Source organism: Gluconobacter sp. OJB, assembly GCF_039638275.1.
GTDB lineage: Bacteria > Pseudomonadota > Alphaproteobacteria > Acetobacterales > Acetobacteraceae > Gluconobacter > Gluconobacter cerevisiae.
Genome location: NZ_JBDIWH010000004.1, coordinates 1 through 111,831 on the forward strand (window position 1 = coordinate 1; position 111,831 = coordinate 111,831).

Genomic DNA, 111,831 nt, shown 5'->3' on the forward strand with positions numbered 1-111,831 from the left:
GAGCATTGATGAGCATGGTTTTCTGCTTCACCAGCAAATCGCGACTGCTGTGCAGCATCAGGACAGACTGTTGCTCTACAGATTTGACAGGAACGAACTGCATGGTCGGTCGTGTGACGGCTTCACAGATGGCTTCGGCATCGCGAGCATCGGTTTTACCGCGTTTGAGATAGGGTTTGACGTAGCTGGGTGGCATCAGTCGGACGGTATGTCCCAGAGCTTCAAACTCGCGTGCCCAGTAATGGGCTGAGCCGCACGCTTCCATGCCAATGAGGCATGGCGAAAGTTTCTGGAAAAACTTCAGGAGCTCGCCGCGTCGGAGTTGGCGCTTGAGGACAGGCAATCCCTGCTGATTGACAGCATGGATTTGGAAAACAGATTTGGCGAGATCAAGACCGATAACTGCAATGTCTGTCATTGTTCTTCTCCGGATGCCCTGACTGGCAACGACACCCTAGCACTGAAGTGAGGCATAGAGGCCGTTCACCGCATCAATTCCGCTAGGCTCCTGCGTCGCCAAGCTCCACCGAGCCACAGGGTCCAGCCGCCCTTGGTCGGGCGTCTGGCCCCTGCGTCTCGGCCCTTCCGGGTAACGGTTCACCCGCATCCTTTTCCATGAACGGGCAGTCCTGGTCTGGGGGGTCGGTTCGTGAGACGGCTCCTCAACCTCCCCGGCCAGTCCTTCGGACCGTCCGGGGAGGCACGTTCCATGGAGGCGGCCTCGCATCCAGCGTTCAGTCTGACAGTCGCCGTGCCAGTCCGTAAAGCCACTGCGCGACCCTCGGCTTCAGGTGTCAGGCCCGCATCTGCTGCAGGGCCGCACGCGACCCCGCATCAGCCGCAAACCTGCCCCCCTTGCTCAGGACGCTCCGGGCTTGACGGCCTGTCCCGTCGCCCGTCTTGGCCGGTGGCAGGATGGGCTCAGGAAAACGCCACCTCCATTCCTCTTTCGTCGCCGTCAGTGTGCTCGCCGCACGGGCAGGATGGGTCTAGGAAAACATCAAATATACTTTCAGTATTAAACAAGTAAATCGTGAATTTCTGAGGCTTTATTTTCTTGAAAACGGCGGTTTTCTGCGGTTTTTCGTTGACGGCGAGCAAGTAAAAACCTAATATCTATTCATGGACGGAGGCAATAACGCCGAAACAGTCCAGTTGATACGTTCCCTATTTCTTGGAGGCTCTCATGGCTGGTTCCGTTAACAAAGTCATCCTCGTTGGCAACCTCGGTAAAGACCCGGAAGTCCGCAATACGCAGTCCGGGTCCAAGGTCGTGAGTTTTCCTCTGGCCACGTCCGACACCTGGAACGACCGGCAGAGCGGCGAGCGCCGTGAGCGTACCGAATGGCACCGTGTCGTCATCTTCAATGAGCAGGCTGGTGACGTGGCGGAGCGGTTCCTCCGCAAAGGCCGCAAGGTCTATATCGAAGGCGAACTCCGCACCCGCAAATGGACCGATCAGGGCGGTCAGGAGCACTACACCACAGAGGTTGTCATTGACCGTTTCCGGGGTGAGCTGGTGCTGATCGACAGCAACCGTGGCAACGGCAACGGGGATGCGGGCGGTTACGATAACGGCGGCTCGCGTGGCGGCACGAACGGCAACGGCGGATCGTGGGATGGCCCCGGAGGCGATGATCTGGACGATCAGGTGCCGTTCTGACCCTCACGGGCGGCGACTGCGCCGCCCTGTCCTTCCATTGCCCCGTAAACCTCTGGTATTTATTTCCTCGCGACTTCCGAAGGTACCCCTATGAACCGCGCACAGATCATCTTCCTTTTCGTGCTCCTGATGACCGGTCTGACAATCGGTGTGTACGCCTCCCTGGCGAGCTATCCGCCAGCCGTGCCGGCCGCGCTTCAGTCCTGCCGCTATCTTGTCCTCGCCGGAGAGACCGCAGGGATTGTTCTGATTTATTTTGTTCTGGGCTTCCTCCTGTATGCCGTGAACAATGGTTACGCGTCCGCCGCGAGCGCGGCCGCTGTGGTTGCCGTTCTGGGAGCAGGCGGATACGGACTCTACTATCTGGTGAGCACTCCCGGGCTGCTTTCCTGACGTGTCCTGAGGCACGCACCCCATGAGAAGCGCGACAAAAAGAATGTGGAAGGCGGTTCTGCCGCCTCCTCAAACCCCTAAAAACCGGGAAGACCGCCTCAAGGCATTTGCCGGTGTCTTTCAGACCGTCGCACTGAGCGTCTTCGGTGTCGGCATTCTCACCCCGCTTCTGACCTCGCCCGCCTCCCTGACGGTTCGGCAGGCGGCCGCGCGCGGATTGGCAGCACTCTTCCTTGAAGTCATTTCAGTAGTATTTCTTCTGTATATTGCGTATCCTACAGACAGCAGCAAGGAGGCCGCAAATGGACCCGTTTGATCTCAATCTGCTCGTGATGACCGTCGTTTTCTGCGGCGGGACACTTGTTCTTGCCGCGGTGATCGGTCCTGTCGCTAACCGCCTCGCAAAGATCCGAGCGTCCCTCGACTGACACACCAGCGGCCTCCGGGCCGCTTTTTATTGTCCGCTCGCCCGGTTTAGTCAGGCGGGCGCGCCTCGACGGCGCGAAGTTTTATGCCCCCTATGCTCGCCCCCCACAGGGGGGCTGCGCCAGGACAGCGGAAAAGGCTAAACTGGCCCCATGTCACGACAAACAGTCATTCGCATTGGTGCGCTAATCATTCAGGCCGCCATCCTTCTCCTGATCTGGCAGGGCGTTCTGCACCCAATCCGGGGAGGTCTACTGGTGCTTGCCGTGGGTGGGGGAGTGTTTTTCCTGACCCGGGACTCTTCAGGCACAAACCAGGGCCGTAAGTAGAAAAAGCAAAAGAAGATCGGGGGCGGCCCTGACGGGTTCGTTCGCCCTACTGCGCTAGGCTCCTTCGTCGCCAAGCTCCGCCTAGCCCCGACGTCCAGCCGCCCTCAGTCGGGCGTCTGGCCGTCGGGTCTGGCCCTTTCGGGTACGGCTTACCCGCATCCTTTTCCATGAACGGACGGTTCTGGTCTGGCACGTTCGACCGCGAGACGGCTCCTCGTCCCTCCCGAACGGTCCTGAAGGACCGCCCGGGAGGGCCGTTCCACGACAGCGTCCTCGCATCCAGCGTTCAGTCTGACAGTCGCCGTGCCAGTCCGTAAAGCCACTGCACATCCCTCGGCGGCAGGTGTCAGGCCCGCGTCTGCTGCAGGGCCGCACGCGACCCCGCATCAGCCGCAGGCCAGCCACCCTTGCTCAGGACGCTCCGGGCTTGACGGCCTGTCCCGTCGACCGTCTTGGCCGGTGGCAGGATGGGCTCAGGAAAACGCCACTGTCGTTCCACTCTCGTCGCCGTCAGTGTGCTCGCCGCACGGGCAGGATGGGTCTAGGAAAACGACAGGTATTCATAAAGTAATCAAGTAATCTTTTTACTTGTCATTCAAAAATAAATCGCGGTTTATGGCGGTTTTCTGCGCTTTTTATCTTGTCACGAAAGGCTGAAAAGGCTATCTTTTACTTGTCGAGAGGGATTGGCCCTCAAGACAAAGCGCCCCGGTTAGTGCTGTAACACCAAGCCGGGACTTCGCTAGACGAGAAAAGGAACTTCTCATGTCCGACGCAGCAACCACAATCGCACCGAAGGCCAAGAACAGCAAGGCCGCAAACAAGGCCAGCCCCGCTGCCGTCCGCCGTTTCAACGAAGCCCGCGACCGCACAAAGGCCATTGCCTCCCCCACGCTGGCCGACGTTCTCCGCATCGCCCCCAACGATGACAAGATTTCCGCAATCGTTCAGCATTTCGGTTTCGAGGCTGGCGACTATGACGAGCTGATGGGGGCCGGTTTGAGCATGATCCGCGACCAGTACGCGCTTCTTGAGGACGTGCTTGTCGTCACAGACTTCCGGGGCGAACGCAATTTCAAGGCCATGGAAATGCACCTTGGCCGCCTCGTGGACGGGCTGGTCCGCTCTGCCTATGGTGCCGCCAACTTTTACGAGAACAAGCGCCAGATTGCCCGCGACGAGCAGAACTCTTTCAGCAACGAGAGCCGCGACGAAGACCGGCAGGGCATTGACGGCGGGGAAAACCGCGTCGATCGGGCCGTCCGTTTCGCGGCACAGCAGGCCCCGAAGGCTTACGCGCTCGCCGTCATGGCTCAGGGCGCATGTGACGCCTACCGCGAACTGTTCGGGGAAGACTGGAAGCCTTACGTTAAGGACAACGCCCGCAGCCTCACCGAGAACGTCCGCGCCGCACAGTGGGGGGCCGTTCTCTAACCCTCACAGGCCGGGCCAGCAGGTCCGGCCACCCACCGGGGCCGCGCTGACGGCCTCGGCGTTGCCCTCGGCCTCTTCTCCCGTCCGCCCTCTGGTGCCCCCCTCCCGGTTTTTCCCGCAAAGGCGGACGCGCCTCGTCGGCGCGAGGTGTGATGCCCCCAGTGCTCGCCCCCCACAGGGGGGCTGCGCTAAGGCAATCGAAGAAGCAGAGCGTTCAGATTTCTTCGAACATGGACGAGAGCAATTCGAGAAGCCAGCCTCCAAATCCGGCCATCAGCGCCACGTCGAGAGCGCTGACCGCCTCTTTCTCATGGCCCAGAAGATACAGGCCAAGCGAAAGAACTGCGCACAGCGCCGTAACCGGAACAGCCAAGAAAAGTGCGTAGCGGGTCGAGCGGCGGAGCCAGAGCATCATCGTTGCCATGCCCGCTGAAGCGATGTGGAAAAGCGCATAGGGCGTGCCGAGAAACTTGGCGTTGTTTCGCTCACGGATGGCTGCGATCAGCCACTGGAGGCCAAAGAGAAAGAGGAAATACGGCCAGACTTTAGGAATGGTGAGCATCTGTTTCATGTCCTTCTTCACGAAGCCGACGCTTCGGATGAGCGCGTGTTTTTTGCTTCAGAAGGGGAGAATGACGCGGAAAGATGCGACTGGCGGAAAAAGAATTCGGGGCGGCCCTGAAGGGTTCGTTCACTCTATCTCACTAGGCTCCTGCGTCGCCAAGTTCGACCGAGCCACAGCGTCCAGCCGCCCTCAACCGGGCGTCTGGCCCCTGCGTCTCGGCCCGTCCGGGTAACGGTTCACCCGCATCCTTTTCCAACGTCGGACGGTCCTGGTCTGGGGGATCGGTTCGTGAGACGGCTCCTCAACCTTCCCGGCCCGTCCTGCGGACCGTCCGGGGAGGCACGTTCCATGGAGGTGGCCTCGCATCCAGCGTTCAGTCTGACAGTCACCGTGCCAGTCCGTAAAGCCACTGCGCGACCCTCGGCGGCAGGTGTCAGGCCCGCGTCTGCTGCAGGGCCGCACGCGACCCCGCATCAGCCGCAAGCCTGCCCCCCTTGCTTAGGACGCTCCGGGCTTGACGGCCTGTCCCGTCGCCCGTCTTGGCCGGTGGCAGGATGGGCTCAGGAAAACGCCACCTCCATTCCCCTTTCGTCGCCGTCAGTGTGCTCGCCGCACGGGCAGGATGGGTCTAGGAAAACCGGGGGCGATCAGCCGGGGCCGGGTGTTTGGGCAGACGAAAGAGACGGGCGGTCTGCCGGGTCCGTTGTGGCTGTTAGGGCGGGCTGGCCGGTCAGGGTCTGAATCAGGGCGCGGCCCGGTTCAGAGGTGGGAGTCCGGCTGGCATGGCGGGCGATCTCCCGATCCGTCCCGGCCAGGTCTGTCAGGATTTCCGTTTCCCGACCGTGAGCCGCGCCGAACGCAAAGGCCTTTTCCCGACTGTCGCCATAAGCGGCTATGTCCTTCTGGACCTTGCCCAGCTCGCGCGCAAAAGCGGGATTATGCCGAAGTTCCTGTTGGATGGCCTCCCCAAGCGCCGCATGACGGCCTCCGGCCTTCATGCCGGTAAAGGCCTGTGCTGCATCGCCGCCCTCCTGGCGGATGGCGGTCTCGATGTCGCGGCAGACGAGGGAAGGCGGGGCCGACCAGAACGCATGAAGAGAGGCAGCGGCCTTGCGGCCGTCCTCTTTCGCCCGTGCCAGGAGCGCGCTTTCGCGCTTCTCCTCCGCAGGCCCGAAGACAGCCGGGATGACCGGACGCGGTACGGGCCGAAGCACCGGAGCAGCAGAGGCCGTCAAAAAATCGGACTGCACGGTGACGGTGTATCCGCCGTCCTTTCGGACAGCGTTTCGCAGATCCGCGACAGGCACCGCCACGATCCCGTCAGGCGTTTCGAATGCACCGGACAGGCTGGTCCGTGTTTTGAAGATCCCCGAGACAGTTTCCCCAGGCGCGGCCGTGCGGATGACAAGGTCATCCAGCGGCCTTGCGGCAGGGCCAGAGCCCATGTCCTGCATCAGCTCCTTCAGAGCACGGGTGCGGGCGGGCGAGCTGGCGTCTGTCAGCAGGGCCGCCATGGCCGGATGGTCTGGATCCTGTGTGCCGGCGATGGAGGCGGACACCATGCGGGCTCTCGTGATGACGGAGAGGTCCACATTATGCCCGTAGCGTCGGCCGAGTTCCGCGACAAACGCCTCCTGCGTTCTGCCGTTGCCTTCCCGGAACGGGTGGACGTAATTGAGTTCGTTCAGAACCTTTCCGGCGATGGCTGCGAACTGCTCCGGCGTGGAGGTCTTCAGGACGTCCGGGTCGCGGATGGGCTTGAAGGCCTCGGTCAGCCCCATGTCGATATGGGAGCCGGGCAGGAAGGTGGTCGCGCCTTTGCGCATGGAGCCGATTGGCTCGACCCGTGCCCCGTCCACGACTGGCCTTTCGTGGCGCATGTGGCCCGCCCATTGATAGACGTCCTGAAAGATATGCCGATGAATGGCCTTCAGGTGGTCGGCATCGAAAGAGCCGGATGGCCCCATTCCAAGCCGGATTTCCAGAATCCTGTGGCTGGTGCGGCGGTATTCTTCAGGGTGAAGCTCGGAATGGCGGCGAAGGCCGAGCCGGTTCCGCAGGACGTCTGTCTGGTCCGGATCGTCGGAGACGTTCGGGTAGGTGTAACCGTGGGCGGGAGGCATCGACGCGTCAGAGGGCGGGATTCAGTCTCCGCCCCAGTTCAGCAAGGTCGATCTGCCCCGCAACGAACGACTGGCAGGCATCCTCGATAAGCGGATCATGCGTGTAGCCCTGCCGTCTCTGGGCCGCGAGAGTCCACTCGACCGCATCCTGGCGGCGCGCGCGCTCTTCATCCGAAAGAGCGGAAAAAGGCGTCGGAGCGAAGAGGGTTTTGGCTGAACTCATAGGAAGAAAATAGCGGTTTTTGCCCGGAATGGCAAGGTTTTCCGGTGGTTCGTGGCCGTTCTGAAGATGTGTTTCAAGGCGAGATTTTTTGCGTTCAGTCGCAGAACACGGCGGCAGGATGCTCTTATGACGAAGAGCCTTTCCCCTCTCGATAGTCGCCCGAAGCACCTGACCGGGCCGCGCTTGTCTCTTGCCCTGTTCCGGATCGGATGGTCCGAGCGTCAGGCCGCCGAGAAATGCGATATGCACAGAAACCAGTTCCGGCGCTGCCTGGAGGGCACGTCCTCACTTCCGGCTGATCTGTCCCTGTGGCTGCTTGATCTGGAAGCGGCCCATCTGGCCCATCCCTGTCCCCGGCAACGTAAGGCCGATCCTATTCTCGCCGAGATCCGCAAAGCCGGGTGACATTGCCGGCGACGTGGTGGGTTCCGGTGTCTCCACGTCCAGGCTCAGGGGATATGAAAAAGGCAGCCCGGAGGCTGCCTTAGGGGATTAATTTCTCGGATACATAAAGCCTTGGCTTCCGTCAGACATCACGGCCGGAATGCAGCGTGCTTTGGGGTCTGATGCTACTGTATAGGGCTTGACCAGAGAGGCTTTTACCCACGCAGGCTTGAAGTCGGTTCTAAGCGTCGGAAGATAGCCATTTACGGGATCGGCACCTGTTTTAACGGCAATCTGTGCACCGGCTAAACCCGCATCTGCCGCATTGTCAGATGGGCCTTGGCGAAAGGAAGCAGGATGTTCGAAATCCATTGCCTGCTCTTGGGTCTGATTGAGCGCCATGCAGGTGTAACCCTGCACGGGCCTAACTGCATGAAGTCCTGATGCCGAAGCGGTAGAACCTAGCCCGACAAGAGCAAGCGAAGCGATCAAGGGGATCATCGTTTTCATAGGAATACTCTATCGTTTGTTAGGTTGAAAGGACAGGCTGATTGGCTCCGGTGCCCATCTTGTCAGCAGTTGCCTGTCGCCATTGACCTACCGTTTCGCCAGCACTGATTCCGTTTTGCTGAAGCTGCGTGGACGAATAGCTATTGAGGACGCTCGCCATTGGAGTGTCATCAGAGGCTGTTGCTATAGCTTTCCCGGAAGCTGGGCCGAAGTTGTAGTACCCCCTCGTGTCGAGGGCTGTAGGATTGCTAACACCCGCATTCTGTAGTGATGTTGCTGCATCCTTCAGGTATTGAGCGGCAGCAACGGCCTGTGTTGCGGGATCCTGCTGCCCTGCCGTTCCAGAAGTGATGCTACTGGCCAGACCTGGATTGGCCGCTAGTGCTTTGCTCATCTCTGCCGAATATGTGCCGTTCGACATCTGGAACGCGCCTGTGATGGTGTGGCCTGATCCGGTGGCCGTATAGACATTCTGACATCCGGACTCCACCTGACACGTCGCCGCCAGGGCAGCCGGGTTCACGCCAATGGAGGAAGCATTGTCAGCGGCCTGATAGCCCCATGCGCGGCTGTAGAGCGTTTGCAGTGAATCCGATCCGGTCGAAACGGGCTGAGTGGTCTGGATGACCTTACCGTCTCCGCCGATTTGCTGGACGGTTCCGGCTGGGACCGTGAAGTTCGGCAGACCGACTTCCGGATAGACGACATGCGGGACTTCCGGCAGGCCGATAGGCACTTCGATCGACTGCGCCTGGCACGAACCGCTGAGGCCAAGTCCGGCTGAGAGAGCCAGACCTGTAATCAGGAAGGATTGTTTGACGGGGGGCGGCATTGGGCACTCCTGTGTTGGGGTGCTCAGTATCCGTCTGTCGTCTGCGACTTTGAGGGCTGTTTGAAACGCTGCCTGATGGCGCGAGGTGGTGTGTCCGAAACGGACACACCTAAATGAGGTGATCGAGGATAATTCCAAACACGGTTCCGCCCACGATCATGGTGGCGAACCATCCGGCCCGCTTGCTGATTTCGTCCCGTCGAACCCGGGTGCCCGCCATCACGATCTGGGCCTTCATGCTCTCGGCGATTTCGCCTTTGACCGTACCAAGGACTTCCGCGACCTTTGCCTTGACGGTCTTTTCGTCAATCTTCTGAAGCTGGCGAGAGGCTGCCACGCCTTCATGAAGAGCACGCCTGACCTCAATTACCTCCTCCGTTGCCGAGCGTGTGCATTGATCCAGCAGGCTTTCACACTTCGCGACACACTGCTCCATCCGCTTCTCGGCCTCCTGAAACAGCGCTCTGTGCGCTGCTTCGGAGTGTTCGCGATCCTTGAGGAGGAGGGCCTGATGAAGATTGTTCATCTCCATCAGAATCATGAGGCCATCCAGAACCTTGGCCTCAGGTGAACGCGGCCGAAGCGTCCACCGATGCGTCTGCTCACGGAGCGCATCCAGTGAGCTTTCAAATCTGGCCTGACAGTCGGAAATCCTCTGGGTAAGGCCGTCAGACATTACACGTCACTTTCGGCCGGAACAGGGAGGCCCTTAGGCATATTCGGCAGACGAGGCTCGCCTAGCTCCCGCAGGAAGACCGGGAAGTCACGGCGGTACCAACGGTCAATCGCGAGCCGGTCAAAGATTGAGGTGGTCGGGAACCCGTCCTTTTGTTCGCCCTCGGCATAGGCGCGGAATGTGAGCGTTCGGTCACAGACGTCTTTCATGGGCTCGGCAGCCGGATAGAGGACGAGCTTTGCGCCGTTGTCCATGGCTTCGACAACCGCAGGGTGAATGGCAACCTCTTCAAAGACGTCATCCACGTCCAGGGAAGGAGGAATAAGGCCTTCGTTGAGAATGACTGCGGCGTTCCGGGGAGAGAACTTCTTGTTGGTTTGGAGGTCTTCCAGATAATCGAGATCTGCGCGTTCATGGCCGATGAGGAACGCCACTGAGAGCGTGATGCCCATCATGTCGAGGGCGCGTGTCAGTGATTCCGTGCTGATTAACTCATGCAGCGCTGTCCATCCGCCGCCGATGTCGAGAATGGCGTCATGGCGACTTTCCATGAGAGACTGGATCTTTTCTTCCAGCCATTTCCGCTGACGTTTCGTGTCACCGCCTGTGGGGCTTTTCGCATCATGGAAACTGGAAATGGAGTGCGACCGGTTCAGCAGATCGGTGTTCCAGATTTCGGGTGTGCCGCCCTGCTCGTGGATTGTCTGGGCGAGAGCATTAAGCAGGGTCGTCTTCCCGACCCGCTGACGGCCAATGATCGTAAAAATAACCGGCTTGCGCTTGGGGGCGGCTGCCTTCTGGTCGGCAGCGCCTGTGGGGGCTTTGGCGGCAATATCCTTGGTCATGGATGGTCGGCTCCTGATGAGGCAGCCCCCTCACTGTGAGATGGGCTTCTCTTCCTCTTTCAGACGCCATAGTGCCGGGCCATTCTGCGACTTAACTCCGCCGCTCAGAAAAAAATCAGTCTGGCGTGAGCCTTCTTTTCTCTTCTCTGCGCGCCCGGAGCTTTGCCCGGATGTGTTCCAGAGACTGGCGACCCTCAGCAGAAATGTTCGTATGCGGGTCCGCGTTTCTGGAGGACGGTGACGTTACGGCGGCCGAAATGGCGGGCACCTGTGGCGTGGCGGCAGGTGGCGGCGCGACGGGTCTTTCCTCACGTTCCGCGTAATACTCTTCCACAGCGGCAGGCCGCCAGTCTGCCGGGGTTCGGCTCGGCGGTTCTGGCGTCTGATCGGGTGCGTCGTTTGCCGGTTTTCCGACTGTGATTTTCTCTCGCTCGCTCTTGAGGCGTGACCACATTTTTCTGATGGCCCCAAGTCCAACCGGAGAGAGTTCGACCTCCACACCATCCTTTTTCGCAGCTTTGGCGATCATCTCCCAGGTGGCGATTTTCGCCTCGCGAAGTTCAGACACGATGTCCTGATTTTTTCTGAGCCACTGATAGACGGCTTTCGAGTGCGGTTGAGCAGGGCGTGTCTTGTGTGCCTCCTGAATCTCTCTCAGTGCCTTGGACATGATCACTTTCGCCCCCGCTTTGTGTCCGTTCTGGACACACCTCGCACTCTGAACCGTTTTCACGGCCTCTGGTGCGTCGGACCTCTTTCGCAGGCGAGGCATCTCCGTGTCAAGTTCGAGGCATCATGGAGGCATCTACGAGGCGTCTCCGAAGCCATTTCGAGGCTAGTGCGAAGCGACTACGAGGTAGGATTGAGAATTGACGAGGCAACTATGAGGCAAAGAAAAGGGCTTCTTCATAGACCATTGCACCGTTGGTGCGGACGGCTTCGCCGCCGAGAGGCAGAAGGAGGGGGGGTGTGACAATCTGTCACCCCCCCATCAGGAACGTGCCGTTGCATCAAGTCGCAGAATGGCCCGGCACCATGGCGTCCGAAAGAGGAAGAAAGGCGCGCCTCATAGCGAGCAGCCACCTCAACAGGAGAGAAGCATGGCCACGCAAAAACGCTTTCAAAAGAACACGCGCCTCGTAGATCCCAGCTTCAAATCTGGCGGCCTGTTCGACTTCAACGGTGTCGATTACGCGACTTTCGTAAAAGATGGGGAGGTTTGGTTTCGTATGACTGACATTTGCCGTGCCATTGGTCATTCTTCACCCACGCGCGCCGCACGGGGCTTGGACGATGATGAACGGCAGATAGTCCCGTTGCCTTCGGAGAGCGGCGTCCAGGATCAGGTCATGGTTAGCGAAAGCGGCTTGTACCACTTTCTGGTCAAGTCTCAGCTTCCTCTTGCCGTCACGTTTCGACGGCGTGTGACCAAAGAGGTTCTGCCGAGTATCCGACGAAACGGATTCTATTCACGCCCTGGGGTGAAGCTGCCGATCCCAGAAGCGCAGTCACCCGACCCCGCCGATCTTACGCGACTTCAGGAAATGCGTCAGTTGCCGGGACGGTACATGGTTCTGAGTCTGCCGGGTCGGCCTTTGCATGTTGAAGTGCGGGATATGGAGGAAGTTCTGCTTGATTATGAGCAGGCAGACCTACAGACTTTGGTAAACTCTACGAAGCTAGTGGGCTCTCTCTGGCGAGCGTATCGTACGGAGGTGGCGATGCTGGCGGAGACGTTGCTCTCTGATGAAGGCTTCCAGCAGCTAGACCACGCCATCTCGATTAGTGCTCGATATGCACAATGGATCCAGCGAGCATCGGAGAACAAAGCCCTGGCGTTAGCGAAAGCGACGACGAAATAATCTCAGTCGCATGAGGGCTTTCTATCCTGCCCTCATGACAGATCAGACACAGACCCCCGACCGCGCTCCCGTGACCGAGATTTCGGATCGGGAGCTTCTTCAGCATCTTCTCACCCGCTCTGACGAGCAGGGAGAAGAGATCCGGTTCATCAGCGAAAAGCTGAGTATCCTGATTGAGCTTCTGACCCCCTCGGAGAAGGGGGACGGCCCGACACTGGACGACATTCTTGCGCGTCTGGTCGAGCTGATGAAGGATCAGGAGCCGGTCATCAGGCGCATCGACCATACGACCGCCCGCAACAACGATCTGCTTGAAGGCCGCAAGGTTCGCCCGAAAGCAGAGGATGGCCGCCCGTCATGATGACCTTCCGCAAGATCTCGGCGGAGTGCAACGGCCGGTTCGTGGCCGCCTATTTTACCGAGGGCGCGCCGGATCCAGAGCACGATTTTCGCACGGACACCGGCAAGGTGCCTGACGGCGACGGTCAGCGCCTCACGAACTACTACCTCGGCCGCGATGGTCGGGCCTCTTTCAATCCGGGCATGAGTCAGAAGATGGCGGACGTGCTCGGCGTGGATCGGCGTGCCATGCCCACGACCGAAACACTTGCGGCCCTGTTCGAAGGCAAGCGCGCCGACAATGGCGAGCAATGGTCTCAGGCCAAGCGGAAGATCAGCGCCTACGACCTCACCATGGCCCCGCACAAATCGGTCACGCTGGCTGCCGAGTTTGCCCCAACACAGGCCGAAGGGGCCGCCATCTGGAACGCAGTGCAGCGGGCTAATGACGCGACCATGCAGTATGTGGCCCGTGAGCTGGGCTTTGCCCGACGCGGCCATGGTGGGGAAGACGGAGAAGAGGCTGGGGAGGTCGCCTGGACGTCCTACCGGCACCGCACGTCTCGCCCGACCCTGACCCTGCATGATGCCGAGACCGATACGACCTATCTGCGCGAGGCTCCGACCGGGGGCGATCCGCAGATGCACATCCATAATTCGCTCTACAATGTCGTTGTCACCGACAGCGGCCATGTGGGGTCGCTGGATACGAAGCGCCTGCGGTCCCGCGTCCACGAGTTCGGAGCCTTCTTCCAGGCGGAGCTGGCGGATGAGCTGCGCAAACTCGGGATTGCGCAGTCCTACGACGCCAAAGAGCAGGCGACTGTTATTTCCGCCGTCCCGCAAGAGGCCTGTGACGCGTTCTCCAGTCGCACGGCCGAGGTGACACGGGCTGCGCGAGCCTATGCCGAGAAAGAAGGTCATGACTGGAACGCCATGACGGCCGAGCTGAAGAACAAGATGCTCAAAGCCGCCAGTCTGGCGCACCGGCAGAAGAAGAATGAGTCCGCCGACGACGTACAGGCCTGGCGCGAGCGCGCCGCCGAGATCGGGTGGGAGCATCACAGCGTTCTCGATACAGCCGAGGCTCCTGCGCTCACGGTCGCCGAGCGACACGAGCAGGCCTATGCGTTTGCGGCCAAGCATCTCGGCAAGGAGTTCGAGACGGCTGCCGTGCTCGATCACGACAAACTGCGGATGTACGCGGCACGCGGCCTCATTGGTGCGGGGATCTCGGGGGGTATTGAGGACATTGACCAGGTCGTCAAACTGATCGAGGGCAAGGGCCTTGAGGTTCGGGGCGAGCAGGTCAGCCTCGTGTCCTGCGTGAAGAATGATCGGATCCGCGTGACCAATACGGCCCAGATCCGGGTCGAAGAAACGCTCGCCAAAGAAGCCGTGCGGGCTTCGGCGGATCGCAGCGCGTCCCTTTCGGATGCCCAACTCACTGAGGCCATTGAGCGATGCGACCTCGATTTCGACAACGAGCACGGCCAGTCCCAGAAGGCCGCAATCTATGCCCTGGGGAAGGCCGGAAAGATCTCGATGCTCACGGGCGTTGCCGGCTCCGGCAAGACAACGCTGCTTAAGCCGCTCGTGGATGCCTGGAAGCGCGACACCCGGTTCTCGGAGAAGGGCCGTGAGATGATCGGCCTGGCGACGGCCTGGCGTCAGGCCGACGCGCTTGGCGATGCTGGCATCCACCAGCGTTACGCCATGATGCCGTTCCTGAGCCGCCTGGAGAAAGGCGAGCAGACGGTGGACGAGAACACGGTGCTGGTCATTGACGAGGTCGGGCAGATCGCACCGCGCCAGATGCTTCAGCTTCTGGAGCTGCAACGCGCGAGCGGCTGTACCATCAAGGCCTTGGGTGATCGGGAGCAGGCACAGTCCATTGAGGCCGGTGATACCGTCGAGATCCTGCGCAGGGTTCTGGCCAAGGAGGACATGCCGGAGCTGCTCTCCACGGTCCGCCAGACGACCGCCCGCAATCGTGAGATTGCCGGACTGTTCCGTGGCGAGAAACCCGATGCGGATGCGCTGGAAGCGCTTCGACCCAAAGGGAAGGCCGCCTACGCCAACCGGGACGAGGAGAACTCGGACGATCCCCGCAACGCCTTTCACCTCGAAGAGGTGCGCCGTGCGATCGACATGAAGCGTGAGGATGGCACGATCAGATTGGTCGGCGGCGATCAGGACGAAGTGCTGCAACAGATTGCCGAGCTGTATGTCACACGCCGCGACGCCCTGGCCGCGTCCGGCTCAACGCGTGGCATCAGCATGTCGGCCCTGACCAATCAGGACGCGGCCGATCTCAGCCGCGCCGTCCGCAGGATCCTGCAAGAGCGTGGTGAGATCTCCCGCGATGAGGTCAAACTCGATGCGGTCGATCAGCGCGGCGAGGCCTATGAGCTTCAGGTTGCGGCCGGAGACAGGTTGCGCCTGTTCCGGCGCACCTGGGGGGCGGTCGAAGGGAAGGGGACCACCGTTGGCAACAACGGCGATGTCGTGGAGGTTGTCTCGCACGGCAAGGACGGCCTGCGCGTCCGGATGAAGGATGGTCGGGAGGCAGATGTTGAGTGGCGTCGGCTGAAGGACCATAAGACCGGCCGGATCCTGCTTGGTTTCGGTCATGCCATGACCATTGATGCCGCCCAAGGCCTCACCTCAGACGAGCATATCAACGCGCTTCCGCGAGGTGTCGCGACCGCAACCGGGTTCACGTCCTACGTGGCGGAGAGCCGGGCCAAGGGCACGACCTGGACCATGATCTCGGACGGCGCCACGTTCGAGGCCGTGCGTAATGGCCGGGCGCTTGGCGACACGACCGAGATCACCAGTGACGATCTGTGGAACCATGTGGCCAAGGGCATGTCTAACAAGCCTTATAAGGCGCTTGGCATGGATCTGCCTTTTACGTCCCAGGCCGAACGGGAGAAGCACGTTCAGGAACTGATCCGCCTCGGGAAGATGCAGGAGGAAATGGCGCAGGATGGCCGGGACTATGGACGTGAGGTGAGGGACAGGGCGCAGGCGCTCACCCTAGAAAAGACGGCTGGACCGAAGCTGAAGGAGTTGGACCGACAGATAGCTGAGCTTCTGGTGCAAAGCGGTTCTGCTATGTCTCAAGCGGAACAAAGGTTGCGCGAGAGTAGGATCATGATTGCCACGACCGCCTCGCCAGCGGTCTGAGAGCCAGACCGAAGGTAAATCGAGTAATTTCAGTGACCTATATTTCACCCCTCTCTCGAACAGCAAGGAGCGAGTTTTAGGCTGTACTAAAATTACTCTACATTAGCGTCTTTGCGATGACGTGTTATCCGCTATTAACCTGTGAAGCCGGGAGTGAACGCTGCTAGCATCTCTCAATGCTATCGTCAGAGCGCTATCTCCATCACAAGTAAGGCGTGCTGTTTTCCTATATACGTAGAATGCTGCGAAAAATCACTAAAACCACTCTTTGAGTTAGGCTCTTACATGATGGTAGATGACCCTAACTTAGAATCAAGTCTCAAACTTTATTCCTTTTGTATCCCTCATAAAGATTTCGTGGATAATAATAGAATGAAGACTCCATATATATTTTCTTTATTATCTCTTTCTCAACACCTGAAACAAACATAACTGAAATAACACTTAACATCTCAAGTATTCCTATGAACTTAATTATTATAGAATCTGAAAATCTTGAGTTATTATTTTTTATTCCACCATAGTGCATGATTTCGTTTCTAATATCAACTATATCCAATATAATTGAGGAAGCAGTTTCTCTGTCTAAAAAATCAAAATTAGATATTATATCATATAGTCTCTCTCTCAAATTGTATTCATATTTTTTTCAAACGACTTTCGTAACGCTCTTCTTTCGTCTGACCTAAATTTCGTACATTCTTTTATTTTTGACTTAAATTCTAATATCTCGTCGTTCTTATTTTCTGGGCTTTTCTGAAGACCATAATGTTGGATGTGTATTACTTCTAGTCCAGTTACTAAGTGTGAAAACTTGTTTTGTATAAACAGTCCCTTTGATAAGCTAGATGGATATCCGAAAAAACCTGCTAAATACTTAGGTGTCATTTCTATATAATTAGACAAATAATATCCAAAACGATTTTTTATTAAAGCAAACGAAGACGAGAGCCACTCTGAACCCGGACCCTTATCATAATTATATGTTTGGTAATATATCACAGATTCCGAATTTTTTTCATTGTATATTGATGGATAGGATACGAGATGTTTTCTACTAACAAATGTTACAAAAAACCTTTCTACAATTCTACTTAATTCAAAACACTCCTTGATAGTTTTATTTTCATTGAAAACTATTTCCAAAAAAAATTCTTTTTCGAATATTAAATTGTCTTCGTTTGTGTGTATATTATATTCAAATAATATATTAATTGTGCCGGTATTAGTTTCCCAATTTAATTCCGATAAATCTGAGGCATATTCTATTTCAAATGTATTTAATTCATTTTGTTTTTTTAAGTTATATGTGGAAATATTTAACCATCTATCTAAACCTGTTAGTTTCCACCTAATTCGTGAATATGTCTGCGGTTCTGAAATATCATTATTGCTCTTAATATACTCAGATCCGAAATATATCTCATGACTATCTTCTTCTCTCGGCCCGAAGCCTCGAAGTGAGTACGGATCCAGTATCTTAACGTATTCGCTAGAAAACAAATAACCATTAAGCTCATCGTGAGATAGCTGTAGTGATTTTAGTTCTCCATTAAATAAAACTCCATCAACGTGAACAGTAACTTTATGATCTTCGGAGATTGTAAGTGTACCTGTTCTCTTGGAAGATTCATTTTCAATCCAGAAATAACCTCTGTTATTTTTATTTGTCATAATTTTACTCATATCGTTGTTTTTATTTCAATTATTCGGATTTCTGAAATTCGATATTATGTAGTTTTAATCTTGAATGCGCTGCCCATATTAAGGTACCTGAAAGACGATAATATAATACCAATATACGAAAGGACAATATTGAGTTTTCTGTCTCTAGTGGTCCGCTAGCGGACAGTTGCAGCGCCGCCTCTGCAAACCATCGCAGTTTCGTCCTTCTTAGAGTGACGCGAAGCCTCCATTTTCTGTTTTTCAAGTTAATAACGGATAACACGTCATCGCAAAGACGCTAATGTAGAGTAATTTTAGTACAGCCTAAAACTCGCTCCTTCCTGTTCCAGATGGATGAAATATAGGTCACCGAAATTACTCAAGTCACCTCCGATCTATTTCTGAAATAGTAATTTTTTTCCAACTTCTCGGCATGCAGCCAAAATTTCTCTTTCGCTTGCCTCTTTGGCGCCAGCCGTATTGGCCGGAAGAGCCCTGAGCTGATCGCGCGTCGCCAGAACCAGCACAGCACGCCGGCGAGGCGTCCGCCCTGTCCTGCTTCCCACGAGGCGCTCCAGTTGCTCGACCCGCCCCAGAAAGGCCCCATCCATGGGCTGCGCAGGCACAAGGCTTTCATCCTTGTTATCGTCGCGATGGAAGCGGCCCCAGGCCAGCATCCCGGCAAACGGCGTGTTTCCGTCCGCCTGTCCCTGTGTCGTCACAGTCCGCAGGTAAGACGCGATTTCCGTCAGGTGCGTGCTCACATCGCCCATGAGGGCTTTGCTGTCCCGGTGGTTCTCATTCGCGATCTTGCCGATCAGGGCTTCGACCGCTGGTGGGAGGGCCGAGCTGGCGGTCTCGATCTGGAAGTCGCCGTTTTCCAGCGTTTCGACAATGCCCCAGGTCTCGGCGTCCGGATCCACACCGTGTCCGGACTTGGGCGAGGGGAGCATGACCGGACGGGCGCGGCGCACTTCGCCGGAGCGTCCATTGATGTCGGCAAAGAAGGTCTTGGAGTGAATGACGCGGCCGCCAAACATTGTCACGGCCTCACCTTCGATCAGACTTTGCAGATCGTTCCAGGGCAGACGGGAAACCTCACGAACCTCAGCGCCTGAGCCGTTGTAATAGCCGTAGCCATCATTCTCGACGCGGGTTGCCTGTGTCACCTCGACCTTGTCGGCCTGCTGTTCCAGCCATTCGCGCGTCTTCATGGCATCCTGAAGCCGCAGCGCATGGGTGAGGTTCGCATTGCCAAGAAGCGAGAAGGCCTTTTCGCCAATCCGGGCTGTCAGGCCGGGCAGATCCTGAAACGAGATCCAGAACATGCAGTTCAGGCCACGGCCCATCGCGAGCATCCGGTCCATGCCGTCCGTGACATAGGCGGCCAGCTCGTCAAAGAAGATCTGGAATGGCGCATCACCAGCTCCGGCCTTCAGCTTGAACACTTCGCTGGCAGAGCCATGCAGCTTTGCCCCGAGGAGCTGGGCCATGACACCGCGCAGCGAGGCCACGACGATCTTGCCCAGGCCCGCCAGACTGTCTGACGAGTTTTCCAGCGATGGCAGGATGACGATCAGGATGCGGCGGTTCAGGACCACGTCGCGCATGATGATGTCGGCCGTCTCGGCACTGAAGATATGCCCCAAGCTCACGCCAAGCTGTGTGAAGACGCGCGAGAAATACATCTTGGCATAGCCGTGCTGCTCGGACGGCTTGTTTTCCTTCTGGGCGTTCCACTCCAGAGAAGAGTCATAACCGGGCAGCTCGCCAAGATAGGCCTGAAGCGGCCAGAGCACATCGTCCGGAATATCCTCGACCCTGCGCTCGATGGCCTGATTGGAGCCGGGATTGCGAATGAGGAAAACCTTGTGCCGGGCGAGGGTGCCGATCCAGCGCAGGTCGGTCGCATAGCGGATGGCGTCGATATTGATGGGGATGCCGTGCGTGTCGCGCATCCAGACGAGGGCCGGAACCACTGTGCCGATGAGGCCGACAGCGCGGTCGCGGAACACGCCATTGGAATCATTGGCCGACTGTTCGCCAAGCTGGCTGACCAGCATTTCGCGGATGGCGTCCGCATTTCCGGTGGCAAACGGATTGAAGGTGTTGGAATCCCGTGTGCCGGAAGCGGCGAGGAAGTTCAGCGCCAGCACCTGGTCATCGAGCCCAAACCGCCGTGCGAGGGCCAGCACATCGCCATAGACCGTGTTGTCGCCTTTGGCGTCCACGAGGATGCAGCCGGAGCCATGGGCCAGGGCGTTCGTCATCAGGGAGACAATGGCCGTGGTCTTGCCGGATCCGGTGGTGCCCGGAATGGCCGCGTGTTGCCGGGCCGCGTCCGAGGACATCCAGAGCTGGCGGCGGGTCCGGGCTTCCGTGCCGAGATAGAGAATGCCGTTGGCCTGACGGGCCTTGCGATCCTTGGGGTTCAAATCGTTCGCATCCTTCAGCCCGCTGTAACGCGGCATGTGGAGCGGGAGGCGCTCAGGACGGAGCACCACCCAGGCCGCGACGGCCGGGGCCGCGAGAATCAGCGCGCCATCTATCGCGGGCACGAACCAGCCCAGGCCAACACCGACCAGTCCAAGCCATCCGGCCAGAGGGGAACGCAGCTCTTCCTTCGTCTTTGTCCAGAACGGGCGGGTATCGCGGTATGTCTTTCCCCGCTCGACCTGCTGATGGCCAAGCGGTGCACCAATCTTGCGAGCCGTCATGGTTTCAGTTCTCCAGCCCGAATGGCGAACCGGCCTGTGTCGGCGCGGGTGCTGGAGACGGCATTTCCAGATGGGCGGGCTGATGCAGCGCCTTCAGGATCTGCTGTGGTGCCGTGGGTGCGGGAGCTTGTGCCTGCGTGTCCATCGGTCCACTGGACGGCAATGGCGGAAGAGGCGCGGATTCTGGCATCGCAGGCACCGAGGCGTGCAGGCCGCCAAAGGTGTACAACAGACCTGCGCAGACGGCAGCGGTTGCGGCAACTGGCAGGAAACGGCGGATCCTGCTGGCCGGAGCGGCCTGAGGTCCAGCCGGGGCGATCTCGGCCTGAGCAGCCGCGAGCGGCAGGGCTTGCGGAAAATGGAGATGGATCGGGGCCGTGTTTCCCTCCTCGATGTCGAGCGTGAGGGGAGCGTTCTGGCCGTGCTGGAGAATGATGCGGGTCATGAAACTGTCCTTCAGGCGGAGCGGAGCGTGGAGAGGGCGCGATCAAGCACCGGGATGTAGAGGGGGCGACGCAGACGCTGTTCCTCGGACCAGTGGGCACGGGCGCCAGCGGCTTCGATCCGGGGATTGGGATGCACGTCTTCGTTCGGGTTTTCACTGGGGTAGCCCAGAGAGTGCAGGGCATACCAAAGCGGCCGGTCGATCAGCTTGACGATGGCGAAGGCGGGCGGCGCCAGCACACCAGCCTCAAAGCGGGCATCGCACAGAAGCGTCATAAGGGCGGTCGTGGTCCAGCCGTGACGGTCACAGCTCTGCGCGATCGTGGCCTGCACATCGGGATCTGCAAGGAAGTCCTGCGCGTTCTTCAGGACCTCTGCGGGCACCTTCAGGCTGACCTTCGGGCCGGTATCGCCATCAAGTCCTGCGTCAGCCAGACCTTCTGACAGTTGCCCGAGCAGGGTCATGGCCTCATCGCGACGCTTGAGTTTGTGCAGCGCAAAGGCCGCAAAGAGCACCTGGGCCGCAGGTGGGGCCGCGCCCGGACCGGCCGTTGTGTAGTGCGGGCCGAGCTGACGCTCGAAGGCTTCCTGCGCGCAGACCTCGCTGAAACTACCATCGGCGGCCGTGGCAAAGCGGCTGCGCCATTCGTCAGCCGTCAGGGCCGGGTCGGCCGGAAGAGGTGCCCCGGTGGACGGCGCAACAAGCCGGGTGATGCGGCGCTTGGCGAACCCGCGCAGGGTCGGAAACATTTTTGCCTGCACGGCAATCAGGCCTTCGAGATCGAGGACAGTCCGCAGCGCCTTGTTCTCCCCGAAGAAGAGACACAGACCTGCGCAGATCCCCCCGACCAGGACTGCAACCCACCGGAGCTGCAGACCGACGATGGACAGGCCGTAATAGAGCTGGATCAGGCGAATGGACGCCGGATGGTGCAGGGCTTGGTGAAGCTGGAGGTTCAGACGCGCAAGGTCAGGCGTAGGCGACAGGATGCCGATCTGCCAGATCAGGGCCTTGCAGTAAAAACGGCTGATCTCTGTGTGGAAGGTTGACCAGACCATATAGGCCAGGACAACGCTGCCGAGCAGCGCAACACCGGCCAGCATCAGGGTGAGTTCTCCTGACGAGCGCGAGCCTGAGGACCGCGAAGCTGTGCCGCTCATGCCGGGTCTCCTTGATGGCTGGTGCGGATCAGGGTCTGGGAAATCTCGTAAAAGCGCTTCAGATAGGCCGTGCCAAAGCGGGGCGTGTGGGAGTGATAGCCCGCGACGGCCTGCCAGAGATCGCCCCGGGCCTTGGTCATTTCCTGCCCGAGGATCCAGCCGCCCGCTTCGAGATTGGCGCAGGAGTTATTCCGCAAGGCCGCGTAGGCACGGGACGGGGTAGTGTGCCAGTGCCGCGCAATCTCGGGGACGTGGATCGTATTGACCTGCATGGGGCCAAGATCGGACGTCCCGTTCGTATTCTGCACGGCCTGTCCGGGATGACCGCCTTCGACATAGAGCAGGACCAGCATGACGCCTGCTGGCACATGCGCGTTATGGGCTGACTCTTTGAGGCAGGCTGCGATCTGGCGTCCGCCATCGTCCTCGGCCGAGGCAGCCGGGGCTGCCATGAGGGCCGCGAGGGCCAACGGAAAGAACATCCGGGTTTTCATGCGGCTTGCTCCTTCTGGACGGAGACCGGCTGAAGACGCGCCATGCTCGCCTGCCAGAGGCCGTTCAGATCGCACAGGTTGATCTGCCCGTTCTGAACCGGGAGCGCATCCAGCACTTCGAGCAGGCAAAGCAGGACCGTCACGGCAGACTGCGCGTCATGGTCGAGGACGGTCACGCCAAGGGCGGCTTCAGGATCATCGACCAGCTTCAGGCCGAAGCCGTGCCGCGTCATTTCAAACCACAGCGCCTCGGCGGTGATCAGGAACGCAGGCAGGAAGCCGCTGCTGGACGCCGCGACCGTGCTGGCGCAGGGGGTTGAGTTGATGGCATCGCTCAGAATGACGCTGAGGCCCTTGCGGTCGATGGCCCGGACCAGAACGTCTGACAGGAGCGTGACGGCAGGAGAGGGGGTCATCCGTAGCGCCTCCGTTTCCAGGTCGCCCGACCGGACCGGACGGGGCCGGTGATGAGGCGACGGACAGTTCTGAGGGCAGCCGGCAGCGTCAGGCCAAAGAAGCTGATCGTTGCAAACAGCGCAGTGCCCAGAACGCCGATATACAGCGTCGTCCAGCTCCAGTACGTGACCGTCACAAGGAGCGGGAGACAGGCCCGGCCATCAAGGATGGCCAGACGGACAGGTTGTGCGGTTGCGCGCCACATCAGGCGTCTCTCCTCCAGGCGTCGTTGGCCGTCTTTTCAGTAATCAGCCCGTCTTCCAGGGCTTTGCGGATGGCGACCTCGTAGCTCTGGCCGTCACTCTCGATGGCCTGCGCCACGAGGTCGGGCCAAAGCTCGCTTTCGGTTCGCATGAGCTGACGGCGCAGATCCTGATGAAAGGTCAGGTACTCGCGCACGGCCACACGGCCCCCGCCGACCCGCTCCAGAAGACGCTGGTTGATGACGAAGCGCAGGGACTGCGCCAGCGCGCTCACGAGGTTGTCGCGTTCGGCCCGTGGGCACAGCGCAATGGCACGCTGGATCATGAGCGGGCCGTTATCGGCATGAATGGTGGTCGAGAGCTTCCCGCCCGTAATGGCGCAGTTGATGGCCGCTTCCATAGTGGGGCCGTCACGACATTCGCCAAGGACCAGATCCGAGTTTTCACGGCGCATGGAGCCCTCGACAAACAGGGGCGGTGTCAGATTGGGCGGGCGGATCTCGGTCTGGGTAATCCGGTTGCCATTCGGCGGCTTGAGGCTGTCGAAAAGGAACTCGATCGGCTGCTCGCCTGTGGAAATGTTGCACGAGACGGTCGGATCCATCAGCCGATCATGGATCAGCCCGAACTGTATTGTGGTTTTGCCCGATCCCGTTGATCCTCCCGTGAGCACCATGCCGCTTCTCAGCAGGTTGGTGTCGCGGATCTCCTGCTCGACCCGCTGCTCATCCAGACTGGGCGGAAGGGTCGGGATGGGCCGAAAGACCAGATTCATGCCTGGGCCGCGCATGGTCTGCACGGGAAAGATGTTGATACGAAAGCGCAGGGACTCACGGCGGTTGAGCGTGACGCTATAGGCCGTATCGAGCTGAAGGCTGATCAGGACACGCGCCGAGCCGTCCGCGCCATAGACGTGATCCACGATCTGCTTGAGATCCAGCGATGTCGTGGGGTCCATGGTGGCGTAGCGGTTGCGGCCATGAACCGTCAGCGTGGCGCGATGACCGGTCAACAGGTCAATCCGCGACGCGCCGAGGCCATGCGCCCATTTCAGGAAGTCATCGAGACCGGGCGCATGTTTCCGGGCTTCAGCAACCCAGGGGTATTCTCGCTTCGCCCGTTCGTGTGCCCAGGTTTCGGTGTCGCGCAGTTTGAGGACGGCGCTCATCGGCAGTCCTCCGGATAGGCGACGCGGGTGCGGGCCTGGAGGCCGGGCTGTCCGGTGATCCGGATGACGCGGTCGCCGAGATGCAGACTGTCGCCGCCGCCCACGGCCTGACGGTTCTCGAACACCACGCGCGGTTCTTCGACACGACCGGCCCGCAGAAGCACGCGGTAGCGGGCCATGCCGGTGATGTCGCGCTGAAGTCGCGAGAGATCGGACAGGTAGATCTCATCCGCAACCTTTTCTCCGGAGGCCCAGCCTTCAGCCACCCAGTCGTTCCAGTGCCGCACTTCCTTGTCGGTATGCGGCAGAGCGGATGAGGCCGGATGACGCGGCTTGTTCCAGGACCGCACGAGATAGGTCCGCCAGTTCGGCGCGGCAGAGGTGAGCTGCGCCTCACGGGTAATCTCGAAGACGCAGCGGCTTTCATGGGCGATGGTGCCGGTATCGTTCAGCGCAAACGCCATCTGCGCCTGGCTCACGATCGGGGGCTGCATCAGCGTCTGGCCGTCACCCACCGGCAGGACGAAGGGGCGAAAATCGAACGTCGTGTCGAGGATAGGCTCGTTGTGGCGCAGCATTTCATTAATGGCGAAAGACCGCGCCGCTTGTCCGCCCTGTGCGCCGTAGGTCAGTGCGGCCTGACGGATCTGCTCGCGTCGTCCCGGCTTGAGATCGTCGCCGACTTCATCGTTTGGCCGCGCGTCCTGCAAGGCTTCGAGAGACGGGGGGGCCTCGCCGCCTGTGATGCGGTCGAGCTGAAGCGCGCCCGTGACCGGGGTGTTGGCAGGATTGCCCAAGGCCTCATCATTGGCGTTGATCTGATCCGCGCCCGGCTCAGGTGGGTTTGGCATGGACACGAGCGTTCCGCTCCGGGCTGGCGGAGGAAGAGAGCTGGTGGACGGCATGATGGTGCCGTTGTCGGCCGCACCTGCGAGGGCGGGAAATGCGAGGAAGGCAACCGTTGCGAGGCCGCAAAGCAGGGCGCGATCAGCCATGGTACGTCACCGAGATTGCGTGGGAGAGGGGATCGACAGAGACGGTGGCCTGTTCTCCCGCCTGCTCGCCAAGCGTGCGCAGGTGGTCAATCACAGGGGCCACGGCATTGATCTGGACAATGACCTTCCGATGCGGGCCGAATGCGGCCACGCTGTAGCCAATGTCCTTGCCGAGTTTGCGCACGGCAGGCTCAAGCGGGCCTTGCCAGACAAACCAGACCTGTCGCTTGAGGTCAGCGGGCAGGCCGGGATCCGGTGTCATGGGCGGCGGGGTAGGCCGCAACGTGCCGAGCTGGGCCAGATCCGCGTCGGTCGTGGCGATGGCGCGTTGCAGCGCAAGCTCGGGATTGGCCATGCCTGTTGTCGCGACAGGCTCGGGCGGCTTGGTGGCGCAGGCCGAGAGGGCCAGCAGAAGAACGGGTGTCAGAAGGTAGTGGTGTCGCATGGATCCCTCCAGATGTTGGAAGGATCATCGCGGCTCAATCTGCGACTTTCAGAAAAAAACTTTACGGCGGTTCATCGCCATTCAGGGATGAGTCTTGTTTACCCCGTTGTTTTTTTGTGTTGCTTTTGTTGAACATATGTTTGACAAACATTTCTAGTAAGTCGGTCCCATAGAGAAGATACGCGAGTGCCAGTGAGTGCCGCAGAGTAAAGAGAGATCCCGACACGATGCCCCAGATCACTGCAAACACAGCCCATTTCGGAATGCGGCTCGAAGCCGATTTCAAAGAAGAGTCCTTCAGGAAGGTCAAGGAACTCGGAACGACGCCTGCTGACCTGTTTCGGGACGTTCTTGAATATGTCGTCAGAAACAACCGTCTGCCGATCCGCAAAGAAGTCGTGAGCGACGATGACGCCGTTCTTCTTGATCTGGTCAAGAAACGCCTGAAGAACCCGGGGGAAATTATGAGGAACGTGAGCCTTGACGATCTACTCTCTGGACATCCCGGAAGTCGTAAGGGATGAACTGTACGCTCTGGATTATAGCGTTGCAGAACGGCTTGTAAAAAAACTTCGCAAGATCCCGCACAACCCCCATGTTCCAAAGAACAAGCTACGCGGTTTACCGAACTGTTATAAAATCAAACTGCGTGATGATGGCATCCGGGGCGTTTATCAGGTGCATGATCAGGAGATCAGAGTGCTTTTGATCGCTGTCGGCAAGCGCGACAAAAGTGCAGTTTATGAAACTGCAAAAATCCGATTGTGAAAACAGGGGGGCTCTTGCCCCCTTCTTTTGTCGGTGTGGCCTAAGCCGCCGCCCGTTGTTGCTCATCCATGGCTTCCAGGCGCTCGTACAATCCCCCAGCAATCCCCTGGCCTGACAGGATTTCCTCGACCAGAGCATCCATGACCCCCTGCTGAGCCTGTTCGTCCTGAAGAAACGAGCTTTTCATCGCCAGAGCCTTGCGGCGTGCCAGTTCCTTTTCCGCACTCCCGCCTGGAAACACGATGGCAAGGCAGCGCAAAGCACGGCTGGAGGGCATCCGGGCAAACAGTCGCGACCGCAATGCGGTATCGTTCGGCGTGCTGGAGAAGGCCCAGAGTTCGATGGGGCCGAGCACGTTGACCAGGAGCTGCTCATATTTGCCCTCGGCCGCGTTCATCACCACGAAGAACGGCGCACCGTTGCGGCCTGGACCGGGCAGGCGGTTACGCACCACATAGGCGCTGGCAGGCGTGAGCTTGAAGTTCTCGATCATCTCGTTGGCCTCCCGCTCGTCGCCGCATTTCAGGATCCAGCGGGCCGTGGACTGGCCGACGAGATCGGCGCTGAAGTCGCCGCTGCGCTGGCTGATGAACGAAAGCTGGACGTTGTGCTTACGGCCTTCACGAACGTCGCGGATCGCCTGCTTATCGACCTGCGGGGCCTCCTTGGGACGATGCCACTCTTCAAAATCGAGGCGCTTGATCGTCTCTTTCATCTCGGTGAACCGGCTACGATGGTGCTCCCGCACATTGTCCGGCATGACCGGCAGATCCGCATATTCCGGATGCAGGAAGAAGTTCCGGCCGATCAGGTAACGGCCGAGCATATACATCAGGGCCGTCTGCCGGTTTGCACTCTCTGATCCCTGTGGCGCGACACGGGCCAGATCCAATACGATAATCCGGGCATCACCGAGATCAAGCTGGGTCGGCTCGGAGAGCGTCGGATATTTCTTAATCGCCGCCATGATATAGCGCTCGAACGCATCAATGAGCGTCTCGTGTGTTGGCAGGACGATCTTGGAATAGCGATTGAAGATCTCCGGTGCGCGGGCCGCTGCAATCAGATCCTGAAGAACCGGAACGGCATGACGTTGGGCAATCCCCGCCAGACGATGCTCGCCCGCAGCGATCAGGGCCGTCACAACGTCACGCCACCAGGTCGGATCCGCGCTGTCGAGATCGCCTTCGGCCGCAGCGTGGTGCGGGAGCTGGAGGCCGAGGCGGTGGATAGCCTCATCCACCAGAGGCTCGATGCCTTCGCGGTAGTGCTTCGGATTGCCGCCTGCAACACCCGTGCACTGACGATAGGCCTCCGCAATCACGTCGCCGACGAGCTGGTCCATCCCTTCGAAAGGCTGACCATCAAGGGGGGTGGCCAGCAGGGACACAAAGTTGTCGATGGCGACTTCTTCAAGCGGCAGAGGATATTCGAGCCCCACCTGAAGGTCGAAGATGTTGACCTCAAAGCCGGGCGCCATCTGCATTTCCACGAAGATGGCCTCATGGGCACGATCCGGCCCGAGCGCGTTGCGGACCATTTCGATAAAGCCGAGAGACGCATGGCCGATGTCCAGCTTCGCCAGCAGCGGCAGCTTGACGCCATTATTGCCCATGGCCGCAGAACTCAGGAGCAGGCCGAGAAGAATGGTGTTTCCGAGCACGGTCTTACCGCTGCCTGGAGGGGCGACGATAATATCCGCGATATGCTCACGCACACCGCCGCCTGTGGGATCGAATGGCCAGATCCCGCCATCGGGCTTGCGAAAGAGAATGGAGCCTTGCGGGAAGGGTGAGGCGCTTCGCATCCACGGCATCATGCTCATGGCATCGCCGAGAGGCGCAAGAGACGGGGTGGCCGTAGAGCCCAGAGAGAGCACGGGAACCGATCCCATGGCGGCCTCAAGCGGATCACCCGATACCCGGGTCGTTTTGCAGCCGCCCCAGCTTTCAATGCCCTGAGACAGATCGGCCGCACGGCGACGCAGCAGCTTGTCTTCGCCGACCGGTGCCCATGTGCTGGCGGTCATCCGCATCCGGACGGAATTATGGTTTTCCGTCTCCCGCTTGCGCTTGATGGCCTGAAAGGCGCGCGTGATGTCCTTGTTGCCAGGAAACATGCCGAGCATGGTGGCTCCTGTCTCCTTGATCGCGAACGCGGCTTTTCCACCACCTTCAAGGATCATGGAACTCCGCCAGGGCAGACGCTTGCGGCCCAGAGTGTTGAGCAGTTCGGAGAACGGGCGCGGATCCTCGGGGCCGAGAAGCATGTCCACGGGCGCATAGGTGTAGTCGCCGACCGTCACGAGCTGACCACCCTGATTTTCGGCGTCCGCGTTAAAGATCTGATCGCGCAGGGACGGCCAGAGAAGATTTTCGGTCTTTTTGCTCTGTTTTTCGTCATCCGGGAGACGCGGCATGACAGGGTCGCCCACCAGCGTCGGCTTCCAGCCGCTTCCGGCCGTCTCTCGGTAGAGCGTCTCACGCGCCAGCGTGATGGATTCATCGGCCCGTAGCAGCGTCGTGGAGATGCCGAGATTGGACATGCTGTCCTGCACACGCGCGACAAAGGCGTCGTGACGACCGGCCATCAGTTCAGAGCGCAGGGTAAAGCGCTGGCCGCTCCCCGCTTTTGGCCAGGCCTTGACCTGCTCTTTCCGTTCGGCTGCCACCTGCTTCTTTTCTTCGCGGGTCAGCACGGCGGGTCGGGTCCACAGGATGTAGCAGGCATCTTCCCACCGCATCACCTGAGGCCATCGCAGGCGGCGCTCATTGATGATGTCGTGGAAGTCGGCGTTCATCATGCGTGAAATCTGCTCACACCCGTTGAGCGCCAGCAGATCGACGGCCACGCGGGCCTGATCGGGGTCGGAGATGTACCAGCCTTCGATCGCATGGCCGGTGCCTTCGAGAAGGCCTTGCAGCTCAATGCGCTGTTGCTCGGCGATGGCCTCAACGTTTGCACGCGAGCACATGGTGCGCAGACCGTTCACGCGCAGGACAGAGACGTACTCGCCCCGCAGCGTCACGAGCCGGTCCTGATGAACGGCATCCGTGTGATTGGTCTCGACATCACAAAAGGATTCGAGGGGCTGACGAAGGAAGAGGCTCGCGCTGGCAAGCAGTTCGGTCAAAAAGCCAGACATTGGAAACTCCGCGTCAGGATGGGGTGAGAGCAAGGGCCTTGTCGAGAAAGGCCGGATAAACGTCAGCGCCAGCGTCGAGCAGTCTGCCGGTCGGCAGAATACGAAGGCCTGCGCGGAGCAGATCGAGATTGCGTCGGACGGCTTCATCGGCGCTGCCACACAGGCGCATGGCCGTTGTGACCTGACGGATGGAGCCCGATTGCAGCCGGTGCTCGGCTTCAGCGCGCCGACTTTCGAGCAGACGCAGGAGCGTCATGGGCGTGCGGAAGGAGGGGGAAAACTGCGTGCCAAGCAACGGGTCCGGGATAGCCTTGAGGATGGTCTCCCAGAACTGGAGGTCAGACTGACCCTGCTGGCGGGCCATCAGGCGGAGTGTCTGGTGGGCCGTGCGAACAAGAAACATCAGGCGCGACTGAGACATTTCCGGCCACCAGACGAGCATGGCTTCGGCGTCGATAGCTGCCCGCGACGTATCCTGAAGAAGATTGCACACCTGACAGACCCGGAGACCGGCCCCTGAGGAGGGACCAGTCCATGGGAGACCTGCACCGGGCGACGGCAGGCCGCAGCACGCGCAGGTAAACGCGCCATCCGACCCGTCTTTCCCGGGCCGGATCTCCTGGTCGAGACCAGGCTGGAGGAAGAACGGATCGGAGGTCATGTCGGCTTACTGGAACTGGTAGCTCTTGGCGGTATTGCTGATTTCAGCATTCCCGTTGGAGGCCGTGTTTGCAGAGTTGTTGATCCACTTCGGACCCGTTGCCGCCACACCGGCCAGAACGAAGCAGACGACGCCGGCGATTGCCATGCCAGGGCGCTTCGTCTCTTCCTTCTGGGACTTGTAGAACAGCACGATACCCGTCACGAGGGCGACAATGGCCAGAGCGTAAAGGGTTGCGGCAGACCCGACACCGATGGTGTCCGTGCCTTCCTGCGCCATGTTCTGGATCTGATGGCCAAGACCGTTGCTGGAGGCTGTGCCCCCTGCGGCAGCAAGGGCTGTGCCAGCCATCACCATCGGCAGCATGGTTGCTGTTGCAACGGTTGCGCCGATCTTGATGAGGGCGCGGGAAGAAGACGGGGCTGTCTGGGATGTCATGAGTTGTTTCTCCGTTGTGAGGGACAATCCCCTCTGCCGACGACTCTGACCGCGTGATCTGCGACTGAGGCGGGAGAGGGGTATTTTTTTTCGTCAGCCCGTTTCAGGGCCAGAAAGAGAGGATCCAGGTGGCGTCCTTGACCGGATTGAGGAGCATGACGCCAAAGACGTACTGAATGCCGCAGCCAAGGCGCTCGCGGTTCGAGCGGCCCCTCTGGATGGCAAACCAGGTCAGGACGGCGAAAAAGCACGTCCAGGCCCCGAACATCTGAAAGAACAGGGCAAAGTCTTTGACGATCGCCATGATCGCGTCTTTGGGGCCGGTGCCGGTGATCAGGCTGTCCGCCGTGCTGTAACTGGTCGCCGCGTCGCCCAGAGTGACCTGCACATCCGTTCCGGCCGAGGCCGTGCTTTTGGTGAGGATGACGTTGAACGAGGCGAAGACACCGCACAGGACAAGCGACAGATAGGGCAGCCACGGCTTGTCCTGCAGGGCCTGAATGGTCGGGTGGTAGTACTGATAGATCCCGATCAGGCTGAAAATCAGGCAGGACACGGCCGCCGCATAGCAGGCCGTTGGCAGGAGCCAACCCATGCCAACGGCGATTTCGTGGACGAGATTGACAAGGCCTTCCATGCTGGCCTCCTCAGTTCAGGTCGCCATGAGCCGTGTGCAGAACCCAGGTGGCGCCCTGCTGGCTGATGGTCAGGACCGCGCCGTAGCCGGGAATGACCGTGCCAACACTCACCTCGAACTGACGAGCCTGCCCACTTGGGGCCGCACTGTCCTCAATCATGGCGAGTTGAGGCGAGGCCGCGACGATCCGGTAGTGATGGACCCATGCAGGCTTTGGAGCCGGACCCGCCACAGCGGTCGCAGCGGGTGTGGCGCCTGAAGACGTTGCGGCCGCTGTCGCAGGCTTGTTCATGGCAGCGCTCAGGGCGGCACGTGCCTTTTCGGCGGCGGCATGGGCCTGGGCGGCTTCATCGGCACCGGAGTTCTCGGCACCTGTCACGGCGTGATTGGCTTCGACCAGAGAGACGCGCCGCGTCAGATCGTTCAGCCGGTCTTCTTCGGCCTTGCGCTGTCCGGCAAGGGACTGGCGCAGCTCTTCGACTTCGCCCCGCTCGCGCTCGATGACGCGGGCCTCGGCCGTGACGAGCTGAAGCACGTCGATTTGCTGCTGGGTCGCCATGGGCGCGGCCTGAAGAGTCTGGGCTGTCTTGACCGGATCGGCAGGCGGTGCGGGCGGCACAACGGCCGGAGCCTCAGTTCGGGGGGCGTCAGGCTGGGCTGACGCAGACTGCGATGCGGCTGACGGCGTTGCAACGACGGCCGTAGGCGGCGCTTTCGGGGACGTCGCAGTGTCGGGCGGGCTCGCAGCAGCTTTCGGATGGCCGAGGGTCTGCATTTCTGTAAGATCGGCGGTTGCAGGAGGGGCCGCTACCGGAGCCGGTTCGGGGGCCTGAGCCACGGGCGCTGCCGACTGATCCATGCCGACTTCCTGGCCAGGCGCGGAGACAGCGCGATGGTGGTGCCCATTTGTCGCCAGAATCCCCACGAGGAGAACGGCGCAGATCCCGAGGCCCGAACCGCCGTAGAGTTTCTGGCGGGGTGTCAGTGCCTCGTAGCGCGAGATGATGGGCGTGAGAAAAGAAGCAGAGCCGGACGATGCAGGGGCCGTCGTGTGACTGTCATCATGGCCCGTGGCTTCGGGGGTGTCCCCGTCCGGACCGTCAGACACCGTGTCGTGCTGGTGAGGCGGTGGGGGCGCTGCCGGGACGGGATCCATCCGGCGTGGCGTGACTTCGGTGTTCAGGTGGTGAACTGTGGAACTCATAAAAAAGATCCTTCTGGCTGAGACTGCCAGAAGGATCGGGGAACGATCTGCGACTGAGTGCGAAAAATCAGGGCTTGTCGAGAACAGGATCCATGAACATCACACCTACGTTCACGTTGGCGGCGAGGATGATCCGCGCGCGTGTTGGCGTGTCCTGTGTCAGGGCACTGTTGACGGCCGAGGCGGCACTTCCTGCGGCGACACCGAGCTGCTGACCCATGTTCAGGCGCTGGATATAGTTCATGCCGCCCAGGGCGCTGTAGCTGCCTTGGACATTGGACGTGGTTTCGATGGCCTGCCCAAGGCCCTGCACGAAGGCTGCGGCGGCAGGCATGACAAACCGCTGGAAAATCAGGGGATCAACGCTGGAGGCGACACCCTGCTTCATGGTGTCGGGCGCCATCACCACGCCGTTGGTTGCGAGAGTGCGGCCCTGATGAATGATCTTGTTGACCTGCACGACCAGGAGCTGCTCGTTTCCGGGTGCCCGCGCAACCGTTGCAATCATGCGGTCGCCCGCAATCGGGCCGCTATCGGCTTCCAGCACGATCTGCCCTGACAGGTCACTGTCGGTCGCTGTGACGGTATGGGCATAAACCCCTCGACCGGCCGGAATGAGCGCTGGCGCGGCGGCTGTATCATGTGAGGCCGTGGCCGCTGCGGAGGCTCCTGCCGCACCACGCGAGGCCATGGCTTTCTCGGCCTGGGGCTGCGCCTCCTGCTCTGGCTTGAAGACGGCTTCCTGAAGATCCGAGACAGGCGGCCGGGTCTGAAGGCCGCTTTCGATGCGCGCGATCTCTGCGACATAGCGGGCACGGCGCTTCTCGCGCTCCTGCTGCTCGGCCTGAGACGTCTCACCATTCCCGGATGCGGAATAGGCGGGATCGGTCTGGACCAGCGGGGCTTCCGGCGCGTTTTCGATGTGTGGAGGCCTCGGTGGTGGAGCTGGCGACGGTATCGGAGCGCTGTATCCGACTTCCTGGGAGTGAGGCGCTTCGGCTTCATGCGGAAGAACCGCATCCGTCCGCTCGCCCTTGGTGTTGCGTGTTACTGCGGGAGCGAGATCCGGGGTGTAGGATTTCCCGTCCCCCTCGGATTGCTGTGCGGCCTCAGTGTTTTGCATCTGGCGCAGGCGATCCTGCTCAGGGTTGGTATTGGTCCCACCGGGCAGAGCGTTCATCTCCACGATCTGCCCTGGATTGGATTTGGGCATCTGCTTGGTCTCATGATGTGAGACGAGAAGCACCAGAGCGATCACGGAGACGGCCGAGGCACCGAGCAGAATCAAGCGGCGGTTTCCTCCGCGTGTTGCGCTCGACAGAACGGATTTGAATTTGGGAAGCTTCGGGATCATGGCGTCATGTCCTTGAGAGACGCGGACACGGTCCGACCGGAATCCGACAGGAGAATGTAGGGGGTCTGGCGGAAGGCATAGAGGGTGTAGCCGTCTTCGCCACGCTCTGAACTGTCCCAGGCAGGCGTCATGAGCGCCAGCCGCGTGCGGATGTAGAGTTCATTGCCCATGCGCCACGCCCGCACATCATCAGGAGAGAGCCCCTCGACGCTCTGGGGAACGGCGGAGGCCGGAGCGATCCCGGACAGCATGGCATTCATGAACGGCTCTGCCGTGCCGGGGGCGGCTTCCGGACCCACTTCCTGTTTCGCATTGGGGCCGTCTTCGTTCACGCGGACCGTCAGGTTGTCATCATAGGTGCCGCGCCCTGCCAGAAGCAGGAAAGAGATCGGCTTGATTGCGCCCTTCAACGTGACGAGCAGGCCGCCACGCGGTGACAGCGACAGTGGCTCGATGTTGATGGTGTTGCTGCCAGCATAGGGAACACAGGTGTAAAAGCCTGTGGTCTGCACGGCAGGCGATCCCCCTTTGCCACCGTCCGAGGAACAGTTCTTCAGACCGTCAGGATTGGCGGATGTGCTGGTCGTGTTCCAGGCAATCGGCCAGGGTGCGCCCGAGCGGTCCACAAAAGAGACGGCTGTGGGATAGCCCTTGGTCGTAAAAATCAGGGATGTCTGCTGACCGGGCGCGAAAGAGACGCGGATGGCCGGTCGGCTGGTCGGTGCGGCGACTTCCGTAGCAACATCTTCACGCGCCTTCTGGTTCTCTTTGAGGCGATTGCCGAGACGGCGGATCATCTCCGGTGTCAGGGGAATGGCTTCGTCCTCGGCAGCCTGCTGGTCCTGCTGCTCTGGAGAGAGGTGTGGCGCGGCTGGCGCGGCATCTGGAGCAGGTGCAACCGACTGTGCCATCGCGGTGAAGGGCAGGAGGCCCATGAGGCCGAGAAGAGCCAGCGAAAAAGAGCGGGTTTTCATGGCGCGGATCCTCACTGCGGGCTGGCCACAAGCTGGGTGATGGCAATGCCGTCGGGGTGATCCTGATCTTCGACCCTTTCCACATGCACGGTTGCAATCAGGGTCTGCGAACTCTCCTGATTGACGTTCTCGCAGGTCTGAACGAACGGAAACTGCACGACATAATGGTGATGGCCGTTGACCATGCTCTGCTGGCGAATGGTTGCGGCGCGCGTTGGCTGTGCGTAGCAGAGCAGTTTGGCTTCTTTCATTTTCGCCAGATTGCCGTCCTGAACGAAGGACTGCGCGAACGTATTCCAGCCATTGATGGTGAAATGCGAGCCTGCTGCGTTGAGCTGCGACGGATAATCCCGGTAATTGATGTTGTACGGCTTGAGCGACCACTTGATGACCCAGGACAGGAAATCCTCCTGACTGAGGATCGGGCTGTTCAGCGCGATAGCCGGGCGAGGGGCGTTGATCCCGTCCACGAAGAAATACTTCGGGTGCGGATGGTACGACCAGGCACGGGCCAGGAGCACGGCCAGCACCACCACGACGGCGGCGAGGGCAATGGACGTCTGCAAGGAACGCTCAACGATCTTACCCTGAAAATCAGGATCGGTCAGGCGTCGGCTCAGGGATCCCGAGGAGCGGCTCATGGCGCGGTGTCTCCGTGGAACGACAGCGGGGCTGCGGATGGCATTTCAAACCTCATGATGACTGTGTCATCGTCACCGTGACCCGTTGATCTGCGACTGAAGCTGAAAAAACAGAGAAATTTGCGGATTAATCGCCAGAGCGCATGACGGCGGTCTGTTGGTGCAAACGGCTGATCCGGCGGCCGTTACGGCGGGTGGTCCAGAAGTAGAACCCGGCCTTGCCGAGGCATTCGCGGCGCACGTAATCCATCTTGTTCAGATAGACTTCATACAGGGCCGGTTCGAACGCCTTGCGCATGTCTTTCTTGGAACGGCGAGGCAGGTGCAGCCAGCCGGACTGACTGACGATAGTGCGATCCGTCAGGAGGAAGTCCTCTGCCACGGCATCAGGGGACTGGTGTGCAAAATGTCGCATGGCGAGCTCGTGCTGCATTTCTACGGACCAGCGTGTGGTGCAGGCGTTCCGGCTGAAGCCGATGACCAACCCGGAGGGTGAGTTTCGGACCTGCCATCTGCGGCCCCGACGCTCTTCCGGTGTCAGGCGGGACGCCTGTTCCCAGGTGAGAATGACGGATGGATCAGCGGGGATAGCAGTGGAGTCAGGGGTAGGGCGGAGACTAACGAGCTTACGCTGGAGACTACGGACACTGCGGCCCATCTGTTTCGCAATGCGTTGGAGCCCGATGCGCCGCTCACGGTGGGCCAGAAGAGTGGCAACGTCGGCGTCCGTCCAGACCACCTCGGCATAACGCTCCCGGGCAGGCAGGCCGAGGGCGGCGCGTTTCTTGCGCACGGCCATGACGGTGCGATCGAGGCGCTTTGCGATAGTGGGAAGGTCTTCGCCCTCGGCCCATGCGCGGCTGAGGCGGCTGATATCGAGGAGAGACCATGCCCGAGGGCCATTCCTGAGCGGAGTGCGCTTGAGAACAAGTCCTTCCTCTCGCGCAATGGCCTCTATTTCGAGACGGCTTATGAAAAGTGCAGCCGCGATGTACGCGACGTTCACACCCTGAACGATCATCATTTTTAAGAGGGAGCGTGCTTGTTCAGGAGCTCCGAACGGCGAGAGACCAGACGACCGAAAAGCATCTTCGTTTTTACTGTGAAGCTGCATCCCTGAAGCCAGATTGGCCTGGGTAGACAGGGCAAACGACGGTTGAAGAGCAGCAAGCATCGCTAGAAATACCGTTATTGTTGCAGACGGTATCCTTATCTAGCGACGATAGCTTATATGCAAGAAAAAACTTCCCCAAACGATAAGATTATCGCCTAGTCAGTTTATTATATCTTTCGTGACGCGTTGAAGAACATCCAGTTTATCGAACAATATCCTTGCCTGTTCGGATGTGGAGAGGATTCCGCTGTAGAGGCCCCGAACACGAAAGAGAGCAAAAGTGGCGTCTACCCTTGGAAAGCCTGCGAATAGCAAGGCTGTCGGAACACGTAGGGCCGCTGCAATCTTCAAGAGGGTGTCGAGATTGGGGTTTCGCATTCCTATCTCGATAAGGTGGATTGCTGGCGCGTGAAGGCCGCTGGCGGCAGCCAGATCGGCACCGCTCAGCCCTCTGGCCAGACGAATGTCGCGTATTCGTTCGCCGAGTTCTACGAGAACTGGCTGTCTCTTGTCGGGCGGAACCTTTTTGCCCTCGTTAAGAGTGTGGTCTGTCTTAATCCTCTCCACTTCCGAAAGGATTTCCAGCAATGATTCCCTGTTCTTTTCGAATATCTTACTGAGCGAAAGGCATACCTGTAGTTCGTCGTCAGACGCCTGACCTTCCAAAGGTAATATTTCGTGCCTATCGGGAGGTAATATGTTGTCAGGAACTTCTTCAAGACCCTGAATAAGCTTCCATAGAGAGTTGTAGGCAGGCGCCTTACCTTTCTCCATGTTCTGAACTGTATTCACGGATAGTCCACTCATAAAGCAGACCCGAACAACATTTAGTTCCCGTCTCTCCCGAACCTCGCGTATTCTATCGCCTAACTCAGTCAGATATCCTTCAACAGAAGCATCATTTACCTGCGTCTCTGTTTTCTTGTTCATGGCTAGTTCTCTTTCTCGGCAGGCTTACGCACCGGACTTCGGGTCCGGATACTGCAAAATACCCACGAGAGCGCCCCTGACAACTGAGTTCGTATTTAACATTTCTCCTCAGTCGCATGTTGATCTGCGATTTAGAATTTTAAGTTATTTCAGGAGAAACCGAGTGTTTGTAATCTTGCCTCCCGCCCATGTGCAGCCAGCTCCAACGACGCCTAAGTCTCTGCTGACGGAAGCGGCTTTTGAGATCAGTCATGCGCCTCCACCTCTTCGCTCGCCTGCCCCCACGGGGCCAGTCTCGCTGGCTCCGTCCGCAGAGCTGCCCGCGCCATCCGAGCAGCCAAAGGTGGTTCATCACTTCCGCATGACCGCCGGATATGGTCGTCAGGTGCCGCTGTCGTTCGCCGTCAGGCAGATCGTGCCATCAGGTGTCCGTGTCACCTATGGCGCAGGCGTTGATCCAGGTGAGGCCGTGGATTGGCAGGGCGGTCGGGAATGGAACAAGGTTCTGGCCACCACAGTCAGCCCACTCGGCGAGCGTATCGAGGTCGGGCGTGCACACGTCACTATTTTGAAGAAATAAGCGTTAGTCGCAGATCGACCTGCTTCTCTGCTGGCACTTACCCAGGAGAGAGGCATGTCATCAGACGATCAAACACCGCACAGGGAAACCCCGCCGAGTTCTCTGGCTCCCAATCTCGCTCTCGCACGCCACAATCTGCTTGAGCATTTTCGTGTCCGGAATGGACACACGTTCGGCACCGACGGGGCGGTCGTCGCCTCTCTGGCCGACCTTCTTGCGTCGCTGCCCAATGAGGAGCGACGGACCGTTGTTGCCGAGGTGATCTCAACCGTGGCCGGTGGAGAGGATCTTGTGGCAGCCGCTGTTGCCAGCCGTGCCGACCTTGTCACTTGGACCGACAGTCAGAAGCGGGCAGAACTCTCTGGCCGGGTTTTCTCAGAGGACCGTCTGGCGCTTTTGCGCGATCTTCTCGCTCCTGAAGAAGAAAGGTCGGCCGCATGAAACGGGCACCCTTTCTATTTATCGCGGCTGCCTTGTCGCTTCCCGTAGGTGCCTCTGCCGCAACACAGGGCAGTCAGGCTTGCGCCACCCTGACACAGGCCGCAGCGGACGCCGTCAACGGGCGGATCAAGGCCAACAATGCCTATGAAAAGCAGCCTGAAAGCGTCAGTGGCCTGTCGTGTCTCGACAAATTCTTTAACGGGACCGGCCTCAATCTCCTGACAAACATCGCCAACCCTGCGGCACTGATCAACGATGTTGTCGGGCAGGTCGAAGGAGAGATCTGTTCTGCGGCCCAGAGTGAGTGGAACAACACCGTCGGAGCCGCGCAGCAGTGTGGCCTGAGTCTGAACGGTGTGAATGTCGGTCTTGGCCTTTCTGCCGGGAATGGCCTGATGTGCCCCTCTCTGAATTTTGGCGGCAATGGTCCCCAGCTCGCGGCCGGAAGTCTCGGGAATGGGGATTCCAATGGCTACGTGCGCGGTGAGCCACGCTTACCGACCGGGTACACAAGCACACCGTTGGATGGGGTATTCTGATGAAGATCCGCCTCAAGCCAACAATCGCAACGATGCTCCTCTGCACGACCGTTCTTATCGCGATGCCGAAGCCTGCGAATGCGTTCATCGGTGAAGCCGCCGTGGTCGCGGCCATCAGTGCCCTGCAGAAGTTTACGGGCAGTGCGCTGTCGTCGATGACCAAGACCCTGACTTCTCAGTTGAATAATTCGATGGACAGCCTGACGAACCCGAACTCCGTCAGTTCCATGCTGAACAAGGGCTTCACCCAGCTCAGTAACTACGAGAAGGCAGGTGTTGCGGCCGAGCAGCGCATCGCGGATGCGTCCAATACAGCCATGGCGGAGTTCGCTCGCCGCCAGCAGGACACCACGATCCGCGATGAGCACATGATGAACCCCGAGTTCTGCACGGGGATCGACGGGTCGCAGGCCACCCAGGGGGCTTCACAGTCGGCAAGGACGGCGACACGGGCCATTGCGACGATTACGGACAGTCGGGGAGAAGCCGACGCAGGAACGCCGTCTTACTACGGCAAGGGCCAGGGCGTGGCATCGAGCATGGCGCTGCACGGGCGGCGGTATTGCTCACAGGAAGACGTCACGGCCGGTCTCTGCTCGGCTCTCTCTCGACTGCCCAATGCAGACCAACGGGCCATTTCGCTATTTGGGCAGGATACTCTGTCGGCTGACGGCGGTGTGGACGCTGCCAACGATTACAGCACCACACTCATTCAACCCGTGGCTCCGGCTGCGCTGCGCGGGGAGCAGCTCACGTCCACGTCCGGCCGCGAAGCCGCGCTGCGTCGGCGTGCCTACAACGCCCGCATGTCGCTCTCGCGCTACGTCATGAATTTCATCACTTCGCTTGAGATACCGTCGATCAATCTGACGGATGTGCAGAAAACCGAGATGCAGGCTGAAGGAATGGCCGTCTCGGATCAGGCCTCGTGGCTGACGTCGATGAGCCTTGAGGTCAACCGTCGTGTCTCTGGTGTGACCTGGAACAAGAACCTTCAGCAGATGCCACCCGCCACAGTGATGCGTGAGCTGGCCATTGAGCAGGCGCAGGCCAACTACCTCGCCCTGCAGAATTACCGCCTCGGCCTTTTTCAGTCCTCGCTCGCCGCTACGCAGGTGGCGCAGCACGAAGAGGAAAGCGAGGCCAAAAGACTTGCCCCCATCCCATCTCCCAACGTCAATCCCGGAGGCTGACATGGCCCAGAATGATACGCAGATCCCTGCCCTTGCGGACGTCTTCCAGAGCCTGGAGCGCGTGCGGCCTCAACTTGAGAAGGATGCGCCCCAACTGGCCGGGCAGATCACCCTGCTGGCGCAGAAGCATCAGGATCCGGACCTTGCGGCCAATGAGCGGTTTCGGACCAACGTGGCCTATATGCTTCAGGACGCCGAACGTCTGGTTGGGCCTGTTCTGCCGCAGGAGAGCGGGCTACGCGAAGAGATGACGCAACGCGCCATGACCGTGCCCGGCCTGACGTCCGAGACCCTCAAAGGCTTCATGGGTCAAACCCCGGATCTGATGGATCAGCGACTGGTTGACACCGTCCGCTCCGTTTCCGAGCAGGTGGCCTCCATGGGGGCTGACCAGCAGGGCAATCCGGAGATTGACGAGGTTCTGCACTCGCTAACAGATCGGGTCGCCAACGCCGCACGGTTCTCCACGCATGACCCTGACGTGCAGGCCGTTACACAGGACGAACAGGCAGACGTCAGACCTGTGGAACCGGCCTCCGAATTTGATGGCAGTCCTGAGCCACCACCTTTCGATGATATTCCGGACGCCCCTGCGCCAGAGGACAGTCAGGATCCACGCGTGCAAGAGGGTGAAGCCCCAACTCACCCCTCGGAAGAAAAGGCTGATCCACGGATGCATGCCTCTCCTGGCGGAGGCGATCCGGGTGCAGATCACCCACAGGCCCAACGTCCCGGGCGGCCGCCCGGGACTGAGGCGAAAGAGAAAGCGGCTCCTGAAACCCCAGACAACGGAAAGGCTGGCTCGAAGGCGAAGGCCAAACCTGGGCCGGAAAAGGAAGAAGCAAAAACTCCGGAAGACGAAGCGAAGGAACAAGTTGTCTATCAGGTGCGCGGCCCGGGTCTCTTTACCCGTCTCGCACAGGCCATTCGTCCCGAGGCTGTGCAGCAGACCGTCACGCCCGGGTCCAACTGGATGGCCAAGGCCCAGACGATGAACGCGGCCCATGGGCAGCAGGCCGATGCCAATCATCTGGATCAGACCGAGGCCCTGGGCCTGAAGGCGCAGAGTGCTCTGGAGGCCGTGCAGAATACTCCGGCGTCTTCGGTGATGCGCGAAATCGCTGAGGCCGCAAAATCTGAGCCAAATGGCATGGATGATGTGTTGAGCGAAATGCGGCCGGGAGGTCGGCATGAAGGCCTGCAATCGCGATTTCAAGCCGAGCGGAGCACCAACCAGGCGTTCGCAGCGCAACTAAAGGAAGCGGGTGAAGCCGTCGCGGCCTATGGTGCTCATCGTGAGAAAGCCGCCGATATTGGGGTGCAGCGTGGGACAGAGGCTCAGGTCGAGCAGCGCTTCAACGGCCTGGACAGCAAGATTGGCGAACTCGCCAAGGGGGTGCCGGGAAAGGAAGCAGGGACCAGCATGGTCGAAGACCTCTCAGAGAAGGCACGTGAGCTGGTGAAAAAGGCGGTCGAGGCCGTTGCCTCTGTCTTCCGCCCGTCTCCGTCCGCGTCCGCCAGCGCAAGCCCGGGAATGTAACTGATGACCTTCTTCAGACGGTTCAGCAGAACAGGTTGGGCGCTCTGCGCCCTGCCTCTCTCACTCGCAACAGGGATAGCTCACGCGCAGTCGGTCACAGGCAACTCGACATCCGGGAACTCTACCTACGGCGTGAGCTGGAACATGCTCGATCCCGGTGATGACTGGGCCGCGACGATGATCAAATCGGTCTTTCCGGTGTTCGGGTCGTCCTCGACAACCACCGGCACTGAAGCCACGGTTATCGGAACCATGCTGGGCGATCTGTCCGGTTTCGTCATGGCGCTGGCCATGGCGTTTGTCTCATACGTCATGATGATGAACATGCACCGCTCGGCCGAGACGTCGAAGGTGCTTGGTTCAAACCAGACGTCCATGAGTATCGTGCGGATGGCCTTCGGGGCTATTATGATGCTTCCGGTGGCAGGTGGCTTCAGTGCCGGTCAGGCCGCGTTCGTTCAGGGGTCTCTCTGGGGCGTCGGCATGGCGAAGACGGTCTATACGTCCGCCGTACAGGCGATCGGGCCAGACGGAAAGACCATCGCGCAGCCCATGGTGCCGGGAACGAAAACCATTGTGGCAGGCCTGATCGCCAATGAGATGTGCCGGGATCTGGTCAATCTGGCCTCGTCCAATTCCAGCCTTGTGCCGGCACCGACCGGGAGAACCGTGAAGACCGTCTCAGGCTCCGATCTGGGTATGATTACCTATCCATATCAGATGACCACGGGAGACGGGCAGCCCGTTTGTGGGTCCGTGACCATCCAGGCGCCACGTACCGCGACGAAGATCCTGGGCGTTACGGTCGATACAGCCGCTATGCAGCAGCAGATTCTGGATAGCGTTCTGGTGGGCGAGATCCGGCCTCAGGTTCAGCAGGTTGCGAACCAGTTCTGGCAGACCAAAAAGTCGTCCAACCTGGCACCCCTTGTTGATCTGATGACGCAAGCGACAAACGATTATACCAGCAAGCTCACGACAAAGGCGGCGAGTATCCGCCAGCAGGTTCAGGCCGCCGTCACGAAACGGAGCACCAGCTTCCAGGCATGGGACAGCGGAACCAACGGAGACGCTGCCAATACCAAGGGCCGTCTCGACAATCTCGGCTGGACGGGCGCGGGGGCCTATTATCTTGAGTTTGCCCGTCTTAACGGGGAAACCATGTCGCTGATGGCGTCCACGCCGACTGTGAGCGCCCCGACCTACGTTGGATTGGGCGAAGACGTTCATGGCGATATTGCGCCGATGATGCAGTCCATTGGCGCACTTCTGGCCAATATTTCCAATATGGTCGCCACGCAGGACGGCATGAATGCTCCAGGCGGAAGCAGTGATCTCTATGCCGGCGTTACTCCGAGCGGTGACGGCGCGGGGGTGCTGTCTCAGGTCGCTCGGTCTCTTCATCTGAGCGACTACACGCTCCAGACGGTCATGGCGTTCATCGAGCCGTCTGGTGCTGAAGGTTACTGGACGGATCCGTTCGGCAATCTCATGGGCCTCGGGAACTGGATGATCACCACGGCCCTCCTGGTCATGGCGTCCGCAGCACTTCTTAGTTCGGACGCAGGATCGGCAGTCACAGCGGCTGGCGCGGCTCTAACTGGCAATTTCGCGGGGGCTGCTGGCATTGGTGTGGGGCATGTCGTCGTGCAATTCCTCAGCACGCCAATCCTCACAGGCGCAATGGCGCTTCTGCTTCCGGGCCTTACACTCGCGTTCGTGCTGCCGATGATCCCCTGGGTGATGTGGATGGCGGGCGTTGCTGGCTGGCTCATTCTGGTGTGCGAAGGCGTAATCGCTGTCCCGCTCTGGATGCTGGCCCACATGACAATGTCCGGAGAAGGCCTGCATGGGCACGCGAAAGCAGGATATGCCCTGATCTTCAACGTCCTTTTCCGACCGACCCTGATGCTGTTCGGGCTTTTCCTGGGCTACTTCGTGTTTGATGCCATGTCCTGGCTGATCCACCAGACATTCGGCGTAGCCGCAGGGTTCGTACTGTCACATGGCTGGATCGTGACCAATCTCATCGGCGTTGTCGTCATGCTCGGCATGTACGTCACGGTCCATATCACGCTGGCCCTGATGTGCTTCAGGCTGATTGCGATCCTGCCAGAACGTGTTCCTGCCATGATCGGCTTCCATGAAGGGAACCGTGTCGATCTCGATCAGTTTTCTAAAGATGCTGCGGTAATTGGTATGGCCGGTACTTTGAAAGGAATTGAAAGTTCGCTTGCACCTTCTAAAAAAGGTGAGACGGCAGGTAACTCGAAAAACGGTGGCGCATTGACAAAACAAGGCTCTAACTTGGTAGATACAACGTTAAGCCGTACCACATGAGGTCTGAAATGTTTGGCAATGATGGAATGAGTGGATGGGCCGGGTACATGCTTGGCCAAATGTCTGCCGATTCCACGCGTCGCCGACGTGAGGTGGTGGACAACCTACTGCGTCGTCCTTCTGAGAGCTGGCAGGACAAGTACGCAGTTCTGGTAGCCAAAGCGCAGGAGTTCCTCGACCATATCAAGTGGCAAGAAGGGATTATGAAGGAGCGCAAGGACCAGATTGCGGCTCTTGAAGCGGATCTAGTCCAAGTGCGCTCTGATTTGGAACGTCAGCAAGCGCTAACAAAGCAGTGGCAGGATTTTGGCGATAAGTCGGAGGCTAACTACGACGAGTTGAAAGCTTGGGCGGAAAAGGCCGAGGTTTCACTCAAACAGTATCGCGCTCATTATGGCCCTCTTCCAGACGCTCCAAAAAGCGGCTCTTAGTCGCATCTCACCCCGATAGGGTCTCCTTAATTCTTCAGGAGACTCTTCATGCGTTCTCGTACTTCTCTTTATCTCGCTGGATCGCTGTTCCTGGCTGCGCCGGCAATGGCGCAGACCCAATGCGCCGTTCCTTCCTCGCCTGCCCAAACATCAGCACCTCCAAAAACCGCTCCGCTCGGGCCTCAGCCGACTGACGCGATCCAGCGACTGGTACAGGCAGGCAGCGAGATCCTGTGGGCAGAGCCGCAGCACGGACTACAGACAGGTGTTGCTCATGGCGATAACCAGCTTCTGGTATTCTTCACGCCTGAAAATCACAGCTTCATTATTGGCGGGACGCTCATTCCCGTTCCCTATGACCGCCTTCACGAGCTGATGGGCAAACGGGCGACAGATCTGGAGGTCTGGCATGGCACCAGGGGCATGTTTGTGCGCAACGGCGACCGCTTCCAAGTAGTTTATGCGACGCCAGACGGTCAGGCCGCGATCGCCGGCACGGTGTGGGACACCGCAGGCAAAAACATCACAAGACAGCAGATCCGCTACATTCCAGGGGCCGTTCCCACGGTTCGGATCGACGTCCCGGGAGGCGGAAAGGCCTCGGCCGGTTCGTTGTCCGAGCAGATCTATGCTGGTGTGATCGGCCAGAAGGGCGCGCCGGAAGTGGTCATGTTCATTGATCCGCGCTGCACGTTCTCGATCCGGGCCATGCAGCTCCTTCAGCCCGCCGTTGATAGCGGCAAGCTGCGTCTAAGGGTCGTGCCGCTTTCGCTCCTGGATTATGAGGATGGAGGCGCAAGTACCCGTTACGCTAAGGCCATGACCTCGCTGCCTGAGGATGCAAGTATGGTTCAGGCCTGGACGTCTGGAGGCCTTTCGACTGCTCTGGATCAGCCTTCTGCCGAAGCACAGTCACGACTTAACGCGAACATGGCCGCCGCGAAGGCGGTATCGCTAACAGGCACTCCGACCTTCTTTTGGAAGCACCATGACGGATCTCTGGGACGTCTCGATGGCGTGCCGCCCGATCTGAACAAGTTCCTTGCGGACGTCAGCCAGTGAGCGGGGCGAGCGAAAAGAAGGGAGTCTTGGCTAAAACAGGCCGGGCCGCCCGGTTTGTTGTTGGCTCTCCATCCGTCGCAGTCGGGGCCACGAGTATTCGGGATGGCTACAGTCTGCTTCGGACGCTCTGGGGCATCGTCCGGAGAAAGCCTGAGGCGGAGGACGGATTTCAGGTGGATGAGTCGGGTCGCATCGACCTGGTTGCGACGGCAAAAGTGTATGATGTCAGTCCGGCCGCAGTAGAGATCTATCTCCAGAACCAGCAGGCCAAGACGTATCAGCGCGCCTGGGCCGCCGCCCTCATCGGGGCTTTTCTGCTCGCAGCTTGGATCATCGTAGGCCTCAGCGGTTCATGGCACAGCCAGACTCTCGTGACAGCGATCGAAATGATGCCGTTCTGGTTCGCTCTGGGGCTTTATATTCTGCAGAATGGCTGGATGAACTGGCAGTTTCGCCAGCGGCGAAAGGCCGGGATGTTGGCCTATATCAGAGAGGCCGACACGCTTTTCCCTCGACGGCCCTGAAGCAGAAAGCGGCCCCAGAGGGCCGCTTTTCTTTTAGAAGGTTCCGGGCGGGTGCGTGGAGTTATTGTTGGGGCCGCCGACGGCCCAGGCCGCGTGCTCATAGTCTTCACGGCCCCCAGAATTGCGGGGATCTTCCACCTTCACGATATGACCTTGCCGATCGTAGACAGGTGGTGCCCAGACGGCTCTGGATGACCCGTAGGCCGCACCCGGCTCATAGCGAGCATGTTTGAGTGGAGGCGGCTTGGGGCCATGGCCATGATCGGTCGAGACGTTACCTGAACAGGCGGTCAGGAAAAGCAGTCCTGTAACCGATAAAATACGCATAATCATATCTAGATCTCCTGAATGGAGATCATAGAATTGCGCCGGCTTCTGCGACTTAACGAAAAACCTTTCGCTTAGTCAGGCAGGGAACCAACGTCTTCCTCTTCGATGCACAAACCTGCTTCGAGAATAGCAAGACAGTTTAGGCACTCGCGTTTCAAATTTTCGCTCTCAGCATTCTCGAATGAAAGCGACGTAACTTGGACTGAAAGTCTACGAGCATTGGAAAAGCATTGATAAATCTTCTGAATGTCAGAAGCCGCAATGGCGAAGGAGCAGGAGAGCTCTTTTGACTGTTCTTTGATCAGCATTAAGCAACTATGGAAGTCTTTCAGTATTTCTCGTGAGTTATAATCACGAAAACTTGTAGGAGTATTGGCTGAAGGAACTGTCGAACCCATCTTGCACCTTTGCGACTACAGAACGCTCCGAGAGATAGAGGCAAAATCGGCATACATTATCAATTTTAACTTTGCCTTTATCTTATCTCTTGTTTGCTCGTAGCACGGGGCTGCGCAAAGAAAAAAGGTTTCCTTAACGAATTGTGAAAAAAAATTACTAAAGGCCGCTTTTGTTCTCATCGGCAGCTTGCGAGTGTGGAACGGAGTCATGTTACAGATGAAAGTCGCAGATCCCTGTGGCGATCTCTGAGCGGCCGAGAGACTCTGAAAAGGGCCTTTCTTTCTCGCTACAGGAGAAGCATAAAGGCAAATCGCCTATTTGGGCTTGAAGAAGGAATTGTTTGAGTGAGTTAGCCAGAGCCCAGATACGTTTAAGGCCCCGCTTTCACGAGGCCCTAGAACGTAGTCCCATCGGTCGCCAAACCGATTGAACTGGATTGAAAATTTCAGTGCTGATTTTTCAATCCTACATTTCAGCTTCGAATGCAAGAGTTTCTTGCAAACGGGAGGGGCTTGTTTGAAGGGTTGGAGAGCAGGGCTTCGGAAATCCCGAAATCCTGAGAAGTTTTCCATGACCTATTCTCTTTCGCATGACCCCCATCAGGCGGGCGTGAGGCGCATCACCGCCGCCATGATCCTCGCGGAGATGCAGTGCGAGGCTCTGCCGCGAAGTGGGGCCAGCAAGGCGCAGATCCTCAGTGCGTTGCACACAGAGCCTCGTGCGCTTGGCCTTCAGCCGCGCCAGTCCGATCTGCTTGGCTTTCTGATCAGCCGCACGAAGCCGGTGGACTGGGAGGACGACAACCTCACAATCTGCGCCGTGCGCAATCGTGACATCTGCGAGCGGTTCGGCATCGAGAGATCCACGGTCAAACGCTGGTTACGCGGCCTCAGCGAGTTAGGCTGGATCATCATGCGCGATAGTCCGAATCAACAGCGCTGGTTGAGACGTGACGGCCGCAATGGGGCCATCCTTGAAGGATACGGGTTCGATCTGTCGCCGCTGTCTCGGCGCTACGACGAAATGCTCCAACGCGTTGAGGCCTTCAGAGAGCGGGAGCGCGAAGGAAAGCGCCTGCACAAGCGCGCCATGATCCTGAGCCGCCGCATCACGGCCCTTTCCGCCACGGCCCTTGAGACGGTCGGGGATAAGGCAGAGGTCATGAGCATCCAGCAGAACGGGCATCAGCTCCTGGCGCTGCGTGGCAATGACCACGACCTGGACATTCTTTCGCCGCTGGTTGAGCAGATGGAGGGACTGGTCGAGCGTCTGGAGGCCATGATTGCAGGCGTTGACCCTGTGGAAATGGACCCCATGGGGCGCACTGATGGACCCCATAATACTGATACAAACCCAAATACGATAACTAAAGTTACTGTAAGCGGAGCCGGCTACGCCGGCGTTGGCATAGAGGAAGGAGTAGTTGGGTCTGACAGTGCCTCCCCTGCCAAGGCCTCGCCGCTTCGGGGCTTCAAGGCCGGACCGAACTTCCTCCTTCAGCTCGTCCCGGATCTGCGCGATCTCTGCACCAGCAGCCGTCCCCATGAGGCCGAACTGATCGAGGCCGTGGAGATGCTCACTGGCTCTCTGGGGATTTCGTCTCATGCCTGGCGTCAGGCTTGCAGTGTGATGGGCCGATATGAGGCGGCTGTCGCGGTGTGCGTCATTTCCGCCAAGGCGCGAAAGGGCAAGGTCAGGTCGGCCGGTGGGCTGCTACGGGCCATGATCGAGCGCCACCTCGACGGTACGTTGGCTCTGGACCGGACCCTCTATGGCCTGGCGTCAGATCTTTCGGCCGACCGCACCTACCATTGAGGTGTCAGTCGCAGATGGGATCTGCAGAATGGGCGAGTGAAAGGAGAATTGTATGTTGGCACATGAGGAACAGGACGTAGCACCTGCCGAGACAGCAGCTCAGACCGGAGGAATTGCGGCCGATCGTCTCAGATCCATTATCGAGCGTGTCGAGCGACTGGAAGAAGAGCGAAAGGCACTGGCTGGCGACATCAAAGACATTTTCAGCGAGGCCAAGTCGGCTGGCTTCGACGTCAAGATCATCAAGCAGATCCTGAAACTTCGGAAAATGGAGCCCGCCCAGGTCGAGGAGCAGGAGACCCTTCTGGACATTTATCGCCGTGCTCTGGGAATGTGAATCGGTGGTGTGTCCATTGCGGACACACCCTTTAGGAGAGAGCGAATTTCTACGCCAACAGTTGCGGCCTTATCCTACCGTGTGGCCATGGTGTCCGGAGCCGTTGGAATCAGCCTGATTCTCGCGGGATATGCGCGGCTGAAATATCTTCGGTCTCACCCAGCCTCACCTGGCCTGTCGGCCGCGACGACCGAGCGGCTTCTTCTGATCGTATTCTGCGGGGCGATCCTGAATATTGCCGTCGCTTTTCTCGTCCTCTGAAGGCGGTTGCCATCCAATCCGTTCCAGAGTGTTCAATAGGGTGGTGCGAGGAATCTGGAAGCTGCGGGCGACGGACATTTTGCTCGCTCCCTTCTTCAGGGCTTCAAGCGCCATTTCCAGCTTTTCCTGATTTATCGCAGGCGGCCTTCCTCCCTTACGGGGTCGGTACACAGAACGGACCCAGATATACGCTAAGGTTTTGCCGTGCCTTCGACGGCGCGCATCTGGCGAAGCGGTCTGAGCGCGGTGGATGGCGCATCGGGATCGGTCCAGAGGTAATCGCCGGTGAGATTGATATGCTGCCAACCGAGCGGTGATAGGTGTTGCAGCAGGTCCGGCGGGACCGGCCGGCCGAGGTTGGCGAGATGCATCCGGGCGGCTTGCAGGTAGGTCGTGTTCCACAGGACGATGGCACCGGCGACGAGGTTCAGCGCGCTCGCCCGATGGCTTTGGGCTTGCAGCGCATGATCGCGGATACGGCCGATGCGATGGAAGAAGATGGCGCGTTTCAGGGCATTTTCCGCTTCTCCCTTGTTGAGTTCGCGGGTGGCGCGGCGACGCTGTTCGGGCTGCTCGATCCAGTCGAGCGTGAACAGGGTACGCTCGACGCGACCGATCTCGCGCAACGCCAGTGCCAGGCCGTTGGCGCGTGGATAGGAGCCGAGCCGTTCCAGCATGATCGAGGCGCTGACGACGCCTGTGCGGATCGAGGTTCCCAGTCGCAGCACGTCGTCCCAGTGTGCCTCGATCAGACCTTCGTCGATGCGGCCCGCGACCAGCGGCGCAATATCGGGGCCGGGTTCGATGCCGTTAAACAGGTGCAAACGGCGTGCGGCGATATTCGGGATACGCGGCGCGAACCGGAACCCAAGCAGATGACATAGCGCGAACACATGGTCGGAGACGCCCCCGCCATCGACGTGATGCTCTTCGATGTGCAGATCGGCGCCGTGGTGGAGCAGCCCGTCGAGCACCTGTGCCGCCTCGCTCGCCGAAGCGGAGATAACTGTGGAATGGAACGGCGCGTAGCGATCCGAGACGTGGCTGTAAAAGGAGACAGCCGGCTCTGTCCCCTTGTGCGGATTGACTGCGCCGGTTGCCTGGGCGCGGCGGTCGAGCGGAAAGTTCTGACCGTCTGAGCTGGACGAGGTGCCGGACCCGAACAGCGCGGCCAGCGGCGCGGTGTGTTGGGCGTCGACAAGCCGGGCGAGCGCGCGACCGTAGGTTTCCTCGCGCAGATGCCATGAGGCGAGCCAACCGAGTTGGCGCTGGGTCACGAGATTGCAGGCTTCCGCCATGCGCGTATGGCCCAGATTGGTGGCATCGGCGAGCACCGCCGTGAGGATCGCACGTGGTTCATCCGCGGCACGGCCACTTTGCAGATGCGTGAAGCACTGGCTGAACCCGGTCCATCGATCGACTTCGGCAAGAAGGTCGGTGATGCGGATCGCGGGCAGATGCGCATAGAGCGGCGCAAGGGCGGTATCGGATTCCTCGGGAGTAATCGCCTTCAAGGGCGAAATCCGCAGCCTGCCCAAGCTGAGCTGCACGTCTTCCAGCGCGTCCGTCTCCGCCTTTCGCTCGACCTCGGCCAATCGACGGGCGAGGCGGGCGCGTCGTTCGGCCAGCCAGATATCGGCCGTATCCGGTGCCGGTATCGGCAAGGGGCCGGCCGCGCGCATGTTGGCGAATACGGGGGCAGGAATGAGTTGCTGCTCGACAGCACGATAGCGTCGGCTTCCCTCGACCCACATGTCGCCGGCGCGAAGCCGGTCGCGAAGCTCGACCAGCACGCACAATTCATAGATCCTGCGATCGGGAATGCCGGTGCCGATCGCCCGACGCCAAGCTTGCCGGATGAAGCCGACTGGCGTGCCTGCAGGCAATTTGCGCAGATGACCAAAATGAAGGTCGCGCATGATCGCGACCGCTCGCGCGAGCGCATGGCAGGCTGGCACCGCCCCGAATGTGAACGAGGCGATGAAGGGGTCGTTTGCGGGAGGGGGCGAAATCCTACGCTAAGGATTTAGGCCAGCGATATTCGCCGGTGAGGTTGATGTGTTCCCATCCCAGCGGTGAGACATGGGCGAGGAGATCAGGCGGGATGATGATGCCGTCCACGGCGCGTCTGTCCACGACCTCCCCGAGTTTCATGGTGTTCCAGAAGATGATGATGGCGGCGAGCAGGTTCATGCCGGCGATACGATCTTCGATCCTGCGTTCGGCCTTGACCAGTGCATCGGCACAAAGGCACTCAATCGTTGAGAAACCGGGAAGGATTGTGCGGGTGCGGCGACACTCTGCAACGAAGCGACGGGCAAGATCCTCATTCGATGTCGCCGCCTCGGCTTCCCGAGCGATCCAATCGCGCAAATCCCGTGCGCCCCGCCCCGAAAAGGAGCGATAGCCGTAGATCCGGCGTAGGTCCGCCAGATGCTCATGCCGGGTCTCCTCGCGCGCGGCATAGAGGAGTAGATCGTCACGGCTCAGCCCGAGCTGGGCCGCGATGAAATCCGATACCTGTGCCGGGATCAGCTCGCCAGGGGTGAGTACCCGGCCCGGGTAGCGCAGGACGCACAGTTGCAGCGCGAAGCCGAAACGGTTGTGGGCGCGCCGGCGCTGGCGGATATGCCCGAGATCCTCATCGCTAAGGGTATAGTGCCGCAGCAGATCACCTTGATCGACCGGTAAGTGAAACAGCGCCTCGCGCTGTCGATCGGTCAGGGTCACGCGACGCGGCATACATGCTCCTTATTCTTTCCAAGGTAAGGTTTGAGATAGTTTGATTGCGATGCTGGTTAAGATACACAATAGTGCAAGCTTATGTGCTCATGTTCGTCACCGCTTCAAACCAACGTTTAAGAAACATGCTGATCGGATATGCCCGCGTCTCCAAAGCCGATGGTTCCCAATCCCTCGACCTCCAGCACGACGCCCTGCGTGCCGCCGGTATCGAGCCAGGTAATATTTATGATGATCGTGCATCCGGTAGCCGCGATGATCGGCCCGGCTTAGCTGCATGCCTCAAATCCTTGCGCGACGGCGATGTGCTGGTGGTCTGGAAACTCGATCGCCTCGGGCGCTCGCTCGCCCACCTGGTCAACACCGTGAAGGATCTGTCAGACCGCAGGATCGGCCTGCGTGTGCTGACCGGAAAAGGCGCTCAGATCGACACCACGACCGCATCCGGCCGCATGGTGTTCGGTATCTTTGCCACTCTGGCCGAGTTCGAGCGGGATCTGATCCGCGAGCGCACCATGGCTGGCCTTGCCGCAGCCAGAGCGCGCGGACGAAAGGGAGGGCGAAAATTCGCCCTGACCAAAGCACAGGTGCGTCTCGCCCAGGCCGCCATGGCGCAGCGCGACACGTCTGTTTCCGATCTGTGCAAGGAACTCGGGATCGAGCGCGTCACTCTATACAGATATGTCGGACCGAAGGGCGAGCTCAGGGATTATGGGAAGCGCGTTCTCAGCTTAGCGTAGGATTTCGCCCCCTCCCGCAAACGACTCCATGAACGAGGGACCGACCTGTCGGAGGACGGGGTAATTGGTCGCGGCGACCGCGACGGGATCGACCGAATCGGGGCGGATCAGCTTGCGGGCTTCATCGACCTCGCGGCCGAGATCATTCCATCCGATCGCTGCCTCGACCGCAGCGCCGATATCGCCACCTGATATCTTGGCGGCGAGCAAGGCAGCGCCGAGTTGGGCAAGCAGCCGGATTTTGCCGTTGATGGTGCGCCGGTTGCGCTTGAGTGTCGTGTCCGCGCTGTTCTGTTCGCGCCGGAACATCTGCCCAAGCAGGCGATCGAACATCAGCACCGCATCGTCGGTGAGGGTAACGATGGTTTCGAGGATGGTCGCCACCAATGTGGCGCGACGCCGCGTCGCTTGCAGCGTCCGAACATGTTGCGCGGTCAGCCGCACGCCTTCCTGGCACAGGCGTCGGAGGCGCTCGGGATGGACGCCTACGGCGATATCCGGATCGATCCCGATGGCCCGAAGCAGTGTCAGTCGCTCGATGATGGCGGCGAATGTCTTTCGGCCGGGCTTGCCGGGTGACTGCCGCACCCAGGCCAGATCGCTCAAGTTCGTGCCTGTGTGGGGCAGGAGAAGCGCATCGAGCAGCCGGCGCTGTCGAGCATCGAGTCCTCGGGTCAGATGCTCGGCGACATGGCGTTCGGCATCGAGCAACGCCTGTGCGACCATCCGCTCGACCGAACTGATGCCCGGCACAATGATGCGCCGTCGCCGGCACTCATCCAGCATCACGCGCGCCAGCCTAGCCCCGCTGGTCGTCGTCAGCGCGATCGGCAGGAGCCATTCCTGCAACGTCGTTCGCAGCGGCCGACTGAGCGGCATGAAGCCGAATGCATCGCGCAGTGCATCGAGCTGTTCGTACCGGGTCGGGCCGCGCGTCGCGTAGTCGGCCAGCACCTCGGGTCCGACCTGCAATTGCTCTGCGACGAACGCGAGCGGCGTATCAGGGATCAGTTCACCGGGTCGCAGGAAACGGCCAGGATAGCGCAGCGCGCAAAGCTGGATCGCGAAACCCAGCCGGTTATGCGGTCGCCTCCGGCGGACGATGATGGCCAAGTCGTCCCGGCTCAATGTCCAGTGCTGGACGAGCAGGGTTTCGTCGTCGGGAAGCGCGAGCAACGCCGCGCGTTGCTCGTCCGACAGGACGGCGCGACGCGGCATCGGCTTAGACCTTGGCCGGTGCGGTCCAGCCGATCCGGGCAAGCGTGCCGAGAAGGGTCGAACGCGGCACCTTGAAGGTCCGGCAGACGGACGCCTTGCTGGCCCCGCCATCCAGCGCGGCGGTGATCCGCTCGAGCGTTTCGGCGTCGATCATCGGCGGGCGGCCACCTTGGCGTCCCCGGCGTTTGGCAGCAGCCAGTCCCGCCATCACCCGTTCGCGCGTGAGCGCACGCTCATATTGTGCCAATGCACCGAACAGCGAGAACAGCAATTCGCCGTGCGGCGTGGTCGTATCCATCTGCTCGGTCAGCGACCGGAACGCGATGCCGCGCGCCTTCAGATCGGTGACGATCGTCAGCAGGTGCGGCAGCGAGCGTCCGAGCCGGTCGAGCTTCCACACGATCAGTGTGTCGCCCGCGTTCAGATAGTCGAGGCAGGCTTTCAGGCCTGGTCGGTCGTCGCGCGCGCCGGATGCCTTGTCGGTATGGAGATGCCGATGATCGACCCCGGTTGCGACGAGCGCGTCCCGCTGGAGATCGACCGTTTGGCGGTCATCGGTCGTTGACACCCGCATATATCCGACCAGCATGTACGACAAACCCTCGAAAGCATGTTTTCGAACACCCTATCAAAGCGACAGGGTTTGTCGATCGTTATGGGCTGAGGCGGGTATGGTTCGGCAAAAGCGCAGGTCCGGAGCGTCGCCTATCACCTGTTTGCCGTCACGCGTCTGCTGTCCGTATGGACGCAAGTAGAAGGCACGCTGATGCCGCAAGAAGCACCAGGTCCTTCAACAGGAACTGTCCGGTTCCGGCCGAAATCGCCGGGAACCCGCCAGCGGTCGGCTCGGCGACGCCAGGCGTGCTCAGGAAAAACGTCAGTGTCACGGCATAAGTCAGGCATGACATCGCCGCGCCGAGAGCGGAGGCCGTCTTGTTGAAAGCACCGATAATCAGCGCAGCGGCCGTCGCGAGCTCGACGGTGCCTATAAAATAGCTTCCACCCTGCACCCCAAAAACGGCCGGAATCCAGCTCATGATCGGACTGTTCTTCATCAATGGCGCGATGCCCATCGCTTCATAGCTCGTGAATTTCATGCAACCGAACCAGAGAAAGATGACCACCAGCGCCCAGCGCAGCAACGCGAGAGACCCGCGAGAGCCGGTCGTCTTTTCAGCTATGTGTAATGTCGAAAACATGGTGCCTCGCTTTCATCATGGCGCATGACCTGCCTTCATGCTTAGACAGGCGTGATATATGCGCTGCGCATACACTATGCGCCGTCAATGAATAAGGCAACCCTTTGAACGTACTCTCGGACCGGCTCGTCAATCTGTTCGGCGCCCTCGCAGTGGGCATCACCGATCGAATTAAGAAGGCGGCATTCGACCCGACGATACCCGGCGGTGGCGAAACCACCGCGGCGATCGTCGTCATCGGTCACGCGACCGGTCTTTCGATCGACGAATTAGGACGGGTGCTAGGCTTGTCCCACGCGGGGACGGTGCGGCTTGTCGATCGATTGGTTGCAGCCGGGTTCGCCGTTCGATCCAAAGCGCTACGGGACCGTCGTGCAGTAGCGCTGATGCTCACTGAGGCAGGCGAGACTCGCCTATCTGCGATCCTGCAACGAAGAAACGAGACTTTATCCGAAATCCTTAGCCATGTCTCGAATGCTGACCGCCTCGTGCTGGAACGTATTGCCGAGACAATACTTGCGCAGATGTCTGACGACGCTGTCTCGGCGCTGACGATATGCCGGCTCTGCGACGAGAGGCGATGCTACAACTGTCCGATGGATGCCTTTGGAATGCTGGAGTCGTCGACGCATAGAGTCGACCCATAAGTGCGCGCAGAGACGCTTAGCGTATATCTGTGCCCGTTCTATGTCCTGACCCCCTTACGGCCTCGACGTTTCGCAGCGGCAAGCCCCGCCATGACCCGTTCATGAATCAGAGCCCGCTCGTATTGCGCTAGGGCGCCGAAGAGCGAGAACATCAGTTCACCATGTGGCGTCGTGGTGTCCATTTGCTCTGTCAACGACCGAAAGGAGACAGATTTCTCCTTGAGACCCGCGATGATTGACAGGAGATGCGGAAGAGATCGGCCCAGGCGATCCAGCTTCCAGACCACGAGAACGTCTCCACTCTTTATATAAGAGAGACATTCTTTCAGACCCGGTCTGTCGTCGCGTGTTCCCGAGGCCTTGTCCTGGAAGATATTCCGTTCGTCCACCCCCGCCGCGAGAAGGGCGTCGCGCTGGAGGTCGACAGACTGACGCTCATCGAGCGAAGAAACACGCATGTAGCCGATCAGCATGTCGGAAAACCCCGTTTTTTGTATTTTGGTCACTTACACCAAAGCGACGGGGTTTGTCGTCAGTTTTCACTTCATTTTAGGCTAGGAGGCCCCATGAGCGTGATCCGAGACGTAGGGCCTGTCGGGAAACAGATGTGCCCCGACAGAGGCAAGAGGTCTGTGGTGTGCTTAGAGGACAAGTTTAGCGGCATGTCCGCTCACGCGTCTTTCAGGATATTCAGCTAAATATCCGCTTTTTAGCCACGGTATATGGTCGTCTATCGGCAGCTATGGGGGGATTGTGTTGAAAAAGTCAGGTTGAGGTGTCTGCTCAGGATTTTGTATGCAATTAGGAATGAAAATTCCCCATGATTACAGCACTCTATACGTTATGACATCGAACCTAAATGTTGAGTGCAAGCTCCAGTAGGACTTTTTCAACACAATCGGGGGGGAGCGGCCCGTCAGATCCGAGATGAAAAACCCCAATTCCGGACATTCAGGGTTTCTATGATCCTGTGGATAGCGACGATGAACGTGCTGGACACTATTTTATAGACGACCGGTCAGTTATTATCTATAAATATCGCATGAGCGGAGCAACAAAAGCGGAAATGACCCGTCAGCAGATTCTCGATGCAGGATATGCTCTGGTGCTGCGAAAGGGGTTTTCTGCCCTGAGCATCAAGGACATCGTGGATGCCTGCCAGGTGCCAAAAGGGTCTTTTTATTACTACTTCGCGTCAAAAGAGCAGTTCGGCGGAGAACTCCTTGAGCGATATGTGCACAGTTACGAACAGCGCATGGAGGCAATTCTCACTTCTGCCGGCAAGAGCGGACGTGAGAGGCTGATGCGTTATTGGAATGCGTGGATAGATGACCCACAGATTGGCGGCTGGGCAGAGCACTGTCTTGTCGTCAAGCTCGGAGCCGAAATAGCGGATCTGTCGGATGTCATGCGGCTGATCCTTCATGATGGTGTCATGCGCCTGACCGATCGGCTTGCCCGCACGCTCATGGAAGGACAGGACGATGGCTCCCTGCCTTTGTCCCTGAACCCTGAAGCGGCCGCCCGCACTCTTTACCATCTCTGGCTCGGGGCCGCACTTGTGGCCAAACTCGGGCAGGACAAAGCGCCTCTGCGGGAAGCTCTGGCTGCGACAGAGGAGGAGCTTGCCTACCCCACTGGTCCCATGTCGCCCGTAAGCTCCTGCTCATCACCATCCCCCTGAACACGAGGAGATTTCGTCATGAACATTCTGTTTGTTCTTACATCTCACGACCGTCTGGGTAATACTGGACAGAAAACCGGTTTCTGGCTGGAGGAGTTTGCAGCTCCCTATTACGTCTTCAAGGATGCCGGGGCACAACTGACACTGGTTTCACCGCTTGGTGGCCAGCCGCCCCTGGACCCCAAGAGTAATGACCCCGCCTCCCAGACCGCTGACACCGAGCGTTTCCGCACGGATGCGGAGGCCCAAAAAATGCTGGCCCATACTGGCAAGCTGGCGGATGTGCGTGCGGAAGATTTTGACGCCGTATTCTATCCGGGAGGCCACGGCCCGTTGTGGGATCTTGCCCAAGATCCAGCCTCCGTTGCATTGCTGGAGGCGTTTGACCGGGCAGGCAAGCCGTTCGGTCTGGTCTGTCACGCACCCGGCACCTTGATCCGTGTTCGTGCGGCAGATGGTCAGCCCTTGGTCAAAGGGCGCAAGGTAACAGGCTTCTCCAATAGCGAGGAGCAGGCCGTACAACTGACTGACGTGGTTCCCTTCCTGATCGAGGACGAATTCAAACGTCTGGGCGGCCTGTATGAAAAAGGCCCCGACTGGCAGCCACATGTCGTCATTGATGGTCATCTGATCACAGGACAGAACCCGGCCAGTTCCGCAGCGGTCGCGAAGGCGCTCCTTCAGCAACTGGCCTGAATACGTCCCGCATTTACGGAGACAGACAATGACCAGTTTCAATAGCACCGCCACTCTGGCTGCTACCCTCGCTGCGATGAAGCAGGCACATGTGCAGGCTGGACCCGCCAGTCCCCAGCTTCGCCGTGATCGCCTGACACGTGCGATACAGTTGCTGACTCGTCATCATGAAGACATCGTCGATGTCGTAAGCGCTGATTATGGCCATCGCAGCCCCTATCAGACCTTGTTGGCCGATGTGATGTCCTCTGTTGCTGCTCTTCAGCATGCGGCCGAGCATGTCGAGCAATGGATGCGATCCGATGAACAGCTGGCTCCTGGCCCGGGTATGCAGGCACGTGTGGACTATCAGCCACTGGGCGTGGTTGGCATCATCAGTCCGTGGAATTTCCCCATCAATCTGGCCTTCAGCCCGCTGGCCGGAATACTGGCCGCTGGCAACCGGGCCATGCTGAAGCCCTCAGAACTGACGCCGCGCACTGCTGAACTGCTGGCGAAACTGATAGGCCAGTATTTCGATCCTCTGGAACTGACAACGGTTCTGGGGGATGCGGACATCGGGGCAGCATTTAGTGCGCTGGCCTTTGATCATCTCATGTTTACCGGCAGTACGAATGTCGGTCGCCACGTGATGCGTGCTGCATCCGAAAATCTGGTGCCGGTCACACTGGAACTGGGAGGCAAGTCGCCGGTCGTACTGGACACGGATACCGACGTGAAAACTGCGGCGGAACGGGTCTTGACCGTCAAAACCTTCAATGCCGGACAGATCTGTATCTCACCGGATTATGTCCTGCTGCCGGAGACCGCTGAGGATGTCTTCGTCGAGCGAGCGCGTAGCTTTGTGGCGGAAACATTCCCGACCCTGCAGGACAACCCGGATTACACGACCATCATCAGCGACCGTCATTTCGAGCGCCTGCAGGGATTGCTGGCCGATGCCCGCGCCAAGGGGGCTACGGTGATTGGGCTGCAACCGGAAGGCGAAGCCAATGTTGTTCCTGGAAAGCGCAAGATGGCGCCGACGCTGATTCTCAATCCGACTGACGAGATGAGTGTGATGCAGGAAGAGATTTTCGGTCCCATTCTGCCGATCAGAACCTGTCAAACCACCCAGGAGGCAGTGGATTATATCAATGCTCATCCCCGTCCGCTCGCTGCCTATTATTTCGGTAACAGCCCCGAGCGTCAGAAATGGTTTGGTGAACAGACCACCTCAGGGGCGTTGGTCATCAATGACGTGATGACCCATGCCTCGGTCGAAAGCTTACCGTTTGGTGGGGTTGGGGCATCAGGTATCGGAGCGTACCACGGCATTTACGGGTTCAGGCGCTTCAGCCACACCAAGGCAGTTGTCATGCAAAGCCCAGGCGGTGAGTTCAATATGCGTCTACGGGCGCCATATGCGGCCGGTCATGCCCAGATTGAAGCACTTCTGGCAGGAAACTGAACCCGGAACCTCTCGGCTCCCGAACCATAACACAGGGCGCAGAGTATCCATTACTGTCTCTAAACACAGGAAACATGCCATGAAGATTTTCTACAAGACCCGCGCAACGGCAACTGGCGGTCGCAGTGGCCATACAGCACTTGATGACGGGACCTTCGGTTTCGATCTGGCAATGCCGGGTTCGGGCAAAACCGGTGCCAATCCGGAGCAGTTGTTTGCGCTCGGATACGCCGCCTGTTTTGACAATGCCCTGACCATGGTTGCCAGACAGTTGAAGCTGAATGTGACCAGCAGCAGAACCTCGGCGGAAGTCGGGATGGGGCAGACATCCGCAGGCGGATACGCCCTGGATATCGACCTTTATGTTGAAGTCGGGGGTCTGGATGAGACTGAGGCCCACAAGCTGATCGAAGCCACGCATAAGGTCTGCCCCTATTCCAACGCAGTCCGTGGAAATGTCGACGTACGCTTGCACGTTTCTGTCGTCTGACATGGGATACACCGTCATCATGGGGAACAGATACACGCGCAGATAGTGTCGTGATTGTCCCGGATGATGATAGGCTCCCTTACCGCCTGTTTCCATCTGACGAAGCTTTTGTTTCGCTGGCGCAGGACTTTTCTGGCCAGCGATAAAGGAAAAAAGGAAAAACCGATGTCACACGCATGGACTCTCGTTTCCCGTCCCAAAGGCTCTCCGACCCTGGAGAACTTCGCCCTGAAGGATTTTTCTGATCGACCGCTAAATGACGGAGAAATCAGGGTCAGAAACAGTTTCTTTTCTGTCGATCCCTATATGCGGCCCCGTATGAACGAGGGAGAGAGCTATATTGCACCCTTCGAACTGAATGAACCTATGACCGGTGCTGCCGTTGGCCAAGTGATCGAAACGCGTTCTAATCGGCTCAAGGTGGGTGATCGGGTCAGTCATTTCATGGGCTGGCGTGACGTCGCGACCCTCAAGGCTAACGACGCCCTTTCGTTGCCGGACACAGATCTCAAGGACGAATATTTTCTCGACGTTCTGGGGACGATCGGAATGACGGCCTATTTCGGTCTGTTCAGTGTAGCCGAAGCGCGCCCAGGGGATGTTGTTTTTGTTTCTGCCGCCGCTGGTGCAGTCGGATCTCTTGTAGTGCAGATTGCCAAGTTACGGGGCATGGCCGTCATTGGTTCGGCGGGCGGCGCTGAGAAATGCGACTTCGTGCGGTCGTTGGGAGCCGATCAGGTCATTGATTATAAATCTCCAGGGTCATTCCAGGAAAAACTACGCAAAGCGGCTCCTGATGGTCTGGATGTTTATTTCGATAATGTTGGCGGTGAGCAGCTCGATGCGGCGATGGGTGTAGCCAAATGGAACGCCCGTTTCGCGATCTGCGGCATGATCTCAATGTATAACTCCGATACACCAACCGGATTTTCGAACCTGTCCTACGTAATCTCCAAGCGCCTCCAGGTCCGTGGTTTCATTAACACCGACTTCATGGCGCGTCGGGCCGAATGTCTGGCTCAGATGGGATATTGGGTATCCAAAGGAATGATCGACAGCCGATATACAATCTTCGACAGTCTCGAGAAGGGACCGGAAGCCTTTTTCTCTCTGTTCAGCGGCGGCAACACCGGCAAGGCGCTCGTGCGTCTGGGCTCGTAAGGCCAGCTATTCCGGGAGAGGGAATGTCGGAAGCCTCTCCCTGGCACGGTGTAAACATTCCTCCCGGCGCGTCGTCGCGAAGGCGTTTACGCACATGGCACGGACTGGCATTTAACAAGTGGAAACCTGACAAATACGTCCTGAGTTTTGTGCGCTCGGAGATATCATCGTTCTGGTTCTGGTCAATGTTTTCTGGGAAGGCGCGGCAAAAACACACCAGTACGGGATGAAGTGGAACTGGAGTGCGCGCGACGGCAAGATGCCCGAACTACATCCGGTTCCTGCATGTCTTGCGTGAGCCCAAATCAAACTGCTCGAGACACTCACACTTTTCACAGCAGCCAATTGGGAGCACTTCTGGCTAGTCATGAAGGATGGCAGACGGAATGGGGGAGTCACATCTATCTTGCTGCTCGGATCGTCTATCCACCTCTCTATACAGCGGGTATTCCTATGTTTCGAACCTTCGATTTCATGATTTCCTTGTTGGGGCTGCTCCTGACGGCCTGAGCGCTCGCTTTTGGGTAAGAGACACTTTGTGTCTGGTTTCAGTCATGTCGACATAACTGTTCTATGTCTCAAATGTAGGCGGAAGCGGAACTACCGCTATAGAGAGCCGGAAGGAAAGCTCTCAGTCCGAACCCGCATAATGGTCTGCCGACTTGTGGAGAATTTTCTGGCAAGTGCAGAAACGCTCATACCCTCCGCCAGGTCCTTAAGGACGCCTTGCTTCTCACCTTCTGACAGTGTGGAAGGCCGCCCCAGAGTCTTCCCTTCTGACTTTGCCCGCCTGAGACCAGACTGCGTGCGCTCGATCAGCAGATCCCGCTCAAACTGTGCGACAGCATTCAGAACCTGCATCGTCATTGTGCCGGAAGAACTGGTCAAATCAGCACCGCCAAGTGCGAGGCAGTAAACCTTCACTCCCATGGCCCCCAGCATTTTAACCGTGGTGCTGACATCCATCGCGTCGCGACCAAGACGATCAAGCTTGGTCACGATCAGAACATCTCCAGCCTCCAGCCGATCCATGAGACGGGCAAAGCCACGTCGCTGCGCGATAGAGGTACTCCCGGAAATCGTTTCGGTAACGACCCGACGAGGCTCGACCTGAAAACCGGCAGCTTCAATTTCCTGAATCTGGTTCTCGGTCGTCTGTCCGACTGTTGAAACGCGGACATAGGCAAAAGTGCGTGGCATAGGGTTCAATTCGTCCGAATAGGATGTCCGAATTATCCGCTATGTCCGTAACGCTGTAAAGGTAATTTACGGACAGAATGCTTTTCCCCTGTCCGAAAACGATCGTTTTCGGACACCCGAATGTTATGGCATCAAGAATAAAAATGACATAAACACGGAAAATGACCCGAAACAAAGTTGCAACCTTTTCGAACAGGAGATCAGTTACATGATTCGTGTCAACGTTATGCCGAATGGTCGACTTGTTCTGCCGGTTGGCTTGCGTAAGTCGCTTGGCGTCGAAAAAGGCGGCCAGCTCATGGCGGAGATTGTAGATGGGCAGGTTCGCTTAATGACGCCTGATGCCTCGCTTGATCGGGCCAGGGCACTGTTCCGAAAATATGTCCCGGCCGGCACCTCGATTGCTGACGAAGTCATTGCTGAGCGACGCGCTGAAAATGCGCTCGACAGCCATGACGATGGGGTGAAGCGCTGATGCCGATTTGCGTTATCGACACATCCGCTGTCTTTGCGGACCTGAACGAGGAAACAGGAGCTGAAGAAGCTAGGTACTGGCTGCGCGATGCAGCCATCTCCGCGATCAACCTGCAAGAGATCGTTTCTAAAGCTGTTGATAAAGGCGTCCCGGCCGAAGGAGTATCCGAACTGATCGCGGCTCTACGCCTAGACGTGCGGCCTCTTGATCACAATTTGGCTCTAACGGCCGGATTGATGCGCGATGCGACCAAGCGGGTTGGTCTCAGTCACGGAGACCGCGCCTGTCTGGCGCTAGCCAAAAAAATGGGTCTCCCCGCGGTCACTGCCGATCGGGCATGGGCTGAAATTGCGGACGCAATCGGAGTTGAGGTGGTTCTCATTCGCTAGTCGTACGCAGTGTAAACCCTATGCAGGTTTTCTGTTCCACGGATACTTGCCCCCCAGGAGGAGCCGCTTGAAATAAGCGGACCTTCCGGTTTCGCCTACATCTCGGACATACAGGCGGTTGGGAGCGTTTCCCGAAAGCCGACATTGCTAGGCGAGTAACGAAAGACCGCGTTTAGGACATTCCCGCCTTTCCTAAATTACAATTTGAACGGCAGTTTCTGCCAATAGCGGACTGCAGTTGGCGATAGTCTGATAGGGGTGATGTTCGACGATCTAGGAGGGACGATCTAGGAGGTCTGAACTCAGGAAGGGAGCCACTCTGAGCGAGCAAAAGGGTCGAATCTTGCACGCTACCTAGAAGGTATCGAAGATGCGCTCGTCGGAGTACCCTGCCAATTGGATCCGGCTTTTCATCGGTGCATCACCGTCCCACAATCCGATGATACGTGATACGGATCAGACAGAAAAGGAGCTACTGAAATTGGTTGACCTCACCGACGTCCAAACCGCGATCACGGCCAAGCGGCTCGGCTGGCAAGCCGGTAACACGCCGATCTCAGCGGTCACGGCAACGCCTGGCCGGTTCGGCCTACGGCCGGCAAATCTGGATGTCCAGGCGCTGCAGGTTGCCACAGTCACACCTGACGCGTTTCGGCCCAAGCGGCCGCTCAAGATCGACTGGCGCGAGCTCGGCCGCGTTTCACCGGTAAAATCCCAAGGGCTGTGCGGGGCATGTGTTGCGTTCGCCACTTGCTCAGCCATGGAGAGCGCGCTGGCGATTGCCGAGGACAACGTCGCAACGTTAGATCTGTCGGAGGCCGATCTTTTCTTCTGCGGCTGCGGCGATTGCTGCGAGAGCGGATGGGACTTCGTCCCTGCGCTTGAGCGAGCCATGAAAGGCGTCGGCCTCGAAGCTGACCTTCCTTACGAGCTCAATACGGAATGCACACCGATCCCTGCCGCGCTTCGGGTTTCAAGCTGGCAGACGGCCTTGAGTGCCGAAGACCGCCGTTACGCGGTTGCGCGAGGACCAGTGATTGCGGGCATGCGGGTCTATGATGATTTCCGCTACTATTCAGGCGGCATTTATGAACATGCGACCGGCGACGAGGTTGGCCTCCATGCGGTCTGCATCATAGGCTATGATGACGAGTCTTCTTGTTGGATCGGCAAGAATAGCTGGTCCGAAGCTTGGGGCGAGAATGGACTATTCCGCATTGCCTACGGCCAATGCGGCCTTGACCAAGAATTCCCTTTCATCGGAATCGAGGTCGAGAGAGCATGAGGACGGCTAGTCCATGATCCATGATGTCCCTAAAGGCACATCGATGGTCGATGCCGAGATCGGGCGAACGCTGGAATTCGCCCTCCCCGGTGGGGGCACGACCGGGTATCGGTGGGAAGCGCGACCGGTCGACGGTGTGGAGGTTAAGCGGCTTCCCTCGCGACCGACGGGGGCATTCGGTGGCGCCGCTCGCGACATCTTTCAGGTGACACCGCGGCGCGCTGGCGACATAAGCTTGCAGCTGGAATTGCAAGCACCTTGGCAGGCCAAATCTGCCGAGACCCGAGTGGTTACACTCAGAGTTCGATAGTTTCTTAAACGGTCGGCACCATCGACGACCGCGACAAGATGGATAAGTCAAGAAGTACGAGAATGATTCGGTCCGGCGCAAAAGACTTGGAGCTCTGCAAAGCTTCATGCATAGAATGTAGCGGAGCTTTTTGGCTGCCGCATCGGGGGGATTAGTGGCCAGCGCTGCCCAGATCATTTCACTTGTCCGTAGCCATGCGCGAGGCGACAGCACTCGTTTCGAACAGGTGGCGCTGCAATTGGCTTCCGACGCAGCCAAGCGAGGCCATAGCAAGGTAGCGAATGAGCTACGTGTGCTTGTCGAAGAGGCGCGCAATCAGTCGGCATTGATCGAGCGCACACGCGATCCCATTCCGATGGTACGACCGCGCGGCGAGCTTGCCGGCATTCTGACGGCAAGCTTCCCGAGCATGCGGCTGTCTTCGTTAGTCCTGCCAGAGCGGCTCGACGAGGCACTCAAGCGGATCGTCAAGGAACAACGCCAACGCGATAAACTTGAAGCTCACGGTCTCCATCCGCGACGCAAGTTGTTACTCAGCGGACCGCCCGGCACGGGCAAAACGAGCACAGCCGCAGCGCTTGCTGGCGAGCTGTCGCTTCCGTTGTTCATGATCGAACTTGACGGCATCATCACCAAGTTCATGGGCGAAAGCGCAGCCAAGCTCCGCCTAGTGTTTGAGTCTATAGCCAACAATCGCGGTGTTTATCTGTTCGACGAACTCGATGCGCTTGGCGCCGAACGTTCGACGCCTAACGATGTTGGCGAAGCCCGTCGGATCTCGACGGCCTTTCTAAAATTCCTTGAGGAGGATCGCAGCACAAGTCTGATCCTAGCTGCGACCAATCATGCCAAGCTGCTGGACAAGGCCCTTTTCCGCAGGTTCGACGCAATTTTCAGCTACGAGCTGCCCGATGAGGTTCAGGCACGAAAGGTGATCGAAAATAATCTGACGACCTTCGACTTGCAAGAACTTGATTGGGACCGGTTGATGGCGGAAACCAAGGACATGTCGCATTGCGACATTGCCCGCGGTGCGGCCGATGCGGCGCGGATCGCGGTGCTTGACTATGATGGCGACTTGGATTCAGAACTGCTCGTCGGCGCGCTCTCTGATCGCCGACAGGGTCATTCGATCTAGTCCGGGATTTCCGTAGCTGGCATGGCAGAGCATCCGCATCTATTCGTTGGGCGTAAAGGCCGTGGCATTCCCTTCCGCGGTGTTTCGCCCGTCGTCACGACGGTCCGGGTCCAGCGCGGCGATCGCCAAGCGCACGCTGCGGCTTTGGTCGGCGCGGTCGAATCGGCCCTCGCACGGAATGCGCAGCGGATCGCTGAGCAGGTATTGTTGCCCGAAGCGGAGCGCGGCTTCTATCTGAGCTTCGAAGCGCCGAGCGCGACACCCATGCCGCTCAAGTTTTTTGAATCGTCCCGTCGGGGTATTGATCTGCTGTCGGTCGACGTCGACGACGGAAAGCAGACCGCGAATGTATTCGTGCGCGCGGCCAAGGCCGATCTATTCAAACAGGCCACTGAGACCTATGCGGAAAGCGAGCCGGGGGTGGGTGTCCGGCCGAACAACGAAGAGTTTTTCGACCGGGTCGAGCGGATCAGAGGGGCGACCTTGCGGGACCTCTGGACCGATCAGGACGATCTGCCGGCAATCGACGAAATGTTTGCCTGGGAGCTTTGGCTGCGACCGGGGACAGAGGACTGGATACGCGACACAGCGCCGGAGCTCGATATCGGAATAGAACGCGGCCACCTGCTGTTTCCCGAGGCGATCGTGGTGCGCGCCTACTGCACGCGCCGGCAGCTGCGTGAGTTGATCCGCAAGGTTCCGGTCGTCGCTGAACTGCGCGCGGCATCGTCGTTTATGGCGCATCTGCTCGAGCTGTCACCGGGCAAGCAAGCGGCCGCGGCAAACCATCTGCTGGAGCGCCTTGTCGAACCGGGCGCAGATGCGCCGCGGGTCTGTGTGCTCGACAGCGGCGTGCGTCGGACCCATCCCCTCCTAGAACCGTTTCTCGAGGCCGACCGGTGCCTGACGATCAATGCGGCGTGGAATGCCACAGATCACCACGGCCATGGCACCGGCATGGCTGGCGTTGCGCTATATGAGAATCTCGCCCCTCTTCTGGCAGGGGCGGGCCCCGTGCTGCTCACGCACCGGCTGGAGTCCGTAACGGTGCTGCCGCCTGCCGTCCCCGGTGTGGCGCAGCCTTTGCCGGGCACATCGGTGCGTGAAGCGGTGCAGCTCATCGAGCGAACGGCCAAGGCTGACCGGGTCTATTCGCTGTCGATGAGCGTCCCGCGCGAACGGTCGGACGGCCGACCTTCAAGCCTTTCGACGACAATCGATCAGCTTGCTTTCGGGCGGCCAGGCAAGCAGCGATTGTTTTTCGTGCCGGCGGGCAACATCGACGAGCAGCCTTACGAAATCGACGACCATATCGCACTGAACGACGCGTCGCCAATGCGGTCGCCGGCGCAAGCGCTAAATGCGGTGACCGTCGGCGCCTGCACGCATCTGGTCGACGATGACGACCCGGTCGGTCATATTGCCGACGAGGGTGATCTATGCCCGACGTCCCGGACGGCCCTCGCCTGGGCTCGACCAATGCTATGCAACAAGCCCGATATCGTAATGGAAGGCGGCAATCGGGTGGCCGATGTGGATGGGATCGCGACGCTGCATGCGCCGCATTTGAGCATCGTGACAACGGCCCGTGATTTTGCCGCCCACCGATTCACGTGCACAGGCGAGACGAGTGCGGCGACCGCAGCGGCGAGCGGCCTCGCCGCCGCAATTCTGGCCGCCTACCCTGATGCGACCCCGCAGACCGTTCGCGCGCTGATGATCCATTCAGCCCGTTGGACCCCGGCGATGCTCTCGCGTTTGCCGCGACGGCCGTCGCGGGGCGACTATGCCGAGCTTTTACAACGCTTCGGGTTCGGAAAGCCCAATCGTGAGCGCGCGCTACTTAGCCTCGACAATGCGCTGACCATGATCGTGCAGGACGAGATCCAGACCTATCGCCGCGGTGCTGGTGGCTCGATCGTGCTCGGTGAAATGAAGTGGCATGACTTGCCGTGGCCGCGTGAAGCGTTGGAGGAGCTCGGCCCCGAGGAAGTGCGCCTGCGAATCACGTTGTCCTATTTTGTCGAACCCAATCCATCACGTGCTACCCGTCAACAAGCAAATCGCTATCCCTCGACCAAACTGCGTTTCTTCCTCAAAGGAATTGAAGACGAGACGCCCGAACGGGCGATCGCCCGAGTCAATCAGCTTGCCCGCGACGAGGATTATGAACGCGACGATCCGGATGAGGATGATCGCTTCACGATCGGGCCGGCCAACGCACGGCGAGGTTCGCTCCATCATGACGTGTGGACGGGACCGGCATCAGATCTTCTGCTGAAAGGCGGAATTGGGGTGATGCCGGCGAAGGGCTGGTGGGGCGATCGCAAGCGCGGTGATCGCTGGTTGCGCAAGCTGCCTTACTCGCTTGTCGTATCGATCGAGACCTGCGATGTCGATGTCGACGCACAGATATATCAGGAGGTCGCAACCACCATCGAAAATGATGCTCGGATTGCAATTGAGAACTTGATCTAGGAGTAATCGTCGTTGGCGTGGGTACCATTTCACTGCCGTATGAGCATGATTGGAGAAGTACTCTCAAGGGCTGCGGGAATAATCTCAAGCGACTGGTCAGTCGGGGATTCCGACCGAACGCTCAAGAAAATGCAAGCGGCAGGTTTCGGCGCAACCAGACGGTCAGGCGCCCCCTACTGAACGTCGTGATCTGGTCGGTAGCTGTTATGAAAGTGCGCGGTGCGGTGGCTGCTTTCGATCTCTCACTACCGATAGCCGACCTTCCGCTCCCCTGAAGGGTTTCGGGCGCCGCGAGGCGTACGAAAGTCTGGGAAGAACGAACCCGCGACACCGGGACTCAGTTATGGGGAATTTGCAACTGGTGCGGGCCTGAGGCGCCCTAGAGCGGGGTCACGTGAAGACATTCGTGACGCGATAAAGGGCATTTCCCTCGGATCCTACGGATGATGATGACAGGACCATCGGTTCCAGGTGCCCATTTTCTGCCGTTTTTTCGCATTTTGCGCAGGTCTGTCGGTGTGCCGGAACGAGACGGTTCCGACAGGCATCGGGTCATGCTGTGGTCTCTGCGGGCTGTCATGGTGATCCTCCGGTCGGATCAGTTGTCCGTGGCGGCCCTCGGGGCTGGCACCATCGGGGAAGGATCTGGATGACGATCATCGGACCACCACAGCATGGGCACGGAAGTGGCATGACCGTTTCAGCTTCCGGGATTTCTGACGCTGGTATGACCTTGAGCAGTTCCCGCACTCGGGCGAGGCTGGCCTTGCGGCTGGAACTGGCCAGAAGGCCATAATGGCGGATACGATGAAATCCCCGTGGCAGAACATGCAGCATGAAGCGGCGGATGAACTCATCCGTGGCCAGTGTCATGACCTGCTGCTGATGCGCGGTATCCCGGCGGTAATCCTTATACCGGAACGTCACGCCTCTTTCATCGAACGCCAGGAGACGGCGGTTCGAGATGGCGACACGGTGGGTATAGCGCGACAGGTAGGCCAGCACCGCTTTGGGCCCGGCAAAAGGGGGTTTAGCGTAGACGACCCAGCGTCTGCTGCGCACAGGGGCCAGATATCGCACAAAGGCACGACGCTCTGCCAAAGAGGCAAGCTGCCCCCGAAAGACCAGCCGGTCGGCATCGAACAGTGCGCGCAGCCGGGTCAGGAACAGGCGGCGGAACAGTTTCCCTAGCACACGGACGGGCAGCAGGAAGGCCGGGCGCGATGAAATCCAGCGCTGGCCATCGGGGGACAGGCCGCCGCCTGGTACGATCATGTGTACATGGGGATGGTGGGTCAGCGCCGACCCCCAGCTATGCAGAACGGCGGTAATACCAATGCGCGCGCCCAGATGCCGGGGGTCGGCGGCGATCGTCATCATCGTCTCCGAGGCAACCTGGAACAGCAGGGCGTAGAGAACGGCCTTGTTCTGGAGCGCGATGTCGGCGATCCGCGCCGGCAGGGTGAAGACGACATGGAAATACCCGACCGGCAGGAGATCGGCCTCCCGTTCGGCCAGCCATGTCCGTGCGGCGTTTCCCTGACAGCGCGGACAGTGACGGTTGCGGCAGCTGTTATAGGCGATCCGCCAGTGTCCACAGTCCCCGCAGGCCGCGACATGGCCACCAAGGGCTGCCGTGCGACAGTGTTCGACCGCCGACATGACCTTGAGCTGCTGCAGGGGGAGACGGCCGGCATGGGCTACCCGCCAGGCAGGACCGGCAGCCCTGAAGATATCGCCAAGTTCGAGCGAGGCGGACATGACGGTGCCCACCGAGGCCCAGGGATCAACCGTCGGGCCTCGCCTGCGTGGTCGTCAGCATGCCCAGCCTGTCGAGCGGACTGATGACGGCCCGCACGGTCCGTGTCGCAACTTTTGTATAAAGAGCCGTGGTCTCCAGACGGGAATGACCCAGCAAAACCTGGATCACGCGGACATCGACACCATCCTCAAGCAGGTGCGTGGCAAAGCTGTGCCGCAGAGTATGAGGCCCCACACGTCTGCTGATCGCAGCGGCCCGTGCTGCCTCGACAACCACGCGATGGAGTTGCCGTGTGCTGATGGGCTTCATGGTATCCTGCCCGGGAAACAGCCAGCCTTGAGGGTGCATCACGCCCTGCTGGCGTCCGGCCTTCCACCACTCCCGTAGCAGGAGCAGAAGATCTGCCGGAAGCATGGCGTTGCGATATCGTCCCCCTTTGCCCCGCTCGACCCTGAGCAGCATACGCTCGCTGTCGATATCACTGATCTTGAGAACTGCGACTTCGGCCACCCGCAGACCTGCCCCATAGGCAACCGACAGGGCGGCCTGATGCTTGAGGCATATGGTCGCGTTAAGCAACCGGGCAACCTCATCGCGGCTCAGCACGACGGGCAGGTTGCGGGGCTGCGCCACCCGGACCAGCCTGCGTGCAAGGTCGGGGCGGTCGAGCGTCTGGGTGAAGAAAAACCGCAGCGCGGACACGATGGCGTTCATGGTCGGTGTCGGCATGCCAGCCGCGTTCTGCGCAATCTGAAACTGGCGCACATCCTCGGCTGTTGCCGTATGGGGTGAGCGCCCCAGAAACGTGGCGAAACGGCCAACATCACGAAGGTAATTGCGCTGCGTCTCCCGGGAGAACCGTCGCACCGCCATGTCATCAAGCAGACGCTGGCGAAGGGGACTGATTGCAGCAATGCACAGGGACTCTGTCATCATCCGGCTCCTTCTGGGGGGAAGAAGCCAGAATGCTTGACCAAATCAGGAGAGTTCCAAACAAAACAGATCGCTCACGCCGTGGTGATAGCCTGCACACCGCACCAATCCCGCGCAGCGGGTTCGTTCTCCCCCCCAGAGCTGCCTGAGAGACACCACGCAGGCGGCCAGATACCGTGATGAGAAACTGGGGCATTTAATGTGAAGATTTATGCAACGCACACGAAAGTGCATTTTACGTACGCGTGGGGTGAGCACCGTTAGAATTCGTGTCATCGCTCCACGCCTCAGTTCGGTACGATTTTCTGCGTCGCCACATCGTAGTGGAAGAGATGTAGCTGCCCGTCCTCGATCAGTTTAACGGCTTGGCCAACGTGTTCTGGCAGCACATAAAACCACTCTTTTGGCGAGATCTTCTTTCCAAGACGATCCACGACGAATAATTCGGCAGGGCGTGCGGATATAAAAAAGCGATGCAGAAGATCCTCAACTTTATGGCGGGAGAGGTTCTTGAGGTTGTATGTGCCGACGATATCCACTGGAGCTAGTAGAAATGTTGGATCGTTACGGGCATCAGCTACACGGCGGGCAACGTCCTGACTGGTCACACCAATTTTGTGTAAGATCATCCGCTGCTCTCGAATGGCAGGATCCTCTGAGCGCGACCGGGCGACATAGATTGTGCCAGACAGTTCGAGTTGATCACTCTCCCATTCTGGATCAACCGGACCAAGGCCCACCTTCTGCACAGTGCGCGCAGTCTTGTCTTCCGATAAGGACTTCCGGAAGGAAGACATTAAAGGGTCGCTCTCTGTCCCGTTCGAAAAAATGATCCGCAACCGATGATCCCGAGAACCGCCGCGAGAGGTCATCTCTGACTTCTCCGCAATCATGGCGAGCAGGCCGTTCCGGATGAAAAAATCGCCTTCGATAGGCTCAATAATGGCCCATTTTTTTACAGCCCTTGCTTTTCTCTCTCCCGTCTCAAGAGCGCGCTGAACGATCTCGAAGCGCTCACGAAATTTCTCAAAATCCCGGCAGGGTACAAACTCAGCGCGATGATCGGGTGTCACCCGTTCGCTTGAGGGGGTTGTGTGTTGGAAGGTGACGAGTGAGGGATCAACCTCCAGTTCGTCATCATCAAAGATATCATCGAGACTTTCCGGGATGGCCTCCTCAGGGACTTCGTCTTTCCACGAGCGAGGCGGGGCGATTGACTTTTCGTCCAGAAGTCCTAGGCGGTCGGCTGCTCGCATTTTCTCGGTTGGTGAAGTTTTTACAGCGCCCCAAGTCATCGCCAGCTTCATCTCGTCATGGGCAAGTGCCTCTGGGTCCGGCAAGCGGCCGTTCTGCTCGACAAAACGGGTAACGTCCAGCAACACCGCGACGCCACGATCTGTGGTGTTTCCACTTCGGGTACCACGTTGTTTGAGATCCAGAAGACCAAACTCGTCGTGTTCGCTGTAGATGTCATCCAGAGAGGGGCGCACCATTATTGTGCTGCCTCGCGTAGACGCTTGGCTTTTTCGGCTTTCAGCCAGGCAAGCGCTTCGGCCATGCGTTTCTCCAGTGTGTTAGCGGAGTTCACATTGGGCTCGCGGCCTTCTGTCGCGCGAAATGCTTTAATGCGCGGCCATAAAGTCCGTGCTTCGTCTCCACTCATATTCACCCGCAAGGCGACCATGGCGGATTGCACATGCGCGAGGATCTCAGCATTCAAGGACTTAGACGCGACTTCGAAGCGTTCCTGAAAGACGTTGATGCTATCAATCAACTCAATATCGATGTCCCGAACATTGATAAATTTCTTCACCATGGCCAGCAGAGTGTTCGGAGCACTGTCAGGTGTCTCCTCACCACCATCGTTCGCTTCGCCTGTTGTGGGGGCACCTTCGGTTGGTGGAGCACCAAGCACGGATTGCGCGCCCGCAATATCCTGCTCGGCTTGCTTGCGGGCCAATGTCAGGACGTTCATATGCGCAGCCAGATGCTGGCGAACAGATTCAGCCTCTTCTGTGTCCAACGTCTCGTAACGTCTTTCGATGATATCCGTCAGAACCATTTGCGTTGCGACTTCAGGGGCGGTCTCCGGTGAAAGCACACGGCGATCCATTTCCTGATAGGCCGTCGCCATCAGATCGTTCATGTCCTTTTCACAAATCGCCCGCGCACGGTCTGTGGGTGGCTCCATGAGGCCTTTAATCCCGATGGTGACATTACCTTCGTCATCCGTGCCAATCGGTGTACGAACATCGCCATCTTCCCGCCGGTAGAATTTCAGGTTCGGAGCGAGGACCTGCTCCATCAGCAATGAACCCGAGATCGCTTTCAGCATATCATTCACAGCATCAGTGACGACGCCCGTTTCAACCCCGGGCTCAGCGACAAGGTTTGTGAACAAGGCGCGAGGCTTCCCGGGCGCATCACGGGTTGCACGACCGATGATTTGCACGATCTCAGTCAGGGAGGAGCGGTAGCCGATGGTCAGAGCGTGTTCACACCATACCCAATCAAAGCCTTCCTTAGCCATGCCAAGGGCGATGATGATATCGACTTTGGCTCTGTCAGCGTCATCATCACGCTTACCATCCGCTCCTCTAATCTCATGGGATAGAGCGGTCTTCACGTTGTTGCGGCCCGGACCATCATCTACCAGATCAGCAATCTTCAGAAGCCGTCCTTCTGCTGTGCGGACCAAATCAAAGCCGGTCTCAGGGTCTCGACCTTCATGCTTTCCTAAGAAATCAAGGATCCGACCAACCTCGTTGTATTTGTCATCAAACGCTTCAGACGAGCCGCGATGCGGGATATGGATAATCGTCTTTTGATTGGGGTTCAGAACGCCCTCAAGGCCGTTGATGTAATTCCCTTTATAGAAATCGTAATTGATGCCGAGTGCTTTGAGGAAGGCGTAGCTCTCCAATTGCTCGTAATAGCTGTAGGTAATCTTGGTGAAGCGGTCTTCGTCTTCCTCCCGGAGAACCGGGTCTGAATCTCCCCGGAAATAGCTGCCCGTCATCGCCATGATATGACAGGCGTCCCGGGCGATCAGGTTCCGTAGAATAACGCCGAGACGGTTGTTGTCTGATGCCGATACGTGATGGAACTCGTCGATCGCAATGAAGCACCGATCAAACGCTTCGATACCACTGGTCTCAATGACAGCATCAACGCCAAAACGGAATGTCGCATGGGTGCAGACCAAAACCTTTGCGTCGCTTTGCAGAAAAGCCTGAAACGCCTTGACCTTTTCTTTGCTCGCGTCATCGCCCGTCAGGCAGAGGTTCCAGCGCGGCTCAACCTCCCAATTTGCCTCAAAGCCGTAGCTCATCAGATTGGTAGAGCGAAAAGAGCCACCGATTGACGTTTCAGGAACGCAAACGATCACCTTCTCCAGCCCCTGATGTAGTAGTTTATCAAGTGCCACGAACATGAGTGCGCGGCTTTTACCCGCAGCCGGGGGGGCTTTGAGAAGGAGAAACTGCGCGGCACGGGCATCGTAGGTGCGGGCCTGCATCGGGCGTTGACCTAATGCGTTCGTCTTGGCTGTTGACGTGCCATAGGTGACGTTGAGCATCTCAACCATGGGTCAGGCCTTTTTCTTTTTGCTGGCAGTTTCTAGCGTTTTGATCTTGGCCGCATAGAGCTTGAAGAGTGTTTCCAGGCGTTCCGTATCATTGCGGAAGGGGCGGCCGATATACATGCTCTCCAGCAAGTCATCGTTTTCTTTATGCACGGCACGAAGGTCGTCAGGCATTTTGTCTGGATCGTATAAATCCGCGATTGTTTTGGGGTAGTGGGAATAGCGGCATTTCAGGATGCGGCGCGCTGAAGCCGAGAGGGCTTCCAACTGCTCGTCCGTGAACTTCGGGACTGGGAAGGTGTTCCAGCCGAGCGTGTTGGAATAACGGAAATCGGACTTCAGTTTGCCGCAGACAGTGGCGATCCAGACGAGATGAAGGCGGGACGCAATGAGCGCGATGCACCATTCGGGGGCGTCGTAGAGGACTTGATTGAGGTTTGATGAAATGACGTCAGCGCCCACCCACTCCACCGGAAGGTAGGGTCGGCGCTCTGAAGTGACGCTGGGGACGAGGATGGCGCTTGAAAAATTTTTAGGAGCACGGCGTTCTACGAAACGGTGTCCTTGTGATGCTAAGGCACGGGTGGGAGCCTTTACGCTTTTGCACCTGTAATGGAAGACTGCATCAATTCGGTCACGAATTGACGCGATACTATTCGCTTCCATAACATCTTCATCAGCAATCCAAAGACAATAGCGTTCAATTCCTCTTACAACTTCCATCGAGCCCATAAACTTACGAATGAATTTCTCAGATCTGGGGTCCGAAACAATAAATTCGGCGCGCTCTTCTGGAGAGAGAATTAGCGATCCGCCTTCTACCGGTTTGTTTCCATAATCCATGATAGGCAAACCAAACATAGACCTCCTGATGCTATCAACGAAGACATGCGGACTATCAACAAGGTAGGAATTTATATTTTGGGACAAACTTCCAAACCCATTGGAAAAAAGAAACTTATCTTCTTTAGAAGCGCGTCTAATACCAATAATGGAACAAATGACGGCTGCCTTGGACGAGGCGTTATTACTCCATTTGAAATCCTTGTGCGCAAAAGAAATTTCCAGATCATCACTAAGAATATGCGGCCACAAAGCCGCAACAGATTGTCCTTGGCATATGGAGTTTGTTGATACGAATGCCGCTCGCACAGCATATTTACGTACAAAGCAGCTCGCTTTAAAAAACCATGCCGCTACAAAATCAAAGGCGGCAAAGCTCTTAACGTCTTTAGAAAAAACATAGGCCAAATCAGTTTTTTGTTCGCGGCTTTGAAAAGTTGACCCTAAAAACGGCGGATTCCCAGCAATAAAGACTTCCTCTTCTTTGACGGGCGGAGGGCAAATTTCTTCCCAATCAAGTCGGAGGGCATTTCCTGTATGAATGCGAGCAGCATCCCTCAACGGTAAGGCGGCAGGACAACGCCCAAAAACGGCCTTAAAACTCGCATTGGCCTGGTATTCAGCGATGAACAGCGCGAGCTTCGCCGTTTCAGCGGCGAAATCTGAAATTTCAATTCCGTAGAAATGATCAATTTTAATACGCGAGAACATCTCGCTTGTGCCCATGGCATTACGGCCCTCAAGCTCTTCCAGACGCTGCATGATGCGCGTCTCGCGTGCCCGGAGTTCTCGATAGGACACAACAAGGAAGTTCCCCGATCCGCAGGCGGGGTCAAATACACGGATGTGGGACATCCGGCCCAGTGTTTGCTGAAGTGCGCGGGCACGATCCCAACCCTTATGGATCTCCGCGTCCAGATCATCGAGAAAAAGCGGCCCGATAACCTTCATGATATTCGGAACCGAGGTGTAATGCATTCCCAGTTCAGAGCGTTGCTTGGCATCCGCTACGGACTGGATCATTGAACCGAAAATGTCTGGATTGATCTTACCCCAATCTAACCCGCAGGCCTCACGCAGATAGCGGAAGGCAATAGTATTGAATTTCGGTGCATCAATGACGCCAGCAAACAGACCGCCATTCACGTAGTCCAGCTCACCGGTCCATGCGGGCAGACCTGTTCGTTTATGCTTGGGAAGGTTCATCGCCCGGAAGGCTGCAATAATCACCTTATGGGCTTCCTCACCTTTATCGCCTGCATAGGTGAAAATCAGGCGGGAGAATTGCTGCTCTGGAAAGATACCGACGTCTTCGGCAAACATACAGAAGATTAGCCGCATCATGAGTTGGTTCATCTCATGACGACGTGCATCTGTTCCCCAGTCGGGATTTGCCCTGATTAATGCGTCATAAAGCTTGGCGAGCTTACCCGTAGCCTTCACATCGACCGGGTTTTCCTCAACGGCGCGATATCGTTCTTTCCCCGCAGCGGGGAGGAAGAAGCCGAACTGATCCCCCAACTCTTTGAAGGCGCAATGAAGTGTTTCGCCCGAAGCAGTATGTTCCGCCGCAATCATCTCACCATCCGTTGCGAGCAGAATGGCGGGTTTGGCAGATTTCGTTTTCTTCGATGCTCTCAACTGCTCAAGAGTAGTGTCGCTCTTTCCGGTTGGGGCCGGTGCATAATGAAATCTCTTACCAAACAAGACCCCGCCCGGAAGGTCAGATTTATTGGTCGACCCGTTGCGAAGCTTTGAAATTGCCGCCCGTGAAGCATCTGTTGCTTCAGCAAACGAGAAGGGAAATTCGTCTGCATCAAAGGATGCCTCCACGATCTTGGATAGAGCGTCGTAGATTTCAGTCGGGTTCATGTCGGGCCTTGGGGTGCAGCAGAGTTCAGCAGGATCAAACAACTGGCGATATTACTGCAACCGTGTGTCACATATGACAAGGTAAGGCCGGGACGTCAGGAGAAGGACGCCTATGTTTGTGTATCACTGCTTTTGGCTATACCGGCATGAGCCGCCCATGGACTTATGGACAGCCGCTCCGCGGTCGCTCGCGTCCTGATGGACAGCCCTGCCGGCTGACCACAGGGTGCGGCTCTGCCCACAACTCCACAGGTTCAACACCAACAACAATGTCTTCATTCATAAAATAAGTTCGCTCGAAGCGGCGCTCTTCCCTACCGGAAGTCCCGTGCCTTCAGCAGCTCCGAGCCCTGAAGCAATGGTGTCTGGTCTTCCAGACTGAGCACAACGACATGGATCACATCGCCTTCCTTCTGAAGCCTCCCCTTGCAGGCCAAAAGACGGGACGCGAGAAGAGGACGGCGGTATTTCTCCTGCACATCCTTCCAGACAATCAGATTGGCTGTGCCGGTTTCGTCCTCGATCGTCACGAACATGGTGCCGTTCGCCGTCCCTGGCCGCTGCCGCATCAGCACAAGACCCGTGAGCTGGATCCGACGCCCATCCCGCAGGTACGGCAAATCTCCACAGCGCACGATCCCCTCTTTTCGTAAGCCCTCTCGGAGAAACGCGACGGGATGCCCGTTCAGACTAAGTCCTGTCGCCCGGTAATCCTCATGCACCGACGCCCGCTCTGACATCTGCGGCAGGACAATCTCCGGCTCGATCACCTCCGGCAGCGGAAAGTTCCGACCCCGATCCGCCGCTTCAAACAGCGGCAGCGCCGTGTCCGCGAGCCCCTTGATTGACCAGAGCGCAGCACGGCGCATCTGTCCGAATACCCGGAAGGCGTCTGCTTCTGCCAGACATTCCAGGGCCGAGACCGGCACATCGGCACGGCGCCACACATCGTCAATACTCTCATAATCCGGCATCCGAGACGCGATCAGGGCGGCACCATGGGCGTTCGCCAGCCCGCGCACCATCCTGAACCCAAGCCGGACCGCCGCGTACCGTCCATTCCGGCCCCGCTCCAGGGTGCAATCCCATCGGGAGGCATTGATACAGATCGGCCGGACCTCGACGCCATGGCGTTGCGCGTCCTGAACAATCTGGGACGGCGCATAAAATCCCATGGGCTGACTGTTCAGCAGGGCGACACAGAACACATCCGGATAATGGCATTTCATCCAGGCCGAGGCGTAAGCAATCAGGGCGAACGAGGCGGCATGGCTTTCGGGGAAGCCGTAGCTGCCAAACCCTTCGAGCTGGCTGAACGTCTGTTCGGCAAAGCCCTGCTCATACCCGTTGGCCAGCATTCCGTTCACCAGCTTGTCGCGGAACGGCGAGACCCCACCTGTCATTTTGAACGTCGCCATCGCACGGCGGAGCTGGTCCGCCTCGCCTGGCGTAAAGCCCGCACAATGGATGGCCACCTGCATTGCCTGCTCCTGGAACAGCGGCACGCCCAGTGTTTTCCCCAGAATGCCGCGCAGGGTCTCGGACGGATAGGTGACAGGCTCCAGTTTCTCTCTTCGGCGGAGATAGGGATGGACCATATCGCCCTGGATTGGTCCCGGCCGAACAATCGCGACCTGAATCACCAGATCATAGAAAGTCCGGGGCTTCATGCGCGGGAGCATCGACATCTGGGCCCGGCTTTCGATCTGGAATGTCCCGAGCGTGTCCGCTTTCTGGATCATGCGATAGGTCTGTGGATCCTCGGCCGGGATCGAAGCGAGATCCATACGGGTCTGATACACGGTGTGCAGCAATTCGAACCCGCGACGCAGACAGCCGAGCATTCCCAGACCCAAGACATCGACCTTCATAAAACGCAAAATGTCGATATCGTCTTTGTCCCAAACGATGATCTGCCGTCCGTCCATGGCGGTCGGCATCAGGGGAACAAGCTGGTCCAGGCGATCCTCGGTCAGCACAAATCCGCCCGGATGCGTCCCAAGCTGACGCGGGAAGCCGAGAAGCTGGCGGGCAAGATGAAATGTCAGGCTGAGGCGTCTCTCCTTCAGGTTCAGGCCAAGATCGGCCGCACGCGCCTTGCACAGATCGGGATCCGCGAGAGAGGAGGCGATGTGTTTGGAAAGCTGGCCGGTCAGATCCTCCGGTAGCCCCAGAACCTTGCCGACTTCGCGCAACGCGCCCTTGGGCTGATAGCGCTGCACGGTGGCACATAACGCTGCACGGTGGCGGCCGTAATGCCGGTAGATCCACTGGATGACTTCTTCGCGGCGGTCACTCTCGAAATCGACGTCGATGTCGGGTGGTTCCTGCCGTTCGGCCGAGATGAACCGCTCGAACAGCAGGCCCGAGCGGACCGGATCAATACTCGTGATGCCCAACACATAGCAAACCGCCGAGTTCGCGGCGGATCCGCGCCCCTGACAGACAATCCCGAGTGAGCGGGCATGACGCACGATCGTATTTACGGTCAGGAAATACGGAGCGTAGGCGAGAGAGCCGATCAGCCTCAGCTCATGGGCGATCTGCGCCTCGACGTCAGGGGGCGCCCCGGCCGGGTAGCGACGCGGCAGTGCGGCTTCGACCAGGCGTGTCAGGGTGTCCTGCGCGCTTTCGCCTGTGCGCTCGGTTTCGGTCGGATACTGATAGGTGAGGTCATCCAGACTGAAAGTGCAGGCCTCGGCAATTTTCCGCGTGTTGGCCAGGGCGTCTGGAAAAGCGGCGAACAAGCGTGCCTGTTCTTCAGGGGCTTTCAGATGGCGATCGGCGTGGACGTGACGGCGGTTGCCGAGAGCATCGACGCTGCAGCCTTCCCGGATGGCCGTGACCACGTCCTGAAGGATGTGCCGGCGTGCATCGTGGTAGAGAACATCTCCCGTCACAACGCAGGCCAGTCCCCGGATTTCGCAGAAAGCGGCAATCGCATGAAGCCGCGCCACATCCCCGGGCTGCCGGAGCATCTTCAGCGCGAGAAACCGGGTCTCTTCTTCGCCTTCCCTGTGTCTAGGCAGATCCAGCAGGCTTTGAACGTGCTCCGGAAGTGCTGCCAGATCCTCGGGCGGTAACAGGATCAGGACGAGGTCCGATGCCGCTCCGACGAGATCCTCCCAGCCCAGAAGAAACACGTCCCGCTCGCCCCGGTGATGACCAAGCGTCAAAAGCTGGCAGAGACCTGCCCAGCCCGCACGGTTGCGAGGATAGGCCAGGAGCGCACTGCCATCGCGCAAAGCGAGGCGGCATCCGGGTAGAAGACGAAGACCTGCCTCCCGCGCCGCCAGATGGGCGCGGATCACTCCGGCCACAGTGTTCCAGTCGGTCAGACCAATTGTGTCATAGCCCAGGGCTTTCGCCTGGAACATCAGCTCATCCGGCTGGCTGCCCGAGCGCAGGAACGAAAACGAGGACGTCACCTGCAATTCGACGTAAGGCGCGCTCATGGCCTAGCGGCGGTGGGGATGGGGGTGCCGGCTGCTATCAGGCGCGTTGCTGGTGGGCGCGCGCATGACCACGAAGCCCGAGCGTTCGAGATAGGCGACAAGCCGTTCGGCCACCAGACGGGCCATCAGCTCGGCGGCGTCATGCGTTCGCCTGCGTCCGTCATAGCACAACGCGTGCATCAGGACTTCGGCCACGTCCGAAGTGCTGGCCGGGATCAGGTCATCGCGGGGGTCCATCAGAAGACCCCCTGAAGAAACCAGTCACCTGAACCGGACCAGGCATGGGTTCCGTCGCCTTTGCGAAACAGCCACAGGCGCAGGCCGGTCGTGGTCTCGACCCGCCAATAGTCGCGGATCGCGCCGTAACTTTCGGACGTCTGCCACCATTCGCCCAGCAGTCGTTCGGGGCCATCGGCTGCCGCAATGCGATGCGTCTGTCGCTTCAGGACGAACTGGCGGGGCGCACCGTCCGGAAGCAGGGCAGTCACCTGCACCCGGACGGGCAGATCGAACAGAATGTTCGGCCGCGCCCAGAGCATCTGGCTCGCGAAAGGGGGGTTTGCCATGTTGCCTGGAGAAACGCGAGACTGTCCGTCCTCTGGCCAGGCGGAAAACCGGGGCGCGAGCTGGTGAACCGAAACAACGCCCGGACGATTCAGCAGCCGGTCGATCAGAGAGGCCGGGAGGCCCGTTTCAGAGGATCCGGCTTCGTCTGGCAGGACAGACCGCTCTGGCCCGGCTTCCAGCGGTTCGTTCGCGCTGACAGTCAGGATGACGGTTTCAATTCCGAACTCGGGCGCGATCTGAGGAATCTGGTCTTGCAGCAGGCGCGTCAGACGCGGCACGTCAGCCGTTGGGTCGGACGTCCCCACGCGGACGGCCTGAATGGATCCGTCCACGCGCACGCAGAGAAAGTCGAGCTGCCGCCCCCCCTCCCCTCGCGCCGTCAGCTTTTCGCAGACAACCGGCACGAGTGCGGCAATCACCGTGGCAATGGCCTCCGGCGTGCTGATCGGCTCGACCAGAGAGCGGGTCAGGGAGATCCGGTCCACAGGTTGAAACACGCTGAGCGGGCGGACCTGCCGTCCCAGAGCCTCATCGAGACAAGTCAGAAGCTCTGCCCCAAAACGCTTGGCTAGAGGTGCGCGCGGGAGGTCCGCCAGCGCGCCGATCGTGTTCAGTCCGAGACGGCTAAGGCTGGATAGCGTCTGTTCCGGCAAAGGAAGCGCTGAACAGGGCAACGGCTGCAGCGCCTGTTTCTGCTGACCGGGAGGCACGAGACAGATCCGGTCGATCGCCGAGCGGGCCAAGGCGCGTGAGGCAGCGGCCGTATCGCTCAGCGCCACAGAGCAGGAATGCCCCCTCGCCTTCAGGCGTTCCCTGACGAGATCCAGCATGGCCGTCTCACCCCCGTAAAGATGGGCGCATCCGGTGGTATCGCTGTAGAGGCTGTCCGGAGCATCGAACGCGGGCAGCGGCGACAGCCAGATCAACCATGAGCACAGATTGGTCAGCGCGACCCTCTGTGCGTCGGCGTCCTCTTCTGCGGTCAGAAGATCCGGCACCAGGGAGCGGGCCTGCGCTAGCGGCATTCCGGGTGTCAGTCCGGCTGCGAGCGCAGCCGGACTGACACCAGTGACGGTGTGGCGGTTATGTGCCAGCGCGTGCACAACGAGCGGCCTGTCGGGCGGGAAGTCTTCCGGGCGGGAGAGCTGAAGGCGCTCGGTGCGCCAGAAGGGCATCCAGAGAGCGAGAAAGCGGCGCATGATCGGTGCAGTCGAGGATCCAGTGAGCAGGGCGGCCTCCCCTCACCCGCAGCAGCGCGACAGAAAGGCGTCGGGAACCGGGAAGCGGCATGGCCAGTCCCGGAAAAAATCGTGGTGATGAGGAATGAGAGAGGATCCGCCAGCGCGTGGCGCACGCGCAGGGATCTTTCCCGGGAGCGCGTGCGAGCGGTGCAAAGCGCAGGAAGAAGCCTGTGTTGCCACTCGCTTCCACTGCCAGATTGAGGCGACGGATTTCCTTGAGGGTTGGGACGTGGCTTCCTGCTATCACGGCCAATGCGCGCTCTGGTCCGCGCAACACGTCTTCTGCGACAGCGAGCAGGCTGGCCGGGTCCGTTTCAATGCAGACCAGATGGTCCAGTGGAACACCGGACTGATGCAGCCCGCAGGCGTTCAGTTCGGCAGGTGTGTCGCTGATCCAGAAGACCGGCCCCCTGCCCTCTTTCAGGATGGGCAGCAGCATGGCGAGACTGGCTCCGATTTCCAGAGGATCGGAGATCAGGAAGTCATGCAGGCTGCCGGTCTTGAGACCGCCGCCGAGATGGGCATCGACGGCAGAATGTCCGGTGGCGAGTGTGTCACTATGGGAGTGAGACAGGTCTCGACGCTCCAGGCGTCGGACCTGCTCGCGCAGTCGCGCCAGGGCGTCCGTTGTCATTTATGTTCTCCTTAATGAGAACAGAAAGAGAACAAAAAAGGACTTAAGGCAAGAAAATTATCGAAGGTACTTTTGCCAAGAGTCTTAGGAGGCTAGGTTAGACCACGACTTTTGGCATTTCAGGAACATCTCTGACAAAACCAGATTTCTAATAAAGGGTATAAAACCGGTATTAGATTAAATTCCGATTATATATTTAATACCGGTAATATAATTAATTCCGGTATTAATAATAATCTTCTTATTTTTGTTTGCTGTAGGAGCTCCACATAATTTCGATCAGCGCGCCTTGCGTGATGCCTAGACGCTCGGCCTCACCGGCTATCGCGTCCCCAATCTCTGGCATGATTTTGGGGTGAATCTGATAGGTTCTAGGGCTGGGCTTCCGACCAGGCTTACGTCGCGGGGTGCGATCTAAGAAGCCATGAGCCTCCCCTACAGCGTCCACTATCTTAGTTTGCTGCACGCTTTCGTCTTTCGGACGTGCCCGTAGTCCTGCAAGTCTATTTGAGCCGGTCATATACAGCCTCCGCAAAACCCCTTGCGTTTTCTAGGGCCTTGTCCACTTTTCCGCCTGTCGTCATCTCTTTATTTTCGAGCATTGATGTCAAATCGCCCCCATAGGCAAATAGCTCAGAAAAGGCTGCCCTGGAGACTAATGACGGTTGTATGAGGTCGATGCCTTCCGATTTGAGCTGGCTTTCAAGATCTTTCTGAACGCGACTTTTTATAGCGGCACTTGTTTTTGTAAGCACCACAGCATGACGGATCGTTCTTCCGAGAGCATCCTCTTCTTCTCTTACGAGAGCCAAGGCTTCCGAACCAATCTCAGCGTCCAATGCTGTTGCCTGCATCGGTACAATCACTAGATCAGCCTGAGATATGGCGCGACTGACAAGTTGTGAAGCAACACCTTCAAGATCAACTATGACGATTTTTCCGTCGCCATCTGCTCTTTTGATTGTCTGAACAATTTCGGACCGGCCCACGTCTGATACGAGGCGAATGCCAGATGGGATGCTTCGAGAAGCCCAACGTGTAAGCGAGTGGTTTGGGTCGCAATCCAGAACCGTAACTTCGGCGTTCATTCGCGCAAACTCTGTAGCCAAGAGCACGGCACAGGTTGATTTTCCTACTCCCCCCTTGGGACTAGCCATCACAATTACGGGCATCAATCTCTCCAGATTAATACAATAACCGGTATTAAATAAGTCACCGGAATCGTTTCGGTAATCTGTAATATATGCATTACCAGAAATAAATCAATAACCTAAATTAATTCTATGACCGGAAATATATAACGAACCGGAAAAACACCTGAAAATCTAAAATCGGTAGTTCATAGCGGTTTAGAGGATGGCAGCATGGAAGGATTGAAAGAAAGCGCTGACTTGGAGTCAATCTTTTGATTGTCTGAACAATTTCGGACCGGCCCACGTCTGATACGAGGCGAATGCCAGATGGGATGCTTCGAGAAGCCCAACGTGTAAGCGAGTGGTTTGGGTCGCAATCCAGAACCGTAACTTCGGCGTTCATTCGCGCAAACTCTGTAGCCAAGAGCACGGCACAGGTTGATTTTCCCACTCCCCCCTTGGGACTAGCCATCACAATTACGGGCATCAATCTCTCCAGATTAATACAATAACCGGTATTGTATGACATACCGGAATTGTTTCCATAACCTGTAATATATCTATAACCGGTAATATATGACAAACCAGAATAACACCGGAAAAATTGGTAATGGATCGTAGTTTTGATGGTGGCAGAAATGGGAAGATTGAAGGAAAGCGTAATAGAAGAAAGGGCTGGCTGGAAGCTGCCCAGCCCCGCAACAGGTGGGTCAACGCGTGTCCTCGCCATGCTCGCCGGCTACGCCGTCTGCGCGTGGCTGCGGGCCGCGTTGATCCTGCCGCTGCGCGGCACTGTTGCAGTCTGAACAGCCCCCAGCCGGACGCGACGATGTTCAAAAACCAGAAATGGATCGAGCATCATGCGCCGTCATTCCCTTCCTTATGTCCCAACACCACGCGGTCGACCGCCCATGCGGTGGACCGATACGCAGGAGCCTGTGTCCTGCCGCAAGTGCAACGAGCACTGGGCTGGCGGTGATCCGGCCCTGACGATCCCGTGTACGGGCTGCAACGCGCCGGCGCATGAGCCCTGCCGTCGCAGTGCGGGGGGCAATGAGCGGGTGTGTGCGTGCCGGGATGAGGCGGCAACCCAGCTTGGACTCCTCTCACGCTGCGAAGGCCTGAGCTGGGATAACCGGCATGTGAAGCCACTTCTTCTGCGGGACGCTCCGATCGCGAGTGCTCTGATGTGCCGCTCTGTCCGGACAGGTGCCCCGGTGAGCAGGTTCGTGTCATGACGCCGGATCTGACATCGTATGACAGCATCATCGTGGCCGTGTCGGGCGGCAAAGACGGCCTCGCCTGCCTTTTCGCCCTCCTTGAAGGCGGTGCCCCGACGGACCGTCTGGAACTGTGGCACCACGAGGTGGACGGGCAGGGGCCGTCCTTCATGGACTGGCCCTCCACAAGCCACTATGTGAGCGCCCTGGCGCGGGACTTCGGCCTGCCGCTCTATCGCTCCTGGCGCGAGGGCGGCTTCGAGCGGGAGATGCTCCGCAAGGACGCACCGACAGCCCCTGTTCTTTTCGAAAGCCCTGAGGCTCTGATCCGCGCAGGCGGGCAGGGGCCGAACGGGACGCGCCTGCGCTTTCCCCAGGTCTCCGCCAGCCTGACGACCCGATGGTGCTCCAGCGTCACCAAGATTGACGTCGCCGATCGCTCCCTACGCGGCCAGGACCGCTTCCTGAACCGCCGCACCCTGTTCGTAACGGGCGAGCGTGCCGAAGAAAGCCCAAACCGTGCCCGCTATGCCGCCTTTGAGCCGCACCGCACGGATACGCGGCATGGCACGCGACGTCGCCGTCATGTCGATCACTGGCGACCCGTCCACCAGTGGAGCGAGGCGCAGGTCTGGAACAGCCTGAGACGCTGGAAGGTGATGCCGGCGCTGCCATACCGCATCGGCTTCTCCAGACTGTCCTGTGCCACCTGTATTTTTGGCGATGCGCGGCAGTGTGCAACGATCCGCTGGCTCGATCCTGCCCGCTTTGACCGTCTCGTGCAGTACGAGCAGCAGTTTGGCTGCACGATCAAGCGCACGGTGTTGCTGGAGCAGCTCGCCGAGCAGGGCAGGCCGTATGCCGCCGCCCTGGCAACGCCCGAGCTGGCCCGCGCGTGCCTCTCAACGCGTCCGATCCCGACTGTCTTCACACCAGCCTGGGAGACCCCGGCCGGAGCGTTCGGGCAGGGCGGGGGGCCAACCTGAAAAAAAAGAAGAAAAAACAGAAGGTTGAAAAAAGAAGAAGAGGGGAGGGGGGCAGCACAGGCCAGCCCGCCCTGCAAGAGGTGGGTCCGTCCGTGTCCTCGCTGCGCTGCGGGCCGGGCGGTCCCGACGCTGCGCGTCGCTCTGGCAGGCCGCACTGTCCTGCGCTCGCCGGAGAGGGTCAGGAAAGGAAATAAAGACAATGTCAGACACCCTCGAACGCCCCGCACAGGCCCACGCCTTCGACCTCAAACAGGCCCACGAAGAGGGCTGGACGATCCTCGAAGGCTGCGGACCCGACAATGACGAGACGCGTCTGGTGGGTCTGCATTGCAGCGATCCGCAGGCCTGGTGGCGCGTGGCGCGGAAGGCAGGCGAGGGTTCGACCTACCACCACGAGGCGCTGTCCCGCCTGTCCGAGAACGAGCGCGAGCAGATCCGCCTGCGCTTCGGTCCCCTCTGACCCCGAACTGATCCGGGAGGCCTGACGCCTCTCTCCCCGCACTGATCCTGTTTTCTGGCCCCCCGGTCTGCCTCCGCGCAGCACCGGGCGCTGCCGCTTGTCCGGAGTTTTTCCATGTCCACGTCTCAACTGAGCTTCTTCGACACCTCAGCACTCGGCGGCAGCCAGTCCAACCTGTACTGGGGCGAGCTTCCGGGAGACCGCGCCCTTGAGGAAGCCGCCGCTGCGGCCCAACAGGTCGCAAAAGCCCCAGCCCCGATCCCCGCTGTCCTGCCGAAGGTGGACTTCGCCTTGACCGGAACGCGTGGCCTTGCCGAGGGCTGGAAAGAGCGTGCGCGGGACAATCTTGCGGCGATCCGCCTTCTGGCCACGCTTGAAGCCGAGGACCGCAACGCCAGCCCCGACGAGCAGGCTGTCCTCGCCCGCTTCACCGGGTTCGGGGCAGGGGAGCTGGCCAACAGCCTGTTCCCGCGTGCTGGCGAAACCTTCCGGGCAGGCTGGGAAGAGATTGGCAGCCAGCTTGAGGAACTGACCAGCCAGCAGGAGCGGGCGGGTCTGGCACGGGCCACGCAGTACGCCCATTACACGCCCGAGCTGATCGTCCATGCGCTGTGGGATCTGGCCGCACAAATGGGCTTCCGGGGTGGCCGTGCGCTGGAGCCGGGCTGCGGCACAGGGCTGTTCATGGCGAGCGTGCCTCCGAAGCTGGCCCCGAAAACCGCCTGGACCGCGATCGAGAACGACCCGCTGACGGCCCGGATCACGCGCAAGCTGTTTCCGAACCAGTGGGTCCGGTCCGAGGACTTCACGACGGCCAAGCTGGCGGAGCGCTACGATCTGGTGATCGGCAACCCGCCCTTCAGCAACCGCACGGTCCGGGGCACGGACGAGCTGGGCCGCCTTGGCCTGTCCCTGCATGACTACTTCATCGCCCGGTCCATCTCCCGTCTGCGTCCCGGAGCGCTGGCGATGTTCGTCACGTCGCGGTGGACGATGGACAAGTCCGATGCCGGCGCACGGCGCACAATATTCGAGACAGCCGATTTCGTGGGCGGCGCACGCCTGCCAGCGGGTGCCATGCGCGACGATGCCGGAACCGATGTCGTGGTGGACGCTCTGGTATTCCGCCGCCGCGCACCGGGCGAGGATGCAGGCGATGCCACCTGGCTGGACGTGGCTGCGCTGGAGGACACCGATCAGGGCGAAGGCCCGCTGCGGATCAACCGCTACTTCGCGGAAAACGGCCAGCAGGTTCTCGGTCGCCATGACTGGACGAGCGGTCAGTTCGGACCCGAATACACCTGCAAGGCCAATCCGCTCCAGATGCTGGACGAGGCCCTGCCGCTCGCCCTCGGCCGTCTTTCTTCGCTGGCCCGCTTCCCGGCCCCGCAGACGCTCGATGTTGCGACGGTGCAGGATAACCACGCCGCCGAGGTCGGAACGGCCGCAGACGGTGCCCTGCTGAAAGAGGGGAGCTACCTGCTGCACCAGGGCGCGCTGCACCAGATCATTGACGGCGAAACCGTGCTGGTGAAGGTGAAGAAAGGCGAGCAAAAGGAAGGGATCTTCCAGAAGCACGCCGCGATCATCAAGGGCCTGATTCCTGTCAGGGATGCGGCCCGGCTCGTGCTTCGGGCACAGGTGGAAAACCTGCCCTACAGCGCCCATCAGGCAGATCTCAAGCGCGCCTATCAGGCCTTCGCCCGTCAGTTCGGGCCGATCAACCTCACCAACACCACAACGCGGGTGGATGAAGAGACGGGTGAGGAGAAGTCCACACAGCGCCGTCCAAACCTTCAGCCGTTCTACGACGATCCGGATGTGTGGCTGGTCAGCTCGATCGAAGAGTATGACGAGAAGAGCCAGACCGGCCGTCCGGGTCCGATCTTCAGCGAGCGCGTGATTCAGGCGCCGTCCGAGCCCGAGGTTCACGGCGCTCATGATGCACTGGCGGTCTCCCTGCACGAGACAGGCGGCGTGAACGTCGAGCGCATGGCGGAGCTTCTTGGCCGCCCGGGTGAGGAGGTGCTCGCCGAACTCGGATCCTCGGTCTATCTCGATCCGATCCGCAGCACAGGTGGCCGTGAGGTCTGGGTGACGGCCGACGAGGCCCTGTCAGGGGCGGTCCGCACCAAGCTGGCGCAGGCCCGGGAGGCTGCCGAGCGCGACCGACGCTACCTGCGCAATGTCGCGGCCCTTGAAGAGGTCCAGCCCGAAGACCTGGGCCCGTCTGACATTACGGCCCGTCTCGGAGCCCCGTGGATCCCCGTGCCGGATGTCGAGGCTTTCGTGGCAGAGGTCATGGGGGTCCGCACGACCATTCACCACACGATGGAGGTGGCGACCTGGAGCGTGGACAAGAGCGGGTTTTCCGGCAAGGCCGAGGCCACTTCGGTCTGGGGAACACAGCGCCGTCATGCCGGGGATCTGCTGGACGATGCGCTCAATCAGGCCAGCCCGAAAATCTGGGACACCTGGCGCGATGTGAATGGTGAACATCGTGAACTGAACACCAAGGAGACCGAGGCCGCCAAGGAAAAGCTGGCCGCGATCAAGACCGCGTTCGAGACGTGGGTGTGGCAGGACACTGACCGCGCCGAGCGTCTGGTGCGGCTGTATAACGATGCATTCAACAACCTTGTCCCGCGCACGTTCGACGGCTCCCACCTGAAACTGCCGGGAGCGAGCACGGCCATCAGCCTGCGCGACCATCAGAAGCGGGTCATCTGGCGGATCATCGCCAAGGGCAGCACCTACATGGCACACGCGGTCGGATCGGGGAAAACCTTCTCGATGTGCGCGGCCGTGATGGAGCAAAAGCGCCTCGGTCTGATTTCCAAGGGTATGATCGTGGTGCCGGGACACTGCCTTGCGCAGATGGCGCGTGAGTTCATGATGCTCTACCCGAACGCCCAGATCCTCGTGGCGGACGAGACCAACTTCGTGAAGGACAAGCGCCAGCGGTTCCTGGCCCGGGCGGCCACGGGGAACTGGGACGCCATTGTCATCACGCATGACGCCTTCAAGTTCGTGCCGGTCGAGAGCGCCTTTGAGCAGGAGATGGTCGAGGACCAGATCGCGTCCTACGAAAGCCTTCTGGAGAACGTGAACCGGGACGACCGCCTGTCGCGCAAGCGCATCGAGCGCCTGAAGGAGGGGATGGAGGCCAAGCTGAAAGCCCTGTCCAGCCGCAAGGACGATCTCGTGCATCTCGGCGAGATCGGGGTGGACCAGATCCTCGTGGATGAGGCGCAGCAGTTCCGCAAATTGTCTTTCGGGACGAACCAGTCCGATCTGAAGGGGATCGACCCGAATGGCAGCCAGCGTGCCTGGGATCTGTTCGTCAAAACGCGCTACCTCGCAAAGCGTAATCCCGAGCGCGTGCTGGTGATGGCGTCAGGCTCGCCGATTACCAACACCCTGGGCGAGATGTTCTCGATCCAGCGGTTCATGGATCTGCCAGCCCTTGTCGAGCGTGGTCTGCACGAGTTCGACGCCTGGGCCGCAAGTTTTGGCGAGACCCGCACGGAACTGGAGCTTCAGCCGAGCGGTCTTTACAAGCCGGTCACGCGGTTCTCCGAGTTCGTGAATGTCGCCGACCTGATGGCGATGTATCGCGACTTTGCCGACGTCGTGCAGCAGGACGACCTGAGACGCTACGTCAAACTGCCAGAGGTGGCGGGCGGCAGGCGTGAGATCGTCGTGGCCGATAGTGGAGACGCTTTCCGCGAGTATCAGAAGACGCTTGCCGAGCGGATCAAGACGATTGAAGAGCGCACGGGCAAGCCCCAGAAGGGTGACGACATCCTGCTGTCCGTCATCACCGATGCCCGGCACGCTGCCATCGACCTGCGTTTCGTGCGGAACTGGGCGGCGAATGACAACAGCAACAAGCTGAATGTCATGATCCGCAAGGTCTTCCAGATCTGGCAGAACACGTCGGCCAATCGCTACACCGACCCGGAGACCGGACGGGAGTACGAGCTGCCCGGTGCCACGCAGATGATCTTCTCGGATCTGGGCACGGAATCCGCGCTGGAGACACGCGGTTTCTCGGCCTATCGCTGGATCCGCGACGAGCTGATCCGCATGGGCATCCCGCGCGACGAAATCGCCTTCATGCAGCACTACAAGAAGAGCACGGCCAAGCAGGCGCTCTTCCGTGACATGAACTCCGGGCGCAAGCGCATCCTGATCGGATCGTCCGCGACCATGGGAACTGGGGTGAATGCGCAGCAGCGGCTGATTGCCCTGCATCACCTCGATGTGCCCTGGCTGGTCTCGGACATCATCCAGCGCGAAGGCCGGATCGAGCGGCAGGGCAACCAGAACCCGGTGATCCAGCTCTATGCCTACGCCCTGAAAGGCTCGGTGGACGCGACCAACTGGCAGATGCTGGAGCGCAAGCAGAAGTTCATCTGCCTTGCCATGTCCGGAGACCGGACCATCCGCCGTCTGGAGGATGTGGGGGCGGAAGCCAACCAGTTCGCCATGGCAAAAGCTTTGGCGTCGGGAGACGAACGCCTGATGCAGAAGGCCGGACTGGAGGCCGAGCTGGCCCGTCTGGAGCGGTTGCAGGCAGCCCATCACGACGATCAGTATAACGTCCGTCGCGCCATCGACCGTGCCGAGCGTGACCGTGACACAGCGCAGGCCGTGATCCCGCGTCTTCAGAACGACATCGCAAAGCGTGAGCCGACGCGCGGTGAAGCGTTCCGCCTGGTGCGCAAGGATCGGGAGATGACCGAGCGTGAGAAGGCCGGTCAGTGGCTTCTCTCGCAGGCCCGTCTCGCCGCGAAGGCCGGGGAGAAAGGCAAGTGGACCTTAGGTGCGATCGGCGGTTTCGAGATCCTGTGCGAGACCTGGCGCACCCGCTTTGACGGGGAGGAGACGTGGGACGCCACGCTTGGTGTTGTGCTGGACGGGCGGATCCTCGGCATGGACTTCGACCGCGAGACAAGCCCGGTCGGGCTGGTCAGCCGTATCGAGAACGCACTGCTGCGGTTCGAGGCGGAACTGGCGGACGCACGCCGTCAGGTGGAGGAAGCCGAGCGCAAGCTCCCCGGCTATCGCGCCCGTGTGGGTCTGGCGTTCCCGGAGGCGGCTTTGTTGCAGGAGAAACGTGAGGCCATGGCGGTCCTTGAGGCGGATTTGGCAGCCGATACGCAGCGCCGCGAGGAAGCGGAAAAAGCTGAAGCAAAGGCCGCGCTCGAAGCTGCGTGAAAATCGGGAAAATAGTCAGAAATGGGGGGGGGAAAGCGAGATGTCCGTTATTCGTGCTTGAACGTAAAATAGCAGACGTTCCTACTCGCCTAAAATATGTGTCGAGCGATGTTAATGCCGTCAACTGCCAGGACTGGGGAAACGATCAACCGGTTTCAGTCGTAATTTTAGCGAGTGCCGTTATGCGTTGCGCTTTCCAGCGTTGAAGCAGTCGGGAGCGAGGCTCACCTATCTTCTCATCCAGAATTTCTACCGCGTGTATCCGGTCCGTACGGAAGTGACGAAATCCCTGCCTCAACTCGCACCAAGCAATCAACATGCACGTCATGTCCGAATAACCGAGAACGACTGGCCATACTGTACGCTCGGTGACCTCGCCTTGTTGATCCCGATAATGCAGGCGTAACTTCATTCCTGCACGAATGGCCCCTCGAAGGCTCGCTCTGTCATCTTTGCCTTGTAATGCATCGAGCGGCAGCTTTGTTGCTGTGCTTGGAATGCTGATAAACGGCTGCAAGGCCGGGGGGACAACCGCTGTAATCTTGGTGAGTACGTCCAATGCGGCGCGTGACAGTTCCTTTTCGCCATGGGCCGCCACCCACTGTGCTCCCAGAACGATTGCTTCAAGCTCAGCCGGGAGCAGTGCAAGGGGTGGCATGTCATATCCGGCCCCCAAAATGTACCCAACGCCGGCTTCCCCTGAAATGGGTACGCGCTGCCCGATCAAATGTGCGACGTCGCGATAGATCGTGCGGATGGAGACTTCCAGTTCCTCGGACAGCATCCTCGCCGTAACGGGTCGAGACGACCGGCGCAGGATCTGAATGATCTGAAAAAGGCGATCGGTGCTACGCAAAGGTTCTGCAATCATGCTGACAGGATGCTGTCAGCATGATTGTGCCAAAAGGCGGGGAACACAACCTGCATAGGAACTTACCGATGACATTCGCCTCTATCCGTCTCATTGCCGCCGACGTCACTACGATGGTTGCTTTTTATGAGCTGGTGACAGGGCACTCTGCCGAATGGCTTGCGCCTCAGTTTGCCGAAATCGTAACCTCTGGTGCGAGAATTGCGATCGGTAGTACCGAGACAGTGGCGCTGTTCATGGAAGGAAGTGCTGAGCCAGGCGCCAATCGTACGGCCATCCTTGAATTCAGGGTCGAGGACGTGGACGCTGAATTCACGCGTCTGAAAGGCAAGGTGGACGTTGTGATCGAACCCAAGACGCTGCCTTGGGGTAACCGCACGCTCCAGTTCCGCGATCCCGAGGGGACGATCATCAGCCTGTTTACGCCGGTAACTAAAGCTGCCCGTGTCCGTTTCGGGAGCCTGTGACAAAGCAGGGTCGGCGCTGATGGTAATTCTCTGGAGCTGCAAACCACTGGATATTTTCAGATACCGAGCAACGAGGGCTAAGTGGAATGTCGGCTATCTGATGAAAACATGATAACTCGGCCATTACTGTCCTCCATGCGGCGCTGTCCTTCAAATAATAAGAGCCGTATTATTGAGGTCCAAGCGTAGAGGACGGATAAAGTCTACGGGCAACCCGCTCCATGGTTAGCCCCTGCACGATGATCGTAAACACCACCACGCCGTAACAGACAGGCAACAGCAGCTCCCGCAAGTCTCCTGGCGGCAATCCAAGTGCCAGCGAAACCGAGATACCTCCACGCAGACCGCCCCAGGTCAGAATACCAAGAACACGACCCCGCTCCCATTGTCTGAGGTAAACCGGAAGCGTTGAAAACAGCACACTCAACGCCCGCACGGCAACGGACAGCGGTATCACGGCAAGGGTCGCCAGCACCGTAAACAGATGTGGCGTGACCTCAAGGATTTCAAAGCCGATCAGCATGAACAGCAGGACGTTCAGCACCTCGTCAATGAGTGTCCATGCGACGTCGAGTTCCTTTCGAGATGCCTCATCAAAAACGGAATGGCTATAGCTTGTTCCAAAGCACAGTCCCGCCACCACGACGGCAATCGCACCCGACATGCCAAGCTGGTTGGCAATGCTGAAGGTTCCGGTCGCCAGAGCCAGCGATGTCAGCAGATCGATATGCGGGTTCCGCTGTCCCTTCAGCACACGGAGTGCGATCCATCCGGTCAGTGCGCCCAGCAGACCGCCACCAATCGCCTCGCGGCAAAAGCTCAGAGCAATCTCGGAGGCGGTCACTCCCAGACTGTCCCCGGTCGCCAGTCCGATCGTGACGCCGAAAATCACCACGCCCACGCCGTCATTGAACAGACTCTCCCCTGCGAAAACGGCCTGAAGGGGGGCCGGTAGTCCTAGACGTTTCAGCATGCCGACAACCGAAACGGGATCAGTCGGCGCAAGGATGGCCCCAAGGACGATGCACCACGTGAAAGGAACGGCATGACCCAAAAGCGGGAAGACGTACCATGCCGCGATCGCCAGAAAGGCAACAGCCAGAACGGTTCCCAGCACAGACAGAGCAGTCACGGAGGCAAGTTTTGCGCGCAGATGTCCGACATCCACCTGCGTGGCTCCTGCAAACAGAAGCAGGGACAGCGCGCCATTCAGGAGGGCCGTGGGAAGATTGATGGCTCCAAGAACAGATCGTGGGAGAGCCTGAAGGTCATAGGCCGGTATCAACGGATTCAGGATCATGACCAGCAGGGAAGCCAGCAATGAGAAGACCAGCACGCCGATCGTCACAGGCAGGCGAAACGTGTGATGATTGAGAATGCTGAACCCTGCCGAGAGGGTCAGAAGCAGAGCGATGAGGTTGATGGTATCCATGCCTTCACCGCTGGCTGCTCCTGTCCATTACGTCAAGAAAAACCGGCAATGGTCCGCTTTCCGGAAGCCCAAACGGCTCCGCTTATGACCGAGATGAGGGCGACTGCCGCCTGTCTGCTCCTGTATCACTGAGCCGACAGGCGGATCAGGGGGAGAGCCGCAGGTGTCCGGTTTTCGGCTAGAGCATGCCCTGCATGGTGAGAGCAGATCCGAAGCGATTTTGTCCCGGCTAATGGCGTAATCTGACAAGGGGCAGATAGAACATGCCAGTCGAACCGGATTAATTTTCCTTACTGACCATAGCATAAAAGCAATGCGCTGCCCCTGAGGGGATGTCAGCTTGGTCGACAGGCCATCTTCTGGCGAAGGAGATTGCCTTTCCCAGAACCTGCAGCACTGATTCCAAGGATGCCCACAGCAATGGCGAGCATTGCAGCAGTCACCCAGTGCAATCTCTCCAGAGGCAGTCCGTGCGCAAGTAATGCCCCTCCCATGGCCGCGCCAGCGGCCGTTCCGAAATAGATAATGGAGTGATTAATGGCGATAAGAAGTGAGCTGTTGGAGGGGGCCAGAGCGATCAGACGTGCCTGCTGTGGTGCGAAAGTGCCCCAGCCAGTAACAGACCAGATAGCAAGTGCCACGGCGGTTGTGATGGTTGTCTGCAGGCTCAATCCCATTGCGGCCTGATTGAGGGCGGCTACAAATAGAAATGCCATCAGGGGTTTAATAGCTCCGAACCGATCAACCAGCCGACCGCCAAGTTGACTGCCCGCCAGTCCACCACATCCATAAGCCAGAAAGAGAAAGACGACGGTACGTGGCTCATGGTGCCGGGCCAGAAGAGCACCAAGATAAGTATAACTCATCAGATTGGCGGTGTTCCAGAACACACTTGGCAGCATGGCAAGAAGGATTGTTGGATCTTTAAGAGGCGCAAACCTCGCTGCAATGCTGACGACCGCGGCGTGTCTAACTGGCTCCTTTGGTGGCCGGAGACACAGAATGATGGCAGACAGTGTCGAGACTGCCGTTACCAGCCAGAAGGTCATACGCCAGCCGAGTATATCGCCGATCGCCGTCCCGATCGGAACGCCGAAGACGGCTGATCCAGTGAAGCCAAGCGCCACGGCAGAGAGCGCCGCACCTTTCCGGGTGTCTGGCGCGAGAGATGCTGCGAGGGAATAGGCTGTCGAAGTATAGAGGGCAGCGACAATACCAGCGATAATCCGGGCCGCAATCAGGACAGCATAAGATGGCGTTGTAGCACAGAGCATATTTGCGATGGCAAACACGGTTAGGGTGCCAATGACGATCCGGGTTTGCCTGAAGGCCGCGGTAAAGGGCACGACAACTGGCGCGATAAGAGCATATGTCAGGGCGTAGGCTGTAACGATCTGGCCAGCACCGTTGAGATTCACATGTAGGCTGGTCGCGACTTCGGGCAGAATACCCGAGATGACGAACACATCTGTCCCGATCGCGAAGGTGCCGAGAGCAAGAAGCCATATTCGTGGGTCTAGAACGGCGGGAACAGAAGACTTCACTGGTCTTATTCTCTTTGTCGTAATGCAGGTCGGGTAAGTAGATACGCATAAGTGCGGCAGACACCCTTGTCGAGAAACACTCTCACGCGATGCCACGTCTGTTTTGTGCTTAGACCGCTATAAATGTCTGCTCTCCGCCCTGTCCTGGAATGATCCGGGTGTCGGAGATGAAGGCGTGTTCTGACGGCAGTTTCTGCTTCACGAACAGCGTATTCGCTTGATGGGGTAATGATCTATTTGTCCGTCTTCCGAAAGAAACGTGGCGTGTTCAGCTTGTGCCTGCGCCATAAGGAGATGGTCAAACGGATCACGATGATGCAGAGGCAAAGACATCAGGATCTGTAGGTGCTCGGGTTGTATTGGTAGTAGAGAGAAACCTTCCTCAGAAATGGCTGCCAGAATATCGTTCATATCCGCATCCAGCTTTCCAATACGGATTTTGATCGCAATCTCCCAAAGTGACACGACACTCACCAGAATATCGTGACCCGGGTCTGCAATGATTTCCCGTGCAGCCTCACCCAGCCGGTCGGAATCCGAAAGCCACCACAGCAACGCATGCGTATCAAGCAGAACCTTCACAGGTCGCGTTCCATACTTTCAAGAAGGTCCGGCGGTGTCTCATCAAAATCTTCGCTTATTCTGATCCGTCCGCGCAATGCGCCGGGTTGACGACGGGGGCGATCGGAAGAGGCTGGCGGCCGCAGTTCGGCTACGACCTGGTCATGTGACGTCACCAAGATCGTACTGCCCTGCCTGACCTGACGCAGATACGCTGTCAGGTTTCCTCGGAACTCCCGAACACCGATTTTCTGTGGTAATGGTGCGTTATCTGAAAGATGCTCGCTCATGGTCTCCTCCCCATGTGTCATCATAACATGTACACATAGGGAGGAGGTAGAGAATTCCTGAGGCATGTTTGTTTCAGAGATCAGTGGCTTCCGACAGAGCCAGAGCGTCCTCGACATCCACCCCAAGGTATCGAACCGTACTATCCAGTTTTGAATGACCCAGTAGGATCTGCACGGCTCGGATATTACCGGTTCGTTTGTAAATCATGGCAACCTTAGTCCGGCGGAGCGAATGAGTTCCATATTCCCCGGCGATCAATCCCACCGCCTGAACCCATTGATCCAGAAGCCGGGCGTATTGCCTTGTGCTCAGGTGAGCTTTAGCGCTTGGGCGACTTGGAAAAACATACTCATTCAAGCCACCACCGCGATGTTCCAGCCACGCCCGTACACTTTCTCGCGTTGTTTCTGTAATTTCGAATTGCACAGGTCGCCGGGTTTTCTGCTGGACGACCATGGCTCGGTGGCGCACCTGACCGCTGGTAACGATGTCGCCGATACGAAGGCTTACAAGATCGCAGCCTCTGAGTTTGCTATCGAGAGCAAGATCGAACAAAGCTCTGTCTCTGACACGCTGTTCGCTCCCCAGCCAGAACCGAATAGCCCAGACGTGCTTTTCTTTGAGCGCCCGCTTGGCGCCAACCATTTTTCCTGCATTCCAAGGCACGGACGCCTTCAGTGTAGGCGATGGAAAACGCGTTTTCTTTTCCATGATACTTTCTCCTGATCAGCTGCACATGCAGCAATCAGAAGTCTGGAGGAGGACATCGGCGGATAACGAGAACTATTGCCGACCGTCCGATTTACGGAAACTGGAACGGCTCTTCTTATGACCGAGATGAGGGCGTAAGCGGTCTTCTCAAGGATAGCGAGAAACGCGTCGTGCCGTAGACAGAAGCTCCCGGAATTGTTTCAGTACGGGACGCATGAACGCGTCACTGAACTGACCGAGGGACGACGTGTGATGCAAGTAATAAGAGGTAGCGGTCGGATCCAGGTTGTATTCGTCCAACAGGATCCATTGGCGCAATTCATGATCAAGGCCTGCCCGCTTTTTTTCGGTTGCGGGGACTTCGACTGCAATGCGTGGTCCAGAGGGTTGTTTCGTCGTCAGGGGAAGGAGCAGAACATACTGACGATCATCACGTCCCACAAAGACTGCGGCCACTGCCGTTGGACGATCCTTGCGTCCCTCTGTTTCGCCATTCTCGCTCTGCCAATGCCATAGATAGGGGTATCGCAACACCATCCCGGGCCGAAAAGTCTGACTCATGGTTCTGTGCGGGTTTCCAGCAGGTACCCGTCGATCGCATTTGCCACATCCTGGGCCAGATCTTGGGACATTTCCGTAGTAGCACCGGTAGTACGCTCCGGTGCTCCTCCCACCAATGCCTCGTATTGCTCGATACTCAGCATGACCAGTCGTGGCTTGCCGCGCTGATTGATCGAGATTGGCCCTTGCAGGGCACTGGCGATGATGTCTCCGGATTTCCGGGACAAATCGCTTGTCGAGAATGTGCGCATAGCGTTCTCCTTTATTTGCATAAAATACAGCATTCACAGATTTGATGCAATTTCTGAAAAAAGAGTGCTTTGAAAGGGTGAGGACAAGAAGGAAAGGCGGGGCTGTCACGAACCAGCCAGCCGCGCAAGGCTCAGGCCGGGCGCGCTTCGCGCGGCCTTGCGCGGCTGGCTGGCCCGTGACGCGGGAGGGACATCTGAAAAATCATAGAAAGAGCGTCCCATGGCCGAGCTCCGCCGCGTCGATCCGAAAAACCTTGTGCCCAATCCGAACAATCCGCGCTCTTCCATCGGAAGCCTTGAGGAACTGCGCAAACTCGCTCTGAATATCAAGGCGATCGGCATCCTCCATCCCCCGGCCGTCCGGGAACTGGAAGACGGACGCCTGATGATCGTGGCAGGCCACCGTCGGACGGAAGGCGCCATCTATGCCGGTCTGACCGAGATTGACGTCTATGTCGGCGATCAGAGCGAAGATCTCGATGCCCTGGCTGCCGTCAGCGAGAACTTCGTGCGTCTGGACATGACGGAGCCGGAACAGTGGAACAGCGTCACCCGCCTGCGCGAGCAGCTTGGCTATACAGATCCGCAGGTCTGTGCCGCCCTGATGGTGACGCCGAGTTATCTCAAGCGTCTCAGTCTTCTGGCGAAGCTGCACCCGCCCATTCTGGATGCCATCGCCCTTGGCCGAGGCCCTGACGAGCGGCAGCGCAAAATCATCGCGCAGGCCTCACTGGACGAGCAGCGTGACGCATGGGCGGAAATGTTTTCCGAAAGCGTCGGAGATGACGAGGATCCGGCCGAGTACCGCGTGAAGGCCGAAGATCCGGAGGACACCGTGGCCTGGGGCGCGCTGGCCCGGAACCTCGAACAGAAGGAGTGGTACGCCCGCGATGCCCGGTTCGGCGACGAGCTGGCCCGCAAGCACAACATTGTCTGGATGGAGGATCTGTTTGCCGAAGCCAACACAGACAGCCGCTATACGCTCGATGCCACGGCTTACGCCGCAGCACAGCAGGACTGGCTGGACAATGAGCGGCCCGAAACCTCCATCGTCCTGACCTCGGACGAATACGGATATGCCCGCGCCCCCGAGGGCTTCATCACCATGGGAACCTGGATGGCGACACATGAGGGTGAGGTCATGGGCTACGGCCTTAATCCCCGGACCCTGAAGATCGTGGAAGAACGCTGCCGCCCGTCTGTTGCCTTTACACAGAGCCACGCGAACGTATCCGCAGAGCCCGAGGCCCCGAAAGAACGACCGGACGTCTCCGGAACCGGCCACAAGATGATCGGCGAGATCCGCACCGTCGCTTTGCGCGAAGCGCTTGGTGAGGTGTCCGAGACAGCCGATCCATGGGAGCTGATCGCTGCTCTTCTGCTGGCGCTGGAAGCCGAGAACGTCCGGGTGCATGGCGATGCCAGCGGAAACAACTGGTCAGAACCAACCGCGCGCACGCTCGCGATGGCTGATCTCTTTCCCGAGGGCAGCCTTGTCCGCGACGAAAAGCTGATCCGCCGCCATGCCGTCACCGTCCTGCAAAGCATCCTGAACTGCGACGTGTCGATGCACAGCGGCAGTGGCCTGCCCGCGCAGCTCGTGGGCGTCCTGTTCGGTGCCGACCAGAAGATGCCCAGCATGGCCTTTGAGGCGTTCCTCAAATGCTACAGCAAGCCCGGCATCACCAAAGCGGTTCAGACCGAAGGCCTTGCGCCGCAGAACACCGGCAAGGAGATGCGTGCGGCCCTCATGAACCATGTCGGGGAAAGTCACTGGTTGCCCGAGGTGGCGTCCTTTGCGCAGGCGCAGGACGTCTGGACGCAAAAGCAGAAGAAAAAACAGGAGAAGATCCGGGAGCTGGAAAGCGTGATGGACGATGAGGACCTGGACGAGATGCCTGAAGATGATTTCGAGGAAGCAGCCGATGATGAGGCCGACCTTTCGAGCGGCCCTGTCATGTCGGTGACGGAGCCTGACTCCGAAGAGACCTTCTCTCTGCAAGCGCCCGAGAGCGAGCCCGAGCAGACGGAGCACAACGAGGCCATGCAGTTCATGCGGGACCATCTCGAAATCGTGGTCGTGGCCTGACAGGGGGAAAGCAGAAGAAAGAAAAAGGAAAGGAGGAGAGGGGCGCTGCCATCGCGCTCCGTCCGGGTCAAAAGGTGGCTCCTCACCGGCTTCGCCGCCTCCGGTGCCGGCGCACGCGCCGCTTTTGACCCGGCCCTCCCGCGCTGACGCTGGAGAAGACATCACGAAAATCCAAAGGAAAAGGATCAGACGATGTTCGTCCCCTCTCTCGTTCCCGTTCAGGTCGGCACCCGCGTTTACACCCATCTCTACAGCCGGGGAGCCGGGATCGTCATGGCCGTTCATGGCGAGGCCAGCCCGACCACCGTGCGGTCCCTGTCGCGTGGCGGGGCCATCGTGTCGGGCGGGAGCGCGTCCTATGACATCGTCTTTGCCTGTGGCTCGATCTCCCGTCGTCTGCCCGAGGCCATTCTGCGCGGTGTCCAGTGGCGGATCGAAGCCGACAAGGGACTGGCCAGTCCCGAGGAGATTGCCTTTCTCCGCACTCATGCCGAAGAGGTTGAGGCCGAGAAGGTCGCGGCTGAGGCGCGCGCCAAAGCGGAACATGCCGCCGAGGTCGCAGCGCTCCGCGTCAATCCGGACTATGCCCATCTGGAGCAGGGCGATGACAGCAGCGGCACGCTGGCCGCCAAAAACATCCGCCGAATGCTGAAAAAGGCGTTCCCGAAGGTGAAGTTTTCCGTTCGCAAGAGCCACTACGGCAGTGTGACCGTGCGGACGGAGGAGGATCTGGACGAGACGGCGACCGAGACCCTCCAGGCCATCACCTCGCGGTTCAAGTCCGGATATTACGACTGGCAGTCCGACTGCCACCTGACGAGTAACAGCCCCTGGCAGGACGTGTTCGGCAGCTCCGAATTTGTGACCGACTGAGCCTCTCTTTTTTCGTCCGCCCTTCAAGGCCGCCCGTTCCGGGGCGGCCTTTTCCATTTCTGGAGCCTGACATGCCTGTTTTTATTGTGACGCTCAGCGAGCGCCAGCTTCTCTCCGACCGCGTCAATTTTCAGGTCGAGGCCGAGACCGCCGAGGCAGCCGGTCAGCTCGTGCTGGACGCGACGGCCGACGAGGCGAATGAGAGCGGGCTGCGCCCTGTTCACCTGCCGGACGGTCAGAAGACCGTTCTCGAACCTGAAAACGTGGACGGTAACGAAGTCTCCGTATCTGTCCGCCCGGTCGATCAGCCGGACGCCGTGGCCACGCAGATCGGTGCGTGCTGGCATCTGGATCTCTCCGCCCCTGAAGCGCGCCGCCTTCTTCCTGTCCTGACCGGGGCCATCGTGGACGAGGACGATCCTGTGACGCGCGCGCTCTGTGCCCGTCTGGCGCGACAGGTCGCCAACCTCGCGCAGTAGGAGACGGGAAAAGAAAAAGGGGGAAGGGGAAAAAGGGAGGGCAGGCACCACACCGGAGCCTGTCTGGCAAAGGGTGGGTCGGCCGTGTCCTCGCTGCGCTGCGGGTCGTCCGATCCCGCTGCGTTGCAGCGCCTTTGCCAGCCAGTCCCCGCTGCGGTCGCCGGAAAGGGTCATGGAAGAAAAAAGGAGAATGACATGGCCGACATTTCCGATCTGCGTCCCCGCAACCGCACAGAATGGCTCGAACTGGCCGAGTTCGTGGCAGGCATCGTGCTCTTCGCCATCTTCATCGTTCTGGTGGTGGTGCTCCCCTCCTTCCTTTGAGACCCCCGAGATCAGGCGCTGTGGAGATCACCATGCCGACATACACGCTCGCCGCAATTCCTGCGGCCTCTCACGGGAGCTTAATCTCCTGTTCATCTCCGGCCCGTTACAAAAAGACGCGGATCGAGGTGGCTGACCTTGCGGAAATCCGGGCGGCAGTAGCCGAATACGGTGCACGCCTGCACGACGACTACCCGGAAGCCTCCTTTCTCGTGTCTGTGACACCCGAGCGTGGGAGCGATCATCCCGAGGGCTTCTGCGAGGCCCGGTGGAAGGGATCCCTCGGTACCGAGCAGTGGATCAGGATGATCCCTGAGGAGACGCCGTTCAAAGCCTACCTCGCCAAGGTCGAGGCGATGCTTAACCGCGAGGTGCGGTCATGAGTAGCATAGAGCCAGCGTCCCTCGCGTGTCCCGCGCTACGACGGCCACCGATTCAGCCTCAGGGCCTCACCGCAACGCAGTTCAGCGACGCGGCCGAGAAGGCGAAGATTGGAAACGCGCTTTTGTCATTCATCGCACGCGGGTTTCCGCAGAGCGCATGGAACCGCACGCTCTACAACCGCCTGAGCCAGATGTTCGGGCATATCGCCCATTACGACATTCACGGCTTCTGGGGCGCGCAGTTCTCCACGACACAGGCACGTCTGGGCTTCCTGCGTGGCATCGTCCTGTACGGCTGTTATGGCGATCCGGCCTGGACCTGGTCGGACGTCGAACGCGACATTCGCAACCGCATCATCGGCAGCGGTCTGATCGAGGCCTACACCCGCGCCCTTGCCGCAGAGCAGGAGGCACGCGACCGGGCCGATCTGGCGCGTCTGGCGGACCGCTTCCGGATCGCCCTGCCAGCCACACATCAGTCTCCCCCTGCCGCGCCCGTGCAGGCCGAGCTTTTCTGACACGGGCAAGCGAAAAGGACAGAACAATGGCTCAGACCTTCAGCCTTGCCATCGTCATTGGCAACCTTGGTGCGGATCCGGAGATCCGCACCGGGCAGGACGGACACCGTGTGGCCCTCTTTCGTCTGGCGACCGACAGCCAGCGCACCGACACAACGACGGGTCGCCGCGTCCCGCAGACCGTGTGGCACAGGGTCGTCTGCCACAACGACTTTCTGACCGATCTCCTCGAACAACGCGCCCGCAAGGGCCAGCTCGTGTTCGTGCGCGGCTCTTACGAAGTCCGCGCCCGCACGGATCAGGGGCCGCCCGAGCCCGAGATCGTGGTGAGCGCCCAGGACGGGGATGTGAAGATCCTCTTCGATCCCGGACGCTGACCCCCTCTCTCTTTGAAACCCACATGCAAATCGGCCCTGGAGCCGGTCTTTTTATACCTGCTTCCTGACGGAGGCGGGTCTCAGGAGGCTTTATGTTCTATTCCACACCCGCACCCCTCACAGTTCCCCGCAGTCAGGCGCGCGCCCTGAGCGCCCGCCTCATGGCAGAGGCCGTCTTTCTCGAAGACAGGGATCAGTCCGTCATGCTGCCATCGCGCCTGACGGCCGGTTTCCGCCGCAAGGCCGCGACACTGCGGCGTCGCTCGCAGGAGAAGCTCCTGGACAGTCTCGATCGTCCGGAAGGTGTGGCATGAGAACGGCTGTGATGACCCGTCGTGACTACTCCCGCCGTTTCTGGGAGGGAAAGACACGGTTCTCGCAGGCTGTGAGACGCACGCTGGCGGAGCTGGAGCGACAGAAAGGGCAGACGAAAGAGGAAGACGGGCAGAGGGATGATGCGCCAGCCCTGAAAAAAAGCTGAGGCCGGAGGCTTCAGTCGCAGATGGCACGGGCAGACTGGCGATACTTCTTGAAGGATCCGTTCATGCCGTATCATCAGACGTTGCCGCTTCAACCACCCCTTGCGGGGTGGCACGGAGCTGTGTTCCGACCTCGCCGTCATGCGACCAGTGTGACAGTCACGGTCCGAGGGTCTCAAGACAACCCTTCGGGCTCCAGACCGCGTCTTTCGTCAAAAGAGGGCCGCGTTCATCGCAGGACGTTGTCCCGCGCTGCCCGCAACCCGCTTTCGCCGATCCGCAGTCTTCCGGTCCTGACACCCTCGGCCCGCAACTGTCGTGTTCCTGGCAGGACGGGACGAGAAAAACGTCTCCACACATCTCCTTTCAGCGGCAACACCGGGGGCTGCGCTGCCCCCGAAACCCCCGCAGGACGAACAAGAAAAACTGGTTTTTGTCGCTCTGGACGCAAGAACTATTTTACTCAATCAAGTAAATATATTCCGCGATATTCCGTTGTATTCATTGGATATTTTGACGGATATTTACTATACTTTCCACAGATCGAAAGTAACGGACGTTCGGGAGGATATTCCGCCATGGCTTACCAGAACACGCCCCAGCAGATGAACGAGGAACTCCAGAAGTTCCGTGACGAGATCAGTTGCATCGTTGTTCTGGAGCAGGCTGGTTACAGGTTCGTCCGCTCCGAAAGCTCGGCCCGTCACATGCGTTTTCGTCGCGTGAAAGGCGAGAGCATCATCGTCACCCATGGCGGCAAGGGCTGGTGGGATCCGCACAATTCCTCTTCGATCGTCAAAGGCTCGGTCATCGACCTGGTCCGCTTTCTCAATCCCGGGATGTCCCTTGGCAACGCACGCGTGGAACTCCGTGGAATGCTTGGCCTGGCACCCAGTGGGGCCGAGTACGTCGCAGAGCCGAAAGAGCGGAAACCTGCACGCGATCCAAACTATATGTGGAAGAACCGTCAGGCTCCCCAGCCGGGGTCGGCTGCCTGGACCTATCTGACCCGCGACCGGGCTTTGCCGGAACGCATTCTTCATCTCGCGAACCAGCAGGGTCTCCTGCGGGAAGGCATGAAGGGCACGGCCTGGTTCGCCCATCACAGCAATGCGGGCGGGCTGACGGGCATGGAGATGCGCGGGCCGGAATATCGTGGTTTCTCCTCGGGCGGCGGTGGAAAGGTGCTCTTTCGGATGAGGACTGGCGAAAAAGGAGTGAAGCCCGTTCGTCTGGTCATCGGTGAGTCCGCCATCGACGTGCTGTCCTATGCGGCCATGGATCCGTTCTTCGCAGACCCCAGCCTGTATGTCTCGACCGGAGGCGGCATGAGCCCCGAAGCGATGGAGGAGTTCCGTGCTCTTCTTGGTACGATCGAGGCTGGCGGCCGCGTCATGATCGCCGTGGACGGCGATGCCCAGGGCGACCGTTACGCAGAGATCTATGCGCCCATGATCCGCGAAGCCGGGCTCAAGCCCCTGCGGTATTCGCCCAAAGGCGAAGACAAGGACTGGAACGCTGTTCTGCAGCGCCGCGCCCGTCAGGACGTGGCGGCATGAAGCAAAGCAAATCCCGTCTGAGCTGGCAGGCCGTCACACTGATCCTGTGGCGGCAGGACGCAGAGGCCATCAGGGTCTGGAAGAGAACCGGTCTGAGAACCTCGGCCCCTGAGGTCTTCTGCGAAGCGCAGACGCCCGAAGGTCTGGTTCAGGGGGTCGTTATCGGCGGTGATCGCCTGAACGACGCCTGGGACCGCGACGGCGAGCTGATCGTCTTCACCCGAAAATCCACAATCGTCCGTCTGAACGGACCTGAACTCCCAACGCTCACCCTGTCAGCCTGCCCCAAGGCTTTTGAGGACGTCATGATGTATAACGACACCCGCTCCGCGGCCCGCCAGCATATCGACCATATGGTTCTCAAGAGCGGCCTGACCTTTAATATGCTGGGCCATGAAAAGGCTTCGGCGATCTGGATGGATCATGCGCGCCGCCTCGGCTGTACGGATCCTGAAGCGCCTGAAATGCCGGTTCCGCATCAGCTTGTGTGGCTGGGTAGCGGCCTGAACCGCGCACTGGCCCTCGTGATTGCGGGACGATGGGATGGTCCTCATGAGGGCTTTAACCTCTATCATCCGCTGACCCTTTTCACCGACAGCAGCAATATCGTGGTGGTCGAGGATCCCGTCGCGTCTGAAGTCTATCCCGTTGAGCAGGTGCCGGCATGACCTCTTATCCGCAGACCCTCGCTCCGGTTCTGGATCCGCTGACCCCTGTGCAGCGTGAGGCCGCCATGGCGCTTGGCCGGGTTCTTGTGCTGGCCGGAGCCGGAACGGGAAAGACCAAGACGCTTACGGCCGGTGTGGCGTGCCGGATCCAGATGTATGGGATGCGCCCCTCCCAGATCCTGTGTGTGACCTTCACCAACAAGGCCGCGCAGGAAATGCGTGAGCGCATCACGAGTGTCCTGGGCGAGGGACAGGCTCCGTTCTGGCTCGGCACGTTTCATGGCCTCGGCGCGCGGCAGCTTCGGGCCGAGCCTGAGGTGGCACAGTTACACCCCGGTTTTGACATTCGCGACGCGGACGATGCGACAGCGCTGATCCGCCGCCTCATGAAGGCCATGGACCCCGATACTGTGCCCGAACCGGACACAGGCAAGAAGTGTGACGTCCGACAGGTCAAGACAATGGGCGAGCGGATCGGGCATCTGAAGGAGAACCTCGTCACACCTGAGGCCGCACCAGCCTGGGTGCGCGGGCTGATCGAGCGCCGCCGTGCAGCGCGTCAGATGGTCGATGTCGAAGGCTGGGAGTTTGCCGTCCGGCTCTACCAGATCTATCAGGCGACCCTGCGCGAGCAGAATGCCGCCGATTTCTCGGACCTGCTGATGTGGCCAACGCTTGCGCTGATGAACGACCGATCCTATCGTGACAGGTGGTCGCAGCGCTTCACATCCGTGATGGCCGATGAGTTTCAGGACGTGAACCGTGCACAGATGCTCTGGCTCACCTATATGTCTGAATACTCACGGGAACTCTTCGCTGTGGGCGATGATTCGCAATCAATATATTCCTGGCGTGGGGCCAAAATTGGCTTCATCCGGAACTTCGTTCGGGAGTTTGACGGAGCCAGACTTTTCAAGCTCGAAGAGAACTTCCGCTCCACGCATCATATCCTCCAGGCCGCCAACGCCATCATCGCGCGAGACCCGGGCCGGATCCCGAAGACGTTGTTCACCCAGAAGGGCGACGGTCAGAAGATCGAGGTGCTCTCCTACGATTATGCGTCAGACGAGGCCGACGCGATTGCAGCCGAGATGGGACGTCGTGCGGCAGAAGGGGTTGCCTGGCACGATATGGCGATGATCTACCGGATCAACCGCCTATCCCGCTCCCTGGAAGAAGCACTGCTCAAAGCGCGTATTCCCTACGAGATCATCGGCGATGTCGGCTTCTATCACCGCGCCGTGGTGAAGGATGCGCTCGCGTTCCTGATGCTGGCGGCCTGCCCTGACAGTCGCCAGTCCGATGAGGCGTTCCGGCGCGTGGCCAATGTGCCCAGGCGCGGCCTTGGCGCCAAGGCGCTTGGCCAGATCGAGCAGGAGGCGCAGGATCGCGGCCACAGCCTGTGTGCAGCCGTCACTACGGCCACGCTTCCTGCCAAGGTGCGTGACAGTCTGCTTGCCTTCCGTGAGACGGTCTCCCGGATCGGCCAGATCCCGGACATGCGGCTCTGTGACCGCCTCGATACGCTCCTGAAGGAGACCGGCTACTACACGATGTGGCGGGAGGCCGCGTCCGAAGAAGGGGAGACGGCCTTGCAGAACCTGTCCGAGCTGGTCGGGCTGGCCGAGGGCTTTACCCGGCTTCAGGATCTTCTGGAGCACGCGGCCCTGGCCACGGCCTCACCGAATGAGCGCGGACGCGACCGGGTGCAGCTCATGACCATGCACCGCGCCAAGGGTCTGGAGTTCCCCCACGTCTTCCTGCCAGCCTGGGAAGAGACGGTTTTTCCGGGGATGGGCGAGCGCAATTATGAGGAAGAGCGCCGTCTGGCCTATGTGTCGCTGACCCGCGCTATGCAACAGGCCACGATCAGCAGTGTCGGCTATCGGCAGGGTGTTTCAGCGAGGCCGTCAGGCTTCATTGAGGAAATCCCAGCCGAGCATCGCGTGACGGGCTGGCTGCGCCAGCAGGGACAATCGAAGAGAAGAGAGACAGGGGGCCGGTTCCGGCATACGGCGGCCGCTCTTGATGCCATGGGGTTTTAAGGCATGTCCGATCATCATAGTCCTGACGACAGGCCTTACACCTCTCAGCGGCCCAGGACGAAGTCCGGCTGGCTGTATGACTGCGAAGTCTGCGGGAAGGGGGCGGCCTTCGGGTTTACCGGAGTGAAGGGCGACACACACTATTGTTCTGAACATCGTCATCTGGGGCGAGGTGTTGCCCCGGCTCCGATGCCGCGAACCACGCGACCTCAGTGACCTGTCATGTTATCTTGCGTATAGACAGACACTCTAACACAGTCAAAATTTGAAAAAGGCATTTGAAATGACCACAGACGTTGAAACAGACTTCCGTCATCTAACCGCCGATATTGTCGAAAGTTATGTCGGTGCTCACGAGGTACCGGTAGAGCAGCTTCCCGGCCTGATCCGAAGTGTCCATGCAGCCCTTGCTTCGGCGGGTCAGGCACCGGAGCCTGAGCCAGTCGGGCTGGTGCCGGCCGTCAATCCGAAGCGCTCCGTGTTCGAGGACTACATCATCTGTCTCGAAGACGGAAAGAAGATGAAGCTCCTCAAGCGTTATCTCAAAAGCAATTATAATCTCACCCCGGAGGAATACCGCGCAAAATGGGGGCTGCCGAGCGACTATCCCATGACTGCACCTGGTTATTCCCGCCATCGCACCGCGCTGGCGCACAAGATCGGCCTGGGCCACGGCAAGGGCATTCGGACTGAGGCGACTGTTGAAGAAGCCGAGCCTGAAGTCCCGGTGCGGCAGATCCCGCAGAAACGGCGCGGGCGCCCTGCCAAGGTCTGAGTCTCTTCTGGGAAGTCGCAGAAGCGGTCTTTACCTTTGCGGAGTAAAGCGATCTTTTCAGATCCAGTGAACTGCAAGGACAGACCGTGACCCGTCTTCTTTTTTCTTTTGCCCTGGCAGCAGGCCTTACGGCCGCTGCCCTGTCGCCCGCCATGGCCCTTGATCCGGCACTCGGGAGTATGGGGGTTGCGACCCCGGCACCTATGACCAGAGGCCATGCGGCCTCTGTCCCCACCACATTCGAAGTCATCCCTGACAGTCTTCAGGATCTTCTGAATAAGAACTACCTCATCCATTCCAGCGCCGGCGAGGAAGGCAATATCCTGATCCTTCAGAAGGACAACGGCGCGGCACAGCCCTATACCTGGGTGCGGTGCGAGCTGATGGGGGATCACAATGGCAATACGCGTCTGACGTTCAGTCAGCATGTGACCTCCACCTGCTGGAAGCTGAACTGATGTGTGATGCGATGCCGGTTTCGAAGACCGGACCTTTTCGTCCGCAGACCCAGCAGGTCGTGGATGCGCTGAACGCGGCCTTCCCCGGTCTGTTTGCAGGCGTCTGCAAGACCTCGGATCTGCCGTCCGACCCTGACGGGGCCGAGCACGACGACGATCTCGAAGACGACGGATTGCTGAGTGATTTTGTCTTCCTGTCGGACGGATGGGCGGTCCGCGTCGATTACGACCGTGAGGATCCGGATCTCTGTCTGGGGCTGTCCGCAGGAAACACGGAGGCTCCCGCGGATGGGCTGGAGGTTGATCTCGATGACGGAGAGGAAATCCCGGGAGAGGTTCTCACCGAAGTCATGAATTTCCTCAGGGACGAGCGGCCTTCCGCCTGACGTGATGATCAGCCTGCGGGATGGTGGCGAACCACCCGCAGGATCCGTTGCCAGGCGCCCATCATTGACCCCGGGATGACGCCTCGCGACAGAATGAGTTCGGCCTTCAGAGCGTCGCAGTCCCTGACGACGGGTTCGAGGTCCGGGCTCACCGTTGCCCGGCCCGTGAGGACGACCCGGTTCAGGATCTCGATATCGAGCCTGCTTTGGCAGGTGATGGACCGCACGGCCGCGCAGTGACCGTCATTCTGCCGAAGCGGGCTGTAGATCAGGCGGCCTTCTTCGTCCGTCCCCAGTCGCTGCCGCCAGTAATCGTCGTTCGGATGGCCGCTCAGATGGCCTGCGTAATGCTTGGTCTCGATCACCATGACCGCATGAGGCAAAAGGGCCAGATGGTCGATCTGTGTCATCCCATCCCCTGAGGCCTTGGGGAGGCGGATGTCATGCAGACAGGGCAGTCCCGAGGCTGTGAGAACCTCGCGAACCGTATCTTCTCCTTTTCGGCCTTTCAGTTCGGCCTGAATGTTTTTCCACGCCGCGTGCGCGCTGTCACTGCGCTCGATGCGGGACGGGCCGCCACGCGGCCGACGTCTTATGCGGACCATCGTAGAGTCACTCCAGATGCGGAAAAGTAAGCGGCTATCATGCTATCGCGTCCTGACAGTTACCAGTATCCGGATATTACGGATGTGATCTGCGACTGAGTGCGTCTCATCTTTGAAGAAATTTCATCGGGAGTAGAAAATGAGCGATAGTCACAGGAGCATTACTCCGTCGGTTGTTTCAGAAGTTCCGACGCAGCCGCCTCTAGGCAGCCTTTTACTGGAAATTTTCGAGATCCGTCCTCTTCGCAGTCTGGAGAGGTTTAAGGCTGAGCGGAAGAGGCGTTATATCCTCGTTGCTCTGGTGGCCACCTATGTCGCCGCCTCACTCTGCCTGACGTATCAGGCAATGTTTCCTCCGATTGTTTTGGATGTGATCCTGCTGTTTCAGGTTCTTGTCACTGGCTGGGCGCTGGTGTCAGGCGTTAAAAACTGCGCGCGGGCCTGGAAGACCAGACAGACTTTTTTTAGGGAGATGGCTCAGGACGTTGCTGAGACCATCCCGCAGAGCTACCAAATGGTGCTTCGCCTGAAGTCCTACCCTCTTGAGGAGCTTCTGGTGGCTCGCAGAGAGTATGACAGGGCCTCAACCGGAGTGGCGGAGAGAACGTCCGCGCTCAAGATGTCCGATCTTCCGCAGGTCGCGCTCCTGGTCTTCGGATACTTTGCCGCTCAGCTTATGGGATGGGTTCAGACAATCCATGTGCCTGC

Annotated in this window: 117 protein-coding genes and 3 pseudogenes (1 of these 120 only partly in view); 60 read left to right on the forward strand and 60 right to left on the reverse strand. The window is 59.1% G+C overall.

Translation table 11 applies throughout. The features are described from left to right. Positions 1-418: IS110 family transposase (locus ABDK74_RS14740; protein ID WP_346004433.1), on the reverse strand; the 418-nt coding region annotated here is incomplete at its 3' end. 768 nt (positions 419-1,186) lie between these two features. Here ABDK74_RS14740 and ssb (ABDK74_RS14745) point away from each other — a divergent pair. From ssb (ABDK74_RS14745) to ABDK74_RS14770, 6 genes are all read left to right on the forward strand, one after another. After that, a complete protein-coding gene (gene ssb, locus ABDK74_RS14745) occupies positions 1,187-1,663 on the forward strand; it encodes a single-stranded DNA-binding protein (protein ID WP_346004434.1) in 477 nt (158 codons plus the stop codon). A gap of 90 nt (positions 1,664-1,753) precedes the next feature. Beyond that, a complete protein-coding gene (locus ABDK74_RS14750) occupies positions 1,754-2,056 on the forward strand; it encodes a hypothetical protein (protein WP_131973819.1) in 303 nt (100 codons plus the stop codon). 43 nt (positions 2,057-2,099) lie between these two features. After that, positions 2,100-2,372 carry a hypothetical protein gene (locus tag ABDK74_RS14755; protein ID WP_346004435.1) on the forward strand — a complete coding sequence of 91 codons (273 nt, stop codon included), beginning with the start codon at positions 2,100-2,102 and terminating at the stop codon, positions 2,370-2,372. Further along, positions 2,359-2,484 (forward strand): hypothetical protein, encoded by a 126-nt coding sequence (locus ABDK74_RS14760; protein WP_265589564.1) that lies wholly within the window; start codon positions 2,359-2,361, stop codon positions 2,482-2,484. Before ABDK74_RS14755 ends, ABDK74_RS14760 begins: the two co-directional genes overlap by 14 nt. A 150-nt stretch (positions 2,485-2,634) precedes the next feature. After that, positions 2,635-2,811: a hypothetical protein gene (locus ABDK74_RS14765; RefSeq protein ID WP_211506966.1), complete on the forward strand. Its 177-nt coding sequence runs from the start codon at positions 2,635-2,637 to the stop codon at positions 2,809-2,811. Between the two features lie 167 nt (positions 2,812-2,978). Next, the gene (locus ABDK74_RS14770; RefSeq protein WP_202258768.1) at positions 2,979-3,128 is read left to right on the forward strand and encodes a hypothetical protein; all 150 of its coding nucleotides are present in this window, start codon (positions 2,979-2,981) and stop codon (positions 3,126-3,128) included. A 29-nt stretch (positions 3,129-3,157) separates the two neighbouring features. Here the strand turns inward: ABDK74_RS14770 and ABDK74_RS14775 are convergent, their stop codons facing one another. Continuing rightward, positions 3,158-3,310, reverse strand: coding sequence for a hypothetical protein (locus ABDK74_RS14775; RefSeq protein ID WP_215751962.1), 153 nt, complete (start codon positions 3,308-3,310; stop codon positions 3,158-3,160). Positions 3,311-3,576: 266 nt separating this feature from the next. On the opposite strand from ABDK74_RS14775, the gene ABDK74_RS14780 reads away from it, so the two are divergent. Continuing rightward, entirely contained in the window at positions 3,577-4,245 is a 669-nt protein-coding gene (locus ABDK74_RS14780; RefSeq protein ID WP_346004436.1) for a hypothetical protein, read from the forward strand. 214 nt (positions 4,246-4,459) lie between these two features. Here ABDK74_RS14780 and ABDK74_RS14785 read toward each other — a convergent pair whose 3' ends face one another. The 3 genes from ABDK74_RS14785 to ABDK74_RS14795 form a co-directional block, all read right to left on the reverse strand. Beyond that, entirely contained in the window at positions 4,460-4,816 is a 357-nt protein-coding gene (locus ABDK74_RS14785; protein ID WP_346004437.1) for a hypothetical protein, read from the reverse strand. 641 nt (positions 4,817-5,457) lie between these two features. Further along, a complete protein-coding gene (locus ABDK74_RS14790) occupies positions 5,458-6,933 on the reverse strand; it encodes a Fic family protein (RefSeq protein ID WP_346004438.1) in 1,476 nt (491 codons plus the stop codon). 7 nt (positions 6,934-6,940) lie between these two features. Further along, complete coding sequence (locus ABDK74_RS14795) at positions 6,941-7,156, reverse strand: antitoxin VbhA family protein (RefSeq protein ID WP_063905511.1); 216 nt, start codon at positions 7,154-7,156, stop codon at positions 6,941-6,943. A gap of 126 nt (positions 7,157-7,282) precedes the next feature. Here ABDK74_RS14795 and ABDK74_RS14800 point away from each other — a divergent pair, with 126 nt between their 5' ends. After that, positions 7,283-7,561: a hypothetical protein gene (locus ABDK74_RS14800; RefSeq protein WP_228119316.1), complete on the forward strand. Its 279-nt coding sequence runs from the start codon at positions 7,283-7,285 to the stop codon at positions 7,559-7,561. A gap of 87 nt (positions 7,562-7,648) precedes the next feature. On the opposite strand, the gene ABDK74_RS14805 is transcribed toward ABDK74_RS14800, so the two are convergent. The 5 genes from ABDK74_RS14805 to ABDK74_RS14825 all read right to left on the reverse strand — a co-directional run bounded on the left by ABDK74_RS14805 (position 7,649) and on the right by ABDK74_RS14825 (position 11,073). After that, positions 7,649-8,050, reverse strand: a complete 402-nt coding sequence (locus ABDK74_RS14805) for a hypothetical protein (protein ID WP_346004439.1) — start codon at positions 8,048-8,050, stop codon at positions 7,649-7,651. A gap of 19 nt (positions 8,051-8,069) precedes the next feature. Next, complete coding sequence (locus ABDK74_RS14810; protein ID WP_346004440.1) at positions 8,070-8,882, reverse strand: hypothetical protein; 813 nt, start codon at positions 8,880-8,882, stop codon at positions 8,070-8,072. 109 nt (positions 8,883-8,991) lie between these two features. Further along, positions 8,992-9,558: a hypothetical protein gene (locus tag ABDK74_RS14815; protein WP_077804182.1), complete on the reverse strand. Its 567-nt coding sequence runs from the start codon at positions 9,556-9,558 to the stop codon at positions 8,992-8,994. Beyond that, complete coding sequence (locus tag ABDK74_RS14820; RefSeq protein WP_077804183.1) at positions 9,558-10,403, reverse strand: hypothetical protein; 846 nt, start codon at positions 10,401-10,403, stop codon at positions 9,558-9,560. Before ABDK74_RS14820 ends, ABDK74_RS14815 begins: the two co-directional genes overlap by 1 nt. Positions 10,404-10,518: 115 nt before the next feature. Further along, a complete protein-coding gene (locus ABDK74_RS14825; RefSeq protein ID WP_346004441.1) occupies positions 10,519-11,073 on the reverse strand; it encodes a hypothetical protein in 555 nt (184 codons plus the stop codon). A 430-nt stretch (positions 11,074-11,503) separates the two neighbouring features. Here ABDK74_RS14825 and ABDK74_RS14830 point away from each other — a divergent pair, with 430 nt between their 5' ends. Genes ABDK74_RS14830 through mobF form a run of 3 tightly spaced genes read left to right on the forward strand, consistent with a single transcriptional unit; the run spans position 11,504 to position 15,796 of the window. After that, positions 11,504-12,265 carry a BRO family protein gene (locus ABDK74_RS14830; RefSeq protein ID WP_346004442.1) on the forward strand — a complete coding sequence of 254 codons (762 nt, stop codon included), beginning with the start codon at positions 11,504-11,506 and terminating at the stop codon, positions 12,263-12,265. Positions 12,266-12,275: 10 nt separating this feature from the next. Further along, positions 12,276-12,626, forward strand: a complete 351-nt coding sequence (locus ABDK74_RS14835; protein ID WP_346004443.1) for a hypothetical protein — start codon at positions 12,276-12,278, stop codon at positions 12,624-12,626. Next, a complete protein-coding gene (mobF, locus tag ABDK74_RS14840; RefSeq protein ID WP_346004444.1) occupies positions 12,623-15,796 on the forward strand; it encodes a MobF family relaxase in 3,174 nt (1,057 codons plus the stop codon). Before ABDK74_RS14835 ends, mobF begins: the two co-directional genes overlap by 4 nt. A 319-nt stretch (positions 15,797-16,115) precedes the next feature. On the opposite strand, the gene ABDK74_RS14845 is transcribed toward mobF, so the two are convergent. The 11 genes from ABDK74_RS14845 to ABDK74_RS14895 form a co-directional block, all read right to left on the reverse strand. After that, a complete protein-coding gene (locus tag ABDK74_RS14845) occupies positions 16,116-16,427 on the reverse strand; it encodes a HEPN domain-containing protein (protein ID WP_346004445.1) in 312 nt (103 codons plus the stop codon). Beyond that, positions 16,424-17,470 (reverse strand): hypothetical protein, encoded by a 1,047-nt coding sequence (locus ABDK74_RS14850; RefSeq protein ID WP_346004446.1) that lies wholly within the window; start codon positions 17,468-17,470, stop codon positions 16,424-16,426. The genes ABDK74_RS14845 and ABDK74_RS14850 overlap by 4 nt, the downstream gene beginning before the upstream one ends. Positions 17,471-17,856: 386 nt before the next feature. Beyond that, the gene (locus tag ABDK74_RS14855) at positions 17,857-20,178 is read right to left on the reverse strand and encodes a type IV secretion system DNA-binding domain-containing protein (RefSeq protein ID WP_346004447.1); all 2,322 of its coding nucleotides are present in this window, start codon (positions 20,176-20,178) and stop codon (positions 17,857-17,859) included. Between the two features lie 4 nt (positions 20,179-20,182). Then, the gene (locus tag ABDK74_RS14860) at positions 20,183-20,623 is read right to left on the reverse strand and encodes a hypothetical protein (protein ID WP_346004448.1); all 441 of its coding nucleotides are present in this window, start codon (positions 20,621-20,623) and stop codon (positions 20,183-20,185) included. Between the two features lie 11 nt (positions 20,624-20,634). After that, positions 20,635-21,783, reverse strand: coding sequence for a hypothetical protein (locus tag ABDK74_RS14865; RefSeq protein ID WP_346004449.1), 1,149 nt, complete (start codon positions 21,781-21,783; stop codon positions 20,635-20,637). Beyond that, a complete protein-coding gene (locus ABDK74_RS14870; RefSeq protein ID WP_228119314.1) occupies positions 21,780-22,277 on the reverse strand; it encodes a lytic transglycosylase domain-containing protein in 498 nt (165 codons plus the stop codon). The genes ABDK74_RS14865 and ABDK74_RS14870 overlap by 4 nt, the downstream gene beginning before the upstream one ends. After that, positions 22,274-22,693 (reverse strand): hypothetical protein, encoded by a 420-nt coding sequence (locus tag ABDK74_RS14875; protein ID WP_346004450.1) that lies wholly within the window; start codon positions 22,691-22,693, stop codon positions 22,274-22,276. Before ABDK74_RS14875 ends, ABDK74_RS14870 begins: the two co-directional genes overlap by 4 nt. Then, positions 22,690-22,938, reverse strand: coding sequence for an IcmT/TraK family protein (gene icmT, locus ABDK74_RS14880; protein WP_346004451.1), 249 nt, complete (start codon positions 22,936-22,938; stop codon positions 22,690-22,692). Before icmT ends, ABDK74_RS14875 begins: the two co-directional genes overlap by 4 nt. After that, positions 22,938-24,104 (reverse strand): ATPase, T2SS/T4P/T4SS family, encoded by a 1,167-nt coding sequence (locus ABDK74_RS14885; RefSeq protein WP_346004452.1) that lies wholly within the window; start codon positions 24,102-24,104, stop codon positions 22,938-22,940. The genes icmT and ABDK74_RS14885 overlap by 1 nt, the downstream gene beginning before the upstream one ends. Next, positions 24,101-25,099 carry a type IV secretory system conjugative DNA transfer family protein gene (locus ABDK74_RS14890; protein ID WP_346004453.1) on the reverse strand — a complete coding sequence of 333 codons (999 nt, stop codon included), beginning with the start codon at positions 25,097-25,099 and terminating at the stop codon, positions 24,101-24,103. Before ABDK74_RS14890 ends, ABDK74_RS14885 begins: the two co-directional genes overlap by 4 nt. Next, positions 25,092-25,544 (reverse strand): DotD/TraH family lipoprotein, encoded by a 453-nt coding sequence (locus tag ABDK74_RS14895; RefSeq protein WP_346004454.1) that lies wholly within the window; start codon positions 25,542-25,544, stop codon positions 25,092-25,094. The genes ABDK74_RS14890 and ABDK74_RS14895 overlap by 8 nt, the downstream gene beginning before the upstream one ends. Before the next feature lie 227 nt (positions 25,545-25,771). Between ABDK74_RS14895 and ABDK74_RS14900 the strand changes: the two genes are divergently transcribed. Together ABDK74_RS14900 and ABDK74_RS14905 are read left to right on the forward strand one after the other, a co-directional pair. After that, the gene (locus ABDK74_RS14900) at positions 25,772-26,068 is read left to right on the forward strand and encodes a type II toxin-antitoxin system RelB/DinJ family antitoxin (protein ID WP_077804200.1); all 297 of its coding nucleotides are present in this window, start codon (positions 25,772-25,774) and stop codon (positions 26,066-26,068) included. Continuing rightward, positions 26,025-26,312, forward strand: coding sequence for a type II toxin-antitoxin system RelE/ParE family toxin (locus ABDK74_RS14905; protein WP_346004455.1), 288 nt, complete (start codon positions 26,025-26,027; stop codon positions 26,310-26,312). Before ABDK74_RS14900 ends, ABDK74_RS14905 begins: the two co-directional genes overlap by 44 nt. A 40-nt stretch (positions 26,313-26,352) precedes the next feature. Here ABDK74_RS14905 and ABDK74_RS14910 read toward each other — a convergent pair whose 3' ends face one another. From ABDK74_RS14910 to ABDK74_RS14955, 10 genes are all read right to left on the reverse strand, one after another. Next, positions 26,353-29,457, reverse strand: coding sequence for an ATP-binding protein (locus tag ABDK74_RS14910; RefSeq protein WP_346004456.1), 3,105 nt, complete (start codon positions 29,455-29,457; stop codon positions 26,353-26,355). A 13-nt stretch (positions 29,458-29,470) separates the two neighbouring features. Next, positions 29,471-29,950, reverse strand: coding sequence for a hypothetical protein (locus ABDK74_RS14915; protein WP_346004457.1), 480 nt, complete (start codon positions 29,948-29,950; stop codon positions 29,471-29,473). 174 nt (positions 29,951-30,124) lie between these two features. Further along, entirely contained in the window at positions 30,125-30,556 is a 432-nt protein-coding gene (locus tag ABDK74_RS14920) for a hypothetical protein (RefSeq protein WP_346004458.1), read from the reverse strand. A gap of 103 nt (positions 30,557-30,659) precedes the next feature. Beyond that, entirely contained in the window at positions 30,660-31,193 is a 534-nt protein-coding gene (locus ABDK74_RS14925; protein WP_215751724.1) for a hypothetical protein, read from the reverse strand. 10 nt (positions 31,194-31,203) lie between these two features. After that, on the reverse strand, positions 31,204-32,397 hold the full coding sequence (locus tag ABDK74_RS14930; protein ID WP_346004459.1) for a hypothetical protein: 1,194 nt from the start codon (positions 32,395-32,397) through the stop codon (positions 31,204-31,206). Between the two features lie 67 nt (positions 32,398-32,464). Then, positions 32,465-33,751, reverse strand: a complete 1,287-nt coding sequence (locus tag ABDK74_RS14935) for a DotG/IcmE/VirB10 family protein (protein WP_346004460.1) — start codon at positions 33,749-33,751, stop codon at positions 32,465-32,467. Next, on the reverse strand, positions 33,748-34,725 hold the full coding sequence (locus ABDK74_RS14940) for a DotH/IcmK family type IV secretion protein (RefSeq protein WP_346004461.1): 978 nt from the start codon (positions 34,723-34,725) through the stop codon (positions 33,748-33,750). Before ABDK74_RS14940 ends, ABDK74_RS14935 begins: the two co-directional genes overlap by 4 nt. A gap of 11 nt (positions 34,726-34,736) precedes the next feature. Then, positions 34,737-35,366: a DotI/IcmL/TraM family protein gene (locus tag ABDK74_RS14945; RefSeq protein WP_064272965.1), complete on the reverse strand. Its 630-nt coding sequence runs from the start codon at positions 35,364-35,366 to the stop codon at positions 34,737-34,739. Positions 35,367-35,493: 127 nt separating this feature from the next. After that, a complete protein-coding gene (locus ABDK74_RS14950; RefSeq protein ID WP_346004462.1) occupies positions 35,494-36,390 on the reverse strand; it encodes a hypothetical protein in 897 nt (298 codons plus the stop codon). A 249-nt stretch (positions 36,391-36,639) separates the two neighbouring features. Beyond that, a complete protein-coding gene (locus tag ABDK74_RS14955) occupies positions 36,640-37,410 on the reverse strand; it encodes a helix-turn-helix transcriptional regulator (RefSeq protein WP_346004463.1) in 771 nt (256 codons plus the stop codon). Positions 37,411-37,573: 163 nt separating this feature from the next. Here ABDK74_RS14955 and ABDK74_RS14960 point away from each other — a divergent pair, with 163 nt between their 5' ends. From ABDK74_RS14960 to ABDK74_RS15000, 9 genes are read left to right on the forward strand one after another with little or no spacing between them, the layout of a single operon-like run. Next, complete coding sequence (locus ABDK74_RS14960; protein ID WP_346004464.1) at positions 37,574-37,990, forward strand: hypothetical protein; 417 nt, start codon at positions 37,574-37,576, stop codon at positions 37,988-37,990. Positions 37,991-38,044: 54 nt separating this feature from the next. Then, positions 38,045-38,431, forward strand: a complete 387-nt coding sequence (locus ABDK74_RS14965; protein WP_346004465.1) for a hypothetical protein — start codon at positions 38,045-38,047, stop codon at positions 38,429-38,431. Beyond that, positions 38,428-38,970 (forward strand): hypothetical protein, encoded by a 543-nt coding sequence (locus ABDK74_RS14970; RefSeq protein WP_346004466.1) that lies wholly within the window; start codon positions 38,428-38,430, stop codon positions 38,968-38,970. The genes ABDK74_RS14965 and ABDK74_RS14970 overlap by 4 nt, the downstream gene beginning before the upstream one ends. Then, positions 38,970-40,163, forward strand: a complete 1,194-nt coding sequence (locus ABDK74_RS14975) for a hypothetical protein (RefSeq protein ID WP_064272970.1) — start codon at positions 38,970-38,972, stop codon at positions 40,161-40,163. The genes ABDK74_RS14970 and ABDK74_RS14975 overlap by 1 nt, the downstream gene beginning before the upstream one ends. 1 nt (position 40,164) lies before the next feature. Next, the gene (locus ABDK74_RS14980) at positions 40,165-41,703 is read left to right on the forward strand and encodes a hypothetical protein (protein WP_346004467.1); all 1,539 of its coding nucleotides are present in this window, start codon (positions 40,165-40,167) and stop codon (positions 41,701-41,703) included. A gap of 3 nt (positions 41,704-41,706) precedes the next feature. Then, positions 41,707-44,043, forward strand: coding sequence for a DotA/TraY family protein (locus ABDK74_RS14985; RefSeq protein ID WP_346004468.1), 2,337 nt, complete (start codon positions 41,707-41,709; stop codon positions 44,041-44,043). A gap of 8 nt (positions 44,044-44,051) precedes the next feature. Next, a complete protein-coding gene (locus ABDK74_RS14990) occupies positions 44,052-44,474 on the forward strand; it encodes a hypothetical protein (protein WP_346004469.1) in 423 nt (140 codons plus the stop codon). 48 nt (positions 44,475-44,522) lie between these two features. Beyond that, positions 44,523-45,536 carry a thiol:disulfide interchange protein gene (locus ABDK74_RS14995; RefSeq protein ID WP_346004470.1) on the forward strand — a complete coding sequence of 338 codons (1,014 nt, stop codon included), beginning with the start codon at positions 44,523-44,525 and terminating at the stop codon, positions 45,534-45,536. A 26-nt stretch (positions 45,537-45,562) separates the two neighbouring features. Continuing rightward, positions 45,563-46,060: a hypothetical protein gene (locus tag ABDK74_RS15000; protein WP_346004471.1), complete on the forward strand. Its 498-nt coding sequence runs from the start codon at positions 45,563-45,565 to the stop codon at positions 46,058-46,060. Between the two features lie 33 nt (positions 46,061-46,093). Here ABDK74_RS15000 and ABDK74_RS15005 read toward each other — a convergent pair whose 3' ends face one another. After that, positions 46,094-46,393, reverse strand: coding sequence for a hypothetical protein (locus ABDK74_RS15005; protein ID WP_346004472.1), 300 nt, complete (start codon positions 46,391-46,393; stop codon positions 46,094-46,096). Positions 46,394-47,359: 966 nt separating this feature from the next. Here ABDK74_RS15005 and repC point away from each other — a divergent pair. Both repC and ABDK74_RS15015 read left to right on the forward strand, forming a co-directional pair. Then, positions 47,360-48,604, forward strand: a complete 1,245-nt coding sequence (gene repC / locus ABDK74_RS15010) for a plasmid replication protein RepC (protein ID WP_346004473.1) — start codon at positions 47,360-47,362, stop codon at positions 48,602-48,604. Between the two features lie 52 nt (positions 48,605-48,656). Then, positions 48,657-48,941: a DUF2312 domain-containing protein gene (locus ABDK74_RS15015; protein ID WP_015074983.1), complete on the forward strand. Its 285-nt coding sequence runs from the start codon at positions 48,657-48,659 to the stop codon at positions 48,939-48,941. A 165-nt stretch (positions 48,942-49,106) separates the two neighbouring features. On the opposite strand, the gene ABDK74_RS15020 is transcribed toward ABDK74_RS15015, so the two are convergent. From ABDK74_RS15020 to ABDK74_RS15030, 3 genes and pseudogenes are all read right to left on the reverse strand, one after another. Continuing rightward, entirely contained in the window at positions 49,107-49,316 is a 210-nt protein-coding gene (locus ABDK74_RS15020; protein WP_346004474.1) for a hypothetical protein, read from the reverse strand. A gap of 77 nt (positions 49,317-49,393) precedes the next feature. After that, positions 49,394-51,187, reverse strand: a pseudogene (locus ABDK74_RS15025) (Tn3-like element ISMpo10 family transposase); the annotation flags it as partial. Positions 51,188-51,215: 28 nt separating this feature from the next. Continuing rightward, the gene (locus ABDK74_RS15030; RefSeq protein ID WP_151199960.1) at positions 51,216-51,944 is read right to left on the reverse strand and encodes a DUF4158 domain-containing protein; all 729 of its coding nucleotides are present in this window, start codon (positions 51,942-51,944) and stop codon (positions 51,216-51,218) included. A gap of 125 nt (positions 51,945-52,069) precedes the next feature. On the opposite strand from ABDK74_RS15030, the gene ABDK74_RS15035 reads away from it, so the two are divergent. Then, positions 52,070-52,684, forward strand: coding sequence for a recombinase family protein (locus ABDK74_RS15035; protein WP_010512305.1), 615 nt, complete (start codon positions 52,070-52,072; stop codon positions 52,682-52,684). Positions 52,685-52,693: 9 nt separating this feature from the next. On the opposite strand, the pseudogene ABDK74_RS15040 reads toward ABDK74_RS15035, so the two are convergent. From ABDK74_RS15040 to ABDK74_RS15050, 3 genes and pseudogenes are all read right to left on the reverse strand, one after another. After that, a pseudogene (locus ABDK74_RS15040) lies at positions 52,694-53,902 on the reverse strand (Tn3-like element ISMpo10 family transposase); the annotation flags it as partial. Positions 53,903-53,906: 4 nt separating this feature from the next. Next, a complete protein-coding gene (locus tag ABDK74_RS15045) occupies positions 53,907-54,491 on the reverse strand; it encodes a recombinase family protein (protein ID WP_010339849.1) in 585 nt (194 codons plus the stop codon). Positions 54,492-54,624: 133 nt separating this feature from the next. Next, entirely contained in the window at positions 54,625-55,101 is a 477-nt protein-coding gene (locus ABDK74_RS15050; RefSeq protein WP_010339850.1) for a YkgB family protein, read from the reverse strand. 104 nt (positions 55,102-55,205) lie between these two features. Here ABDK74_RS15050 and ABDK74_RS15055 point away from each other — a divergent pair, with 104 nt between their 5' ends. After that, positions 55,206-55,748: a MarR family winged helix-turn-helix transcriptional regulator gene (locus ABDK74_RS15055; protein WP_010339851.1), complete on the forward strand. Its 543-nt coding sequence runs from the start codon at positions 55,206-55,208 to the stop codon at positions 55,746-55,748. Positions 55,749-55,792: 44 nt separating this feature from the next. Here the strand turns inward: ABDK74_RS15055 and ABDK74_RS15060 are convergent. Continuing rightward, positions 55,793-56,221 (reverse strand): annotated as a pseudogene (locus ABDK74_RS15060) (recombinase family protein); the annotation flags it as partial. A gap of 593 nt (positions 56,222-56,814) precedes the next feature. Between ABDK74_RS15060 and ABDK74_RS15065 the strand changes: the two are divergent. From ABDK74_RS15065 to ABDK74_RS15910, 6 genes are all read left to right on the forward strand, one after another. Next, positions 56,815-57,432 (forward strand): TetR/AcrR family transcriptional regulator, encoded by a 618-nt coding sequence (locus ABDK74_RS15065; protein WP_346004475.1) that lies wholly within the window; start codon positions 56,815-56,817, stop codon positions 57,430-57,432. 18 nt (positions 57,433-57,450) lie between these two features. Beyond that, entirely contained in the window at positions 57,451-58,128 is a 678-nt protein-coding gene (locus tag ABDK74_RS15070; RefSeq protein WP_346004476.1) for a type 1 glutamine amidotransferase domain-containing protein, read from the forward strand. Between the two features lie 28 nt (positions 58,129-58,156). Beyond that, complete coding sequence (locus tag ABDK74_RS15075) at positions 58,157-59,578, forward strand: coniferyl aldehyde dehydrogenase (RefSeq protein WP_346004477.1); 1,422 nt, start codon at positions 58,157-58,159, stop codon at positions 59,576-59,578. Between the two features lie 79 nt (positions 59,579-59,657). After that, positions 59,658-60,068 (forward strand): organic hydroperoxide resistance protein, encoded by a 411-nt coding sequence (locus ABDK74_RS15080; protein ID WP_346004478.1) that lies wholly within the window; start codon positions 59,658-59,660, stop codon positions 60,066-60,068. A 165-nt stretch (positions 60,069-60,233) separates the two neighbouring features. After that, a complete protein-coding gene (locus ABDK74_RS15085; RefSeq protein ID WP_346004479.1) occupies positions 60,234-61,229 on the forward strand; it encodes an NADP-dependent oxidoreductase in 996 nt (331 codons plus the stop codon). 285 nt (positions 61,230-61,514) lie between these two features. Further along, positions 61,515-61,739 (forward strand): MAPEG family protein, encoded by a 225-nt coding sequence (locus ABDK74_RS15910; protein ID WP_408874514.1) that lies wholly within the window; start codon positions 61,515-61,517, stop codon positions 61,737-61,739. A gap of 96 nt (positions 61,740-61,835) precedes the next feature. Here ABDK74_RS15910 and ABDK74_RS15090 read toward each other — a convergent pair whose 3' ends face one another. Then, a complete protein-coding gene (locus ABDK74_RS15090; RefSeq protein ID WP_346004375.1) occupies positions 61,836-62,429 on the reverse strand; it encodes a recombinase family protein in 594 nt (197 codons plus the stop codon). Between the two features lie 208 nt (positions 62,430-62,637). Between ABDK74_RS15090 and ABDK74_RS15095 the strand changes: the two genes are divergently transcribed. From ABDK74_RS15095 to ABDK74_RS15115, 6 genes are all read left to right on the forward strand, one after another. Beyond that, positions 62,638-62,904, forward strand: coding sequence for a hypothetical protein (locus ABDK74_RS15095; RefSeq protein ID WP_099213473.1), 267 nt, complete (start codon positions 62,638-62,640; stop codon positions 62,902-62,904). After that, complete coding sequence (locus ABDK74_RS15100) at positions 62,904-63,293, forward strand: PIN domain-containing protein (protein WP_131973845.1); 390 nt, start codon at positions 62,904-62,906, stop codon at positions 63,291-63,293. Before ABDK74_RS15095 ends, ABDK74_RS15100 begins: the two co-directional genes overlap by 1 nt. A gap of 370 nt (positions 63,294-63,663) precedes the next feature. Further along, positions 63,664-64,578 (forward strand): C1 family peptidase, encoded by a 915-nt coding sequence (locus ABDK74_RS15105; protein WP_346004480.1) that lies wholly within the window; start codon positions 63,664-63,666, stop codon positions 64,576-64,578. Positions 64,579-64,621: 43 nt separating this feature from the next. Continuing rightward, complete coding sequence (locus tag ABDK74_RS15915) at positions 64,622-64,888, forward strand: protease inhibitor I42 family protein (protein WP_408874515.1); 267 nt, start codon at positions 64,622-64,624, stop codon at positions 64,886-64,888. 130 nt (positions 64,889-65,018) lie between these two features. Continuing rightward, the gene (locus ABDK74_RS15110; protein WP_346004481.1) at positions 65,019-66,026 is read left to right on the forward strand and encodes an ATP-binding protein; all 1,008 of its coding nucleotides are present in this window, start codon (positions 65,019-65,021) and stop codon (positions 66,024-66,026) included. Between the two features lie 21 nt (positions 66,027-66,047). Next, on the forward strand, positions 66,048-68,504 hold the full coding sequence (locus ABDK74_RS15115) for a S8 family peptidase (protein ID WP_211497313.1): 2,457 nt from the start codon (positions 66,048-66,050) through the stop codon (positions 68,502-68,504). A gap of 576 nt (positions 68,505-69,080) precedes the next feature. Here ABDK74_RS15115 and ABDK74_RS15120 read toward each other — a convergent pair. The 11 genes from ABDK74_RS15120 to ABDK74_RS15170 all read right to left on the reverse strand — a co-directional run bounded on the left by ABDK74_RS15120 (position 69,081) and on the right by ABDK74_RS15170 (position 85,056). Further along, complete coding sequence (locus ABDK74_RS15120; protein ID WP_346004482.1) at positions 69,081-70,265, reverse strand: IS91 family transposase; 1,185 nt, start codon at positions 70,263-70,265, stop codon at positions 69,081-69,083. Between the two features lie 25 nt (positions 70,266-70,290). Continuing rightward, positions 70,291-71,202: a tyrosine-type recombinase/integrase gene (locus ABDK74_RS15125; protein ID WP_346004483.1), complete on the reverse strand. Its 912-nt coding sequence runs from the start codon at positions 71,200-71,202 to the stop codon at positions 70,291-70,293. Between the two features lie 284 nt (positions 71,203-71,486). Continuing rightward, positions 71,487-72,692, reverse strand: a complete 1,206-nt coding sequence (locus ABDK74_RS15130; protein ID WP_346004484.1) for a GIY-YIG nuclease family protein — start codon at positions 72,690-72,692, stop codon at positions 71,487-71,489. Beyond that, entirely contained in the window at positions 72,692-74,785 is a 2,094-nt protein-coding gene (locus ABDK74_RS15135) for a DEAD/DEAH box helicase (RefSeq protein WP_346004485.1), read from the reverse strand. The genes ABDK74_RS15130 and ABDK74_RS15135 overlap by 1 nt, the downstream gene beginning before the upstream one ends. A gap of 3 nt (positions 74,786-74,788) precedes the next feature. Further along, a complete protein-coding gene (locus ABDK74_RS15140; RefSeq protein ID WP_346004486.1) occupies positions 74,789-77,497 on the reverse strand; it encodes a DNA methyltransferase in 2,709 nt (902 codons plus the stop codon). A 314-nt stretch (positions 77,498-77,811) separates the two neighbouring features. Next, positions 77,812-80,952 carry an error-prone DNA polymerase gene (locus ABDK74_RS15145; RefSeq protein ID WP_346004487.1) on the reverse strand — a complete coding sequence of 1,047 codons (3,141 nt, stop codon included), beginning with the start codon at positions 80,950-80,952 and terminating at the stop codon, positions 77,812-77,814. A 3-nt stretch (positions 80,953-80,955) separates the two neighbouring features. Continuing rightward, positions 80,956-81,189: a hypothetical protein gene (locus tag ABDK74_RS15150; RefSeq protein ID WP_099213480.1), complete on the reverse strand. Its 234-nt coding sequence runs from the start codon at positions 81,187-81,189 to the stop codon at positions 80,956-80,958. Then, entirely contained in the window at positions 81,189-82,718 is a 1,530-nt protein-coding gene (locus tag ABDK74_RS15155; protein WP_346004488.1) for a DNA polymerase Y family protein, read from the reverse strand. Before ABDK74_RS15155 ends, ABDK74_RS15150 begins: the two co-directional genes overlap by 1 nt. Next, a complete protein-coding gene (locus ABDK74_RS15160) occupies positions 82,603-83,394 on the reverse strand; it encodes a hypothetical protein (RefSeq protein ID WP_346004489.1) in 792 nt (263 codons plus the stop codon). The genes ABDK74_RS15155 and ABDK74_RS15160 overlap by 116 nt, the downstream gene beginning before the upstream one ends. Before the next feature lie 503 nt (positions 83,395-83,897). After that, positions 83,898-84,566, reverse strand: coding sequence for a ParA family protein (locus ABDK74_RS15165; protein WP_206035396.1), 669 nt, complete (start codon positions 84,564-84,566; stop codon positions 83,898-83,900). Positions 84,567-84,675: 109 nt separating this feature from the next. After that, entirely contained in the window at positions 84,676-85,056 is a 381-nt protein-coding gene (locus ABDK74_RS15170; RefSeq protein WP_346004518.1) for a ParA family protein, read from the reverse strand. A gap of 109 nt (positions 85,057-85,165) precedes the next feature. Between ABDK74_RS15170 and ABDK74_RS15175 the strand changes: the two genes are divergently transcribed. From ABDK74_RS15175 to ABDK74_RS15195, 5 genes are all read left to right on the forward strand, one after another. Then, positions 85,166-85,333 carry a hypothetical protein gene (locus tag ABDK74_RS15175; protein ID WP_346004519.1) on the forward strand — a complete coding sequence of 56 codons (168 nt, stop codon included), beginning with the start codon at positions 85,166-85,168 and terminating at the stop codon, positions 85,331-85,333. 54 nt (positions 85,334-85,387) lie between these two features. Further along, positions 85,388-85,765 (forward strand): hypothetical protein, encoded by a 378-nt coding sequence (locus tag ABDK74_RS15180; protein ID WP_346004490.1) that lies wholly within the window; start codon positions 85,388-85,390, stop codon positions 85,763-85,765. After that, the gene (locus tag ABDK74_RS15185) at positions 85,762-86,733 is read left to right on the forward strand and encodes a phosphoadenosine phosphosulfate reductase family protein (protein ID WP_346004491.1); all 972 of its coding nucleotides are present in this window, start codon (positions 85,762-85,764) and stop codon (positions 86,731-86,733) included. Before ABDK74_RS15180 ends, ABDK74_RS15185 begins: the two co-directional genes overlap by 4 nt. A gap of 199 nt (positions 86,734-86,932) precedes the next feature. Then, positions 86,933-87,193, forward strand: coding sequence for a hypothetical protein (locus tag ABDK74_RS15190; RefSeq protein WP_211562381.1), 261 nt, complete (start codon positions 86,933-86,935; stop codon positions 87,191-87,193). 114 nt (positions 87,194-87,307) lie between these two features. Then, a complete protein-coding gene (locus ABDK74_RS15195) occupies positions 87,308-92,416 on the forward strand; it encodes a DEAD/DEAH box helicase family protein (protein WP_346004492.1) in 5,109 nt (1,702 codons plus the stop codon). A gap of 145 nt (positions 92,417-92,561) precedes the next feature. Here ABDK74_RS15195 and ABDK74_RS15200 read toward each other — a convergent pair whose 3' ends face one another. Further along, positions 92,562-93,287, reverse strand: coding sequence for a YafY family protein (locus ABDK74_RS15200; protein WP_346004493.1), 726 nt, complete (start codon positions 93,285-93,287; stop codon positions 92,562-92,564). A 68-nt stretch (positions 93,288-93,355) separates the two neighbouring features. Between ABDK74_RS15200 and ABDK74_RS15205 the strand changes: the two genes are divergently transcribed. Further along, positions 93,356-93,754, forward strand: a complete 399-nt coding sequence (locus ABDK74_RS15205) for a VOC family protein (protein WP_346004494.1) — start codon at positions 93,356-93,358, stop codon at positions 93,752-93,754. A 169-nt stretch (positions 93,755-93,923) separates the two neighbouring features. On the opposite strand, the gene ABDK74_RS15210 is transcribed toward ABDK74_RS15205, so the two are convergent. From ABDK74_RS15210 to ABDK74_RS15240, 7 genes are all read right to left on the reverse strand, one after another. Beyond that, positions 93,924-95,186, reverse strand: a complete 1,263-nt coding sequence (locus ABDK74_RS15210; protein WP_346004495.1) for a sodium:proton antiporter — start codon at positions 95,184-95,186, stop codon at positions 93,924-93,926. A gap of 335 nt (positions 95,187-95,521) precedes the next feature. After that, complete coding sequence (locus ABDK74_RS15215) at positions 95,522-96,730, reverse strand: MFS transporter (RefSeq protein ID WP_346004496.1); 1,209 nt, start codon at positions 96,728-96,730, stop codon at positions 95,522-95,524. A gap of 198 nt (positions 96,731-96,928) precedes the next feature. Continuing rightward, the gene (locus tag ABDK74_RS15220) at positions 96,929-97,312 is read right to left on the reverse strand and encodes a type II toxin-antitoxin system VapC family toxin (RefSeq protein WP_346004497.1); all 384 of its coding nucleotides are present in this window, start codon (positions 97,310-97,312) and stop codon (positions 96,929-96,931) included. Then, complete coding sequence (locus ABDK74_RS15225; RefSeq protein WP_346004498.1) at positions 97,309-97,647, reverse strand: prevent-host-death protein; 339 nt, start codon at positions 97,645-97,647, stop codon at positions 97,309-97,311. The genes ABDK74_RS15220 and ABDK74_RS15225 overlap by 4 nt, the downstream gene beginning before the upstream one ends. Positions 97,648-97,654: 7 nt before the next feature. Next, positions 97,655-98,293, reverse strand: a complete 639-nt coding sequence (locus ABDK74_RS15230; RefSeq protein ID WP_346004499.1) for a tyrosine-type recombinase/integrase — start codon at positions 98,291-98,293, stop codon at positions 97,655-97,657. 147 nt (positions 98,294-98,440) lie between these two features. Continuing rightward, a complete protein-coding gene (locus tag ABDK74_RS15235) occupies positions 98,441-98,854 on the reverse strand; it encodes a hypothetical protein (protein ID WP_346004500.1) in 414 nt (137 codons plus the stop codon). After that, positions 98,851-99,105 (reverse strand): type II toxin-antitoxin system Phd/YefM family antitoxin, encoded by a 255-nt coding sequence (locus ABDK74_RS15240; RefSeq protein WP_346004501.1) that lies wholly within the window; start codon positions 99,103-99,105, stop codon positions 98,851-98,853. The genes ABDK74_RS15235 and ABDK74_RS15240 overlap by 4 nt, the downstream gene beginning before the upstream one ends. A gap of 220 nt (positions 99,106-99,325) precedes the next feature. On the opposite strand from ABDK74_RS15240, the gene ABDK74_RS15245 reads away from it, so the two are divergent. From ABDK74_RS15245 to ABDK74_RS15315, 15 genes are all read left to right on the forward strand, one after another. Continuing rightward, on the forward strand, positions 99,326-101,194 hold the full coding sequence (locus ABDK74_RS15245) for a ParB/RepB/Spo0J family partition protein (protein WP_346004502.1): 1,869 nt from the start codon (positions 99,326-99,328) through the stop codon (positions 101,192-101,194). Positions 101,195-101,386: 192 nt separating this feature from the next. Beyond that, positions 101,387-102,067: an LPD29 domain-containing protein gene (locus tag ABDK74_RS15250; RefSeq protein ID WP_346004503.1), complete on the forward strand. Its 681-nt coding sequence runs from the start codon at positions 101,387-101,389 to the stop codon at positions 102,065-102,067. A gap of 71 nt (positions 102,068-102,138) precedes the next feature. Further along, complete coding sequence (locus tag ABDK74_RS15255) at positions 102,139-102,546, forward strand: hypothetical protein (protein WP_346004504.1); 408 nt, start codon at positions 102,139-102,141, stop codon at positions 102,544-102,546. 195 nt (positions 102,547-102,741) lie between these two features. Then, positions 102,742-102,870 carry a hypothetical protein gene (locus ABDK74_RS15260; RefSeq protein ID WP_272929801.1) on the forward strand — a complete coding sequence of 43 codons (129 nt, stop codon included), beginning with the start codon at positions 102,742-102,744 and terminating at the stop codon, positions 102,868-102,870. A gap of 32 nt (positions 102,871-102,902) precedes the next feature. Beyond that, positions 102,903-103,253 carry a hypothetical protein gene (locus ABDK74_RS15265; protein ID WP_346004505.1) on the forward strand — a complete coding sequence of 117 codons (351 nt, stop codon included), beginning with the start codon at positions 102,903-102,905 and terminating at the stop codon, positions 103,251-103,253. Beyond that, positions 103,250-103,771 (forward strand): hypothetical protein, encoded by a 522-nt coding sequence (locus ABDK74_RS15270; protein WP_346004506.1) that lies wholly within the window; start codon positions 103,250-103,252, stop codon positions 103,769-103,771. The genes ABDK74_RS15265 and ABDK74_RS15270 overlap by 4 nt, the downstream gene beginning before the upstream one ends. A 26-nt stretch (positions 103,772-103,797) precedes the next feature. Continuing rightward, complete coding sequence (gene ssb, locus ABDK74_RS15275) at positions 103,798-104,148, forward strand: single-stranded DNA-binding protein (protein WP_346004507.1); 351 nt, start codon at positions 103,798-103,800, stop codon at positions 104,146-104,148. A 92-nt stretch (positions 104,149-104,240) separates the two neighbouring features. Continuing rightward, complete coding sequence (locus ABDK74_RS15280; RefSeq protein WP_077804160.1) at positions 104,241-104,462, forward strand: hypothetical protein; 222 nt, start codon at positions 104,241-104,243, stop codon at positions 104,460-104,462. A gap of 11 nt (positions 104,463-104,473) precedes the next feature. Further along, positions 104,474-104,629 (forward strand): hypothetical protein, encoded by a 156-nt coding sequence (locus tag ABDK74_RS15285; RefSeq protein WP_346004508.1) that lies wholly within the window; start codon positions 104,474-104,476, stop codon positions 104,627-104,629. A gap of 576 nt (positions 104,630-105,205) precedes the next feature. After that, positions 105,206-106,186 (forward strand): DUF3991 and toprim domain-containing protein, encoded by a 981-nt coding sequence (locus ABDK74_RS15290; RefSeq protein ID WP_346004509.1) that lies wholly within the window; start codon positions 105,206-105,208, stop codon positions 106,184-106,186. After that, complete coding sequence (locus ABDK74_RS15295) at positions 106,183-106,854, forward strand: hypothetical protein (protein WP_131973825.1); 672 nt, start codon at positions 106,183-106,185, stop codon at positions 106,852-106,854. The genes ABDK74_RS15290 and ABDK74_RS15295 overlap by 4 nt, the downstream gene beginning before the upstream one ends. After that, positions 106,851-108,899, forward strand: coding sequence for a UvrD-helicase domain-containing protein (locus ABDK74_RS15300; protein ID WP_346004510.1), 2,049 nt, complete (start codon positions 106,851-106,853; stop codon positions 108,897-108,899). Before ABDK74_RS15295 ends, ABDK74_RS15300 begins: the two co-directional genes overlap by 4 nt. Positions 108,900-109,182: 283 nt before the next feature. After that, positions 109,183-109,674 (forward strand): MucR family transcriptional regulator, encoded by a 492-nt coding sequence (locus ABDK74_RS15305; RefSeq protein WP_346004511.1) that lies wholly within the window; start codon positions 109,183-109,185, stop codon positions 109,672-109,674. 86 nt (positions 109,675-109,760) lie between these two features. Then, on the forward strand, positions 109,761-110,132 hold the full coding sequence (locus ABDK74_RS15310; RefSeq protein ID WP_346004512.1) for an ABC transporter substrate-binding protein: 372 nt from the start codon (positions 109,761-109,763) through the stop codon (positions 110,130-110,132). After that, positions 110,132-110,518, forward strand: a complete 387-nt coding sequence (locus ABDK74_RS15315; protein WP_346004513.1) for a hypothetical protein — start codon at positions 110,132-110,134, stop codon at positions 110,516-110,518. The genes ABDK74_RS15310 and ABDK74_RS15315 overlap by 1 nt, the downstream gene beginning before the upstream one ends. A gap of 8 nt (positions 110,519-110,526) precedes the next feature. On the opposite strand, the gene ABDK74_RS15320 is transcribed toward ABDK74_RS15315, so the two are convergent. Beyond that, complete coding sequence (locus ABDK74_RS15320; RefSeq protein WP_346004514.1) at positions 110,527-111,123, reverse strand: nuclease-related domain-containing protein; 597 nt, start codon at positions 111,121-111,123, stop codon at positions 110,527-110,529. Positions 111,124-111,262: 139 nt separating this feature from the next. Between ABDK74_RS15320 and ABDK74_RS15325 the strand changes: the two genes are divergently transcribed. Next, positions 111,263-111,831, forward strand: partial view of a hypothetical protein gene (locus ABDK74_RS15325; protein WP_346004515.1) — the 5' portion only. It continues 139 nt past the right edge of the window; only the first 569 of its 708 coding nucleotides appear in the window; it begins with the start codon at positions 111,263-111,265; its stop codon lies beyond the right edge, outside the window.

Bases quoted from the DNA above. Each gene is read 5' to 3' on its own strand.
- ssb (WP_346004434.1), top strand. From the start codon at position 1,187: ATGGCTGGTTCCGTTAACAAAGTCATCCTCGTTGGCAACCTCGGTAAA.
- ABDK74_RS14750 (WP_131973819.1), top strand. From the start codon at position 1,754: ATGAACCGCGCACAGATCATCTTCCTTTTCGTGCTCCTGATGACCGGT.
- ABDK74_RS14755 (WP_346004435.1), top strand. From the start codon at position 2,100: ATGTGGAAGGCGGTTCTGCCGCCTCCTCAAACCCCTAAAAACCGGGAA.
- ABDK74_RS14760 (WP_265589564.1), top strand. From the start codon at position 2,359: ATGGACCCGTTTGATCTCAATCTGCTCGTGATGACCGTCGTTTTCTGC.
- ABDK74_RS14765 (WP_211506966.1), top strand. From the start codon at position 2,635: ATGTCACGACAAACAGTCATTCGCATTGGTGCGCTAATCATTCAGGCC.
- ABDK74_RS14770 (WP_202258768.1), top strand. From the start codon at position 2,979: ATGAACGGACGGTTCTGGTCTGGCACGTTCGACCGCGAGACGGCTCCT.
- ABDK74_RS14780 (WP_346004436.1), top strand. From the start codon at position 3,577: ATGTCCGACGCAGCAACCACAATCGCACCGAAGGCCAAGAACAGCAAG.
- ABDK74_RS14785 (WP_346004437.1), bottom strand. From the start codon at position 4,816: ATGAAACAGATGCTCACCATTCCTAAAGTCTGGCCGTATTTCCTCTTT.
- ABDK74_RS14790 (WP_346004438.1), bottom strand. From the start codon at position 6,933: ATGCCTCCCGCCCACGGTTACACCTACCCGAACGTCTCCGACGATCCG.
- ABDK74_RS14795 (WP_063905511.1), bottom strand. From the start codon at position 7,156: ATGAGTTCAGCCAAAACCCTCTTCGCTCCGACGCCTTTTTCCGCTCTT.
- ABDK74_RS14800 (WP_228119316.1), top strand. From the start codon at position 7,283: ATGACGAAGAGCCTTTCCCCTCTCGATAGTCGCCCGAAGCACCTGACC.
- ABDK74_RS14805 (WP_346004439.1), bottom strand. From the start codon at position 8,050: ATGAAAACGATGATCCCCTTGATCGCTTCGCTTGCTCTTGTCGGGCTA.
- ABDK74_RS14810 (WP_346004440.1), bottom strand. From the start codon at position 8,882: ATGCCGCCCCCCGTCAAACAATCCTTCCTGATTACAGGTCTGGCTCTC.
- ABDK74_RS14815 (WP_077804182.1), bottom strand. From the start codon at position 9,558: ATGTCTGACGGCCTTACCCAGAGGATTTCCGACTGTCAGGCCAGATTT.
- ABDK74_RS14820 (WP_077804183.1), bottom strand. From the start codon at position 10,403: ATGACCAAGGATATTGCCGCCAAAGCCCCCACAGGCGCTGCCGACCAG.
- ABDK74_RS14825 (WP_346004441.1), bottom strand. From the start codon at position 11,073: ATGTCCAAGGCACTGAGAGAGATTCAGGAGGCACACAAGACACGCCCT.
- ABDK74_RS14830 (WP_346004442.1), top strand. From the start codon at position 11,504: ATGGCCACGCAAAAACGCTTTCAAAAGAACACGCGCCTCGTAGATCCC.
- ABDK74_RS14835 (WP_346004443.1), top strand. From the start codon at position 12,276: ATGAGGGCTTTCTATCCTGCCCTCATGACAGATCAGACACAGACCCCC.
- mobF (WP_346004444.1), top strand. From the start codon at position 12,623: ATGATGACCTTCCGCAAGATCTCGGCGGAGTGCAACGGCCGGTTCGTG.
- ABDK74_RS14850 (WP_346004446.1), bottom strand. From the start codon at position 17,470: ATGACAAATAAAAATAACAGAGGTTATTTCTGGATTGAAAATGAATCT.
- ABDK74_RS14855 (WP_346004447.1), bottom strand. From the start codon at position 20,178: ATGACGGCTCGCAAGATTGGTGCACCGCTTGGCCATCAGCAGGTCGAG.
- ABDK74_RS14860 (WP_346004448.1), bottom strand. From the start codon at position 20,623: ATGACCCGCATCATTCTCCAGCACGGCCAGAACGCTCCCCTCACGCTC.
- ABDK74_RS14865 (WP_346004449.1), bottom strand. From the start codon at position 21,783: ATGAGCGGCACAGCTTCGCGGTCCTCAGGCTCGCGCTCGTCAGGAGAA.
- ABDK74_RS14870 (WP_228119314.1), bottom strand. From the start codon at position 22,277: ATGAAAACCCGGATGTTCTTTCCGTTGGCCCTCGCGGCCCTCATGGCA.
- ABDK74_RS14875 (WP_346004450.1), bottom strand. From the start codon at position 22,693: ATGACCCCCTCTCCTGCCGTCACGCTCCTGTCAGACGTTCTGGTCCGG.
- icmT (WP_346004451.1), bottom strand. From the start codon at position 22,938: ATGTGGCGCGCAACCGCACAACCTGTCCGTCTGGCCATCCTTGATGGC.
- ABDK74_RS14885 (WP_346004452.1), bottom strand. From the start codon at position 24,104: ATGAGCGCCGTCCTCAAACTGCGCGACACCGAAACCTGGGCACACGAA.
- ABDK74_RS14890 (WP_346004453.1), bottom strand. From the start codon at position 25,099: ATGGCTGATCGCGCCCTGCTTTGCGGCCTCGCAACGGTTGCCTTCCTC.
- ABDK74_RS14895 (WP_346004454.1), bottom strand. From the start codon at position 25,544: ATGCGACACCACTACCTTCTGACACCCGTTCTTCTGCTGGCCCTCTCG.
- ABDK74_RS14900 (WP_077804200.1), top strand. From the start codon at position 25,772: ATGCCCCAGATCACTGCAAACACAGCCCATTTCGGAATGCGGCTCGAA.
- ABDK74_RS14910 (WP_346004456.1), bottom strand. From the start codon at position 29,457: ATGTCTGGCTTTTTGACCGAACTGCTTGCCAGCGCGAGCCTCTTCCTT.
- ABDK74_RS14920 (WP_346004458.1), bottom strand. From the start codon at position 30,556: ATGACATCCCAGACAGCCCCGTCTTCTTCCCGCGCCCTCATCAAGATC.
- ABDK74_RS14925 (WP_215751724.1), bottom strand. From the start codon at position 31,193: ATGGAAGGCCTTGTCAATCTCGTCCACGAAATCGCCGTTGGCATGGGT.
- ABDK74_RS14930 (WP_346004459.1), bottom strand. From the start codon at position 32,397: ATGAGTTCCACAGTTCACCACCTGAACACCGAAGTCACGCCACGCCGG.
- ABDK74_RS14935 (WP_346004460.1), bottom strand. From the start codon at position 33,751: ATGATCCCGAAGCTTCCCAAATTCAAATCCGTTCTGTCGAGCGCAACA.
- ABDK74_RS14940 (WP_346004461.1), bottom strand. From the start codon at position 34,725: ATGAAAACCCGCTCTTTTTCGCTGGCTCTTCTCGGCCTCATGGGCCTC.
- ABDK74_RS14945 (WP_064272965.1), bottom strand. From the start codon at position 35,366: ATGAGCCGCTCCTCGGGATCCCTGAGCCGACGCCTGACCGATCCTGAT.
- ABDK74_RS14950 (WP_346004462.1), bottom strand. From the start codon at position 36,390: ATGATGATCGTTCAGGGTGTGAACGTCGCGTACATCGCGGCTGCACTT.
- ABDK74_RS14955 (WP_346004463.1), bottom strand. From the start codon at position 37,410: ATGAACAAGAAAACAGAGACGCAGGTAAATGATGCTTCTGTTGAAGGA.
- ABDK74_RS14965 (WP_346004465.1), top strand. From the start codon at position 38,045: ATGTCATCAGACGATCAAACACCGCACAGGGAAACCCCGCCGAGTTCT.
- ABDK74_RS14970 (WP_346004466.1), top strand. From the start codon at position 38,428: ATGAAACGGGCACCCTTTCTATTTATCGCGGCTGCCTTGTCGCTTCCC.
- ABDK74_RS14975 (WP_064272970.1), top strand. From the start codon at position 38,970: ATGAAGATCCGCCTCAAGCCAACAATCGCAACGATGCTCCTCTGCACG.
- ABDK74_RS14980 (WP_346004467.1), top strand. From the start codon at position 40,165: ATGGCCCAGAATGATACGCAGATCCCTGCCCTTGCGGACGTCTTCCAG.
- ABDK74_RS14985 (WP_346004468.1), top strand. From the start codon at position 41,707: ATGACCTTCTTCAGACGGTTCAGCAGAACAGGTTGGGCGCTCTGCGCC.
- ABDK74_RS14990 (WP_346004469.1), top strand. From the start codon at position 44,052: ATGTTTGGCAATGATGGAATGAGTGGATGGGCCGGGTACATGCTTGGC.
- ABDK74_RS14995 (WP_346004470.1), top strand. From the start codon at position 44,523: ATGCGTTCTCGTACTTCTCTTTATCTCGCTGGATCGCTGTTCCTGGCT.
- ABDK74_RS15005 (WP_346004472.1), bottom strand. From the start codon at position 46,393: ATGATTATGCGTATTTTATCGGTTACAGGACTGCTTTTCCTGACCGCC.
- repC (WP_346004473.1), top strand. From the start codon at position 47,360: ATGACCTATTCTCTTTCGCATGACCCCCATCAGGCGGGCGTGAGGCGC.
- ABDK74_RS15015 (WP_015074983.1), top strand. From the start codon at position 48,657: ATGTTGGCACATGAGGAACAGGACGTAGCACCTGCCGAGACAGCAGCT.
- ABDK74_RS15020 (WP_346004474.1), bottom strand. From the start codon at position 49,316: ATGGCGCTTGAAGCCCTGAAGAAGGGAGCGAGCAAAATGTCCGTCGCC.
- ABDK74_RS15030 (WP_151199960.1), bottom strand. From the start codon at position 51,944: ATGCCGCGTCGCGTGACCCTGACCGATCGACAGCGCGAGGCGCTGTTT.
- ABDK74_RS15035 (WP_010512305.1), top strand. From the start codon at position 52,070: ATGCTGATCGGATATGCCCGCGTCTCCAAAGCCGATGGTTCCCAATCC.
- ABDK74_RS15045 (WP_010339849.1), bottom strand. From the start codon at position 54,491: ATGCTGGTCGGATATATGCGGGTGTCAACGACCGATGACCGCCAAACG.
- ABDK74_RS15050 (WP_010339850.1), bottom strand. From the start codon at position 55,101: ATGTTTTCGACATTACACATAGCTGAAAAGACGACCGGCTCTCGCGGG.
- ABDK74_RS15065 (WP_346004475.1), top strand. From the start codon at position 56,815: ATGACCCGTCAGCAGATTCTCGATGCAGGATATGCTCTGGTGCTGCGA.
- ABDK74_RS15070 (WP_346004476.1), top strand. From the start codon at position 57,451: ATGAACATTCTGTTTGTTCTTACATCTCACGACCGTCTGGGTAATACT.
- ABDK74_RS15075 (WP_346004477.1), top strand. From the start codon at position 58,157: ATGACCAGTTTCAATAGCACCGCCACTCTGGCTGCTACCCTCGCTGCG.
- ABDK74_RS15080 (WP_346004478.1), top strand. From the start codon at position 59,658: ATGAAGATTTTCTACAAGACCCGCGCAACGGCAACTGGCGGTCGCAGT.
- ABDK74_RS15085 (WP_346004479.1), top strand. From the start codon at position 60,234: ATGTCACACGCATGGACTCTCGTTTCCCGTCCCAAAGGCTCTCCGACC.
- ABDK74_RS15910 (WP_408874514.1), top strand. From the start codon at position 61,515: ATGTCTTGCGTGAGCCCAAATCAAACTGCTCGAGACACTCACACTTTT.
- ABDK74_RS15090 (WP_346004375.1), bottom strand. From the start codon at position 62,429: ATGCCACGCACTTTTGCCTATGTCCGCGTTTCAACAGTCGGACAGACG.
- ABDK74_RS15095 (WP_099213473.1), top strand. From the start codon at position 62,638: ATGATTCGTGTCAACGTTATGCCGAATGGTCGACTTGTTCTGCCGGTT.
- ABDK74_RS15100 (WP_131973845.1), top strand. From the start codon at position 62,904: ATGCCGATTTGCGTTATCGACACATCCGCTGTCTTTGCGGACCTGAAC.
- ABDK74_RS15105 (WP_346004480.1), top strand. From the start codon at position 63,664: ATGCGCTCGTCGGAGTACCCTGCCAATTGGATCCGGCTTTTCATCGGT.
- ABDK74_RS15915 (WP_408874515.1), top strand. From the start codon at position 64,622: ATGGTCGATGCCGAGATCGGGCGAACGCTGGAATTCGCCCTCCCCGGT.
- ABDK74_RS15115 (WP_211497313.1), top strand. From the start codon at position 66,048: ATGGCAGAGCATCCGCATCTATTCGTTGGGCGTAAAGGCCGTGGCATT.
- ABDK74_RS15120 (WP_346004482.1), bottom strand. From the start codon at position 70,265: ATGTCCGCCTCGCTCGAACTTGGCGATATCTTCAGGGCTGCCGGTCCT.
- ABDK74_RS15125 (WP_346004483.1), bottom strand. From the start codon at position 71,202: ATGATGACAGAGTCCCTGTGCATTGCTGCAATCAGTCCCCTTCGCCAG.
- ABDK74_RS15130 (WP_346004484.1), bottom strand. From the start codon at position 72,692: ATGGTGCGCCCCTCTCTGGATGACATCTACAGCGAACACGACGAGTTT.
- ABDK74_RS15135 (WP_346004485.1), bottom strand. From the start codon at position 74,785: ATGGTTGAGATGCTCAACGTCACCTATGGCACGTCAACAGCCAAGACG.
- ABDK74_RS15140 (WP_346004486.1), bottom strand. From the start codon at position 77,497: ATGAACCCGACTGAAATCTACGACGCTCTATCCAAGATCGTGGAGGCA.
- ABDK74_RS15145 (WP_346004487.1), bottom strand. From the start codon at position 80,952: ATGAGCGCGCCTTACGTCGAATTGCAGGTGACGTCCTCGTTTTCGTTC.
- ABDK74_RS15150 (WP_099213480.1), bottom strand. From the start codon at position 81,189: ATGGACCCCCGCGATGACCTGATCCCGGCCAGCACTTCGGACGTGGCC.
- ABDK74_RS15155 (WP_346004488.1), bottom strand. From the start codon at position 82,718: ATGCGCCGCTTTCTCGCTCTCTGGATGCCCTTCTGGCGCACCGAGCGC.
- ABDK74_RS15160 (WP_346004489.1), bottom strand. From the start codon at position 83,394: ATGACAACGGACGCCCTGGCGCGACTGCGCGAGCAGGTCCGACGCCTG.
- ABDK74_RS15165 (WP_206035396.1), bottom strand. From the start codon at position 84,566: ATGCCCGTAATTGTGATGGCTAGTCCCAAGGGGGGAGTAGGAAAATCA.
- ABDK74_RS15170 (WP_346004518.1), bottom strand. From the start codon at position 85,056: ATGTCATACAATACCGGTTATTGTATTAATCTGGAGAGATTGATGCCC.
- ABDK74_RS15175 (WP_346004519.1), top strand. From the start codon at position 85,166: ATGGGAAGATTGAAGGAAAGCGTAATAGAAGAAAGGGCTGGCTGGAAG.
- ABDK74_RS15180 (WP_346004490.1), top strand. From the start codon at position 85,388: ATGCGCCGTCATTCCCTTCCTTATGTCCCAACACCACGCGGTCGACCG.
- ABDK74_RS15185 (WP_346004491.1), top strand. From the start codon at position 85,762: ATGACGCCGGATCTGACATCGTATGACAGCATCATCGTGGCCGTGTCG.
- ABDK74_RS15190 (WP_211562381.1), top strand. From the start codon at position 86,933: ATGTCAGACACCCTCGAACGCCCCGCACAGGCCCACGCCTTCGACCTC.
- ABDK74_RS15195 (WP_346004492.1), top strand. From the start codon at position 87,308: ATGTCCACGTCTCAACTGAGCTTCTTCGACACCTCAGCACTCGGCGGC.
- ABDK74_RS15200 (WP_346004493.1), bottom strand. From the start codon at position 93,287: ATGATTGCAGAACCTTTGCGTAGCACCGATCGCCTTTTTCAGATCATT.
- ABDK74_RS15205 (WP_346004494.1), top strand. From the start codon at position 93,356: ATGACATTCGCCTCTATCCGTCTCATTGCCGCCGACGTCACTACGATG.
- ABDK74_RS15210 (WP_346004495.1), bottom strand. From the start codon at position 95,186: ATGGATACCATCAACCTCATCGCTCTGCTTCTGACCCTCTCGGCAGGG.
- ABDK74_RS15225 (WP_346004498.1), bottom strand. From the start codon at position 97,647: ATGCCTCAGGAATTCTCTACCTCCTCCCTATGTGTACATGTTATGATG.
- ABDK74_RS15230 (WP_346004499.1), bottom strand. From the start codon at position 98,293: ATGGAAAAGAAAACGCGTTTTCCATCGCCTACACTGAAGGCGTCCGTG.
- ABDK74_RS15235 (WP_346004500.1), bottom strand. From the start codon at position 98,854: ATGAGTCAGACTTTTCGGCCCGGGATGGTGTTGCGATACCCCTATCTA.
- ABDK74_RS15240 (WP_346004501.1), bottom strand. From the start codon at position 99,105: ATGCGCACATTCTCGACAAGCGATTTGTCCCGGAAATCCGGAGACATC.
- ABDK74_RS15245 (WP_346004502.1), top strand. From the start codon at position 99,326: ATGGCCGAGCTCCGCCGCGTCGATCCGAAAAACCTTGTGCCCAATCCG.
- ABDK74_RS15250 (WP_346004503.1), top strand. From the start codon at position 101,387: ATGTTCGTCCCCTCTCTCGTTCCCGTTCAGGTCGGCACCCGCGTTTAC.
- ABDK74_RS15255 (WP_346004504.1), top strand. From the start codon at position 102,139: ATGCCTGTTTTTATTGTGACGCTCAGCGAGCGCCAGCTTCTCTCCGAC.
- ABDK74_RS15260 (WP_272929801.1), top strand. From the start codon at position 102,742: ATGGCCGACATTTCCGATCTGCGTCCCCGCAACCGCACAGAATGGCTC.
- ABDK74_RS15265 (WP_346004505.1), top strand. From the start codon at position 102,903: ATGCCGACATACACGCTCGCCGCAATTCCTGCGGCCTCTCACGGGAGC.
- ABDK74_RS15270 (WP_346004506.1), top strand. From the start codon at position 103,250: ATGAGTAGCATAGAGCCAGCGTCCCTCGCGTGTCCCGCGCTACGACGG.
- ssb (WP_346004507.1), top strand. From the start codon at position 103,798: ATGGCTCAGACCTTCAGCCTTGCCATCGTCATTGGCAACCTTGGTGCG.
- ABDK74_RS15280 (WP_077804160.1), top strand. From the start codon at position 104,241: ATGTTCTATTCCACACCCGCACCCCTCACAGTTCCCCGCAGTCAGGCG.
- ABDK74_RS15285 (WP_346004508.1), top strand. From the start codon at position 104,474: ATGACCCGTCGTGACTACTCCCGCCGTTTCTGGGAGGGAAAGACACGG.
- ABDK74_RS15290 (WP_346004509.1), top strand. From the start codon at position 105,206: ATGGCTTACCAGAACACGCCCCAGCAGATGAACGAGGAACTCCAGAAG.
- ABDK74_RS15295 (WP_131973825.1), top strand. From the start codon at position 106,183: ATGAAGCAAAGCAAATCCCGTCTGAGCTGGCAGGCCGTCACACTGATC.
- ABDK74_RS15300 (WP_346004510.1), top strand. From the start codon at position 106,851: ATGACCTCTTATCCGCAGACCCTCGCTCCGGTTCTGGATCCGCTGACC.
- ABDK74_RS15305 (WP_346004511.1), top strand. From the start codon at position 109,183: ATGACCACAGACGTTGAAACAGACTTCCGTCATCTAACCGCCGATATT.
- ABDK74_RS15315 (WP_346004513.1), top strand. From the start codon at position 110,132: ATGTGTGATGCGATGCCGGTTTCGAAGACCGGACCTTTTCGTCCGCAG.
- ABDK74_RS15320 (WP_346004514.1), bottom strand. From the start codon at position 111,123: ATGGTCCGCATAAGACGTCGGCCGCGTGGCGGCCCGTCCCGCATCGAG.